The 113802-nt window shown below is 70.6% G+C and carries 112 protein-coding genes, 4 tRNA genes and 1 riboswitch (1 of these 117 cut by a window edge); of the genes, 23 read left to right on the forward strand and 93 right to left on the reverse strand.

Annotated features, from left to right (window positions below; genetic code table 11):
• Nucleotides 1–164 carry the beginning of a chaperonin GroEL gene (groL, locus tag C1C97_RS04580; RefSeq protein WP_121030211.1) on the reverse strand. 1423 nt of this gene lie to the left of the window's left edge, so only the first 164 of its 1587 coding nucleotides appear in the window; it begins with the start codon at nt 162–164; the stop codon falls past the left edge of the window.
• 117 nt (nt 165–281) lie between these two features.
• Nucleotides 282–578, reverse strand: a complete 297-nt coding sequence (groES, locus tag C1C97_RS04585) for a co-chaperone GroES (protein ID WP_012397747.1) — start codon at nt 576–578, stop codon at nt 282–284.
• A 386-nt stretch (nt 579–964) separates the two neighbouring features.
• Here groES and C1C97_RS04590 point away from each other — a divergent pair, with 386 nt between their 5' ends.
• Together C1C97_RS04590 and C1C97_RS04595 are read left to right on the forward strand one after the other, a co-directional pair.
• A complete protein-coding gene (locus tag C1C97_RS04590) occupies nt 965–2245 on the forward strand; it encodes a class I SAM-dependent methyltransferase (RefSeq protein WP_121030213.1) in 1281 nt (426 codons plus the stop codon).
• Nucleotides 2246–2345: 100 nt separating this feature from the next.
• The gene (locus C1C97_RS04595; protein ID WP_121030215.1) at nt 2346–3491 is read left to right on the forward strand and encodes a glutamate--cysteine ligase; all 1146 of its coding nucleotides are present in this window, start codon (nt 2346–2348) and stop codon (nt 3489–3491) included.
• A gap of 160 nt (nt 3492–3651) precedes the next feature.
• Here the strand turns inward: C1C97_RS04595 and tsaD are convergent, their stop codons facing one another.
• The 6 genes from tsaD to alr form a co-directional block, all read right to left on the reverse strand.
• Nucleotides 3652–4734, reverse strand: a complete 1083-nt coding sequence (gene tsaD, locus C1C97_RS04600; RefSeq protein WP_121030217.1) for a tRNA (adenosine(37)-N6)-threonylcarbamoyltransferase complex transferase subunit TsaD — start codon at nt 4732–4734, stop codon at nt 3652–3654.
• Nucleotides 4721–5290 carry a ribosomal protein S18-alanine N-acetyltransferase gene (gene rimI, locus C1C97_RS04605; protein WP_121030219.1) on the reverse strand — a complete coding sequence of 190 codons (570 nt, stop codon included), beginning with the start codon at nt 5288–5290 and terminating at the stop codon, nt 4721–4723. Before rimI ends, tsaD begins: the two co-directional genes overlap by 14 nt.
• Nucleotides 5287–5976, reverse strand: a complete 690-nt coding sequence (gene tsaB / locus C1C97_RS04610) for a tRNA (adenosine(37)-N6)-threonylcarbamoyltransferase complex dimerization subunit type 1 TsaB (protein WP_110920629.1) — start codon at nt 5974–5976, stop codon at nt 5287–5289. Before tsaB ends, rimI begins: the two co-directional genes overlap by 4 nt.
• 82 nt (nt 5977–6058) lie before the next feature.
• Nucleotides 6059–7579: an MFS transporter gene (locus C1C97_RS04615; protein ID WP_233542736.1), complete on the reverse strand. Its 1521-nt coding sequence runs from the start codon at nt 7577–7579 to the stop codon at nt 6059–6061.
• Complete coding sequence (gene deoD / locus C1C97_RS04620; protein WP_012397736.1) at nt 7576–8292, reverse strand: purine-nucleoside phosphorylase; 717 nt, start codon at nt 8290–8292, stop codon at nt 7576–7578. Before deoD ends, C1C97_RS04615 begins: the two co-directional genes overlap by 4 nt.
• A gap of 380 nt (nt 8293–8672) precedes the next feature.
• The gene (gene alr / locus C1C97_RS04625; RefSeq protein WP_121030223.1) at nt 8673–10586 is read right to left on the reverse strand and encodes an alanine racemase; all 1914 of its coding nucleotides are present in this window, start codon (nt 10584–10586) and stop codon (nt 8673–8675) included.
• A gap of 89 nt (nt 10587–10675) precedes the next feature.
• Here alr and C1C97_RS04630 point away from each other — a divergent pair, with 89 nt between their 5' ends.
• Both C1C97_RS04630 and C1C97_RS04635 read left to right on the forward strand, forming a co-directional pair.
• Nucleotides 10676–12028 (forward strand): glycosyltransferase, encoded by a 1353-nt coding sequence (locus tag C1C97_RS04630; RefSeq protein ID WP_233542737.1) that lies wholly within the window; start codon nt 10676–10678, stop codon nt 12026–12028.
• Nucleotides 12029–12038: 10 nt separating this feature from the next.
• Nucleotides 12039–12836, forward strand: a complete 798-nt coding sequence (locus tag C1C97_RS04635) for a phosphatase (protein ID WP_110919131.1) — start codon at nt 12039–12041, stop codon at nt 12834–12836.
• 102 nt (nt 12837–12938) lie between these two features.
• Here the strand turns inward: C1C97_RS04635 and C1C97_RS04640 are convergent, their stop codons facing one another.
• The 9 genes from C1C97_RS04640 to glmS all read right to left on the reverse strand — a co-directional run bounded on the left by C1C97_RS04640 (nt 12939) and on the right by glmS (nt 27244).
• Nucleotides 12939–14024, reverse strand: coding sequence for an inositol-3-phosphate synthase (locus C1C97_RS04640; RefSeq protein ID WP_110919130.1), 1086 nt, complete (start codon nt 14022–14024; stop codon nt 12939–12941).
• 189 nt (nt 14025–14213) lie between these two features.
• Nucleotides 14214–15029, reverse strand: coding sequence for a LysE family translocator (locus tag C1C97_RS04645; protein ID WP_110919129.1), 816 nt, complete (start codon nt 15027–15029; stop codon nt 14214–14216).
• Nucleotides 15026–16117, reverse strand: a complete 1092-nt coding sequence (mgrA, locus tag C1C97_RS04650; RefSeq protein WP_110919128.1) for an L-glyceraldehyde 3-phosphate reductase — start codon at nt 16115–16117, stop codon at nt 15026–15028. Before mgrA ends, C1C97_RS04645 begins: the two co-directional genes overlap by 4 nt.
• A 281-nt stretch (nt 16118–16398) precedes the next feature.
• Nucleotides 16399–18219 (reverse strand): malto-oligosyltrehalose trehalohydrolase, encoded by a 1821-nt coding sequence (treZ, locus tag C1C97_RS04655; RefSeq protein ID WP_121030225.1) that lies wholly within the window; start codon nt 18217–18219, stop codon nt 16399–16401.
• Between the two features lie 4 nt (nt 18220–18223).
• Nucleotides 18224–20593 (reverse strand): malto-oligosyltrehalose synthase, encoded by a 2370-nt coding sequence (gene treY / locus C1C97_RS04660; protein ID WP_121030227.1) that lies wholly within the window; start codon nt 20591–20593, stop codon nt 18224–18226.
• Between the two features lie 215 nt (nt 20594–20808).
• Entirely contained in the window at nt 20809–23007 is a 2199-nt protein-coding gene (glgX, locus tag C1C97_RS04665) for a glycogen debranching protein GlgX (RefSeq protein WP_121030229.1), read from the reverse strand.
• An 84-nt stretch (nt 23008–23091) separates the two neighbouring features.
• Nucleotides 23092–24771, reverse strand: a complete 1680-nt coding sequence (locus tag C1C97_RS04670; protein WP_121030231.1) for a bifunctional ADP-dependent NAD(P)H-hydrate dehydratase/NAD(P)H-hydrate epimerase — start codon at nt 24769–24771, stop codon at nt 23092–23094.
• Entirely contained in the window at nt 24764–25135 is a 372-nt protein-coding gene (locus C1C97_RS04675; protein ID WP_110919123.1) for a holo-ACP synthase, read from the reverse strand. The genes C1C97_RS04670 and C1C97_RS04675 overlap by 8 nt, the downstream gene beginning before the upstream one ends.
• 225 nt (nt 25136–25360) lie before the next feature.
• Nucleotides 25361–27244, reverse strand: coding sequence for a glutamine--fructose-6-phosphate transaminase (isomerizing) (glmS, locus tag C1C97_RS04680; protein WP_121030232.1), 1884 nt, complete (start codon nt 27242–27244; stop codon nt 25361–25363).
• A 73-nt stretch (nt 27245–27317) separates the two neighbouring features.
• On the opposite strand from glmS, the gene coaA reads away from it, so the two are divergent.
• Together coaA and mscL are read left to right on the forward strand one after the other, a co-directional pair.
• Entirely contained in the window at nt 27318–28274 is a 957-nt protein-coding gene (coaA, locus tag C1C97_RS04685) for a type I pantothenate kinase (protein ID WP_110919121.1), read from the forward strand.
• A 106-nt stretch (nt 28275–28380) separates the two neighbouring features.
• Entirely contained in the window at nt 28381–28815 is a 435-nt protein-coding gene (mscL, locus tag C1C97_RS04690; protein ID WP_121030234.1) for a large conductance mechanosensitive channel protein MscL, read from the forward strand.
• A 68-nt stretch (nt 28816–28883) separates the two neighbouring features.
• Here the strand turns inward: mscL and glmM are convergent, their stop codons facing one another.
• The 52 genes from glmM to C1C97_RS04950 all read right to left on the reverse strand — a co-directional run bounded on the left by glmM (nt 28884) and on the right by C1C97_RS04950 (nt 77159).
• Nucleotides 28884–30239 (reverse strand): phosphoglucosamine mutase, encoded by a 1356-nt coding sequence (gene glmM, locus C1C97_RS04695; protein ID WP_121030236.1) that lies wholly within the window; start codon nt 30237–30239, stop codon nt 28884–28886.
• 48 nt (nt 30240–30287) lie between these two features.
• Nucleotides 30288–31328, reverse strand: a complete 1041-nt coding sequence (ppk2, locus tag C1C97_RS04700; protein WP_110919118.1) for a polyphosphate kinase 2 — start codon at nt 31326–31328, stop codon at nt 30288–30290.
• Between the two features lie 181 nt (nt 31329–31509).
• Nucleotides 31510–32010, reverse strand: a complete 501-nt coding sequence (rpsI, locus tag C1C97_RS04705; protein ID WP_110919117.1) for a 30S ribosomal protein S9 — start codon at nt 32008–32010, stop codon at nt 31510–31512.
• Between the two features lie 31 nt (nt 32011–32041).
• Complete coding sequence (gene rplM / locus C1C97_RS04710; RefSeq protein WP_019309628.1) at nt 32042–32485, reverse strand: 50S ribosomal protein L13; 444 nt, start codon at nt 32483–32485, stop codon at nt 32042–32044.
• A 247-nt stretch (nt 32486–32732) separates the two neighbouring features.
• Nucleotides 32733–33629 carry a tRNA pseudouridine synthase A gene (locus tag C1C97_RS04715; RefSeq protein ID WP_110919115.1) on the reverse strand — a complete coding sequence of 299 codons (897 nt, stop codon included), beginning with the start codon at nt 33627–33629 and terminating at the stop codon, nt 32733–32735.
• A gap of 93 nt (nt 33630–33722) precedes the next feature.
• Nucleotides 33723–34487, reverse strand: coding sequence for a 50S ribosomal protein L17, sunset domain variant (gene rplQ / locus C1C97_RS04720; RefSeq protein WP_110919114.1), 765 nt, complete (start codon nt 34485–34487; stop codon nt 33723–33725).
• A 71-nt stretch (nt 34488–34558) separates the two neighbouring features.
• Entirely contained in the window at nt 34559–35578 is a 1020-nt protein-coding gene (locus C1C97_RS04725; RefSeq protein WP_110919113.1) for a DNA-directed RNA polymerase subunit alpha, read from the reverse strand.
• A 148-nt stretch (nt 35579–35726) separates the two neighbouring features.
• Complete coding sequence (rpsK, locus tag C1C97_RS04730) at nt 35727–36131, reverse strand: 30S ribosomal protein S11 (protein ID WP_012397714.1); 405 nt, start codon at nt 36129–36131, stop codon at nt 35727–35729.
• A 58-nt stretch (nt 36132–36189) separates the two neighbouring features.
• The gene (gene rpsM, locus C1C97_RS04735) at nt 36190–36558 is read right to left on the reverse strand and encodes a 30S ribosomal protein S13 (RefSeq protein ID WP_012397713.1); all 369 of its coding nucleotides are present in this window, start codon (nt 36556–36558) and stop codon (nt 36190–36192) included.
• 158 nt (nt 36559–36716) lie between these two features.
• On the reverse strand, nt 36717–36830 hold the full coding sequence (rpmJ, locus tag C1C97_RS04740; protein ID WP_012397712.1) for a 50S ribosomal protein L36: 114 nt from the start codon (nt 36828–36830) through the stop codon (nt 36717–36719).
• 89 nt (nt 36831–36919) lie between these two features.
• Complete coding sequence (gene infA / locus C1C97_RS04745) at nt 36920–37141, reverse strand: translation initiation factor IF-1 (RefSeq protein ID WP_012397711.1); 222 nt, start codon at nt 37139–37141, stop codon at nt 36920–36922.
• Nucleotides 37142–37393: 252 nt separating this feature from the next.
• Entirely contained in the window at nt 37394–38542 is a 1149-nt protein-coding gene (gene rlmN, locus C1C97_RS04750; protein WP_121030238.1) for a 23S rRNA (adenine(2503)-C(2))-methyltransferase RlmN, read from the reverse strand.
• Between the two features lie 43 nt (nt 38543–38585).
• Nucleotides 38586–39419: a type I methionyl aminopeptidase gene (gene map / locus C1C97_RS04755; protein ID WP_110919111.1), complete on the reverse strand. Its 834-nt coding sequence runs from the start codon at nt 39417–39419 to the stop codon at nt 38586–38588.
• A gap of 159 nt (nt 39420–39578) precedes the next feature.
• Nucleotides 39579–40145: an adenylate kinase gene (locus C1C97_RS04760; RefSeq protein WP_121030240.1), complete on the reverse strand. Its 567-nt coding sequence runs from the start codon at nt 40143–40145 to the stop codon at nt 39579–39581.
• A gap of 101 nt (nt 40146–40246) precedes the next feature.
• Entirely contained in the window at nt 40247–41560 is a 1314-nt protein-coding gene (gene secY, locus C1C97_RS04765; protein ID WP_110919109.1) for a preprotein translocase subunit SecY, read from the reverse strand.
• Between the two features lie 188 nt (nt 41561–41748).
• On the reverse strand, nt 41749–42216 hold the full coding sequence (gene rplO / locus C1C97_RS04770) for a 50S ribosomal protein L15 (protein ID WP_110919108.1): 468 nt from the start codon (nt 42214–42216) through the stop codon (nt 41749–41751).
• Nucleotides 42217–42218: 2 nt separating this feature from the next.
• Nucleotides 42219–42425 (reverse strand): 50S ribosomal protein L30, encoded by a 207-nt coding sequence (gene rpmD, locus C1C97_RS04775; protein WP_110919107.1) that lies wholly within the window; start codon nt 42423–42425, stop codon nt 42219–42221.
• Nucleotides 42425–43159 (reverse strand): 30S ribosomal protein S5, encoded by a 735-nt coding sequence (rpsE, locus tag C1C97_RS04780; protein ID WP_110919106.1) that lies wholly within the window; start codon nt 43157–43159, stop codon nt 42425–42427. The genes rpmD and rpsE overlap by 1 nt, the downstream gene beginning before the upstream one ends.
• Nucleotides 43156–43527 (reverse strand): 50S ribosomal protein L18, encoded by a 372-nt coding sequence (gene rplR, locus C1C97_RS04785; RefSeq protein ID WP_110919105.1) that lies wholly within the window; start codon nt 43525–43527, stop codon nt 43156–43158. Before rplR ends, rpsE begins: the two co-directional genes overlap by 4 nt.
• Before the next feature lie 2 nt (nt 43528–43529).
• Nucleotides 43530–44066, reverse strand: a complete 537-nt coding sequence (gene rplF / locus C1C97_RS04790; RefSeq protein ID WP_110919104.1) for a 50S ribosomal protein L6 — start codon at nt 44064–44066, stop codon at nt 43530–43532.
• A gap of 31 nt (nt 44067–44097) precedes the next feature.
• On the reverse strand, nt 44098–44496 hold the full coding sequence (gene rpsH, locus C1C97_RS04795; RefSeq protein ID WP_110919103.1) for a 30S ribosomal protein S8: 399 nt from the start codon (nt 44494–44496) through the stop codon (nt 44098–44100).
• Nucleotides 44497–44570: 74 nt separating this feature from the next.
• Entirely contained in the window at nt 44571–45140 is a 570-nt protein-coding gene (rplE, locus tag C1C97_RS04800; protein ID WP_110919102.1) for a 50S ribosomal protein L5, read from the reverse strand.
• A complete protein-coding gene (gene rplX, locus C1C97_RS04805; protein WP_019309641.1) occupies nt 45140–45478 on the reverse strand; it encodes a 50S ribosomal protein L24 in 339 nt (112 codons plus the stop codon). Before rplX ends, rplE begins: the two co-directional genes overlap by 1 nt.
• Before the next feature lies 1 nt (nt 45479).
• A complete protein-coding gene (gene rplN, locus C1C97_RS04810) occupies nt 45480–45848 on the reverse strand; it encodes a 50S ribosomal protein L14 (protein ID WP_012397698.1) in 369 nt (122 codons plus the stop codon).
• A 509-nt stretch (nt 45849–46357) separates the two neighbouring features.
• Nucleotides 46358–46645: a 30S ribosomal protein S17 gene (rpsQ, locus tag C1C97_RS04815; RefSeq protein ID WP_019309642.1), complete on the reverse strand. Its 288-nt coding sequence runs from the start codon at nt 46643–46645 to the stop codon at nt 46358–46360.
• Entirely contained in the window at nt 46642–46938 is a 297-nt protein-coding gene (gene rpmC / locus C1C97_RS04820; protein WP_110919101.1) for a 50S ribosomal protein L29, read from the reverse strand. The genes rpsQ and rpmC overlap by 4 nt, the downstream gene beginning before the upstream one ends.
• 3 nt (nt 46939–46941) lie before the next feature.
• Nucleotides 46942–47358, reverse strand: a complete 417-nt coding sequence (gene rplP, locus C1C97_RS04825; RefSeq protein ID WP_085106409.1) for a 50S ribosomal protein L16 — start codon at nt 47356–47358, stop codon at nt 46942–46944.
• Nucleotides 47358–48194 carry a 30S ribosomal protein S3 gene (gene rpsC / locus C1C97_RS04830; protein ID WP_110919100.1) on the reverse strand — a complete coding sequence of 279 codons (837 nt, stop codon included), beginning with the start codon at nt 48192–48194 and terminating at the stop codon, nt 47358–47360. The genes rplP and rpsC overlap by 1 nt, the downstream gene beginning before the upstream one ends.
• On the reverse strand, nt 48195–48560 hold the full coding sequence (gene rplV, locus C1C97_RS04835; protein WP_055085353.1) for a 50S ribosomal protein L22: 366 nt from the start codon (nt 48558–48560) through the stop codon (nt 48195–48197).
• A 52-nt stretch (nt 48561–48612) separates the two neighbouring features.
• Nucleotides 48613–48894 (reverse strand): 30S ribosomal protein S19, encoded by a 282-nt coding sequence (rpsS, locus tag C1C97_RS04840; protein WP_012397692.1) that lies wholly within the window; start codon nt 48892–48894, stop codon nt 48613–48615.
• Between the two features lie 12 nt (nt 48895–48906).
• Nucleotides 48907–49746, reverse strand: coding sequence for a 50S ribosomal protein L2 (gene rplB / locus C1C97_RS04845; RefSeq protein ID WP_110919099.1), 840 nt, complete (start codon nt 49744–49746; stop codon nt 48907–48909).
• Nucleotides 49747–49777: 31 nt separating this feature from the next.
• Nucleotides 49778–50083 (reverse strand): 50S ribosomal protein L23, encoded by a 306-nt coding sequence (gene rplW, locus C1C97_RS04850; protein WP_110919098.1) that lies wholly within the window; start codon nt 50081–50083, stop codon nt 49778–49780.
• Nucleotides 50080–50700: a 50S ribosomal protein L4 gene (gene rplD / locus C1C97_RS04855; protein ID WP_110919097.1), complete on the reverse strand. Its 621-nt coding sequence runs from the start codon at nt 50698–50700 to the stop codon at nt 50080–50082. Before rplD ends, rplW begins: the two co-directional genes overlap by 4 nt.
• Nucleotides 50701–50705: 5 nt before the next feature.
• Nucleotides 50706–51362, reverse strand: a complete 657-nt coding sequence (gene rplC / locus C1C97_RS04860) for a 50S ribosomal protein L3 (protein WP_019309650.1) — start codon at nt 51360–51362, stop codon at nt 50706–50708.
• Between the two features lie 16 nt (nt 51363–51378).
• Nucleotides 51379–51687, reverse strand: a complete 309-nt coding sequence (gene rpsJ, locus C1C97_RS04865) for a 30S ribosomal protein S10 (protein WP_003803825.1) — start codon at nt 51685–51687, stop codon at nt 51379–51381.
• Between the two features lie 531 nt (nt 51688–52218).
• Complete coding sequence (tuf, locus tag C1C97_RS04870) at nt 52219–53409, reverse strand: elongation factor Tu (protein ID WP_110919096.1); 1191 nt, start codon at nt 53407–53409, stop codon at nt 52219–52221.
• A 157-nt stretch (nt 53410–53566) separates the two neighbouring features.
• Nucleotides 53567–55681 (reverse strand): elongation factor G, encoded by a 2115-nt coding sequence (gene fusA, locus C1C97_RS04875; protein ID WP_121030242.1) that lies wholly within the window; start codon nt 55679–55681, stop codon nt 53567–53569.
• 80 nt (nt 55682–55761) lie between these two features.
• Nucleotides 55762–56232, reverse strand: coding sequence for a 30S ribosomal protein S7 (rpsG, locus tag C1C97_RS04880; RefSeq protein ID WP_012397685.1), 471 nt, complete (start codon nt 56230–56232; stop codon nt 55762–55764).
• The gene (gene rpsL, locus C1C97_RS04885; protein WP_110919094.1) at nt 56232–56606 is read right to left on the reverse strand and encodes a 30S ribosomal protein S12; all 375 of its coding nucleotides are present in this window, start codon (nt 56604–56606) and stop codon (nt 56232–56234) included. Before rpsL ends, rpsG begins: the two co-directional genes overlap by 1 nt.
• 321 nt (nt 56607–56927) lie before the next feature.
• Nucleotides 56928–57587 (reverse strand): CoA-transferase, encoded by a 660-nt coding sequence (locus C1C97_RS04890; protein ID WP_110919093.1) that lies wholly within the window; start codon nt 57585–57587, stop codon nt 56928–56930.
• Entirely contained in the window at nt 57584–58282 is a 699-nt protein-coding gene (locus C1C97_RS04895; protein ID WP_121030244.1) for a 3-oxoacid CoA-transferase subunit A, read from the reverse strand. Before C1C97_RS04895 ends, C1C97_RS04890 begins: the two co-directional genes overlap by 4 nt.
• Before the next feature lie 512 nt (nt 58283–58794).
• Nucleotides 58795–62685, reverse strand: coding sequence for a DNA-directed RNA polymerase subunit beta' (locus C1C97_RS04900; protein WP_121030246.1), 3891 nt, complete (start codon nt 62683–62685; stop codon nt 58795–58797).
• A 65-nt stretch (nt 62686–62750) separates the two neighbouring features.
• Nucleotides 62751–66260 (reverse strand): DNA-directed RNA polymerase subunit beta, encoded by a 3510-nt coding sequence (gene rpoB, locus C1C97_RS04905; RefSeq protein ID WP_110919090.1) that lies wholly within the window; start codon nt 66258–66260, stop codon nt 62751–62753.
• 227 nt (nt 66261–66487) lie between these two features.
• Nucleotides 66488–67231, reverse strand: a complete 744-nt coding sequence (locus C1C97_RS04910) for an MBL fold metallo-hydrolase (protein WP_110919089.1) — start codon at nt 67229–67231, stop codon at nt 66488–66490.
• A gap of 158 nt (nt 67232–67389) precedes the next feature.
• On the reverse strand, nt 67390–68535 hold the full coding sequence (gene gcvT, locus C1C97_RS04915) for a glycine cleavage system aminomethyltransferase GcvT (protein WP_121030248.1): 1146 nt from the start codon (nt 68533–68535) through the stop codon (nt 67390–67392).
• On the reverse strand, nt 68535–71429 hold the full coding sequence (gene gcvP, locus C1C97_RS04920) for an aminomethyl-transferring glycine dehydrogenase (RefSeq protein ID WP_110919087.1): 2895 nt from the start codon (nt 71427–71429) through the stop codon (nt 68535–68537). Before gcvP ends, gcvT begins: the two co-directional genes overlap by 1 nt.
• A 163-nt stretch (nt 71430–71592) precedes the next feature.
• Nucleotides 71593–71711: riboswitch (glycine riboswitch) on the reverse strand.
• Between the two features lie 190 nt (nt 71712–71901).
• Nucleotides 71902–72288: a 50S ribosomal protein L7/L12 gene (gene rplL / locus C1C97_RS04925; protein WP_110919086.1), complete on the reverse strand. Its 387-nt coding sequence runs from the start codon at nt 72286–72288 to the stop codon at nt 71902–71904.
• A 131-nt stretch (nt 72289–72419) separates the two neighbouring features.
• On the reverse strand, nt 72420–72953 hold the full coding sequence (rplJ, locus tag C1C97_RS04930; RefSeq protein WP_110919085.1) for a 50S ribosomal protein L10: 534 nt from the start codon (nt 72951–72953) through the stop codon (nt 72420–72422).
• Nucleotides 72954–73230: 277 nt separating this feature from the next.
• The gene (gene fdhD, locus C1C97_RS04935; RefSeq protein WP_110919084.1) at nt 73231–74067 is read right to left on the reverse strand and encodes a formate dehydrogenase accessory sulfurtransferase FdhD; all 837 of its coding nucleotides are present in this window, start codon (nt 74065–74067) and stop codon (nt 73231–73233) included.
• Nucleotide 74068: 1 nt separating this feature from the next.
• Nucleotides 74069–75337 carry a molybdenum cofactor biosynthesis protein MoaE gene (locus tag C1C97_RS04940; RefSeq protein WP_199712170.1) on the reverse strand — a complete coding sequence of 423 codons (1269 nt, stop codon included), beginning with the start codon at nt 75335–75337 and terminating at the stop codon, nt 74069–74071.
• On the reverse strand, nt 75334–75831 hold the full coding sequence (gene moaC, locus C1C97_RS04945; protein ID WP_121030250.1) for a cyclic pyranopterin monophosphate synthase MoaC: 498 nt from the start codon (nt 75829–75831) through the stop codon (nt 75334–75336). The genes C1C97_RS04940 and moaC overlap by 4 nt, the downstream gene beginning before the upstream one ends.
• Nucleotides 75828–77159: a molybdopterin molybdotransferase MoeA gene (locus C1C97_RS04950; protein WP_121030252.1), complete on the reverse strand. Its 1332-nt coding sequence runs from the start codon at nt 77157–77159 to the stop codon at nt 75828–75830. The genes moaC and C1C97_RS04950 overlap by 4 nt, the downstream gene beginning before the upstream one ends.
• A gap of 66 nt (nt 77160–77225) precedes the next feature.
• On the opposite strand from C1C97_RS04950, the gene moaA reads away from it, so the two are divergent.
• Genes moaA through C1C97_RS04965 form a run of 3 tightly spaced genes read left to right on the forward strand, consistent with a single transcriptional unit; the run spans nt 77226 to nt 79903 of the window.
• A complete protein-coding gene (moaA, locus tag C1C97_RS04955) occupies nt 77226–78302 on the forward strand; it encodes a GTP 3',8-cyclase MoaA (RefSeq protein WP_121030254.1) in 1077 nt (358 codons plus the stop codon).
• 10 nt (nt 78303–78312) lie between these two features.
• The gene (locus C1C97_RS04960) at nt 78313–78570 is read left to right on the forward strand and encodes a MoaD/ThiS family protein (RefSeq protein WP_407657245.1); all 258 of its coding nucleotides are present in this window, start codon (nt 78313–78315) and stop codon (nt 78568–78570) included.
• A 4-nt stretch (nt 78571–78574) separates the two neighbouring features.
• Nucleotides 78575–79903: a molybdopterin-binding protein gene (locus tag C1C97_RS04965; RefSeq protein WP_233542738.1), complete on the forward strand. Its 1329-nt coding sequence runs from the start codon at nt 78575–78577 to the stop codon at nt 79901–79903.
• A gap of 145 nt (nt 79904–80048) precedes the next feature.
• Here the strand turns inward: C1C97_RS04965 and C1C97_RS04970 are convergent, their stop codons facing one another.
• The 6 genes from C1C97_RS04970 to C1C97_RS04995 all read right to left on the reverse strand — a co-directional run bounded on the left by C1C97_RS04970 (nt 80049) and on the right by C1C97_RS04995 (nt 84100).
• Nucleotides 80049–81215: a GNAT family N-acetyltransferase gene (locus tag C1C97_RS04970; RefSeq protein WP_121030258.1), complete on the reverse strand. Its 1167-nt coding sequence runs from the start codon at nt 81213–81215 to the stop codon at nt 80049–80051.
• A gap of 201 nt (nt 81216–81416) precedes the next feature.
• Nucleotides 81417–82127 (reverse strand): 50S ribosomal protein L1, encoded by a 711-nt coding sequence (rplA, locus tag C1C97_RS04975; RefSeq protein WP_110920774.1) that lies wholly within the window; start codon nt 82125–82127, stop codon nt 81417–81419.
• Nucleotides 82128–82213: 86 nt separating this feature from the next.
• The gene (rplK, locus tag C1C97_RS04980; RefSeq protein ID WP_110920775.1) at nt 82214–82645 is read right to left on the reverse strand and encodes a 50S ribosomal protein L11; all 432 of its coding nucleotides are present in this window, start codon (nt 82643–82645) and stop codon (nt 82214–82216) included.
• A gap of 134 nt (nt 82646–82779) precedes the next feature.
• Nucleotides 82780–83652, reverse strand: coding sequence for a transcription termination/antitermination protein NusG (gene nusG / locus C1C97_RS04985; RefSeq protein ID WP_110920776.1), 873 nt, complete (start codon nt 83650–83652; stop codon nt 82780–82782).
• A gap of 45 nt (nt 83653–83697) precedes the next feature.
• Nucleotides 83698–83964 carry a preprotein translocase subunit SecE gene (secE, locus tag C1C97_RS04990; RefSeq protein WP_110920777.1) on the reverse strand — a complete coding sequence of 89 codons (267 nt, stop codon included), beginning with the start codon at nt 83962–83964 and terminating at the stop codon, nt 83698–83700.
• A 63-nt stretch (nt 83965–84027) separates the two neighbouring features.
• Nucleotides 84028–84100: transfer RNA gene (locus C1C97_RS04995), tRNA-Trp, on the reverse strand.
• Nucleotides 84101–84349: 249 nt separating this feature from the next.
• Between C1C97_RS04995 and C1C97_RS05000 the strand changes: the two genes are divergently transcribed.
• Together C1C97_RS05000 and C1C97_RS05005 are read left to right on the forward strand one after the other, a co-directional pair.
• Nucleotides 84350–85561, forward strand: a complete 1212-nt coding sequence (locus C1C97_RS05000; protein WP_121030589.1) for a pyridoxal phosphate-dependent aminotransferase — start codon at nt 84350–84352, stop codon at nt 85559–85561.
• Entirely contained in the window at nt 85558–85923 is a 366-nt protein-coding gene (locus C1C97_RS05005; protein WP_110920779.1) for a hypothetical protein, read from the forward strand. The genes C1C97_RS05000 and C1C97_RS05005 overlap by 4 nt, the downstream gene beginning before the upstream one ends.
• 189 nt (nt 85924–86112) lie before the next feature.
• Here the strand turns inward: C1C97_RS05005 and C1C97_RS05010 are convergent, their stop codons facing one another.
• From C1C97_RS05010 to ppk2 (C1C97_RS05020), 3 genes are all read right to left on the reverse strand, one after another.
• The gene (locus C1C97_RS05010; RefSeq protein ID WP_121030260.1) at nt 86113–87555 is read right to left on the reverse strand and encodes a PepSY-associated TM helix domain-containing protein; all 1443 of its coding nucleotides are present in this window, start codon (nt 87553–87555) and stop codon (nt 86113–86115) included.
• A gap of 79 nt (nt 87556–87634) precedes the next feature.
• Entirely contained in the window at nt 87635–88294 is a 660-nt protein-coding gene (locus C1C97_RS05015; RefSeq protein ID WP_233542739.1) for a hypothetical protein, read from the reverse strand.
• A 33-nt stretch (nt 88295–88327) separates the two neighbouring features.
• On the reverse strand, nt 88328–89239 hold the full coding sequence (gene ppk2 / locus C1C97_RS05020) for a polyphosphate kinase 2 (protein ID WP_121030262.1): 912 nt from the start codon (nt 89237–89239) through the stop codon (nt 88328–88330).
• Nucleotides 89240–89441: 202 nt separating this feature from the next.
• Here ppk2 (C1C97_RS05020) and C1C97_RS05025 point away from each other — a divergent pair, with 202 nt between their 5' ends.
• Complete coding sequence (locus C1C97_RS05025) at nt 89442–90473, forward strand: ATP-dependent 6-phosphofructokinase (protein ID WP_121030264.1); 1032 nt, start codon at nt 89442–89444, stop codon at nt 90471–90473.
• 61 nt (nt 90474–90534) lie between these two features.
• Here the strand turns inward: C1C97_RS05025 and ygfZ are convergent, their stop codons facing one another.
• The 3 genes from ygfZ to C1C97_RS05040 all read right to left on the reverse strand — a co-directional run bounded on the left by ygfZ (nt 90535) and on the right by C1C97_RS05040 (nt 93087).
• Nucleotides 90535–91758 (reverse strand): CAF17-like 4Fe-4S cluster assembly/insertion protein YgfZ, encoded by a 1224-nt coding sequence (gene ygfZ, locus C1C97_RS05030; protein WP_110920648.1) that lies wholly within the window; start codon nt 91756–91758, stop codon nt 90535–90537.
• Nucleotides 91755–92363, reverse strand: a complete 609-nt coding sequence (locus C1C97_RS05035) for a nitrobindin family protein (protein WP_110920649.1) — start codon at nt 92361–92363, stop codon at nt 91755–91757. Before C1C97_RS05035 ends, ygfZ begins: the two co-directional genes overlap by 4 nt.
• A 115-nt stretch (nt 92364–92478) precedes the next feature.
• Complete coding sequence (locus C1C97_RS05040) at nt 92479–93087, reverse strand: hypothetical protein (protein WP_121030266.1); 609 nt, start codon at nt 93085–93087, stop codon at nt 92479–92481.
• 181 nt (nt 93088–93268) lie between these two features.
• Between C1C97_RS05040 and C1C97_RS05045 the strand changes: the two genes are divergently transcribed.
• The 7 genes from C1C97_RS05045 (at nt 93269) to asd (ending at nt 99025) form a co-directional block, all read left to right on the forward strand.
• Complete coding sequence (locus C1C97_RS05045; protein WP_407657246.1) at nt 93269–93958, forward strand: response regulator transcription factor; 690 nt, start codon at nt 93269–93271, stop codon at nt 93956–93958.
• Nucleotides 93959–94008: 50 nt separating this feature from the next.
• Entirely contained in the window at nt 94009–94920 is a 912-nt protein-coding gene (gene mshD / locus C1C97_RS05050; protein ID WP_121030268.1) for a mycothiol synthase, read from the forward strand.
• A gap of 77 nt (nt 94921–94997) precedes the next feature.
• Nucleotides 94998–95948 (forward strand): NUDIX hydrolase, encoded by a 951-nt coding sequence (locus C1C97_RS05055; protein WP_121030270.1) that lies wholly within the window; start codon nt 94998–95000, stop codon nt 95946–95948.
• A gap of 40 nt (nt 95949–95988) precedes the next feature.
• Nucleotides 95989–96810, forward strand: coding sequence for a thymidylate synthase (locus C1C97_RS05060; protein ID WP_121030272.1), 822 nt, complete (start codon nt 95989–95991; stop codon nt 96808–96810).
• Nucleotides 96807–97457: a dihydrofolate reductase gene (locus C1C97_RS05065; RefSeq protein ID WP_121030274.1), complete on the forward strand. Its 651-nt coding sequence runs from the start codon at nt 96807–96809 to the stop codon at nt 97455–97457. The genes C1C97_RS05060 and C1C97_RS05065 overlap by 4 nt, the downstream gene beginning before the upstream one ends.
• Before the next feature lie 38 nt (nt 97458–97495).
• Entirely contained in the window at nt 97496–97834 is a 339-nt protein-coding gene (locus C1C97_RS05070) for a GNAT family N-acetyltransferase (protein ID WP_110920656.1), read from the forward strand.
• A 54-nt stretch (nt 97835–97888) separates the two neighbouring features.
• Entirely contained in the window at nt 97889–99025 is a 1137-nt protein-coding gene (asd, locus tag C1C97_RS05075) for an aspartate-semialdehyde dehydrogenase (protein WP_121030276.1), read from the forward strand.
• A gap of 139 nt (nt 99026–99164) precedes the next feature.
• On the opposite strand, the gene C1C97_RS05080 is transcribed toward asd, so the two are convergent.
• The 8 genes from C1C97_RS05080 to C1C97_RS05115 all read right to left on the reverse strand — a co-directional run bounded on the left by C1C97_RS05080 (nt 99165) and on the right by C1C97_RS05115 (nt 106214).
• A complete protein-coding gene (locus C1C97_RS05080; RefSeq protein WP_121030278.1) occupies nt 99165–99566 on the reverse strand; it encodes a PGPGW domain-containing protein in 402 nt (133 codons plus the stop codon).
• 14 nt (nt 99567–99580) lie between these two features.
• The gene (locus C1C97_RS05085) at nt 99581–100738 is read right to left on the reverse strand and encodes a UDP-N-acetylmuramate dehydrogenase (RefSeq protein WP_121030280.1); all 1158 of its coding nucleotides are present in this window, start codon (nt 100736–100738) and stop codon (nt 99581–99583) included.
• 11 nt (nt 100739–100749) lie between these two features.
• Nucleotides 100750–101232 carry a MaoC family dehydratase gene (locus C1C97_RS05090; protein WP_110920717.1) on the reverse strand — a complete coding sequence of 161 codons (483 nt, stop codon included), beginning with the start codon at nt 101230–101232 and terminating at the stop codon, nt 100750–100752.
• Nucleotides 101229–101678 carry an FAS1-like dehydratase domain-containing protein gene (locus C1C97_RS05095; protein WP_121030282.1) on the reverse strand — a complete coding sequence of 150 codons (450 nt, stop codon included), beginning with the start codon at nt 101676–101678 and terminating at the stop codon, nt 101229–101231. The genes C1C97_RS05090 and C1C97_RS05095 overlap by 4 nt, the downstream gene beginning before the upstream one ends.
• Nucleotides 101679–101841: 163 nt before the next feature.
• Nucleotides 101842–101915, reverse strand: a tRNA-Met gene (locus C1C97_RS05100).
• Between the two features lie 53 nt (nt 101916–101968).
• Nucleotides 101969–102040, reverse strand: a tRNA-Thr gene (locus C1C97_RS05105).
• Between the two features lie 182 nt (nt 102041–102222).
• A complete protein-coding gene (locus tag C1C97_RS05110) occupies nt 102223–104274 on the reverse strand; it encodes a DEAD/DEAH box helicase (RefSeq protein ID WP_407657247.1) in 2052 nt (683 codons plus the stop codon).
• A 155-nt stretch (nt 104275–104429) separates the two neighbouring features.
• Nucleotides 104430–106214 carry a DUF2079 domain-containing protein gene (locus C1C97_RS05115; protein WP_121030284.1) on the reverse strand — a complete coding sequence of 595 codons (1785 nt, stop codon included), beginning with the start codon at nt 106212–106214 and terminating at the stop codon, nt 104430–104432.
• A gap of 314 nt (nt 106215–106528) precedes the next feature.
• On the opposite strand from C1C97_RS05115, the gene C1C97_RS05120 reads away from it, so the two are divergent.
• Nucleotides 106529–107542, forward strand: a complete 1014-nt coding sequence (locus tag C1C97_RS05120; protein WP_121030286.1) for a DNA-3-methyladenine glycosylase family protein — start codon at nt 106529–106531, stop codon at nt 107540–107542.
• A 92-nt stretch (nt 107543–107634) separates the two neighbouring features.
• Complete coding sequence (locus C1C97_RS05125; protein WP_121030288.1) at nt 107635–108348, forward strand: VIT1/CCC1 transporter family protein; 714 nt, start codon at nt 107635–107637, stop codon at nt 108346–108348.
• 192 nt (nt 108349–108540) lie between these two features.
• Here C1C97_RS05125 and C1C97_RS05130 read toward each other — a convergent pair whose 3' ends face one another.
• Together C1C97_RS05130 and C1C97_RS05135 are read right to left on the reverse strand one after the other, a co-directional pair.
• Complete coding sequence (locus tag C1C97_RS05130; protein WP_110920848.1) at nt 108541–108942, reverse strand: thioredoxin family protein; 402 nt, start codon at nt 108940–108942, stop codon at nt 108541–108543.
• Nucleotides 108943–109108: 166 nt separating this feature from the next.
• Nucleotides 109109–109190 (reverse strand) — tRNA-Tyr (locus C1C97_RS05135).
• Between the two features lie 212 nt (nt 109191–109402).
• On the opposite strand from C1C97_RS05135, the gene C1C97_RS05140 reads away from it, so the two are divergent.
• Together C1C97_RS05140 and C1C97_RS05145 are read left to right on the forward strand one after the other, a co-directional pair.
• The gene (locus C1C97_RS05140) at nt 109403–110284 is read left to right on the forward strand and encodes a patatin-like phospholipase family protein (RefSeq protein ID WP_121030289.1); all 882 of its coding nucleotides are present in this window, start codon (nt 109403–109405) and stop codon (nt 110282–110284) included.
• Nucleotides 110285–110331: 47 nt separating this feature from the next.
• Entirely contained in the window at nt 110332–110823 is a 492-nt protein-coding gene (locus tag C1C97_RS05145; protein WP_121030291.1) for a YajQ family cyclic di-GMP-binding protein, read from the forward strand.
• Between the two features lie 152 nt (nt 110824–110975).
• Here the strand turns inward: C1C97_RS05145 and htpX are convergent, their stop codons facing one another.
• Entirely contained in the window at nt 110976–111875 is a 900-nt protein-coding gene (htpX, locus tag C1C97_RS05150; RefSeq protein WP_110920851.1) for a zinc metalloprotease HtpX, read from the reverse strand.
• 146 nt (nt 111876–112021) lie between these two features.
• On the reverse strand, nt 112022–113761 hold the full coding sequence (locus C1C97_RS05155; RefSeq protein ID WP_121030293.1) for a sigma-70 family RNA polymerase sigma factor: 1740 nt from the start codon (nt 113759–113761) through the stop codon (nt 112022–112024).
• Nucleotides 113762–113802 lie beyond the last annotated feature (41 nt).

Here is a 113802-nt window from a genome sequence, read left to right on the forward strand (position 1 = left end):
ATGGTCACGCCGTCGTTGGTGATGGTGGGGGCACCCCACTTCTTGTCCAGGACCACGTTGCGGCCGCGGGGGCCGAGGGTGACCTTGACGGTGTCGGCCAGGCGGTTCACGCCGGCCTCGAGTGCTTTGCGAGCGGTGTCGTCGAACACCAACTGCTTGGGCATGTGTGCTCCTTAGTGCGTGCGGAACGAGAAGAGACGGGAAAGAAGACGTGCGCGGCGCCCGCGTGCCCGCCCTGGGGCGGACGTGACGGGCACCGCGCACGGAAGTCGGTGGAGAAGTTACTTCTCGATGACGGCCAGCACGTCGCGCGCCGGGAGCACCAGGTACTCCTCGCCGTTGTACTTGACCTCGGTTCCGCCGTACTTGGAGAAGATGACCAGGTCACCCTCGTTGACGTCCACGGGGATGCGGTTGCCCTTGTCGTCCACGCGGCCCGGGCCCACGGCCAGGACGGTGCCCTCCTGGGGCTTCTCCTTGGCGGTGTCCGGGATGACCAGACCGGAGGCGGTGGTCTGTTCAGCGGCCAGCGGCTGAACCACGATGCGATCCTCGAGGGGCTTGATGGAGACCGACACGATCTCTCCCTTTCTTCTAGGCGTGTGAGACGGTGTGCGTTCGCACGAGTGTCATGGGGTCCCATGACGGCGAGCGCCACAGGCCAGTTGGCGTGCCAACCGTCGTCGCGGTGCCGATTGAGCGCCTGGCCTTTAGCACCCTCACTACGAGAGTGCTAATCATCACTGTAGGGAGGCGGGCCGCGCCCGGTCAAGGCGCGTTCCCGCCGCTCCCCTGTGGGCGGAACGGGGACCGACGACGCCGCCCGCGCACCCGGTCCCCGCCCCGGCACCGGAATCGCCCGACCCCCGCCCGGACCCCGCCCCCACGCCCGCCGTGGCCGGGCCGAGGACACGTCGGACGGGCGGGTCACGCGCTAGGCGCCGCGGCGTGGTGTGATGGACGGGTGACCGCCTCCACCGCCCCCGACGACGCCGAGACCCGGGGTCTGCTCCAGCTGCTCACCCCCGAGGGCCTGCGGCTCCTGGACTCCCTGGGTCCCTACGACCCGGACGCCGCGCTCTCCCTCGCGGAGTCGCTGCGCGCGCAGGGCCACCCTCCCGAGCTGGTCTCCGCGGCACTGACCCAGTCCAGGCTGCGCTCCAGGGCCCGGGCGAAGTTCGGGGAGTTCGCCCGGCACATGGTGTTCACCCGCCACGGGGTGGAGCAGGCCACGCGCTGGACCGTGGCGGCCCTGCACGCCCAGCGCTTCGCGCAGGCCGGGATCGAGCACGTGGTGGACCTCGGGTGCGGCATCGGCGCGGACTCCCTCGCGCTGGCCGCCCTGGAGCGCACCGTCACCGCGGTGGAGCGCGATCCCGTCACCGCCGCGGTGGCCACCCTCAACCTCACGGGCTGGCCGCGGGCGCGCGTGCTGTGCGCGGACGCGCAGACCCTGGACCTCGGGACCCTCGACGACGGCCCGGTCCAGGGCGTGTGGCTGGATCCGGCCCGGCGCGTCACGGGCGACGGCCGCACCCGGCGGGTCTTCGATCCCGAGGCGTTCTCCCCTCCCCTCTCGTTCGTGACCGGTCTCGCGGAGACCGGGCTGGCGGTGGGCGCGAAGCTCGGACCCGGCATCCCGCACGAGCACGTCCCGTCCGCGGCGGAGGCGCAGTGGATCTCGGACCGCGGGGACGTGGTCGAGGCCGTGCTGTGGTTCAACGCCGTGCGGCGCCCGGACGTGGTGCGCTCCGCGCTCGTGCTCGGTCAGGGCACGGCGGGCGGCCCCGCGGCGTCGGCGGCGGCGGAGCTGAGCTCCGGGTCCTGGCAGTCCCCGCCCGCCGACGGCGCCCTGCTGGGCCCCGTGGGCCGCTACCTGCACGAGCCGGACGGCGCCGTGATCCGGGCGGGTCTCGTCACCGACCTCGCGCAGCGCGTGGGCGCCCACCTGATGGACCCGTCGATCGCGTACCTCTCCTCCGACACCCCGGTGGACACGCCCCTCGCCCGCTCCTACGAGGTCCGCGAGGTGCTGCCGCACACCGTGAAGGTGCTGCGCCGGTGGGTGCGGGAGCACGACATCGGCACGCTGGACGTCAAGAAGCGCGGGACCGACGTCACGCCGGAGCAGCTGCGCAGGCAGCTCGCCCCGCGGGGATCGCAGCGCGCCACGCTGGTGCTGACCCGTGTGATGGAAGCGGGCGGACAACGACGTGTGGCGCTCGCCGTTAACCCCCTAGACTGAACATCCCTGTTCTCGGAGAGCGGGCAGCGCGTGGCCGGGAACCGCGTTCCGGTCCGGGACACAGCTGCCGTTTCCGGCGCACCCACGAGAGGACCACGCCGTGCACATTGATTTCGAGACCTCCGAGAACTCCACCCTGGGCGTCGAGTGGGAAGTGGCACTCGTGGACCGCGCCACGGGTGAGCTCGCACCGCGCGCCCAGGAGGTCCTGGAGGCCGTGGTCGCCGAGTACCCGGAGCTCGGGGAAGAGGGCGACCACCCGCAGGTCACTGGCGAGTTCCTGCAGAACACCGTGGAGATGGTCACCGGTGTGTGCCGCTCCGTCCCGGAGGCCGTGGCGCACATGGCCCAGACGCAGGACCGGATCCGCGAGGTCACCGACCCCCGGTCGCTGGAGATCTACGCCGCCGGCACCCACCCGTTCTCGGACTGGACGGACCAGCCCGTGGTGGACGCGGAGCGCTACTACAAGGTGCTGGACCGCGCGCAGTACTGGGGCCGCCAGATGGTGATCTTCGGGATGCATGTGCACGTGGGGATCGACCACCGGGACAAGGCCCTGCCGGTGCTGGACGGCCTCATGAACTACTACCCGCACCTGCTGGCGCTGTCCGCGAACTCGCCGTACTGGTGCGGGCACGACACCGGCTACGCCTCCCACCGCGCGCTGATCTTCCAGCAGCTCTCCACCGCGGGACTGCCGTTCCACTTCGACTCCTGGAGCGAGTACGAGTCCTACGTGGCGGATCTCATCGCCACCGGCGTGATCGAGGAGATCTCCGAGAACCGCTGGGACATCCGCCCCGTCCCGCGCTTCGGCACCGTGGAGATGCGCGTGTGCGACGGCCCCTCCAACCTGCACGAGGTGGGGGCGCTCGCGGCGCTCACGCAGTGCCTCGTGGAGTCCTTCTCCCGCACGCTCGACGACGGCGGCACGATCCCCGTGATGCCCCCGTGGCACCACCAGGAGAACAAGTGGCGCGCGGCGCGCTACGGGCTGGACGCCGAGGTGATCGTGGATGCGCGGAACCGGCAGCGGCACGTGCGCGAGGATCTGGGCGAGCTGCTGAACCGGCTCGAACCCCTCGCGGCCGAACTGGGCTGCTCCGCCGAGCTCGGCCACGTGGAGACCATGATGGAGCGGGAGGCCGGCTACGAGCGCCAGCGCCGGATCGCCCAGGACCACGGCGGGGATCTGCGTGCCGTGGTCATGGACGTGGTGGCCCAGAACCGCGAGATCCGCTGACCTCCGGGCCGCGCTGCGCGGTGCGGCGGCGCGGAACGCGGGCCGGGCCCGGCGTCGAACGGTGCGTGCCTCGACGCTCCTTGCCGGACGGTGCATGCCCCGGCGGTGCATGTCCGGGGCAGCGCCGCCCGCGGGGTTCGGGTGGTGCGTTCCTGCGGGCTCAGACCCCGGCGGGCACGGACACCGTGCTCACGGGCAGCCCGGGATTCGCGGTGAACGAGAGGCCCGTGGGCGCCACCCCGGAGGACACGAGCCGGGCGCCGAGAGCGGCCACCATGGCGCCGTTGTCCGTGCACAGGGACAGCGGCGGCACCACCACGCGGATGCCGTGCTCGGCGCAGCGTGCCGTGACGAGCTCTCGCAGCCGGGAGTTCGCCGCCACTCCCCCGCCCATGAGCAGCGTGGTGATGCCGTGCTCGGTGCACGCCAGCACGGTCTTGCGGGAGACCACGTCCACCACGGACTCCTGGAAGCTCGCGGCCACGTCCGCCACCGGCACGGGTGTGCCCGCGGCCTCGAACGCCTCCACCACGCGGGCCACGGCGGTCTTCAGACCCGAGAAGGACATGTCGTAGCGGTGCGTGCCGGGGTGCTCCGCGGAGCCCATGTACTTGCCGGCGGTGAGTCCGCGGGGGAAGCGGAACGCCCCGGGGTCCCCGTCCTTCGCGGCCCGGTCGATGGCCGGGCCGCCGGGGTAGGCGAGCCCGAGCAGCCGGGCCACCTTGTCGTAGGCCTCGCCGGCGGCGTCGTCGATCGTGGCCCCGAGCAGGCGGACGTCGCCCGTGATGTCTCCGACCGCGAGGACCTCCGTGTGCCCGCCGGAGACCAGCAGGGCGCCCAGGTGCTCGGGCAGCGTGCCGTCGGTGTCCAGCAGACCCACGCCCACGTGCGCCACCAGGTGGTTGACCGCGTACAGGGGCTTGTCCACGGCGAGCGCGAGGGCCTTGGCCGCGGCCACCCCCACCATGAGCGCGCCGGCCAGGCCCGGACCGGAGGTCACGGCGATGGCGTCCAGGTCCGCGAGCGTGACCCCGGCGGCGTCGAGCGCCTCCCGCACGGCGGGCACGAACGCCTCGAGGTGCGCGCGGGAGGCGATCTCGGGGATCACCCCGCCGAAGCGCGCGTGCTCGGCCATGGAGGAGGACACCGTGTTGGTGAGCAGCCGTGTGCCGCGCACGATCCCCACGCCGGTCTCGTCGCACGAGGACTCGATGCCCATGACGAGGGGCTCAGCGGTGTTCATGGATGGTCCTTCCGTCCGCGCTGCGCGCGCCCGGTCCGGCGGGGACCAGTTCGCGGCGCATGATCAGGGCGTCGTGGCCCGGACCGTAGTAGTGGGCCCGGGTGTGGATGTGCTCGTAGCCGAAGCGCCGGTACAGGGCCTGCGCGCGGGGGTTGTCCGCGCGCACCTCGAGCATCATCTCGGTGGCTCCGGCACCCACGGCGGCCTCGTGCAGCACGCGCAGCAGGGTGGCGCCCAGCCCCCTGCCCTCGTGCGCGGCGGCCACGGCAATGGTCTGCACGTCCGCGACGGGCGGGATGCACATCATCCCCGCGTACGCCACGACCTCCCGGTCCCGGCTGACCACCCAGTACTGCCGGGTGAGGTGGGCCAGCTCCTCGTCGAACAGCTGCCGCGGCCAGGCGTCCTCGGGGAACAGCACGGTCTCCAGCGCGTGCACGGCGTCCAGGTCCCCGGGCTGCATGGGCCGCAGCGCGTAGCCGCGCGGCAGGGACGACGCCGCCGCGCTCGCCGCACCGGCCGCCGCCCCGGGCGCGGACCCCTGCGGGCCCGTCACGCCGTGGTCCGCTTCGCGAACGCCGGCACCTTGGCGTCCGACTCCCGCAGGTACAGGGGCGAGGTGTCGGTGCTCAGGGGGGTGCCGCGGCTCGTGAGTGCCCACGCCGCGCGCGCAAGGTCCGCCGCGGTGGGGTGCAGGTCCCCGGTGCCCGGCACGGGGTGCGCGAGCCGCTGCGGGTACAGCGCGGTGCCGGGACCGCAGCTCGGCAGGGCCGGGACGTCCTCGGGCGCGCCCACGCGGGGCTCACTGAGGGCCACGGCGGTTGCGGCGGTGTCCTCGAGCACGCGGTAGGGGCGCCAGTAGAGCTCCTTGCGGCGCGCGTCGATGACCACCGCGAATTCCTCGTGACCGGCCTCGGCGAGCCGGGGCGCGATCCGGTGGGCGGCGGCGTCGAGCGAGCAGAGCCCGTGCACGGGCAGCCCCCACGCGAAGCCCAGGGCACGGGCGGTCGCGAGTCCGGCGCGCAGCCCCGTGAACGGGCCGGGCCCGGTGCCCACGAGCACGGCGTCGAGGTCCGCGCCGGTGAGCCCCTCCGCAGACAGCACGTCGCGCACCGCGGGGGCCAGGGCCTCGGCGTGGGAGCGGGTGTCGGCGGTGGCGCTCTCCCGCAGCACCTCGCCGTCGCGGGCCAGGGCCACGGAGGCGATCGAGGAGGAATCGAGACTCAGCACAAGCACCCGCACAGTCTAAGCCCGCACGGAAAAGCCCCTCCGCGCACGCCCGGGACGGGAGCTGCGGAGGGGCCTTCTCGTCAGACCTGCGGAACTACTGCTGCGCGGTGAGGCGCGCGGCGGCCTTCGCGTTGTTGCGCTCGATCAGGCCGAACAGCACGCGGTACGCCACCAGACCCACCAGCGTGATGCCCACCAGGAACCACAGGATGGTGGAGAAGTAGTCGCCCTCGGCGGAGCCACCCACGCTCAGTGCGCCGAACCACGTGGGCTTGGCGGACATCAGCATGGCCGTGTAGGCCACGCCGATCGGGGAGGCCACGTTGATCACCAGGTTGTAGAAGCCCACGGCCACGCCGGACTTCGCGGCGGGCATCAGCAGCAGCGCGCTGGACATGAGCGGTGCGTACAGCAGGCCGAAGCCCACCGAGAACATGGCCATCGCGATCACCATGGCCACCACGGACACGTTGATGAACACCCCGGCCACCGCGAGAGCGAGCGCCAGCAGGCACAGCGCCAGGGTCACGGCCTGCTTGGAGTCCAGCCGCTTGCTCACGGCACCGGACATCGCCGCAGTGGAGGCACCCAGCACGTAGCCCGGGATGGTGAGCAGCGAGACCTTGTCCATGGCCATCCCGTGCACGCCGTGGATGGCGAACGGGAACAGGAACACGAACGCCAGGTTCACCGAGTAGATGATGAACACGATCACCAGCGCGCTGATGTACGGGCGGTTGGTGAAGAAGGAGGCGTCCACGAGGGCGCGGGAGTTGGTGCGCACGTGGTGCACGAACAGCACGGTGGCCACCACCACGGGGATCCACCACCACCACGTGAAGTCCTGCATGAACATGATCAGCCCGGTGGCGATCACGCCCACCAGGAACAGCCCGTACACGTCCACGCCGGAGCTCGTGTGCTCGACGTCGTCCGGCACGCGGGTCTTGATGAACGGCAGGGACAGCACGATCAGCAGCGGGATCAGGAACATCCACGTCCAGGACACGTAGGTGGCCAGGAACCCGGAGACCAGCGTGCCGATGAGCGAGGCCAGCTGGAAGGACATGTTGGAGAAGCCCAGGTACTTCTTGAGCTCCACGCCCTGGAAGTGCTTGGTCACGTAGACCACGTAGAGGGTCTCCGCCGCGGCGAGGCCGGCCGTCTGGACCACACGGCCCACGAGCACCACCCCGAAGGACGCGGAGCCCACGAAGCCGATCACCGAGCCCACCACGATCAGCCCGATGCTCAGGTACAGCAGCTTGCGGATGGCCACGGAGTCCGCGAGCGCGGAGTACACCACGGCGCCGATGCCGATCAGCACGCCCGTGAGGGTGGCCTGCAGGCTCACGGTGGACTCGCTCAAGGACAGCGCCTCGGCCATGGGCTGGGACGTGAACTTGAAGCCCTGGTCGATCACCAGGCAGAAGATGAACAGGAACAGCAGCACGGGCACGGCCCGGCGCGGGTTCACGCCGCCCGCGGTGCGGGGGGCCTCGGCGGTGCCCGCATGGGTCGCGGGGACGGCCGCCGCGGGCGTCGAGGCGGCGCTGTCGGGGCCCGCGGTCTGGGCGAGGTCCGGGTTCTCGTCGGGGTGGTTAATGGGGTTCACAGCTCCGTCACCGTTGCGGCCAGCTCGATCATCTGCGCGAAGCCCGTCTGGCGCTGCTCCGGGGTCATCTGCGCGTGGGTGGCCAGGTTGTCCGAGACCGTGAACATGGCGAGCGCCTCCACGCCCGCGGCGGCCGCGTTGGCGTAGAGCCCCACGGTCTCCATCTCCACGGCGAGCACACCCATTTTCGCCCAGCGCTCGGTGGTGTCGTCCTGGGCGTGGTAGAAGGTGTCCGAGGAGACCACGTTGCCCGCGTGGGCGGTGATCCCCCGGCTCTCGGCGGCCCGGTACACGTGGTCCAGCAGCCGGAAGGAACCGGTGGGGGCCCACGTGCCGGGCAGGTCGAACTGCGCGAGGTAGTTGGAGTCGGTGGACGCCGCCTGCGCGAGCACGAGGTCGTTGAGCGCGAGGCCCTCCGTGAGTCCCCCGCAGGAGCCGATGCGCACCAGCTTGGTGCAGCCGAACACGTTGATCAGCTCCCAGCTGTACAGCGCGATGGACGGGATCCCCATCCCGGTGCCCATCACGGACAGCTCACGGCCCTGGTACGTGCCGGTGTAGCCGAACATGTTGCGCACGGAGTTGAACTGCACGGCGTCCTCGAGGAACGTCTCGGCGATGAACTTGGCCCGCAGGGGGTCGCCGGGCAGCAGGATGGTCTCGGCGATCGGTGCGCCCTGGGGGTTGATGTGCGGTGTCGATGTCGGTGACAAACGATCCTCCTCGGGTCGGTCCGCGACGGAGGCGGCCGAGCCCTGCGGAACGACGACGCCGTCGGGTCCCCCTGGGGTCGCACCGTCTGCGGTGGACTTTGGTGCTGCCCCCATTGTGGCACGTCGGGGCCCCACTGACGGCGTGTCCCGCGGGGGATCCTGGCGTTTTCCCGACGGGTCGCGCGACGGGGTTCACGGCGGGGTGCGCGGGTCCTGGTGCGGGACCGCCCGGGGACGCCGGGCAGCCGCGGAAGCCCCTCGTGCGGCGTCGTCCCGGGGCGGTGCGCGGTGGTGCCGTCCGGGCGCAGGGGATCCCGCCCGCGGTGCGCGGTGACCCGTCGCGCGGCACGACGTTCACCGGACCCGCGCGCGGCGTGGCCTCACACGCGCGGCGGCTCGGTCCAGCGCGGGCCCACGCCCCGCAGGGTGATCTGCCGGACCTCCCCCGCCGAGGCGTCCTCCTCCCACTGCGAGCCGAGCTGCGCGAGAACGCCCGCCAGGTCCGCCTGCTCGGGGGCCGCCTGCGCGCCGCGGGCACGCTCGATGTCGACCACCAGCCGGGACGCACTCAGGTGCTCGACCTTGGAGGTGCCCCACTCCACCACCGTGACGCACGTGTCCAGGGTGTCCTCGAGGTCGATGCTCTCGACGTCCTCGGCCGAGCCCAGCCGGTACGCGTCCACGTGCACGAGGTCCGGGCCGCCCGGGCGCGGCCCGTCCGCCAGGTTGGGGTGGCGGCGGGCCAGCACGAACGTGGGCGAGATGATGCCCTCGCGCACCCCCAGCCCCGCGCCGAGGCCCTGCGTGAACGTGGTCTTGCCCGCGCCGAGCTCCCCGTTGAGCAGCACGAGGTCCCCCGCGCGCAGGTGCGGGGCGAGCGCCGCCGCGAGCGCCCGGGTCTCCTCCGCGCTCGCGAGCTCCCGCGTGATGCTCCAGTTCTCACCCGCGGCACCCGACCCGGGACCGTCCTGCGCGCCGTCCCCGGGCACGACGCCGCCCGGCCCGGCACCCGCCCCGTGGTCGCGGTCCGCGCCGGGGTGCCCACCGTGCTCCACGCTCCGGCTCCGGTCGCTGTCGCGCTGCGGCTCCAGCCCCACGTGCTCGCGGGGAACGCGCGGGGAGAGGCGGGTGACCACCTCGTAGTTGATGGTGCCCGCCGCGTCCGCCCAGTCCGTCACGGACGGGTTCGAGCCCGCACCGAAGAGCACCGCCTCGTCCCCGATCCGCACGGTGTGCTCCCGAGCGGCACCGGGCTTACCCGCGGCGTCCGTCACGGGCCGGCTCCGGGAGAGGTCCACGACGCACTGGTCCATGGCGATCCGGCCCACCACGGGGTGCAGCCGGTCCCCGATCCGCACCGGGGCGCCCGTGGCCACGCGCGGCACACCGTCCGCGTAGCCGAGCGGAATCAGTGCGAGCCGGGTGGGGCCCTCCGTGCGGTACGTGAGCCCGTAGGAGACCCCCGCTCCGGCGGGGACGTCCTTCACGTTGGCCACGCGGGTCCGAAGCGTCATGGCCGGAACCAGCCCGAAGTCCTCGGGGGTGCGGTCCGCAAAGGGGCTCAGCCCGTACAGTCCCAGACCCACGCGCACGGCGTCCCGCAGCATCGCGTCGGGGTCCTCCCGGTCCGCGGCCGAGAGCAGCCCGGGGGTGTTGGCGGCGTGCACCATCGTGGGGCTCAGCCCGGCCTCCCGGGCCGAGCGCACCGCGGTGGTGAGGGTGGCGAGCTGCTCGGCCGTCTCGGGGCGGGCGGGTTCGTCCGCGACCGCGAGGTGCGTGAAGATCCCCTCCACCGAGAGCAGACCCTCCCCCTCGGCCTCCCGCACGCGCCGGACCAGGGCGGGCCACTGCTCGGGCGTGGCACCGTTGCGCCCCAGCCCGGAATCAACCTTGAGGTGCACCACCGCGGGTCGTCCCGTGCGCCGGGCGGCGTCCAGGACGGCGTCGAGCTCCCCGCCGCTGATCCCCAGCCGGACGTCCTGCTCCAGGGCGGCGGCGAAGTCCGTGGCCGGGGTGTGCAGCCACGCCAGCACGGGTGCGGTGATGCCGGCCGCGCGCAGGGCAAGGGCCTCGGTCACGTGCGCGGTGCCCAGCATGTCCGCACCCGCCGCGAGCGCCGCGCGGGCCACCTGGACGGCGCCGTGCCCGTAGCCGTCCGCCTTGACCACGGCGACCAGTGTGCGGCCCCGGGCCAGCTGCATCAACCGTTTCACGTTGTGCTCCACGGCGGCCAGGTCCACCACCGCGCTGCGCTCGCTGGGCTGCCCGCTCTGCCACGACGTCTTCTCACTCACGGTCCCATTGTGCCCCGCGGGACGGACCGGCTCCCACAGGGACGCCGACGACCCGGCGAACCCCCGGCGCACGCCGGTAGGCTGAGCGGGTGCCCAGCCCCGAGCCCGCCCGAGTCCTGCTGCTCAGCATGCACACCTCCCCCGTGGACCAGCCCGGGTCCGGGGACGCCGGCGGGATGAACGTCTACGTGTGGCACCTCGCCCGCGCGCTCGCACACGCCGGGTGGCTCGTGGACATGGCCACCCTGGACCGGGACCCGTCCCGTTCCACCGGGGTGCGCACCACGCGGGTCGCCCCCGGCGTCCGGCTCCTGGCGGTGTCCGTCCCGGGGGCGGCCGGCGCGCGCAAGGAGGAGCTTCCGCGCTTCGCCGCACCCTTCGGCCGGGCACTCGTGGAGCACTACGACGACGCCGCCGCTCCCCGCGTCGCCCACGCCCACTACTGGCTGTCGGGGATCGCGGGCGAGGTCGTGGCACACGCCCTGGGGATCCCCCTGCTGCTGACGCTGCACACGTCCGCCGCGGCCAAGAACCTGCGCGCGGGGCCGGACGAACCCCTCGAGCCGCGCGAGCGCGAGGACGCGGAACGGCAGCTCGTGGCCCGCGCGTGCCGCACGGTGGTCAACACCCCGGCGGAGCGGCGGCAGGCGGTGGAGCTGTCCCGCGCGGACCCGGCGCGCGTGCTCGTGATCCCGCCCGGCGTGGATCCCACGGTGTTCCACCCGCCCCGCACCGAGGCCCCGGAGGCCCCCGATGCGCCCGGCGCCCCGAGAACCAGCGGCACCCGCACCGGGGGCCCCCGCCCCGCACGCCGCGGCCCGGCGGTCGATGGATCGCCCCGGCCGGTGGCGGGCGCCCCGCAGCAGGGACCCGCCCCGTTCACCGTGCTGTGCGCCGGTCGGATGCAGCCGCTGAAGGGCCAGCACGTCCTGATCCGCGCCCTCGGGCAACTGCACCGGGAGCACCCGGACGCCCCCGTCCGGCTGCTCCTGGCCGGGGCGGGCTCCCCCGAGTTCCTGCAGCGCCTGCACGAGCTGGCGCGCGAGCAGGAGGTCGCGGGCGCCGTCGAGTTCCGCGGGTCCCTGCCCCGCCCGGAGCTGGCGCGGCTCATGGGGGAGGTGGACGCGGTGGCCGTGCCGTCGTCCTCGGAGACCTTCGGGCTCGTGGCGGTAGAGGCCCAGGCGTGCGGGACCCCGGTGCTGGCCACGGACGTGGACGGGCTGCGCCACGCCGTGCGGGACGGCGAGACCGGCAGGCTGGTACCGGGGCGGGACCCGGCAGTGTGGGCCGAGGTGCTGCACCGCGCGGCGCGTGAGCCCGCGGCGTGGCGGGGCATGTCGCACGCCGCGGTGCGGCGAGCGCGGGAACTGACCTGGGACGACGTCGCCGCGGCGCACGCGGCCGCCTACCGCGCGTGTGCGGGTGACGGGCCCACCGCCTAAACTCGCCACTGTGACCACCGCGTACCTGAGCCGTGACTCCCTCGCCCGCTACCTGGACCGCTCCCGCATCACCGGGGCCGTGGCCACGCCCCGCGAGGCCAACCTGCGCAACATCCAGGGGTTCCTGGACGGGGACCAGCACCAGCACATGGGGGTGGAGCGGACCCGGGACTGGACGTACGAGTCCGTCTTCGAGCTCATGCGGGACCGCGTGGGCATCAACGACGACCCCGAGTACCTGACCGGCCAGGACTCCATCTCCGCGCAGCTGTGCGTGACCGGTCTGGACCGGTACGCCGAGATCTTCAGCCGCGCGGTGCAGGGCCGCAAACGCCTGCTCTTCGCCACCGGGCACCCCTCGGGGCTGGCTCCCGTGTACGCACGACTTGCACGGGTGGCCCGCGCCTCCGGGGCCCGGGTGATCCGCTTCGACGAGGCCCTGCCCTTCGAGGACGGGGACGTCCGGCAGGTCGAGGACGTCGTGATGGTGGAGCAGTACGGCGGACTGCGCCACACCCACTTCCCCGAGCCCATGCAGCTCGTGCTGGAGCACCTGCGGCGGCAGGGCCGGGAGGCACCGGACCTCGTGGTCGCGGACCACGGGATGGCCGGCTACGCGGGCTCCCGCGCCGGGCTGCCCACCATCGCGATGGGCGACTGCAACGACCCCGGGATCTTCGTGGCCGAGGCCCAGGGCCAGGTGCAGGTTGTGGTGCCCCTGGACGACAACGTGGCCCCCCACCTCTACGACCCCCTGGTGGACTACGTCATCTCCCGTGCCGGGCTGGCCGGGCAGGAACGGGCCTGACCCGAACGAGCCGCTCCCGGGCCGACCCCGGACACGCAACGGCGCCCGGCACCGAGGGGATCGGTGCCGGGCGCCGTCGTCACACCCGTGGCGGGAGCGCGCTCAGCGCTCCACCTCGCCGCGGATGAACCGCTCCACGTTCTCGCGGGCGGTGTCGTCGTCGAACTGCTCGGGCGGGGACTTCATGAAGTAGGAGGACGCCGAGGTCAGCGGCCCGCCGATGCCCCGGTCCAGCCCGATCTTCGCCGCACGGATCGCGTCGATGATCACGCCCGCGGAGTTCGGGGAGTCCCACACCTCGAGCTTGTACTCCAGCGAGATGGGGGCGTTGCCGAAGCCGTGGCCCTCCAGGCGCACGAACGCGAACTTGCGGTCGTCCAGCCAGCCCACGTAGTCGGACGGGCCGATGTGGACGTCCTTGGCCCGCATCTCGTGCGGCACGTTGGAGGTCACGGCCTGGGTCTTGGAGATCTTCTTGGACTCCAGGCGCGAGCGCTCCAGCATGTTCTTGAAGTCCATGTTGCCGCCCACGTTCAGCTGGTAGGTCCGGTCCAGCACGTAGCCGCGGTCCTCGAGCAGCTTGGCGAGCACGCGGTGGGTGATGGTGGCCCCCACCTGGGACTTGATGTCGTCCCCCACGATCGGCAACCCGGCATCCGTGAACTTCTGCGCCCACTCGTCGGTGCCGGCGATGAACACGGGCAGGGCGTTGACGAACGCCACGCCGGCGTCGATCGCGGCCTGCGCGTAGAAGCGGTCCGCCTCCTCCGAGCCCACCGGGAGGTAGGACACGAGCACGTCCACCTCGCGTTCGCGCAGCACCTGCGCCACGTCCACGGGCTCGGCGTCGGACTCGGTGATGGTCTCGCGGTAGTACTGGCCCAGCCCGTCCAGGGTGGGGCCGCGGTCCACGGTCACGTCCATGGGCGGGACCTTGGCGATCTCCATGGTGTTGTTCTCGCCGGCGAGGATCGCCTGGGACAGGTCCAGTCCCACCTTGGCGGCGTCCACGTCGAACGCGGCGACGAACTGGACGTCCCGCACGTGGTAGTCGCCGAACTGCACGTGCATGAGCCCGGGGACGGAGTCGGAGGGGTCGGCGTCACTGTAGAAGTGCACGCCTTGGATGAGCGATGTGGCGCAGTTGCCCACGCCGGCAACGGCCACGCGGATGGGATGTTCGGACACGGTTCTCCTCGCTTCGGATGATGACGGCCGCGCGCACGTCGTGCGCACTGGCGCGCGGGCACCGGATCACCGCCTTGCCACGCCGCACTCGACCAGGTCCACAGTCTAGCCGGGAGATCGACAGCACCCTTCCCGTATCCCGCCCGCCACGACGGCGACGCCGCCAGCCCCGCCGCGGTCGCGTGGGTCTCAGGCGGTGACGAGGACCTCCACGAGCAGTCCCGCGGCCACCAGCAGGAAGACCACGCCGGAGACGGTCTCCACCTCCGCGGTGCGCGCCTGGAACCGGTCGGCCAGTGCGGGCACGGAGCCGACCCACGCCACGCTCAGGAACCACGCGAGGCCCACCGCCACGAGCATGCCGAGCACCGTGAGGGCCTCCCACCACGGGATGTCCGCGGGGACCAGCGAGCCGAACAGCGCCACGAAGAACACGATCGCCTTGGCATTGGCGAGGTTGGTGACGATCCCCTGCACCAGGGCCCGCCACGGGGTGAGGTCCGTGGGCCCCAGGAACCGGGGGCCGCCGCCACGCCCGGTGCTCTCCTGCTGCACGGCGGTCCCCCGCTGCGCCGCCGTTCCCTCCGCGACCGGCGGTTCCGGGACGGTGCTCCCGTGCGGGGAAACCGGGGCCGCGACGTCGGCGAGTACGGCGTCGGCTTGAGCGGCATCGGCAACCGTGCCGTCCGGTGCGGCGGCCGTCCGCTGCGCCCGCGTGAGCACCCCGGTGCGGATGGCGCCGTAGCCCATCCGCGCCAGGAAGAGCGCACCGGCCACCTGCACCACGAGCTTGAGCACGGGGTTGCCGCTGATGAGCACCGTGACGCCCATGAGCGAGAGCGTGATCCACGTGAAGTTCCCGACCATCACCCCGAGCACGGTGAACACCGCGTTGCGCCGCGTGGACAGGAACGCGTTGCGCAAAATCAGGAAGATGTCCGGGCCGGGGACCACGATCCCGGCGATCCAGAGCCCCAGCAGCGCCGTGTACTGCGCTCCCGTCATGCGTGCTTGGAGTCCGTGGCCGAGCTCCAGATGTTGATGTCCGCCTCGGTCACGAGCTCGTCGATGCGGCGCAGCTCGTCCGCGCTGAACTCCAGGTTCGCCACCGCGCGGGCGGAGTCCTCGATCTGCCGGGCCGAGGACGCCCCCACCAGCGCGGAGGTGACCTGCCCGGATTCCTGCGGCCGCAGGGTCCAGGCGATCGCCATCTGGGCAAGGGTCTGGCCGCGGTCCTGCGCCATGGTGTTCAGCTCGCGGACCTGCTCCAGCGTCTGCTCGCTGAGCCACTCGGGGTCCAAGGACTTGCCCTCCGCGGCGCGCGAGTGCTCGGGCACGCCGTTGAGGTACTTGTCCGTGAGCATGCCCTGCGCCAGCGGGGTGAAGCAGATGGAGCCCATCCCGGCCTCGGTGAGGGCGCCCAGCAGGTTCTTGCCGCCGGCGTGCTCCGAGGGCTGCTCGATCCAGCGGTTGAGCATGGAGTACGAGGGCTGGTGGATCACCAGCGGGGTGCCCAGCTCACGCATGATCCGCTGCGCCTCGAGCGTGAGGTCCGCACCGTAGGAGGAGACGCCCACGTACGTGGCGCGCCCGGAGCGCACGATGTGGTCGAGCGCCCGCATGGTCTCCTCCAGCGGGGTGTCCGGGTCCGGACGGTGGTGGTAGAACACGTCCACGTGGTCCAGGCCCATGCGCTGCAGGGACTGGTCCAGGGAGGTCACCAGGTACTGGCGGGAGCCGCCCACGTCACCGTACGGCCCGGGCCACATGTCCCACCCGGCCTTGGTGGAGATCACGAGCTCGTGGCGGTGCCCCGCGAAGTCCTCCCTGAGGATCCGGCCGAAGTTGAGCTCCGCCGACCCCGCGGGCGGACCGTAGTTGTTGGCCAGGTCGAAGTGGGTGATGCCCAGGTCGAACGCGCGGCGCAGGGTCGCGCGCATCCCCGCCACGGGCTTGTCGTCCCCGAAGTTGTGCCACAGCCCCAGGGAGACGGCCGGCAGCTTCAGCCCGGACTCCCCCACGCGCCGGTACGGCATGGTCTCGTAGCGGTTCTCGGCAGGGGTCCACACGGTGTCGTCGCCATAGATCAGCATGGCTCCCAGTGTGCCACTGCCCCGGGCCGCACCTCGAAACGGTCCCCGGGACGACGCCGCCCGCCCGCAGCGGCGGGTGCCGACGGCGCCCATCTTCGTCGGCGGGTGCCGACGGCGCCCGCACCCGTCGGTGAGCGCCGGCACCGTCGACGCCGACGGCCGCGCGGGAAGCCCTCCCCGCGCACAGCCCGGGGCACGACGCCACGGGGCACGTCCGCCGGCCCACGGGTGCGGCGTCGGGCGGATCCGAGGACCGGACGGTCCCCGGCCCCGGGGCGGTCTCAGACCCGCAGCACCGCGGCGGTCTCCGGGGCGAGGCGCACGGTCCCCTCGGCGCCCGGTTCGGGGGCCGCACCGCTGGTGAAGAGCAGCTCCGGCGCGCTGCCGCCCATGAGCGGCAGGTCCCGGGGTTCCTCGCCCAGGTTGATCGCGACCACCACACCGTGCTCGGACTCGGGCTCGCCCATGCGCTTGAGCACGAACCACTTCTCGGTGTCGTCCGCCTGGGTGGCCACGGTGTCCCAGCGCTGGTCCGTGAGCTCCGGGGTGTCCCGGCGCAGGGCGATCAGGTCCCGGTGGGCCTGGTAGATCCGTTCGTGCTCGCCCTGGTGCACCTCGGACCAGTTCAGCTTGGAGCGCTCGAAGGTCTGCGGGTCCTGGGGGTCCGGCACGGTGGCGTGGTCCCACGCCATCTGGGCGAACTCTGCCTTGCGGCCCTTGGCCACGGCCTCGCCCAGCTCGGGCTCCGGGTGGGCGGTGAAGAACTGCCACGGCGTGCTGGCCCCGAACTCCTCGCCCATGAACAGCATGGGCGTGAAGGGCTGGGTCATCAGCCACGTGGCGGCGGCCACGGCCCGGTCCGCGCTCATGGAGTGGTTCATCCGGTCCCCGGCGGCGCGGTTGCCCACCTGGTCGTGGTTCTGCAGGAACGTGACGAACTGCCACGGCCGCTGCTCCGCGGGGTCGATCTCCCGGCCGTGCGAGCGGCCGCGGAACGTGGAGTACGTGCCGTTGTGGAAGTACGCGGTGTGCATGGTCTTCTCCAGGGCGTGCAGGGACGCGAAGTCCCCGTAGTAGCCGTGGGTCTCCCCGGTGAACGCGGTGTGGGCGGCGTGGTGGACGTCGTCGAGCCACTGCGCGTCCATGCCCAGACCGTGGCGGTCCCTGCCCGCGACCATGCGGGGGTCGTTGAGGTCGGACTCCGCGATGGTCACCAGGTCCTTGCCCGTGCGGGCGGACTCCTGCGCCACGCGCTCGGCGATCTCCTCCAGGATGTGCTTCGCCCGGGAGTCCGCGAGCGCGTGCACGGCGTCCAGGCGGAAGCCGTCCACGTGGTAGTCCCGCAACCACATGGTGACGTTGTCCAGGATGTACTCGCGCACCCCGTCCGCGCCCCAGCCGTCCAGGTTGATGAGGTCACCCCAGCTGGAGGCGCCGGGCTTGAAGTAGTCCGCGAACAGGGGCAGGTAGTTGCCGCTCGGGCCCAGGTGGTTGTAGACCACGTCCTGGATCACGGAGATGCCGCGGCCGTGGCACGCGTCCACGAAACGCTGGTACGCCTCGGGCCCGCCGTAGGGCTCGGCCACGGTGTACCACGCGACGCCGTCGTAGCCCCAGTTGTGCTCGCCGTTGAAGCCGTTGGCGGGCAGCAGCTCCACCGCCGTGACACCGAGGTCCACCAGGTGGTCCAGCTTCCCGATGGCCGCGTCCAGCGTGCCTTCCGGGGTGAACGTGCCGGGGTGCAGCTCGTACAGCACGGAGTCCTGCAGCGGGCGGGGGCGGAACTCGGCGTCGTGCCACTCGAACGCGTCCGGGTCGAACGTGCAGGACAGCTCGTGCACGCCCTGGGGCTGACGCCGGGAACGGGGGTCCGGGAGCACGTCGGAGACCTGCTCGCGCTCCTCGGGTGTGCCCTCGTCGAAGGTCTTGGTGAGGATGTAGCCGTAGCGCACGGTGCCCTGCGGGGCGGCAGCGTCCTCCGGCAGGGTCCACCAGCCGGGGCGGTCCGCGAGGCCCTCCATGGGGTGGTCCGCACCCTCGATGCGGACGGTGACCTTGCGGGCGTGGGGCGCCCAGACGTCGAAGCGGTGGTCGGTGCTCATGGGTTCAGCCGTCCTTCCGGCGCAGGATCGCCACGGGGTAGGTGTCGAGGAGTTCGGCGAGCGCCACGGGCGCGTCCTGGGCGGCCGTGAACTCGCGGTGGGTCAGGATGTCCTGCCACGTGCCGGCCGGCAGCTCCACGGTCTCGTCCGTGAACCCGCCCTCGGCGGCGAGTGTGGCGGGGAAGCGGGTGACCACGGTGGCCGCACCGCCGCGGTCGAAGCCCAGGGCGTGCGCCGCGAGCGCGCCGGTGAACCGCAGCGGGGTGTAGTCGGTGAACAGCTCCGGGTGCTCGCGGCGCAGCCGCAGGGCGCGGGAGGTCAGCAGCATGCGCGCGGCGCCGGTCTCGTCCACGGGCGGGGTGCCGGCCCCGGAACCGGGGGCGGCGGCGTCGAGCCGCGAGAGCATCTCCTCGCGCGCCGCGAAGTCCACGGGGCGGCGGTTGTCCGGGTCCACGAGGGAGGGATCCCACAGCTCCTGACCCTGGTACACGTCCGGGACGCCGGGCAGGGTGAGCTGCAGCGCGGTGGCGGCGAGGGCGTTCGACCAGCCCGGCTCGCTCACGCGGGCCACGCAGCCCTCCACGATGCCGCGGGCGCGGGGATCCGTGAAGAGGAAGTCGATGAAGTGGGTGAGCTGCTCCTCGAACTCCTGGTCCCCGTCCACCCACGCGGTGGACACGGAGGCCTCGCGCACGGCCTTCATGGCGTAGTCCACGGCGCGGTCCCGGTCCAGGGGCCACGCGCCCACCACGGCCTGCAGCACGAGGTTCACCGCGGGACCGTCGGTCAGGGAGATCCCGGCGTCCTTCGCCCGGCCGAGCAGCGTGGACACCGTCTCGGACCACACGCGCGGGAGCTCCGAGAGCACCGTGAGCCGGGCCCGAACCGCCGCGGAACGCTTGGTGTCGTGCGTGGTCAGCGCGTTCATGGTCAGCGGGGTCTCGCGCTGGCGCCTGGCGGCCTCGGCGTGGAACGCGTCCGCGTCCAGGGAGAACACCGAGGGGTCCCCGCCCACCTCGGTGAGCGAGGTGAGCTTGGTCCAGCGGTAGAACGCGGTGTCCTCCACGCCCTTGGCCATGACCATGCCCGAGGTCTGCTGGAAGCGGCGGGCCACCTCCCCCAGGTCCTCCTCGTGAGCTGCCTCAGCACCCAGGACCTCCGCGAGGTCCGTGAGCACGGCAGCGAGATCGGGGCGCCGCCCGCGTGCCGCGGCCACGGCCTCCCGCAGGTGCTGGACTCCCTCGGGCAGGTACGTCCGGTACACCGGGAAGTTCGAGACGATCTCCGCGAGCCCGTCGTAGGCCGCGGGGGCGTCGTGCGGGAAGTCGGCGGGCAGCTCGCGCACCAGGCGGTGGATCTCCGCGGAGAGTCCCTCGTCCGCCATGCGGCGCTTGGTGCCGTGGATCAGCTCGTCCCAGCGCACCGGGTCCCCGCCGCGCAGCTTGGTGTCCAGGGACGCCAGTTCGTAGTGGCCCCGGGCGTCCGTGAGCACCCGGTCGATCCAGCCCAGGGAGTCGTAGCCCGTGGTGCCGGCGGTGCGCCAGTCGGAGGGGAGGTACTCCCCCGGCTCCAGGATCTTCTCCACCACGGTCCACGCGCCGCTCGTGAGCTCGGCCAGCGCGTCCAGGTAGCCGCGCGGGTCCCGCACCCCGTCCGGGTGGTCGATGCGCAGCCCGTCCACGAGACCCTCGCGGAACCAGCGGGAGACCTCCCGGTGGGACTCCTCGAAGACGCGCGGGTTCTCCACGCGCACCCCCGCGAGGGTGGCCACGGTGAAGAACCGGCGGTAGTTCAGCTCGGAGTCCCCGCGGCGCCAGTTGACCAGCTCGTAGTGCTGACGGGAGTGCACCTCGGCGGGGTCCTCACCCTCGGTCCACGTGCCCTCCGCCAGGGGGTACACGTTGTCGTAGTAGCGCAGGGTGCCGTCCTGCACGGTCAGCGCGGCGAGGTCCTCGTCCCCGTCCCCCAGCACCGGGATCAGCACCTTGCCGCCGCCGGCCTCCCAGTCCACGTCGAACGCGTCCGCGTAACGGCTCTCGCGGCCCTCCGCGAGCAGGGACCACCACCACGGGTTCTGCTGCGGTTCCGCCACGCCCTGGTGGTTGGGGACGATGTCCACCACCACGCCCAGACCCGCCGCGTGCGCCGCGTCGGACAGTGCCCGCAAGCCCTCGGAACCGCCACGCTCGGGGTCCACCTCGGTGGGGTCCACCACGTCGTAGCCGTGGTCGGAGCCGCTCGTGGCGCGCAGGATCGGTGAGAGGTACACCCAGTCCGCCCCGAGGCGCCGGAGGTACGGGACCAGTTCCGCCGCGCGGTGGAGGTCCTGCTGGGTGGTGATTTGCAACCGGTACGTGGAAGTGGGAGTCAGCACCCTCCCAGTCTCGCGGAGTGCGCGTGCTCGTGCCAGTTCATCCGCCGTGGGCGAGACTCCGGCGGCCCGCGCCCGACGCCGCCGCCGCGCGCTGCCGGCCACCTCTCCCCTTCCGGGGTCGGGGGTCCGGGGACGACGAACGCGCCACCACCACAGGTGACGCGTTCGACGTACTCAGGACCGGCCGGCGCCCGGGTGCCCGGGGCGGCAGGGACTCAGGGCAGTTCCGGGGTCTCGGCGTACACCGCCGCCGACGCCGCCACGGACGCCGCCACGGAGGCGTCCGGCTCCTGCTCCGGTTCCTCCCACGCGCGCAGCAGCACCGTGGACTTGCCGGCCATGGTGAGCACGGTGGAGTGCTCCCGCACCTCGCCGTCCGCGTGCTCGCCCGCGGTGTCCATGACCTCCTCCCACGTCTGCCCGTACCGGGCCGGGGGCAGGGTCACGTCCACGGGGTCCGGGTTGGAGTTGAAGTACACGATGAAGTTGTCGTCCGTGATCCGGCGACCGCGCATGTCCACGCCCGCGATGCCCTGGCCGTTGAGCCACATGCCCACGGCGCGGGCCAGCGGCTCGTCCCAGTCCGCGGGGACCATGGGCGTGCCGTCCGTGTTGAGCCACGCGATGTCCGGCATGGGATCGCCCTCGTCCAGTTCGCCCATGTCCACGGGGCGGCCGTCGAAGAACTGCGAACGGCGGAACGTGGGGTGCTCGTGGCGCAGCCGGGTGATCACGGAGGTGAACTCCACGAGCGGGGTGTCCACCTTCTCCCAGTTGATCCACGTGAGCTCGTTGTCCTGGCAGTACGTGTTGTTGTTGCCCCTCTGGGTGCGCCCCAGCTCGTCGCCGTGCAGCAGCATGGGCGTGCCCTGCGAGAGCATGAGCGTGGCCAGGAAGTTGCGCTGCTGCCGCGCCCGCAGACCCAGCACCTCGGGGTCGTCGGTGGGACCCTCCTCGCCGCAGTTCCACGAGCGGTTGTGGGACTCGCCGTCGTTGTTGTCCTCGCCGTTGGCGTCGTTGTGCTTCTCGTTGTAGGACACCAGGTCCCGCAGCGTGAAGCCGTCGTGCGCCGTGACGAAGTTCACCGAGGCGAACGGGCGGCGTCCGCTGTTCTCGTAGAGGTCCGCGGAACCGGTCACGCGGGACGCGAACTCGCCCAGCGTGGCGGGCTCACCGCGCCAGAAGTCGCGCACGGTGTCCCGGTACTTGCCGTTCCACTCGGTCCACTGCGGCGGGAAGTTGCCCACCTGGTAGCCGCCGGGGCCGATGTCCCACGGCTCCGCGATGAGCTTGACCTGGGAGACGATCGGGTCCTGCTGCACGAGCTCGAAGAAGGTGGAGAGCTTGTCCACGTCGTAGAACTCGCGGGCGAGCGTGGCCGCGAGGTCGAAGCGGAAGCCGTCCACGTGCATCTCGGTGACCCAGTAGCGCAACGAGTCCATGATCAGCTGCAGCGAGTGGGGGTGGCGCACGTTGAGGGAGTTCCCCGTGCCCGTGTAGTCCATGTAGAACTTGTGGTCGTCGTCCACGGTGCGGTAGTACGCATTGTTGTCGATGCCCTTCATGGACAGCGTGGGCCCCATGTGGTTGCCCTCGGCGGTGTGGTTGTACACCACGTCCAGGATGACCTCGATGTCCGCCTGGTGCAGGGCGCGGACCATGGCCTTGAACTCCTGCACCTGGCTGCCCAGGTGGGAGGCCGCGCTGTACTCGTTGTGGGGGGCGAAGAACGCGATGGTGTTGTAGCCCCAGTAGTTGCGCAGGTCCTTCTCCAGCAGCGTGGAGTCCTGCACGAACTGGTGCACGGGCATGAGCTCCACCGCGGTGACGCCCAGCTTCTTGAGGTGGGCGATCACGGACGGGTGGGACACCCCGGCGTACGTGCCGCGCTGCTCCTCGGGAACCTCCGGGTGCTGCTGGGTGAGGCCCTTCACGTGGGCCTCGTAGATCACCGACTTGTGGTACGGCGTGTGCGGGGTGCGGTCACCCTCCCAGTCGAAGAACGGGTTGATCACCACGGCCTTCATCATGTGCGCGGCGGAGTCCTGGTGGTTCTCGGAGTCCTCGTCGCCGAAGTTGTACGAGAACAGGGACTCGTCCCAGTCGATGCCCCCCTCCACGGCCTTCGCGTAGGGGTCCAGCAGCAGCTTGTCGGGGTTGCAGCGCAGCCCCTGGGACGGATCCCACGGGCCGTGCACGCGGTAGCCGTAGCGCTGCCCGGGCTGCACCGACGGCAGGTAGCAGTGCCACACGTAGCTGTCCACGGCCGTGACCTCCACGCGGGTCTCCGCGCCGTCCTCGTCGAACAGGCACAGCTCCACGCGGTCCGCGACCTCGGAGAAGAGCGCGAAATTGGTTCCCGTGCCGTCGAACGTGGCGCCCAGCGGATACGGGTGTCCGGGCCAAACTTCCATGTACTTCTCCTCAGGGTGTGGTGGGGCCGAGAGCGGGTGCGCCACCCTGGGCCAACCACCAAGGATAGTCGCTCGGGGCCCCGCTCACGGACGGGTGAGCACCGCCCGCACGTTCTCGGCGAGCACGGACGGGGGCACCGGGCTCTCCCCCCGGACGCGTGAGGCCAGGGCGTGCAGCCCGGCTCCGAGGGCCGCCGCCGCGGCCCACCGCCCGGCTCCGCGGGCCCAGTCCCCCAGACCCGCCAGGGCCTGCGGGTGCTCGGCCACGTGCGCCAGGACGGTTCCCAGGATCCCGGCGAGCGTGTCGCCGGAACCGGCCGTGGCGAGCCACGGACTCGCGTCCCCCACGCTCAGGCACAGGCACTCGCCCGCACCGGAGGACGACGCCGCGTCGCCCACGGGAGAGGCGATCACCGTGGTCGCCCCCTTGAGCAGGACCGTGGCCCCGGTCAGGCGCGCGGCCTCGCGGGCCCAGTGCAGCGGGGCGGCCTCGATGTCCGAGCGCTCCACCGCGGCGTCGCACAGGCCGAAGCCGTGCAGCCACTCGAAGATCTGGGACAGCTCCCCGGCGTGCGGGGTGAGGACCTTGTGGGGACCCAGGCGGGCGTCCGCGACCGAGCGGGCCGCGGCGTCGAGCGCTCCCGCGTCCAGGACGGCCGGCTCCTTCGCCTCGATCACGGCCTGCACGCGCGCGGCCTGGGACTCGTCCCCCACCACACCGGGACCGGCGAGCCACGCCTGCACGTGCACGTCCCACGGCTGGTCGTCGGAGCACACCACCTCGGGGCTGCGCGCGAGCACCATGGCCCGGGCGGTGGAGTCCCCCAGGAAGCGCACCATGCCGGCACCGGCGTTCACGGCGGCCTGGGTGCACATGATCGCGGCACCCGGGTAGCTGGGGGCGCCTGCCACCACGCCCAGCACACCGCGCGAGTACTTCGTGTCGGTCGCCCCGGGGCGGGGCCACGCGGCCAGGACGTCCTGCGCCTCGAGCCGGTGCACCGCGGCGTCTCCCAGCCGGTCCTCGATGCCGATCGGCACCACGGTCAGCTCCCCCGTGACCTGCTCACCCGGGGACACCACGTGCCCGGTCTTCGCCGCACCGAAGGTCACGGTGGCGTGGGCCCGCAGCAGGGGCTCGGGGGCCTCGCCGGTGTCGCCGGACACGCCGGACACGAGGTCGCAGGCCACCACCCGGGGCGTGCGCTGCCCCGTGCCGCGGCCCTGCTCCGGTGCACGGTCGTGGAACGCCGCGACGAGCTCGGCCACCGCACCCCGGAGACCGCCGCTCGCGCCGGTGCCGAGCACGGCATCCACCACGAGGTGCGCCGAGGCCATGAGGGAGACCGCCTGGTCGACGCCCACGGGTCCGGCCGCGGCCACGGAGTCCGGGAGGTCCGCGTTCCGCCGGTGCGCGGCGTCGTCGTGGTCCGAGAGCCGGAGCACGCTGCCGCCCGCTGCGCGCAGCGCCGCCAGACCGTCCTCGTGCACGCGGGACCCGGTCAGGACCGCCGTGACGGCCACACCGCGCGCCCGCAGGAAGGAACCGGCCCACAGCCCGTCCCCGCCGTTGTTCCCGGATCCCACGAGCAGCACCGCGGTGGTGCCGCGCAGCGCCCCGTCCGGGGTGGTCAGGCGCAGCTGGCGCTCGCACTCCCGGGCGAGCCCGCGCGCCGCCCGGCGCATCAGGAGGTCGCCGAGACCGGCGTCCAGGAGCGGTTGTTCTGCGGCGCGGACGGTGTCCACCGAGCAGGCCTCAATCATTGCGGTTCCCTTCCTGTCCCTCCGCCACGACGAACGCCACGGCCATGCCGCCGTCGTGGGAGATCGTCACGTGCCAGCGCCGCACACCGCGTCGCCGCTGCTCCCGCTCCACCGTCCCCGTGGTGTGCAGCCGGGGTGCCCCGTGGTCGTCGGTGGTGACCCAGCAGTCCTGCCAGCTCATCCCGGGCGGCGCCGCGAGCGCCTTCGCCGCGGCTTCCTTGACCGCGAAGCGCGCCGCGAGCGAGCGCGGCGGCAGCCGTCGCTCGTGCGGGACGAACAGCCGCTCCCGCAGTCGCGGGGCGCGTTCCAGCTGCCGCTCGAAACGCGCAATGTCCACGATGTCCACACCGGTGCCCACGATCATGCCGACAGCCTACCGGCGGGCACCGCCCTCCCCCTGTGGGCCCACGCCCGCGCCCCGCGGCGGCGCGGCAAGCCACGACTGCGCGACAGGACACGGCGGCGTCGACCGGGCGGTACCGCCCGCGCCCGTGCCCGGGCCGGGGCGTGTGGCCGCCACGGGAAGACGACGGCGGGTGACGCGTCCCACGGGAGCGTCACCCGCCGTCGTGGCAGGGTGCGGGGCGGTCTACTCGACCGTCACGGACTTGGCGAGGTTGCGGGGCTGGTCGACGTCGTAGCCCTTGGCGCCGGCGAGCTCGCACGCGAAGATCTGCAGCGGGACGGTGGCCAGCAGCGGCTGGAGCAGCGTGGGGGCCGCGGGGACGTGCAAGACGTGGTTCGCGAACTCGCGCACGGCCTCGTCCCCCTCCTCGGCGATCACGATGGTCTCGGCACCGCGGGCGCGGATCTCCTGGATGTTGGAGACCACCTTGGCGTGCAGCGAGTCCCGGCCGTTGGGCGAGGGCACGATCACGATCACGGGCTGCCCCTGGTCGATCAGGGCAATGGGCCCGTGCTTGAGCTCACCCGCGGCGAAGCCCTCGGCGTGGATGTAGGCGATCTCCTTGAGCTTGAGCGCTCCCTCCATGGCCACGGGGAAGCCCACGTGGCGGCCCAGGAACAGCACGGAACCGGCGTCCTTCATGCCGGAGGCGAGCTCCTTGACCTGGGGTTCCACCTCGTCCAGAACGCGCTGGATCTTCGCGGGCATGGCCTCGAGCTCGGTCAGCAGGGACGCGATCTCGTCCTTGTACTTGTTGCCGCGCAGCTGCGCGAGGTACAGCCCCAGCAGGTAGGCGGCGGTGATCTGCGCGAGGAAGGCCTTGGTGGAGGCCACCGCGATCTCCGGACCGGCGTGCGTGTAGAGCACGGCGTCCGCCTCGCGCGGGATCGTGGAGCCGTTGGTGTTGCAGATGGCCACGACCTTCGCGCCCTGCTCCTGGGCGTGGCGCACCGCCATGAGGGTGTCCATGGTCTCCCCGGACTGGGAGACCGCCACCACGAGGGTCTTCTCGTTCACGATGGGGTCGCGGTAGCGGAACTCGTGGGCCAGCTCCACCTCGGTGGGGATCCGGCACCAGTGCTCGATGGCGTAGCGGGCCACCTGACCGGCGTACGCGGCGGTGCCGCACGCGATCACCACGATCTTGTCGATCGAGCGCAGCACGGCCTCGTCGATCTTGATCTCGTCCAGGGTGAGGCTGCCGTTCTCGTCCAGGCGGCCCAGCAGGGTGTCCCCCACGGCTGCGGGCTGGTCGTGGATCTCCTTCTCCATGAAGGAGGGGTAGCCGTCCTTCTCGGCGGCCGCGGCATCCCACTCGATGTCGAAGGGCTTGCCCTCGGCGGGACTGCCGTGGAAGTCCACGATCGTGTAGTCGTCCGCGGTGATGGTCACGATCTGGTCCTGGCCCATCTCCACCGCGCGCCTGGTGTAGTCGATGAAGCCGGAGACGTCCGAGCCCAGGAAGTTCTCGCCCTCCCCCAGCCCGATCACGAGCGGGGAGTTGCGGCGCGCGGCCACCACGCGGTCCGGGACGTCCGCGTGCACGGCCAGCAGGGTGAAGGCGCCCTCGAGGCGGCGGCAGGTGTCCTGCATGGCCACCGTGAGGTCCTTCTGGTCCGTGGGCTGGGCGTCGTACGTGCGCGCGAGCAGCACGGCGGCCACCTCGGTGTCCGTCTCGGAGACGAAGCTCTCGCCCTGGGTGCTCAGCTCGCGCTTGATCTCGCTGAAGTTCTCGATGATGCCGTTGTGGATCATGGCGAGCTTGCCGCCGTCCACCACGTGGGGGTGTGCGTTCACGTCCGACGGTCCGCCGTGGGTGGCCCACCGGGTGTGCCCGATGCCGATGTTCGAAGTGGGCAGCGGGTGCTCCTCGAGCTCCCCGACCAGGTTGCTGAGCTTGCCCGCCTTCTTGCGGTACTCCACCTCGCCGTCCGCGATCACCGCGACGCCGGCGGAGTCGTAGCCGCGGTACTCCAGCCGACGCAGCCCTTCGAGAATCACGTTCAGAGCGGTGTGCTTCCGCCCGTCAGCACGCTCCGAGCCCACATATCCCACAATTCCACACATGAAAAGTACTGTACCGGAAACGGCTCGCGCCCTACGCTGCCACCCGGGGACGCGGGCCTACACTGGTCCGAGCATGAGCACACAGCCCGCAACCCAGCGCGTCTCCCCGTTCGTGGAGCTGGACCGACAGACGTGGTCCAGGCTCTCCCACGAGATCGACGTCCCCCTCACCGCGCACGAGATCGAGAACCTGCGCGGTCTTGGCGACCGCCTGGACGTGGACGAGGTGCGCGAGGTGTACCTGCCGCTGTCGCGGCTGCTCACCCTCTACGACATGTCCTCCACCCAGCTCAACGCCGCCACCAACTCCTTCCTGGGCGAGCACCACGCGCGGACCCCGTTCGTGATCGGGATCGCCGGGTCCGTGGCCGCGGGCAAGTCCACGACCGCCCGCCTGCTGCGCGAGATGCTGGCCCGCTGGCCGTCCACGCCGAACGTCCAGCTGGTGACCACGGACGGCTTCCTGTACCCCAACGCGGAGCTAAAACGGCGGGGACTCATGGACCGCAAGGGCTTCCCCGAGTCCTACGACCGCCGGGGCCTGCTCCGTTTCATGGCCGAGATCAAGTCCGGGGCCGCCGAGGTCCGCGCCCCCAAGTACTCCCACGTGACCTACGACATCCTCCCGGGGGAGGAAGTGGTGGTGACCCGCCCCGACGTCGTGATCGTGGAGGGTCTCAACGTCCTGGCGCCGGCCAAGCTCGAGAGCGGCAACCGCACGGCTCTCGCGCTGAGCGACTTCTTCGACTTCAGCATCTACGTGGACGCCCGCACCCAGGACATCGAGACCTGGTACGTGGACCGGTTCCGCGCGCTGCGCTCCTCCGCGTTCGCGGACCCGGAGTCCTACTTCCACCGCTACGCGAGCCTCACGGACGAGGAGGCGCGGGAGGTCGCCACGGACATCTGGCACCGGATCAACGAGCCGAACCTGGAGCAGAACGTGCGCCCCACGCGCGGGCGCGCGCGACTCATCCTCTCCAAGGACCACGACCACAAGATCCGTCGGGTGCTGCTGCGCAAGAACTGAGACCTCGGTCTCCTCTTCGTCAGGGTGCTTGCCGTTCGCGGCCGGTCAGGAGTACTCTTCGCGCTCGATTTCCCGATTCACGCCCCTGCTCTGTACTGTGAGCGCCATGCTCAGTGGTTTCAAGGAATTCATCATGAAGGGCAACGTGATGGATCTCGCGGTTGCCGTCATCATCGGCGCCGCCTTCTCCAAGATCGTGAACGCCCTCGTGGAGAGCGTGCTCATGCCCGCCATCTCCGCCGTCGTGGGATCCCCCAACTTGGACACCTTCGCCGTGGTGACCCTGCGCGGCAACGACCTGAAGTTCGGCGTGCTGCTCACGGCGATCGTCAACTTCCTGCTCATTGCCGCCGCGGTGTACTTCTGCATCGTGCTGCCCATGAACAAAATGATCGAGCGTCGCAACCGCCGGATGGGCATCGAGCCCACCACGGAGCCCGCCGATCCGAACACGGTGCTGCTCACCGAGATCCGTGACGCACTCAAGGGCCATCCGGGTGCCGTGAGCACCGAGGGACGCCACTCCGGTCCCGCCGTCTGACCCCACGCCCCTGCAACGTTCGAGGGCCCCGCATCCTCCCGGATGCGTGGCCCTCGTCCTTTTGGGGCTCAGTGCTGCAGACTCAGGTGCTCCTCCACCACGGAGACCAGCTGCTCCGCCTCGCGCCGGGCGTCCTCGTGGGTGGCGGCCTCCACCATGACGCGCACCACGGGCTCGGTGCCGGACGGCCGCAGGAGCACGCGCCCCTCACCACCGAGCCGCTCCTCCGTGGCCCTGACCGCCTCCAAGACGGGTTCGCTGGTCCTGGCCGCGGTCTTGTCCACGTTCTTCACGTTGATCATGACCTGCGGCATCCGGGTCATCGCGGTGGCCAGCTCCTGCAGCGGGATCCCGGTCTGGGCCACACGCGAGGCGAGCATCAGCCCGGTCAACAGGCCGTCGCCCGTGGTGGCGTAGTCCGCCATGATCACGTGCCCGGACTGCTCGCCACCCAGGTTGTACCCGTTGGCCACCATGGACTCCAGGACGTACCGGTCGCCCACGGCGGCCCGCACCAGTGTGATGCCGGCGTCCTCGAGGGCCAGCTGCAGTCCCAGGTTGCTCATGACCGTGGCCACGAGCGTGTCCTGGTTCAGCGTGCCGGCGTCCTTCATGGCCAGGGCGAGGATGCACATGATCTGGTCGCCGTCCACCTCGGTCCCGGTGTGGTCCACCGCGAGGCAGCGGTCGGCGTCGCCGTCGTGGGCGATGCCCAGGTCCGCACCGAACGCGCGCACGGCCTCCTTGAGCGGGCCGAGGTGGGTGGAGCCCACGCCGTCGTTGATGTTCAGGCCGTCCGGTTCCGCGCCGATCACGTGCACGGTGGCGCCCGCGTCCCGGAACGCGTCCGGGGACGCACCCGACGCCGCTCCGTGGGCACAGTCGAGCACGATCGACAGCCCGTCCAGGCGATGGGGAATGGCCCCGACCAGGTGCAGGATGTACCGGTCCTCGGCGTCCGAGAGCCGCGTGACACGGCCCACCTCGGCCCCCGTGGGGCGCATGAACTCCCGCGACTCGTAGACCTTCTGGATGGTGTCCTCCACCGCGTCCGGCAACTTCTTCCCGCCATGGGCCAGGAACTTGATCCCGTTGTCCGGCGCCGGGTTGTGGGAGGCGGAGATCATCACGCCGAAATCGGCGTCGATGTCCCCCACCAGGTAGGCCGCCGCCGGGGTGGGGAGCACGCCGGCGTCGTACACGTCCACACCGGAGCTCGCGAGACCGGCGGTGACCGCGGCGCCCAGGAACTCACCGCTCGCGCGGCCGTCCCGGGCCACCACGGCCGTGGGGCGCCTGCCGGGTTTCGCGTGGCGGTGCCCCAGGACGATCGCCGCGGCCTGCGACAGTTCCATGGCAAGTTCAGCTGTGAGGAGGCCGTTCGCGAGACCGCGGACGCCGTCCGTTCCGAAGATTCTAGACATCGCAGATCATCCTACGACCTGCCACCCGGCAAACGCCGCCCATCCGGGTCAGTCCTTGCCGGGACGGACCACCGGGAAGCCGTCGGGGTTGCTCCCGTTGTCGTCCGTGAAGTCCGTGGCACCCCCCACGATCTTGGAGTCCACGTCACCCACGAGGGCGTGGTCCTTGTTGGGGTACTCGAACTGGGTGAGCACGTGGCGCATGGCCTCCAGGCGGGCCCGCTTCTTGTCGTTGGACTTGATCACGGTCCACGGCGCGTCCCCCGTGTCCGTGTAGAAGAACATGGCTTCCTTGGCCTCGGTGTAGTCGTCCCACTTGTCCAGGGACGCCACGTCCGTGGGCGAGAGCTTCCACTGCCGCACGGGGTCCGTGCGCCGGGACTGGAACCGCGCCAGCTGCTCCGCGCGGGTCACCGAGAACCAGAACTTGATGAGGTGGGTGCCGGAGTTGACCAGCATCCGCTCGAACTCCGGTGCCTGGCGCATGAACTCGTAGTACTCCTGGGAGGTGCAGTAGCCCATGACCCGCTCCACGCCCGCCCGGTTGTACCACGAGCGGTCCATCAGCACGATCTCGCCACCGGACGGCAGGTGCTGCACGTAGCGCTGGAAGTACCACTGCGTCTGCTCGATCGCGGTGGGCTTCTCGAGTGCCACCACGCGCGCCCCGCGGGGGTTCATGTGCTCGGTGAAGCGCTTGATCGCACCGCCCTTGCCGGCCGCGTCCCTGCCCTCGAAGATGATGAGCAGCTTCTGGCCCGTCTCCTTGATCCACAGCTGGAGCTTGAGCAGCTCGATCTGCAGTGCCCGCTTGGTGCGCTCGTACTCCTTGCGGGAGAGCTTCTCGTCGTACGGGTACCCGATTTTCCAGGCGGCGGAGTCCTGCGCACCCTTCTCGTGGTGCAGCTTCTTGTCCAGCTCCGAGATCTCGTCCAGCTCCGCCGCGTAGTCCTCCACGACGGACACGCGGTGCTGCTCCTTCTTCAGCGCCTCGTCCACGGCGGCCCCCCGATCGGTGTGCTTCGCAGCCCCGGCCTTCGCCTTCTCGATGACGGCGTTCTCCTGCTGCTGGTCCGATTGCTTGCTCATGCGGGCCCCCTCGTGACGATGCGGTCGGAGCGGCGTTGCTCCACCTGGCATTTTACGCTCGCCCCACGCACCGGCCGGCGCCGAAACACCCGGGGAACGGGACAGGGCCCCGAACCCCGGTCGAAACCGGGGGACGGGACCCTGTGGTGGGACGCCCGGGCGGGACCCGGGGCGCTCCGGATCAGCGCTTGGAGTACTGGGGGGCCTTGCGAGCCTTCTTGAGACCGGCCTTCTTGCGCTCGATGACGCGTGCGTCACGGGTCAGGAAGCCAGCCTTCTTGAGGGCGGGTCGGTTGTGCTCGGCGTCGATCTCGTTGAGCGCGCGCGCCACGCCGAGGCGCAGAGCACCGGCCTGCCCGGAGGGGCCGCCGCCGCTGATGCGGGCGATGACGTCGTAGCCGCCCTGCAGCTCCAGCAGCGTGAAGGGATCGTTGACCTCCTGCTGGTGCAGCTTGTTGGGGAAGTACTCCTCCAGGGAGCGGCCGTTGACGGTCCACTTGCCGGAACCGGGGACGAGGCGCACGCGGGCGATGGCCTGCTTGCGACGACCCACGGCCTGCCCGGGGACGGTCAGCGCGGGGCGCTCCGAGAGGGCGGCACCGGTGGCGGACTGGGTGGACTCGGAGGTGTAGCTGGTCAGCTCCACGTCCTCGGTGATCTGCTCTTCAGTGTTCTGAGCCACGATTCTCCTTATGTGTTTTCGTTGGCCCGAATTACTGGGCGACCTGGGTGAATTCGTAGGGCTTGGGCTGCTGCGCCTGGTGGGGGTGCTCCGCACCGGCGTACACCTTCAGCTTGGACAGCTGCTGGGCGGCCAGCTTGTTCTTGGGCAGCATGCCCTTGACGGCCTTCTCCACGGCGCGCGTGGGGTTCTTCTCGAGCAGCTCGGCGTAGCTGGTGGACTTGAGTCCGCCCGGGTAGCCGGAGTGCCGGTAGGCGCGCTTCTTCTGGAGCTTGGAGCCCGTGAGGGCCACCTTCTCCGCGTTGATGATGATGACGAAATCGCCGGTGTCCACGTGGGGGGCGAAGGTCGGCTTGTGCTTCCCGCGCAGCAGCGTTGCGGTCTGGCTGGCAAGACGACCCAGGACGACGTCGGTGGCGTCGATGACGTGCCACTGACGCTGGACGTCACCGGGCTTCGGAGTGTACGTACGCACGTTGATCTGCCTTCGTTTGTCTGCTGAAGACACGAATACTCGTGTCGATCGGTTCCGCTGTGCTTCGGGGCCCGGGTGAGATCCGGGCGGCATCCGTGCGTCCGCAACCCGGTGCACCGCTCGGCCGTGCGCTCTGCAACATGAGCGACCGATGCGGGTACACGTGAACCGGGGCAGAACACGCACAACAGCGCCCCATGCTACCGGATCGCCGCCGTGCTCGCCAGTTGCGCCGGGGCCCACTGCCTCAGGGTGCGTCCCGCCGAGCCCTGGTGAGGTGGGCGCGTTCCCCGAGTCGGGAGGCCTCGGGATAGTCCACCGCGTCCAGGACCAGCCCGTGGGCGGGCGCCATGAGCACCGAGGCATCACGCTCGCGGGCGCGCAACCGCTCTCCCGGCCAGGTGGCGTCACGGCGCCCCTCCCCCACCCGCACGACGGCACCCACCACGGAGCGGACCATGTGGTGGCAGAAGGCGTCCGCGGTCAGGGACACCGTGATCATCCCCTGCCCGTCCCGCACCACCGATGCGCTCTGCAGCTCGCGCACCGTGGTGGCGCCCTCCCTGGGCTTGCAGAAGCTGAGGAAGTCGTGGAGCCCCACGAGCTCGTGCACCGCCCGGTCCATGGCCGGAACGTCCAGCGGACGGTCCAGCCACCAGGCGTGCGTCCGCGTCAGCGGGTCGTGCCCCGTCACCGCGTCCGCCACGCGGTAGCGGTAGCCGCGGGACAGCGCGGAGAAGCGGGCGTCGAAGCCGGCCGGCGCCACGTCGACGGCGTGCACGACCACCGCGCCCACGGCCGGCTCCCAGCCCTGGGCCGCGCGGTCCTTGCCGAGCACGCGGTTCAGGGCGCCGTTGAGCCGGCGGATGGGACCGGAGGCCCGCCCCGCCACCTGCGTCCGCCCGCCGACCACCGCTCGCCACCGCTGCAGCGGCACGTCGACGTGCACCGTCTGCCGCCGGGCATGGACTCCGGTGTCCGTGCGGCCGGCCACCACGGTGGGGCACGGTTCCCGGAAGACCAGCTCGAGCGCGGACTCCACCGCCCCCTGCACACTGGGCAGACCGGGCTGACGTGCCCACCCCCTGAACGGGGCGCCGTCGTAGCCGAGATCGATCCGCAGTCTGACTGGTTCGTCCTGCACGAGCGTGCTCCTCTCTCCCGACGGACGACGACGCCGCCGCAGGTGACCTGCGGCGGCGTCGTCGACGATGGTGCTGGGACCGGAGAACCCCGACTACTCGGAGATCTTCTGGGCAGCGGCACCGCCTGCGGGCTGGAAGCCGGCAGCCTCGGCGTTGGCCGGGGAGTCGAACCAGATCTCCGCGGTGGTGCCGGAGTACCAGCGCGAACCGGGCACGTGGTACTTCATGGAGTTGCGGTTGCCCTTGATCGCGAAGCCCTCGGGGGCCTCACCGGACTCGAGGGGGGCGTGCGAACCCGGGAACTCGGCGTCCTGGTTCTCGGCGGCGACCTCGGCGGCCTCCTCCGAGCCCACTGCGGGGGCCTGCTCGTCCGCCGGGATCTCCTTCGCCTTGACGTCCTCGGCCGTGGAGCCGGCCGGGGTGTCGACGGGAGCGGCCGGGGCCGGAGCGGCCTTGGCGGTGGCGCGCTCGGCCTCGGAGACGGTTGCCTTGGAGGCGACCGGCTCCATGACCAGCTCGATCACGGCCATGGGGGCGTTGTCGCCCTTGCGGTTGCCGATCTTGGTGATGCGGGTGTAGCCGCCCTCGCGACCCTCCATGGCGGAGGCGATGCTGGTGAACAGCTCGTGCACCACGGACTTGTCGGTCAGCTGGCGCATGACGCGACGGCGGGAGGCGAGGTCACCGCGCTTGGCGAAGGTGATCAGGCGCTCGGCCACGGGACGCAGGCGCTTGGCCTTGGTCACGGTGGTGGTGATGCGCTTGTGCTCGAACAGCTGCTGGGACATGTTCGAGAGGATCATGCGCTCGTGGGTCGGCCCGGCGCCGAGACGGGGTCCCTTGGTAGGGGTAGGCATATCAGGTCTCCTGGTGATCGGTCCCGCGCGGTCGGCTCAGCGGCCGCGGGGCACGGAAAGTGGTGTGGGCGTCAGTCGAGGTCGACGTCGAACGGGTTGTTGTTGTCGTCCTCGTCCTCGAGGGACGCCGCATGGGCGGCGAGGTCGTAGCCCGGAGGGGAATCCTTCAGGGCCAGACCCAGCTCGCCGAGCTTGTCCTTGACCTCGTCGATGGACTTGGCACCGAAGTTGCGGATGTCCATGAGGTCCGCCTCGGAACGGCCCACGAGCTCACCCACGCTGTGGATGCCCTCGCGCTTGAGGCAGTTGTACGAGCGGACGGACAGCTCGAGGTCCTCGATGGGCAGCGCCATGTCCGCGGCGGCAGCCGCGTCCGTGGGCGACGGCCCGATCTCGATGCCCTCGGCCGCGGAGTTCAGCTCGCGGGCGAGCCCGAACAGCTCCACCAGCGTGGTGCCCGCTGAGGCCACCGCGTCACGCGGTGAGATGGCCTCTTTGGTCTCCACGTCGAGGATAAGCTTGTCGAAGTCGGTGCGCTGCTCCACACGGGTGGCTTCCACGCGGAAGGTCACTTTCAGGACGGGCGAGTAGATCGAGTCCACGGGGATCCGACCGACCTCCGCGTCACCGGCCTTGTTCTGCGACGCCGAGACGTAGCCGCGCCCGCGCTCGATGGTCAGCTCGATCTCGAGCTGGCCCTTGGAGTTCAGGGTGGCGATGTGCAACTCGGGGTTGTGCACCTCCACACCGGCGGGAGCGGAGATGTCCGCCGCCGTGACCTCACCCGGGCCCTGCTTGCGCAGCCACGCCGTGACGGGCTCGTCCTCCTCCGAGGACAGGGAGAGCTGCTTGATGTTCAGGATGAGCTCGGTGACGTCCTCCTTGACACCCTCCACCGTGGAGAACTCGTGCAGCACGCCGTCGATGCGGATGCTGGTTACGGAGGCACCGGGAATGGAGGACAGGAGGGTGCGGCGCAGGGAGTTGCCGAGGGTGTACCCGAAACCGGGCTCCAGCGGTTCGATCACGAACCGGGAGCGGTTCTCGGCCACAGCCTCTTCCGTGAGGGTGGGGCGCTGTGCGATGAGCACTGATGTTTCCTTTCAGCGTGCCTCCGCCATATGACGCACGCAGGTGGTGGAAAACAAAATGGGTGGATGCCGCGGTGAGCAGGCGAGATCACCGCGTCGTTGCGCGGACACCCGGGTCGCACCGACCCGGGTGACCGCGTGACACGAGTCAGACGCGGCGGCGCTTGGGGGGCCGGCAGCCGTTGTGCGCGGACGGGGTCACGTCCTGGATGGAGCCCACCTCCAGCCCGGTGGCCTGCAGTGCGCGGATCGCGGTCTCGCGCCCCGAGCCCGGTCCCTTGACGAACACATCCACCTTGCGCATGCCGTGCTCCTGCGCCCCCTTGGCAGCGGCCTCTGCGGCCTGCTGCGCGGCGAACGGGGTGGACTTCCGCGAGCCCTTGAAGCCCATGCCGCCGGCCGAGGCCCACGACAGGACCGCACCCGAGGGGTCGGTGATGGACACGATGGTGTTGTTGAACGTGGACTTGATGTGAGCCTGACCTTGGGTCACATTCTTGTTCACCTTGCGACGCGGCTTGCGAGCGGCCGTCGCGCGAGTCTTCTGGGCCATGGATTCTCCTACAAAGATCTTCGACGTTGGTCAGCCGTCCCCTGGACGGCGACCACGATTACTTCTTCTTACCGGCGACCGTGCGCTTGGGACCCTTGCGGGTGCGGGCGTTGGTCTTGGTGCGCTGGCCGTGGACGGGCAGACCCCGGCGGTGGCGCAGGCCCTGGTAGCTGCCGATCTCGACCTTGCGGCGGATGTCGGCGGCCACTTCACGGCGCAGATCGCCTTCGACCTTGTAGTTGCCTTCGATGTAGTCACGCAGCTCCACGAGCTGCGGATCGGTGAGATCCTTGACGCGCACGTCCCCGGAGATGCCCGTGGCTTCCAGGGTTTCGAGTGCGCGGGTGCGGCCCACGCCGTAGATGTAGGTCAGCGCAACTTCCAGCCGCTTTTCACGGGGAAGATCAACGCCTGCGAGACGAGCCATAGTGGCGGTTCTCCTTGCTGTTCCGGAGGTCTTGAACACCGCGTCCCGATCGGTTCCCGATCGGTCTCCGGCCTCCGTGCCGGGGGTTGCCGTGCTGGGGAGCAGCGGCTGCGGTGTCCGTTCTTGTCAATCCACTTGCGTGGGCGGGAGCGTTCCCGTCAGCCCTGGCGCTGCTTGTGCCGGGGGTTCTCGCAGATCACCATGACCCGGCCGTTGCGGCGGATCACCTTGCACTTGTCGCAGATCTGCTTGACGCTCGGTTGGACCTTCATCGCATTCCTTCGCGTACTAGTGATGGCGTGGGCACTGTGGTCGGCGGTCCTCGCAGAACGGTGCTGCGCGGGGCTGCCGACCGCAGGTGCTACTTGTAGCGGTAGACGATCCGGCCTCGGGAGAGGTCGTAGGGGCTGAGCTCCACCACGACCCGGTCCTCGGGGAGGATCCGGATGTAGTGCTGGCGCATCTTGCCAGAGATGTGGGCGAGCACCTTGTGACCATTGGTCAGCTCAACACGGAACGACGCATTGGGCAGTGCCTCGACCACAGTGCCTTCGATCTCGATGACTCCGTCTTTCTTGGCCATATCCTCCGCTAACTTCTCGAGGGGTCCGGGTGTCTATCCGGACGGCGGTGCTCGGATCCACCGCGTCCCCAGACGAACAACCCCGCACTGCGCGCGGCAGCGGGGGTGGAAGGTGGTGGGGGCGCGGCTCGATCGGTGAGCACAAACAACCAACGCACGATGATACGCCAGATCACGGTGTCCCGCAAGCCTCGGCAGTGGCCGAGGGGGTCTGCAGGTGGGCCACCCCGCGGCCGCGGCGGCGCCGTGCCCTCACACGTCCGTGGCCAGCTGACCGCACGCGCCGTCGATGTCGGAGCCGCGGGTGTCGCGCACCGTGGTGGGGATCCCGTGCGCCCGCAGCCGCTCCACGAAGTTCTGCTCGACGCCCGGCCGCGAAGCGGTCCACTTGGACCCGGGCGTGGGGTTGAGCGGGATGGGGTTCACGTGCACCCAGCCGGCACCGCGCCTGTTCAGCTTCTCCCCCAGCAGGTCCGCCCGCCAGCCCTGGTCGTTGATGTCACGGATCAGCGCGTACTCGATGGACACCCGCCGGCCCGTGGCGTCGTAGTAGTCACGCGCCGCGTCCAGGGCCTCGTCGACCTTCCAGCGCGTGTTGATGGGGATGAGCTCGTCGCGCAGCTCGTCGTCCGGGGCGTGCAGGGACAGCGCGAGTGTGATGGGCAGCTTCTCGAGCGTGAACTTGCGGATGCCCGGGACCAGGCCCACCGTGGACATCGTGAGCCCGCGCGCGGAGATGCCGAGGCCCTCCGGCGACGGGTCGATGATGCGGTGCACCGCCCCCATGGTGGCCCTGTAGTTGGCGAGCGCCTCGCCCATGCCCATGAACACGATGTTGGAGACCCGCTGCGGGGCCTCCTCGGGATCCCCCACCGCGCCGTCGCGCAGCGCCTTGACCCCCTGCACCACCTGGTCCACGATCTCGGCCGCGGAGAGGTTTCGGGTCAGACCCGACTGGCCCGTGGCGCAGAAGGGGCAGTTCATCCCGCAGCCGGCCTGGGACGAGATGCACATGGTCACGCGCTTGTCGTAGCGCATCAGCACGGACTCGACCATGGCGTTGTCGTACAGCCGGTGCACCGACTTCACGGTCATCCCCTGGTCCGCGTGCAGCTGGCGCACGGTCTTCAGCAGCGGGGGCATGGCCTTGGCCACGAGCTCCTCGCGCTGACTCGCCGGCAGGTCCGTCATGGCGGCGGGATCCGCCTCGAAGCGCTCGAAGTAGTGCTTGGACAGCTGCGAGGCCCGGAACGCCGGGTAGCCGGCTTCCGTCAGGAACTGCTTGCGCCCGGCCATGTCGAAGTCCGCCAGGTGCAGCGGCGGCTTGCCGCGGCGCGCGGGCTTGAAGACGAGCTGTCCGGTCTCGGGTTTCGGTGTGATCTCTACGGGCTGTGCGGTCATGGCTGTCCTCTCCCGGGTGGGGCGTCTCGGTGCGTGGGTCGTGTCAGGAACCGGGGACCGGAACCGGCCGGACCCCGAGGGGCTCGAGCTCCGCGGCCCCGCCGTCCTGGGCGGTCAGCACCCACAGACCTTCGCTGTGCAGGCACACGCTGTGCTCCCACTGGCTGGCACGGGAACCGTCGACGGTCACCACCGTCCAGTCGTCCTCGAGCACGCGGGTCTCGATGCCCCCGCGCACCAGCATGGGCTCGATGGCCAGGGCCATCCCGGTCACGAGCCTGGGGCCGCGGTGCCTGCTCGCGAAGTTCGGCACGTCCGGGGCCATGTGCATCTCCGTGCCGATGCCGTGACCCACGTAGTCCTCGAGGATCCCCAGCCGCCCACCCACGGTGGCGCGGACGTGGTTCTCCACGGCCTGACCGATGTCGCCCACGTGGGTCCCCGTGGCCACGGCCGCGATGCCGCGCCACATGGCCGCGCGCGTGACGTCGGAGAGCTCCTGGTCCGCGGGGTCGTGCTGCTGGCCCACGAGCACGGTCCGGGCGGAGTCGCCGTGCCAGCCGGCCACGACGGCCCCGCCGTCGATCGAGACGATGTCCCCGGCCGCAAGCACCCGCTCCCCCGGTATCCCGTGGACCACTTCGTCGTTGACGGAGGTGCACACGGTGGCCGGGTAGCCGTAGTAGCCCAGGAAGTTCGACTCCGCACCGTGCTCGTCCAGAACGGCGCGGAAGGCCGTGTCGAGCTCCGCCGTGGTGGCGCCGGGAACCGCGGCCGACACGGTGGCGTCCAGCGCGAGGGACGTCACCACCCCCGCGCGGGACATGGCCGCCAGCTCGGCGTCCGTCTTCAGTTGGATCTTGCGGCGTCCGAACACGGTGCTCGGGTCCTCCCCTGGTTCGACTGCGTGTGGTGACTCTGTGGTGTTTCGACGGGCGGGCCCCCGGGCCGGTGCGGTGCACCGGCCCGGGGGCCGCGTCCTGGATGTTCTGCGCGGCGTGGGTGCCGCTGGGCCGCCCGCGACGGGCGGCGGTGTTCAGCGCGGCAGTGCCGCCATGATGCGTTCCGTCACCTGGTCGATGCTGCCCAGCCCGTCCACCCGCACCACGATGCCGCGGTCCTCGTAGACCCCGACGACCGGGGCGGTCTGCTCGTCGTAGACGTCCAGCCGGTGCCGGATGACGTCCTCGGTGTCGTCCGTGCGCCCCTGCTCCTGGGCCCGCCCCAGCAGGCGGGACACGAGTTCGTCGTTGTCCGCCGTGAGCAGCAGGACCACGTCCAGTGCCACACCGTTGGCCTCGAGGATGCGGTCGAGCTCCTCGACCTGTGCCACGGTGCGCGGGTAGCCGTCCAGCAAGAAGCCGTTCAGGACGTCGTCCTGGGACAGCCGGTCCCGGACCATGCTGTTGGTCACCGAGTCGGGAACGAGGTTTCCAGCGTCGGTGTAGCGCTGCGCCTCGCGGCCCAGCTCCGTCCGGTCCTTGATGTTGGCCCGGAAGATGTCCCCCGTGGAGATGGCCGGAACCTCCAGCCGCTCGCAGATCCGCGCGGCCTGTGTGCCCTTGCCCGCGCCCGGCGGTCCGATGATCAGCATGCGGGTCATGTTCTCTCCTTGGGTCGACGTGAACTCTGCTCCACTCTACCGGCCCCGGCGCCCAGGACCGGGGCGCGCGTCAGGCCCCGGGCGACGTCGCCGTGCCCGGCTCAGACGCGCAGCAGGCCTTCGTAGTGGCGCTGCTGCAGCTGGGCGTCGATCTGCTTCACGGTGTCCAGTCCCACGCCCACCATGATGAGCAGCGACGGACCGCCGAACGGGAAGTTCTGGTTGGCGTCGAAGAGCACGAGCGCCACGAGCGGGATCATGGACACGATGCCCAGGTACAGCGCACCGGGCAGCGTGATCCGGGAGAGCACGTAACGCAGGTAGTTCTCGGTGGGACGGCCCGCGCGGATCCCCGGGATGAAGCCGCCGTAGCGCTTCATGTTGTCGGAGACCTCTTCGGGGTTGAACGTGATGGACACGTAGAAGTACGTGAAGGCCACGATCAGCAGGAAGTAGACCGTCATGTAGATCGGGTGGTCACCGCGGGCCAGGTACGTGTTGACCCAGTTGACCCACCCCGGAACGGGGCTGCCGTCGTCGGGCATGGCGAACTGCGCGATCATCGTGGGCAGCATCAGCATGGAGGACGCGAAGATGATGGGGATCACGCCGGCCATGTTGACCTTCAGCGGGATGTAGGTGCTGGTGCCGCCGATCGTGCGCCGGCCCACCATGCGCTTGGCGTACTGCACGGGGATCCGGCGCTGCGACTGCTCCACGAACACCACGCAGGTGATGACCACGAGTCCGATGGCGCACACGCCCAGGAAGAGGCCCCAGCCGCGGGTGCGCAGGATCTCCCCGAGCGCCCGGGGGAACGTGGCCGCGATGGAGGTGAAGATGAGCAGGGACATGCCGTTGCCCACGCCGCGGTCCGTGATCCGCTCACCGAGCCACATGATCACCGTGGTCCCGGCCGTCATGGTGATGATCATGACCACCAGCACGAACAGCGAGTCGTCCGGGATGACCGGCAGGGGGCAGTTGCCCAGCAGGTTCCCCGAGCGGGCGAGCGAGATGACCGTGGTGGCGTTCAGTGCCGCGAGACCGATCGTGAGGTAGCGCGTGTACTGCGTCAGCTTCGTCTGCCCCTGGGCACCCTCCTCGTGCAGCTCCTGGAAGCGTGGAATCACCACGCGCAGCAGCTGCACGATGATGCTGGCCGTGATGTAGGGCATCACACCGAGCGCGAAGACGGACAGCTGCAGGAGGGCACCGCCGCTGAACAGGTTGACCAGGTCGTACGCGCCACCCGTGGTGTTGCCCATGGCCAGGCACTGCTGGACGTTGCCGTAGTCCACACCCGGGGCTGGGATGAACGTCCCCAACCGGTAGATCACGATGATCCCGAGTGTGAACAGCAGCTTGTTGCGCAGCTCCGGCGTGGTGAACGCCCGCGCGAAAGCACTGAGCACTGGTCCTCCTCCAAAAACGTGGTGGCCCGGGAGGTCCCGGCCCCGGGCAAGTCTAGCCAAGGATGAGCGGCAGCCCTGTGGCCCACCGCAGAAGCATCCCGGCAAAGCAGTGGGCCCCGCGCCGTCGAGACGGCACGGGGCCCACTCCAGTTCAGGGACTCACCCTACAACCGGATGCTGGAAACGGATCACGCGTTCTGCGTGGAACCGCCGGCCGCAGAGATCTTCTCGGCCGCGGTGGCCGAGAACTTGTCCGCGGTGATGTTCAGGGCCACGGAGATCTCCCCGCTGCCGAGAACCTTGACGGGCTGGTTCTTGCGAACCGCGCCCTTGGCCACAAGGTCCGCGACGGTGACGGTGCCACCCTCGGGGAACAGCTCGCCCAGGCGGTCCAGGTTGACCACCTGGTACTCCACGCGGAACGGGTTCTTGAACCCGCGCAGCTTGGGCAGCCGCATGTGCAGCGGCAACTGACCGCCGGCGAACCCGGCCTTGACCTGGTAGCGCGCCTTGGTGCCCTTGGTACCGCGACCCGACGTCTTGCCCTTCGACGCCTCACCGCGGCCAAGACGGGTCTTGGCCTGGTGGGAACCGGGAGCGGGACGCAGGTGGTGGACCTTCAGAGCGTGGCTCTTCTTCTGGGTGTTCTCAGCCATGCTCAAGCCTCCTCGACCTGGACGAGATGCGACACCGTGTTGATCATGCCGACGGTGGCCGCATCGGCCTTGCGCTCCACGATCTGACCCGGACGCTTGAGACCGAGCGAACGCAGCGTGTCGCGCATGTTCTGCTTCTGCCCCACCATGGAGCGGACCTGCTTCACGCGCAGGTTCGCACCGGTGGCCTGAATGCGCTTTCCGTTCATCACGCACCTGCCTTCTGGATGTCACGCAGCAACGGCGCGGGAACAACCTCGTCCATGGGCAGACCGCGACGGGCCGCCACGGACGCGGGCTCCTCGAGCTCACGCAGCGCCTGGATGGTCGCGTGCACGATGTTGATCTGGTTGGACGAGCCGAGGGACTTGGACAGCACGTCGTGGATGCCGGCGCACTCCAGCACCGCACGCACCGGACCACCGGCGATCACGCCGGTACCCGGGGTCGCCGGGCGCAGCATGACGACGCCCGCGGCGGCCTCACCCTGCACGCGGTGCGGGATGGTGCGGTCCTCCACGCGGGGGACCCGGAAGAAGTTCTTCTTGGCCTCCTCCACGCCCTTCGAGATCGCGGCGGGAACTTCCTTGGCCTTGCCGTAGCCGACCCCGACCATTCCGTTGCCGTCACCCACGACCACCAGGGCGGTGAAGCTGAAGCGACGACCGCCCTTGACGACCTTGGACACGCGGTTGATGGTCACGACGCGCTCGAGGAACTTGTCCTTGTCGTCGTCGCGGCCACCGCGACCACCGCGGCCGCCGCGGTCGTTGCCGCGACCGCCACGGTCACTGCCGCGACCGCCGCGCTCGTTGCGACCGCCACGACCACCGCGGTTCTCGTCCGTCCCCTGACGGTCCGAGGTGGTGGCCCCGGCCGTCTCGTTGGAACCGTTGGTGGCTTCGCTCACCTGAGTTTCCTTCTCGTTCTTCTGCTCGCTCACAGCGCCAGACCTCCTTCACGGGCACCCTCGGCCACCGCGGCCACACGGCCGTGGTACTTGTTGCCGCCGCGGTCGAACACGACGGTCTCGATCCCCGCAGCCTTGGCACGCTCGGCGACCAGCTCGCCGATGCGCTTGGCCTTGGCGGTCTTGTCGTCCGAGGACGCACGCAGGTCGTTCTCCATGGTGGACGCGGAGACCAGGGTGAAGCCCTTGTCGTCGTCGATCACCTGGGCGACCATGTGGCGGGTGGAACGCGTGACCACCAGGCGGGGGCGCAGCGCGGTTCCGGCGATGTGCTTGCGGACGCGGCGGTGCCGCCGTGCGCGCTGAGCAGCCTTCGACTTGCCCTTGATTACGAGAGCCATGATTACTTACCAGCCTTTCCGGCCTTGCGGCGGATCTGCTCGCCCGCGTAGCGGACGCCCTTGCCCTTGTAGGGATCGGGCAGACGCAGGGAGCGGATCTTCGCGGCGACCTGGCCAACCTGCTGCTTGTCGATACCGGAAACGGTGACCTTGTTGTTCCCCTCGACGGACAGCGTGATGCCGTCCGGGGCACTGAAGGGAACCGGGTGGCTGTACCCCAGAGCGAACTCCAGGTCTGCCCCCTTGGCCTGCACGCGGTAACCCGTGCCCACGATCTCCAGCTGCTTGGTGTATCCGTCGGACACACCCTGGACCATGTTGGCGATCAGGGAACGCGTGAGTCCGTGCAAGGAGCGGGACTCGCGCTCGTCGTTGGGACGGGACACCTGCACGGTGCCGTCCTCGACGACCACCGTGATGGGTGCGGCCACGGAGTGGGTCAGGGTGCCCTTCGGGCCCTTGACCGACACCGCGGAACCGTCCACGGAAACCTCCACACCGGCGGGCACAGAGATCGGGAGACGTCCAATACGTGACATGTCTTCTTCCTTTCTTCTTCTGTGCTACCGATTACCAGACGTACGCGAGGACTTCCCCGCCCACGCCCTTCTTGCCTGCCTGCTTGTCAGTCAGCAGCCCGGAAGAGGTGGACAGGATCGCGATACCGAGGCCACCGAACACCCGAGGGAGGTTGGTGGACTTCGCGTACACGCGCAGGCCCGGCTTGGAAATGCGGCGAACACCGGCGATGGAGCGTTCACGGTTGGATCCGAACTTGAGCTGCAGGGTCAGCGTCTTGCCGACCCGCGCGGGCTCCTCGGACCAGTCCGCGATGTAGCCCTCGGCCTTGAGGATGTCCGCGATCCGAGCCTTCAGCTTGGAGTACGGCATGCTCACGGTGTCGTGGTAGGCGGAGTTCGCGTTGCGCAGACGCGTCAGCATGTCTGCGACGGGATCTGTCATTGTCATGTGGGCTTCAGCCCTTCCTCGCCACGGTTTCCCTGCCGGTTACAGCCCGCAGGGACCTTCTGGCGTCGATGGAATCAGTTGGTCTTGAACGGGAAGCCGAGCGCCTTGAGCAGGGCACGGCCTTCGTCGTCGGTCGTGGCGGAGGTGACCACGGTGATGTCCATGCCCCGCACGCGGTCGATCTTGTCCTGATCGATCTCGTGGAACATGGACTGTTCCGTCAGACCGAAGGTGTAGTTGCCGTGGCCGTCGAAGTGACGGTCGGACAGACCCCGGAAGTCACGGATGCGCGGCAGCGCCAGCGTGACCAGGCGGTCCAGGAACTCCCACATGCGGTCGCCGCGCATGGTGACGTGGGCGCCGATGGGCATTCCCTCACGCAGCTTGAACTGCGCGATGGACTTCTTGGCCCGGTTGATCACGGGCTTCTGACCGGTAATGGCGGTGAGGTCCTTGATGGCGTTGTCCACCAGCTTGGAGTCCTTGGCCGCCTCGCCCAGACCCATGTTGACCACGACCTTGACCACGCGCGGCATCTGCATGACGTTCGTGTAGCCGAACTGCTCCTGCAGGGCGGGAGCAACGGTCTCCTGGTACTTGGCCTTGAACCGGGGGGTGTACTTCGTTTCGGTGGTTTCGCTCATCACAGATCCTTGCCGGTGCTCTTGGACACGCGAACGCGAACGGTCTTCTGCTTGCCGTCACGCTCCACGGTCTCGGTGCGGTAGCCCACACGGGTCGGCTTGCCGGTCTCCGGGTCCACGAGCATCACGTTGGAGATGTGAATGGGAGCCTCGGACTTGACGAGGCCGCCGGCTTCGCCCTGGGCGTTGGCGCGCTTGTGCTTGGTCACGACGTTCACGCCCTCGACCACCACGCGGGAGGTCTCGGTGATCACGCGCAGGACCTTGCCCTGCTCGCCCTTGTTCTTGCCGGTGATGACCTGCACGAGGTCGCCGGTCTTGATCTTGAATTTAGCCATGTCAGAGCACCTCCGGAGCCAGCGAGACGATCTTCATGAACTTCTTGTCGCGCAGCTCGCGGCCCACGGGGCCGAAGATGCGCGTGCCGCGGGGGTCCCCGTCGTTCTTCAAGATCACTGCGGCGTTCTCGTCGAAACGGATGTAGGAACCGTCGGGACGGCGCCTCTGCTTCTTGGTACGGACCACAACCGCCTTGACCACGTCGCCCTTCTTGACGTTGCCGCCGGGGATGGCGTCCTTGACGGTGGCGACGATGACGTCACCAATGCCTGCGTAACGGCGTCCGGATCCACCGAGCACACGGATGGTGAGAATTTCCTTCGCACCCGTGTTGTCGGCAACCCGCAGCCGCGATTCCTGCTGAATCACTGAATACTCCTGTCGTCGCGCCGGTTCTCATCCAAACCTGCTGAATGCCGAGCCTTGCGGAACGTTGGTCGTGTGAACTCTCCACGCCACGGTGATCCCCGAGGCCGTAGGAGGGGCCCGGGGCGCTGCGTGAAGTTTGTGCGCGAGGATCGGTCACACGGTGTGGTGGGAATTCCACCGGCTGCCCCGCTCGGATTCGTGGCTGAGCGCAGAATCAACGAGCAAGTTGTCGCAGCACGCGCCGTTCAACGGCACGGAACTGCCCGTGGCGGACCACGGGTCTTGCCGCCATCAGCGGTTCCCGCACGAGGCGTGGGAGCCGGATGGCCGTGGATTCTGACTCAGCAGGGTCGAAGTCAGAGGGGCACACGTGTGACGACACGCGTACCGGCCCAATCTACCGCACCCGCCCCCGGAACTCCAATCGGCGGGCCGCGCACCGCACATGCACCAGGCCCCCGCCCGGTGAACCGGACGGGGGCCTGGGATCGGGACCGATCGGGAGAGACCTACTTGGCCTTCTCGATGATCTCCACGATCCGCCAGTTCTTGTTGGCGGACAGCGGACGCGTCTCGACGATGCGCACGAGGTCCCCGACGCCGCAGGAGTTCTGCTCGTCGTGGGCCTTCACACGCTTGGACTTGCGCAGCACCTTGCCGTAGAGCGCGTGCTTGACGCGGTCCTCGACCTGGACCACCACGGTCTTGTCCATCTTGTCCGAGACCACGTAGCCCTGGCGGGACTTGCGGTCACCGCGCTCGGCCGTGGCCGTCTCGTTGTTGACCTGCTCGCTCACTTGGCATCATCCTCAGACTTGGCAGCCTTCTTCGAGGCCTTCTTCTCGGTCTTCGCAGCAGCCGGCGCCACGTCCTCGCGGATCCCGAGCTCGCGCTCGCGCAGCACGGTGTAGATCCGGGCGATGTCGCGCTTGACGGACTTGAGACGACCGTTGCTCTCGAGCTGACCCGTCGCAGCCTGGAAGCGCAGGTTGAACAGCTCTTCCTTGGACTTGCGCAGCTGGTCGGTGAGGGCACCGGTGTCGAGAGCCGCGAGGTTCTCCACGTTCAGATCCTTGGATCCAATAGCCATTGATCATTCACCGCCTTCGCGACGCACGATGCGTGCCTTCATCGGGAGCTTGTGGATTGCCAGGCGCAGCGCCTCGCGCGCCACTTCCTCGCTCACGCCGGAGATCTCGAACATGACGCGTCCGGGCTTGACGTTGGCGATCCACCACTCGGGGGAGCCCTTGCCGGAACCCATGCGGGTCTCGGCGGGCTTCTTGGTCAGGGGTCGGTCCGGGTAGATGTTGATCCAGACCTTGCCGCCACGCTTGATGTGACGGGTCATGGCGATACGCGCGGCCTCGATCTGACGGTTCGTGACGTACGCCGGGCTCATCGCCTGGATGCCCCACTCGCCGAACGTGACCTGGGTTCCGCCCTTGGCCTGACCCCGACGACGCGGGTGGTGCTGCTTACGGAACTTCACACGACGTGGGATGAGCATTACTTACCACCCTCTGCGTTGGTCGCCTCCGCAGCGGAGTTCTGCTGCGGGGCTGCGGTGGTGTCGCGTTCGCGACGCCCACCGCGGTCGTTACGGTCATTCGGACGACGACGACGCTCGCCGCCACCGCCACCGCCGCGGCGGTCGTTGCGTCCGCGCGAGGACGGGGCAGCGGCCTGCTGGGCGGCCAGTTCCTTGTCGGTGAGGTCGCCCTTGTAGATCCAGACCTTCACGCCGATCCGGCCGAAGGTGGTCTTCGCCTCGAAGAAGCCGTAGTCGATGTTCGCGCGCAGGGTGTGCAGGGGCACACGGCCTTCGCGGTAGAACTCCGAGCGGGACATCTCCGCGCCGCCCAGACGACCGGCGCACTGGATCCGGATGCCCTTGGCGCCCGCGCGCTGCGCGGACTGGATGGCCTTCTTCATGGCGCGCCGGAACGCGACACGCGAGGCCAGCTGCTCGGCAACACCCTGGGCGACGAGCTGCGCGTCGATCTCCGGGTTCTTCACCTCGAGGATGTTCAGCTGGATCTGCTTGCCGGTGAGCTTCTCGAGCTCGCCGCGGATGCGGTCCGCCTCGGCGCCGCGGCGGCCGATCACGATGCCCGGACGCGCCGTGTGGATGTCCACGCGGACACGGTCACGGGTGCGCTCGATCTCGACCTTGGAGATCCCGGCGCGGTCCATGCCCTTGGACATGAGCTCGCGGATCTTGACGTCCTCGCGGATGTAGTCCTTGTAGCGCTGACCCGGCTGGTTGGAGTCCGCGTACCAGTGCGAGACGTGATCGGTGGTGATGCCCAGACGGAATCCGTTGGGGTTGATTTTCTGTCCCACTTAGCGGACCTCCTCCTTCTCCGGGGTCGCCACGACCACGGTCACGTGGCTCGTGCGCTTGTTGATGCGGTACGCACGGCCCTGGGCACGCGGCTGGAACCGCTTCATGGTGGGTCCCTCGTCCACGAAGGCCGCAGAGACCACGAGGTCTTCCGGCTTGAACGCGAGACCCTCGCGGTCGGCCTTCTGCCGGGCGTTCGCCACGGCGGATTCGAGAACCTTGAACACCGGCTCGGAAGCTGCCTGGGGGGCAAACTTCAGAATCGCCAATGCCTCATTCGCCTGCTGGCCACGAATCAGGTTGACGACGCGCCGGGCCTTCATAGGCGTCACGCGGATGTAGCGCGCAGATGCCTTGGCTTCCATTGCTTTCCTTCTCTCGTCTTGTCGAAGAAGTGCAAGGTGCTCACCCGGTGGGTCAGCGACGCTTGCCCTTCTTGTCGTCCTTCACATGGCCGCGGAACGTGCGGGTGGGGGCGAACTCGCCGAGCTTGTGCCCGACCATCGACTCCGTGATGAACACCGGAACGTGCTTGCGTCCGTCGTGCACGGCGATCGTGTGACCGAGCATGTCGGGGATGATCATCGAGCGGCGGGACCACGTCTTGATGACGTTCTTGGTGCCCTTCTCGTTCTCCTTGGCGACCTTCACGAAGAGGTGCTGATCGACGAAAGGGCCCTTCTTGAGGCTGCGTGGCATTAGTCAGGCTCCTTAGCGCTTGTTCTTGCCGGTACGACGACGACGCACGATGAGCTTGTCGCTTTCCTTGTTGGGGCGACGGGTGCGTCCCTCGGGCTTGCCGTTGGGGTTGACCGGGTGACGACCACCGGAGGTCTTGCCCTCGCCACCACCGTGCGGGTGGTCCACGGGGTTCATGACCACACCACGGACGGTCGGGCGGACGCCCTTCCAGCGGTTGCGACCGGCCTTGCCCCAGTTGATGTTGGACTGCTCGGCGTTGCCGACCTCACCGATGGTCGCGCGGCAGCGGACGTCCACGTTGCGGATCTCCCCGGAGGGCAGCCGCAGCTGGCCGTACTTGCCCTCACGGGCCACCAGCTGCACGGAGGCACCGGCGGAGCGGGCGAGCTTGGCTCCCCCACCCGGGCGCAGCTCCACCGCGTGCAGCACGGTGCCCACGGGGATGTTGCGCAGCGGCAGGTTGTTGCCGGGCTTGATGTCCGCGTTGGGGCCGGACTCCACGACGTCGCCCTGGTTCAGCCGGTTCGGCGCGATGATATAGCGCTTCGTGCCGTCCACGTAGTGCAACAGGGCGATGCGCGCGGTGCGGTTCGGGTCGTACTCGATGTGAGCGACCTTGGCGTCCACGCCGTCCTTGTCGTGACGACGGAAGTCGATCACGCGGTACTGGCGCTTGTGGCCACCGCCCTTGTGGCGGGTGGTGATCCGGCCGGTGTTGTTGCGACCGCCCTTCTTGGGCAGCGGACGCACCAGGGACTTCTCGGGCGTGGTGCGCGTGATTTCTACGAAGTCCGCAACCGACGAGCCACGACGGCCCGGGGTTGTCGGCTTGTGCTTACGGATAGCCATGTTTTGAGTTCCTCGTTAAAGTGGTCTCCGCTCAGGAGAGCGGACCGCCGAAGATGTCGATGGAGCCTTCCCGAAGGGACACGACGGCACGCTTGGTAGCCTTGCGCTGTCCCCAGCCGAAGCGAGTGCGCTTGCGCTTGCCGGGACGGTTGAGAGTGTTGATGGACGCGACCTTCACACCGAAGATCTGCTCGATCGCATACTTGATCTCGGTCTTGTTCGAGGCCGGGTCCACCTGGAAGGTGTACTTGCCCTCGTCGATCAGGCCGTAGGACTTCTCGGAGACCACGGGACGGATGATGACGTCGCGCGGGTCCTTGTTGTAGATGGCGCTCACTTGGCGTCCTCCTGCTTGCTACCGGACGCGGCTGCGACGAACGACTCGTAAGCGGCCTTGGTGAAGACCACGTCGTCCGAGACGAGCACGTCGTACGTGTTGAGCTGGTCGGCGTACACGGCGTGCACGTTGACCAGGTTGCGCACGGACAGTGCGGCATTGTCCTCGCCGCGGCCCAGCACGACCAGCAGGTTCTTGCGCTCGGAGATCGAACGCAGCGCCTCCTTGGCGGCCTTCGTGGACGGTTGCGCGCCGCCCAGTTCCGCCACCACGTGGATGCGGCCGTTGCGGGCCCGGTCCGAGAGGGCACCGCGCAGGGCGGCGGCCTTCATCTTCTTGGGCGTGCGCTGGGAGTAGTCACGCGGCGTGGGGCCGTGCACCACGCCACCACCGGTCATGTGAGGGGCGCGGATGGAGCCCTGACGAGCCCGGCCGGTGCCCTTCTGCTTGAACGGCTTGCGACCTGCGCCGGAGACCTCGGCGCGGGTCTTGGTCTTGTGCGTGCCCTGACGGGCAGCGGCCAGCTGTGCCACGACGACCTGGTGCAGCAGAGCCACATTGGTCTGGGCGTCGAAGATCTCAGCGGGCAGCTCGACGCTGACGGTTTCAGTTGCCATGGGTATCAAGCTCCCTTCACGGTGGAACGGACGAGGACGACCGATCCCTTGGGGCCCGGCAGGGCGCCCTTGATGAGCAGCAGGGAGTTCTCGGCGTCCACCGCGTGCACGGTCAGGTTCATGGTGGTGTGGCGGGCGTTGCCCATCCGACCGGCCATGCGCATGCCCTTGAACACGCGTGCGGGGTACGACGCGCCGCCGATGGAGCCCGGCTTGCGGTGGTTCTTGTGCGCACCGTGGGAGGCACCCACGCCGGAGAAGCCGTGACGCTTCATCACACCGGCCGTGCCCTTGCCCTTGGTGGTGCCGACGACGTCGACCTTGGCGCCGGCCTCGAAGAGCTCCACGGACAGTTCCTGCCCCAGCTCGTACTCGGCGGCGTCGGACGTACGGAGTTCGACGACGTGGCGGCGGGGCGTCACGCCTGCGGCGGCGAAGTGACCGGCCAGGGGCTTGGTCACCTTGCGGGGATCGATCGCACCGAAGCCGATCTGGACGGCGTTGTAGCCGTCCTTGTCCTCGTTACGCAGCTGCGTCACGACGTTGGAGTCGGCCTTGACCACGGTCACCGGCACGAACTTCCCGTTCTCGTCCCAGACCTGGGTCATGCCGAGCTTGGTGCCCAGCAGGCCCTTCACCTGGCGTTCGAAAGTGGTAGTCATTGGGGTGCGATCCTTTTTACAGCTTGATTTCGATGTTCACGTCAGCGGGCAGGTCGAGACGCATGAGCGAGTCGACAGCCTTGGGCGTGGGGTCGATGATGTCGATCAGCCGCTTGTGCGTGCGCATCTCGAAGTGCTCACGGCTGTCCTTGTACTTGTGCGGCGAGCGGATCACGCAGTACACATTCTTCTCGGTGGGCAGCGGAACGGGTCCCACCACCGTGGCACCTGCGCGCGTCACCGTCTCAACGATCTTCCGGGCCGAGACGTCGATGACCTCGTGGTCATAGGACTTCAGCCGGATGCGGATTTTTTGTCCCGCCATGGCGTCGTGACTCTCTTTCTTCAAGTACTTCCCTGTATGGAGTCCAGGACTCCTTGTGTTCGGCGGGCTTCTGCCCACCACCCCGCACAGACTGAATCCGGAACGAGAGATCCGGGTTCCTCACCCTGCCGGGGCTCCGGCACCCGAACTCGGGCGTGTCGCGCTGGGCGACAGCCACGGGTCCACACAATGACGTGGTGCCGGTGAAGACTGGTTGTTCGCGGCACACTCGCGCGGGCACCGGTGCATCACGGTTGCTTCGGCTGCACACGTGCTCCGCACCCGGTTCTCGCGATGGACGTCGTGCTCGTGCGAGGCGCGTGGAGAACTTGCGCCGCTGAGCGAACAACAGCGGCCATTCTGCCAGAGATGCGGACGCGGGCGCAAACCCTGACCGCCGGCGCGGTGCACCGCGCTCCGAGCGCAGGTCCCGGGGCCGGGACCGTGGACATGCGAATGCCCCGCAATCCTTGCGGATCGCGGGGCATTCGCGGGATCGACTCAGCGTCTCACCCGATCATCGGGCATGAATCACTTGATGATCTTGGTGACACGGCCGGAGCCCACGGTGCGGCCACCCTCACGGATGGCGAAGCCGAGGCCGTCCTCCATGGCGATGGGCTGGATGAGCTCCACCGTCATCTCGGTGTTGTCGCCGGGCATGACCATCTCGGTGCCCTCGGGCAGCGTGATGACGCCGGTGACGTCCGTGGTACGGAAGTAGAACTGCGGGCGGTAGTTCGAGTAGAACGGGTTGTGTCGCCCGCCCTCTTCCTTGGACAGGATGTAGACGTTGGCCTCGAAGTCGGTGTGCGGGGTGATGGAACCCGGCTTGCACACGACCTGTCCGCGCTCGACGTCGTCACGCTTGAGACCGCGGAGCAGCAGACCGCAGTTCTCGCCGGCCATGGCCTCGTCCATCTGCTTGTGGAACATCTCGATGCCGGTCACCGTGGTTTTCTGGACGGGACGGATGCCCACGATCTCGACCTCGGAGTTGATCGGCAGGGTGCCGCGCTCGGCGCGACCCGTCACCACGGTACCGCGACCGGTGATGGTGAAGACGTCCTCGATGGGCATCAGGAAGGGCTTGTCGGTGTCGCGCACGGGGTCCGGGACGTTCTCGTCCACGGCCTCCATGAGGTCCTCGACGGACTTGACCCACTCGGCGTCGCCCTCGAGGGCCTTCAGGGCGGAGACGCGCACCACGGGGGCGTTGTCGCCGTCGAAGCCCTGGTCCGACAGCAGCTCGCGGACCTCCATCTCGACGAGGTCGAGCAGCTCTTCGTCGTCGACCATGTCGGACTTGTTCAGCGCCACCAGCAGGTAGGGCACGCCCACCTGGCGGGCGAGCAGCACGTGCTCGCGGGTCTGGGCCATGGGGCCGTCGGTGGCGGCGACCACGAGGATCGCGCCGTCCATCTGAGCGGCACCGGTGATCATGTTCTTCACGTAGTCGGCGTGACCGGGGGCGTCCACGTGGGCGTAGTGACGCTTGTCGGTCTGGTACTCGATGTGCGCGATGTTGATCGTGATGCCGCGCTGCTTCTCCTCCGGGGCGGAGTCGATGGCACCGAAGTCGCGCTGCTCGTTGACGTCCGGGTACTTGTCGGCCAGGACCTTGGAGATCGCAGCGGTGAGCGTGGTCTTGCCGTGGTCAACGTGGCCGATGGTGCCAATGTTGAGGTGCGGCTTGGTGCGCTCGAACTTGGCCTTCGCCATGATGTGTTCCTCCTAGAACATTGAGGTGAGACTTGCTCGACTGCTCCGGGCCCCGGAGCATGTGACCACAGCGCATCGGCGCTGAGCGTGTCGAAACCTGTGCAAGTCTACTTCTGGATTGTGAATTTACTGAAATTTCGGGGCGAACCCCGGTGGCTTACTCGCCGCGGTTCTTCTGGATGATTTCCTCGGCCACGGCCTTGGGAACCTCTGAGTAGCTGTCGAACTTCATCGAGTACACGGCGCGGCCCTGCGTCTTGGAGCGGAGGTCTCCGATGTAGCCGAACATCTCGGACAGCGGCACGAGAGCCGAGACGAGCTTGACGCCCGTGACGTCCTCCATGGACTGGATCTGGCCACGGCGGGAGTTCAGGTCACCGATGACGTCACCCATGTACTCCTCCGGGGTACGCACCTCCACGGCCATCAGGGGTTCGAGCAGGACCGGGTTGGCACGCCGGGCACCTTCCTTGAACACCATGGAGCCGGCGATCTTGAACGCCATTTCCGAGGAGTCCACGTCGTGGTAGGCGCCGTCGATCAGGGTGGCCTTGACGCCCACCACGGGGTAGCCGGCGAGGATGCCGAGCTGCATGGCGTCCTGGATGCCGTGGTCCACGGAGGGGATGTACTCGCGCGGCACGCGGCCACCGGTCACGGCGTTGTCGAACTCGTACAGCTCCTCGGCGTCCAGCGGCAGCGGCTCGAAGGAGACCTGCACCTTGGCGAACTGGCCGGAACCGCCGGTCTGCTTCTTGTGCGTGTAGTCGACCTTCTCGACGGCCTTCTTGATGGTCTCGCGGTAGGCCACCTGGGGCTTGCCCACGTTCGCCTCGACCTTGAACTCGCGCTTCATGCGGTCCACCAGGATGTCCAGGTGGAGCTCCCCCATGCCGCCGATCTCGGTCTGGCCGGTCTCGTCGTTGAGGGACACCGTGAAGGTGGGGTCCTCCGCGGAGAGCTTCTGGATGGCGGTGGAGAGCTTCTCCTGGTCACCCTTGGTCTTGGGCTCGATGGCCACGAAGATCACGGGGGCCGGGAAGCTCATGGACTCCAGCACGATCTGGTTGCTGGGATCGGAGAGGGTGTCACCGGTGGTGGTGTCCTTCAGCCCGATCGCGGCGTAGATGTGACCGGCGGAGATCTCCTCCACCGGGTTCTCCTTGTTGGAGTGCATCTGGAAGAGCTTGCCGATGCGCTCGCGCTTGCCCTTGGTGGAGTTCATGACCTGCTCGCCGGCCTTGGCCTTGCCGGAATACACGCGGATGTACGTGAGCTGGCCGTAGAACGGGTGCGAGGCGACCTTGAACGCCAGCGCCGCGAAGGGGCCGTCGGCGTCCGCGGTGCGGGTCATGACCTCTTCCTCGTCGTTGATGGCGTGGCCCTGCACGTCCTCCACGTCCAGCGGGGAGGGCAGGTAGTCCACCACGGCGTCGAGCATGGGCTGCACACCGCGGTTCTTGAACGCGGAGCCGCACAGCACGGGGTACGCGGTGGAGGAGGTGGTGAGCTTGCGGATGCCGGCCTTCAGCTCGTCCTGCGTGAGCTCCTCACCGTTGAGGTACTTCTCCATCAGCTCGTCGTCGGCCTCGGCGACGGCCTCCACGAGCTGGTTGCGGTAGTCCTCGGCGCGGTCCTTGAGGTCCTCGGGGATCTCGCGGGTCTCGTACTTGGCACCCAGGGAGACGTCGCCCTTGGAGTCGCCCTCCCAGACCAGCGCCTGCATCGTGATCAGGTCCACGACGCCCACGAAGTCGTTCTCGGCGCCGATCGGCAGCTGCAGCACCAGCGGGGTGGCACCCAGCCGGGACTTGATGGTGTCCACGGTGAAGTAGAAGTCCGCGCCCAGCTTGTCCATCTTGTTGACGAAGCAGATGCGGGGCACCTCGTACTTGTCCGCCTGGCGCCACACCGTCTCGGACTGGGGCTCCACACCCTCCTTGCCGTCGAAGACCGCCACGGCGCCGTCGAGCACGCGCAGGGAGCGCTCGACCTCGACGGTGAAGTCCACGTGACCCGGGGTGTCGATGATGTTGATCTGGTAGTCGTGCCAGTAGCACGAGGTCGCGGCGGAGGTGATGGTGATGCCGCGTTCCTGCTCCTGCGCCATCCAGTCCATCGTGGAGGCACCGTCGTGCGTCTCGCCGAGCTTGTGGTTGATGCCCGTGTAGAACAGGATTCGTTCGGTGGTCGTGGTCTTACCGGCGTCGATGTGAGCCATGATGCCGATATTGCGGACCTTCTTGAGGTCGGTAAGCACGTCGAGTGCCACGATGGTTCCCTTCGTAAAAGGTGGTGCCGGGCCCTGGTGTCGGCCCCGCCTGTGGGCGGGGCCGACAGGACTACCGAATTTTACCAGCGGTAGTGGGCGAAGGCCTTGTTGGATTCGGCCATCTTGTGAGTGTCCTCGCGGCGCTTGACGGCGGCACCGAGACCGTTGGAGGCATCCAGGATCTCGTTCTGCAGCCGCTCGGTCATGGTGTTCTCACGACGGGCCTTGGAGTAGCCCACGAGCCAGCGCAGGGACAGCGCCTGGGCGCGGCCGGCCTTGACCTCGACGGGCACCTGGTAGGTGGCGCCGCCGACACGACGGGAGCGGACCTCGAGGGCCGGCTTCACGTTCTCGAGGGCCTTCTTCAGGGTGGCCACGGGATCGGAGTTGGTCTTGTTGCGCACACCCTCGAGGGCACCGTAGACGATGCGCTCGGCGGTGGACTTCTTGCCGTCCTGCAGGACCTTGTTGATCAGCTGCGTGACCACGGGCGAGCCGTAGACGGGATCGACGACGAGGGGGCGCTTGGGAGCGGGACCTTTACGGGGCATTACTTCTTCTCCTTCTTCGCGCCGTAGCGGGAGCGAGCCTGCTGACGGCCCTTGACACCCTGGGTGTCGAGCGCGCCGCGCACGATCTTGTAGCGGACACCCGGCAGGTCCTTCACACGACCGCCGCGCACGAGCACGATGGAGTGCTCCTGCAGGTTGTGGCCCTCGCCGGGGATGTAGGCGGTGACCTCGATGCCGCCGTTGAGCTTCACACGCGCCACCTTGCGCAGCGCGGAGTTCGGCTTCTTCGGGGTGGTGGTGAACACGCGGGTGCAGACGCCGCGCTTCATGGGGTTGCCCTTGAGCGCGGGAGCCTTGGTCTTCACGACCTTGGAGTGCCGGCCCTTGCGGACCAGTTGCTGAATGGTTGGCACAGTGCCTCCTGGTTGAGCGGTGCCCGGTGTGTGCCGGGCCCGCCGATGACGGAACATTGATCCCGGGGACCCGGTGCGCGCGTCTCGGCCGGGGTCGGGGCGCACATGCACGCGAGCATGACGAAAGATGGCATCTAGGTACAGGGGGCGTACCGCAGGACGGAGTCCGATTTGCCATCTCATTGCAGACTGCCCGGAATCGAGCAATTCTGGGCTATCGTACCAGCTTCCCGCCACCGCGTGAAAACCGGCTCCGCCCACGTGGCCGCCCCTCGGCCGGGCCACGGCGCCGGTCCGGGCGGAGCACTCAGGGGCTGCGGGTCACGCGGCCGGGGCGAGTGCCACGTCAACCCGCCCGACCAGCTCGTCGAAGCCGATGCCGAAGGTCTCCCGGACCGTGAAACGGCCGTCGGCGATCTCGAACACGGCGAGGTCCGTGTACACGCGGGACACGCACGCCACCCCGGTGAGCGGCATGGTGCAGCGTTCGACCAGCTTGGGCCGCCCGTCCCTGGCCATGAGGCCCATCATCACGAACGTCTGCCTGGCCCCGGTGGCCAGGTCCATGGCACCGCCCACGGCAGGGATCGCGTCCGGCTCGCCCGTGTGCCAGTTGGCCAGGTTCCCCTCCCGATCCACCTGGAACGCGCCCAGGACGCAGCAGTCCAGGTGACCGCCGCGCATCATGGCGAAGGAGTCCGCGTGGTGGAAGTACGAGCATCCCCGCGTCTCCAGCACGGGAGCCTTGCCGGCGTTGGTGAGGTCCGGGTCCACGTCCTCCCCGTGTGCCAGGCCACCCATTCCGAGCATGCCGTTCTCGGTGTGGAGGGTGACGTGGTCCGCGGGGCCCAGGTGGTCGGACACCAGCGTGGGCTGCCCGATCCCGAGGTTCACGTAGGAGCCCGCGGGGATGTCGCGGGCCACGACCGCCGCGAGCTCGTGGGGTGTCAGGGGATGGTCCCTGGTGCGCGGAACGCTCATGCCGCACCACCCGCTGGCGGGTCCTGCTGCCCGGGGGAAGCGATCCGCACCACGGTGTCCACGTAGATCCCGGGAGTGACGACGACCTCCGGGTCGATCCCGCCCCGCTCCACGAGCTCGGCGACCTGCACGATGGAGTGCCCGGCCGCCGCGGCCATGACGGGGCCGAAGTTCCGGGCCGTCTTCCGGTAGACCAGGTTCCCGGCGCGGTCCGCCCGGTGCGCCCTGGTCAGGGAGAAGTCGGCGTGCAGTGCGTGCTCCAGCACCTGGTGCCTGCCGTCCAGTTCCCGCACCTCCTTGCCCTCCGCCAGAGGTGTGCCGTAACCGGTGGGCGTGAAGAACGCCCCGATCCCTGCCCCCGCCGCGCGGATCCGTTCCGCCAGGTTGCCCTGGGGCACCACCTCGAGCTCGATCTGCCCGGCCCGGTACTTCCGGTCGAAGTGCCACGAGTCCGCCTGCCGGGGATACGAGCAGATCATCTTCCGCACCCGTCCGAGCCTGATGAGCTCGGCGAGGCCCACGTCCCCGTTGCCGGCGTTGTTGCTGACCACGGTGAGCCCGGAGGCGCCCTGGGCGATCAGAGCGTCGATGAGCTCCACGGGCTGCCCGGCCACGCCGAAGCCCCCGATCATCACGCACGCACCGTCGTGCACGGGCGCCACCGCGGCTGCCGCGCTGTCTGCGATCTCGAGCATGCTGTGTCTTCCTCGGTGGTCCTGTGCCGTGGCTGCGGCCGGGCTGCCGCCCTCCCCCGGCTCGTGCGGTGCGCAGGTTCCGTCCGCACCGTCCGCGCAGGGGCGCGGTGGTTGCCGCATGGAGACATGTTCGCATGGCCAGCACGGCGATGCAGGTTCTTCTTCCCGCCGGCGGTACGCGGGACCCGCGGCTCGGCCAGGGGTGACGTTCACCGGTTTGATGTGGCCGTTCCGGCAGTAAGTCAACCCAAACGGGTTGTCACGACGACGGGGCTCCCGAAAACCCGGACCCGACAACCTGCATCGTTTGCCGGGGTGTCGACGCGCACGGCGGCATGGTTCACCGCCCCGGTCCCCCCGCCGCCTCCGCGCACCGTCCGCCGTCCGGGTACGACGAAGCCCGGGTGGTCCTCCCTGGGGAGGAGGCCCACCCGGGCTCCCTGCCGGTCTCAGCGGCCCGTCACCCGGGACTCACCGCACTCGTGGGTGCGGCGTCCCGGGTTGCGATCCGCTCAGTTGCCGCCGAAGTCGTAGTCGTCGAGCGGGATCGCCTGGAACTCGGAACCGAGTCCCCCGGCGTTCTCCTCGGCGTAGCTGAAGTCGGCGAACGCGGACGGATCCGTGAACATCTGGGCCTTGGCCTCCTCGGTGGGCTCCACGTCCACGCTGTTGTACCGGTCCAGACCGGTGCCGGCGGGGATGAGCTTGCCGATGATGACGTTCTCCTTGAGGCCCAGCAGCGGGTCCGACTTGCCCTCCATGGCGGCCTGCGTGAGCACACGCGTGGTCTCCTGGAAGGACGCGGCGGACAGCCACGAGTCCGTGGCCAGCGAGGCCTTGGTGATGCCCATCAGCTCCGGACGACCCGCGGCGGGACGCTTGCCCTCGGCCACCGCACCGCGGTTGGCCTCCAGGAAGCGCACGTTGTCCACCAGCTCGCCCGGCAGCAGCGCGGTGTCGCCGGACTCGATGATGGTCACGCGACGCAGCATCTGACGGACGATGACCTCCACGTGCTTGTCGTGGATGCCCACGCCCTGGGAGCGGTACACGCCCTGGACCTCGTCCACCAGGTGCTTCTGCGCCTCGCGGGGACCGCGGATGCGCAGCACCTCCTTGGGGTCGACGGCACCGGTGACGAGCTGCTGGCCCACCTCCACGTGGTCGCCGTCGGCGACGAGCAGCTTGGCGCGACGCAGGACGGGGTACGCGAACTCCTCGTCGCCGTTGTCCGGGACCACCACGATCTTGAGGGACTTGTCGGTGTCCTCGATGCGGATCCGACCGGCCACCTCCGAGATGGGTGCCACGCCCTTGGGCGTCCGGGCCTCGAAGAGCTCCTGGATACGGGGCAGACCCTGCGTGATGTCACCGTCCGAGGAGGCCACACCACCGGTGTGGAAGGTGCGCATGGTCAGCTGGGTACCCGGCTCACCGATGGACTGGGCGGCCACGATGCCCACGGCCTCGCCGATGTCCACCAGCTGGTTGGTGGCCAGCGACCGGCCGTAGCACGAGGCGCACACGCCCACGGCGGACTCGCAGGTCAGGACGGAGCGCACGCGCACCTGGTCCACACCGGCGTTGTAGAGCTTCTCGATCATGGCGTCGGACATGTCCGCACCGGCCTCGGCCAGCACCTCGCCGTTCTCGTCCGCCACGGCACCGGCCAGCACGCGGCCGTGCACCGTGTTCTCCACGTCCTCGCTCAGGGTGCGCACACCGGTGTCGGTGATGTCCGCGAGCGGCAAGGTCAGGCCGCGCACGGTCTGGCAGTCCGACTCGCGCACGATCACGTCCTGGGAGACGTCCACCAGGCGACGGGTCAGGTAGCCCGAGTTGGCGGTACGCAGTGCGGTGTCCGCGAGGCCCTTGCGAGCACCGTGGGTCGCGATGAAGTACTCCAGCACCGACAGGCCCTCGCGGTAGGAGGACTTGATCGGGCGGGGCATGATCTCGCCCTTGGGGTTCGCCACCAGGCCGCGGATGCCCGCGATCTGACGGACCTGCATCCAGTTGCCTCGGGCGCCCGAGGACACCATGCGGTTGATGGTGTTGGTGGGCTCGAGGTTGTCGCGCATGGCCTGCGCGACCTCGTCCGTGGCCTTGGACCAGATGTCGATGAGCTCCGAGCGGCGCTCGTCGTCGTCGATCAGACCCTTGTCGTACTGGCCCTGGATGCGCGCGGCCTGGGCCTCGTAGCCCTCCATGATCGCGGGCTTCTGCGGCGGGGTCGCGATGTCCGAGATGGCCACGGTGACACCCGAGCGCGAGGCCCAGTGGAAGCCGGCGTCCTTGAGGTTGTCCAGCGTCCTGGCCACACGGGTCATCGGGTAGCGCTCCGCGAGGTCGTTCACGAGCGCGGAGAGGTGCTTCTTGTCCGCGACGTTCTCGTCCCAGGGGTAGTCCTCGGGCAGCGTCTCGTTGAAGAGCACGCGTCCCAGGGTGGTCTCCACGACGGCGGGCTGACCCGGCTCCCAGCCCTCGGGAGCCTCCCAGCCCGCGTACGGCACGAAGTCCTCGAGGCGAATCCTGCACTTCGCGTTCAGGTGCAGCTCACCGGAGTCGTTGGCCATGATCGCCTCGGCCACCGAGGAGTAGCTGGTGCCCTCCCCCGCCCAGCCCTCACGCACGGTGGTGAGGTGGTACAGACCGATGATCATGTCCTGCGAGGGCAGGGCGATCGGCTTGCCGTCCGAGGGCTTGAGGATGTTGTTCGACGACAGCATCAGCACGCGGGCCTCGGCCTGCGCCTCCGGGGACAGCGGCAGGTGCACCGCCATCTGGTCACCGTCGAAGTCCGCGTTGAACGCACCGCACACGAGCGGGTGCAGCTGGATGGCCTTGCCCTCCACGAGCTGCGGCTCGAACGCCTGGATGCCCAGACGGTGCAGGGTGGGCGCACGGTTCAGCAGCACGGGGTGCTCGGTGATGACCTCTTCGAGGACGTCCCACACCTGAGGGCGGTAACGCTCCACCATCCGCTTGGCGGACTTGATGTTCTGCGCGTGGTTCAGGTCCACCAGACGCTTCATCACGAACGGCTTGAACAGCTCGAGCGCCATCTGCTTGGGCAGACCGCACTGGTGCAGCTTCAGCTGCGGGCCCACCACGATCACGGAACGACCGGAGTAGTCCACGCGCTTGCCCAGCAGGTTCTGGCGGAAGCGCCCCTGCTTGCCCTTGAGCATGTCCGACAGGGACTTCAGCGCACGGTTGCCGGGGCCCGTCACGGGGCGGCCACGGCGGCCGTTGTCGAACAGCGAGTCCACGGCCTCCTGCAGCATGCGCTTTTCGTTGTTCACGATGATCTCGGGCGCGCCGAGGTCCAGCAGCCGCTTGAGCCGGTTGTTGCGGTTGATCACGCGACGGTAGAGGTCGTTGAGATCGGAGGTCGCGAAGCGGCCGCCGTCCAGCTGCACCATGGGACGCAGCTCCGGCGGGATCACCGGGACGGCGTCCAGCACCATGCCCAGCGGCGAGTTGTCCGTGGTGAGGAACGCGTTGACCACCTTCAGGCGCTTCAGGGCGCGGGTCTTGCGCTGGCCCTTGCCCGTGGCGATGGTCTCGCGCAGGGCCTCGGCCTCGGCCGCGAGGTCGAAGGACTCGAGCCGCTTCTTGATGGACTCGGCGCCCATGGAGCCCTCGAAGTACATGCCGTAGCGGTCCACCATCTGGCGGTACAGGGCCTCGTCGCCCTCGAGGTCGTTGACCTTGAGGTTCTTGAAGCGGTCCCAGACCTTCTCCAGGTAGTCGATCTCGCGGTCCGCGCGCTTGCGCACGTTCGCCATCTGGCGGTCGGCGGAGTCGCGCAGCTTGCGCTTCTCGGCGGCCTTGCCGCCCTCCTCCTCCACGCGGGCGAGCTCGTTCTCGAGATCGCGGGCGATCGCGTTGATGTCCGCGTCCCGGGTGTCCTCGAGCTGCTTCTTCTCACGGTCGATCGCGGCTTGCAGGTTGGGCAGGTCGTCGTGACGCGCCTGCTCGTCCACGGACGTGATCATGTACGCGGCGAAGTAGATGACCTTCTCGAGGTCCTTCGGCGCGAGGTCCAGCAGGTAGCCCAGGCGGGAGGGAACACCCTTGAAGTACCAGATGTGGGTCACGGGAGCCGCGAGCTCGATGTGGCCCATGCGCTCACGACGCACCTTGGCGCGCGTGACCTCCACACCGCAGCGCTCGCAGATGATGCCCTTGTAGCGCACGCGCTTGTACTTGCCGCAGTAGCACTCCCAGTCCCGGGTGGGACCGAAGATCTTCTCGCAGAACAAGCCGTCCTTCTCGGGCTTGAGCGTGCGGTAGTTGATGGTTTCCGGCTTCTTGACCTCGCCGTAGGACCAGCCGCGGATCTGATCCGCGGTGGCCAGGCCGATCTGCATGAGGCCCAGTGAAGAATCGTTGGACATAAGGTCCTGTCCCTCTTTCGTAAAATCCTGAAGTGTGTCGGGCTGAGCTGTGGGCGAGCGGGGTCTCAGACCTCTTCGACCGAGCTGGGCTCGGAGTGGGAGAGGTCGATGCCGAGCTCGTCGGCAGCCCGGAAGCTGTCGTCCTCGGAATCACGCATCTCCATCGTGTTGCCGTCCGCGGAGAGGACCTCCACGTTCAGGCACAGGGACTGCATCTCCTTGATGAGCACCTTGAAGGACTCGGGCACACCGGGTTCGGGGATGTTCTCGCCCTTGACGATGGCCTCGTACACCTTCACGCGGCCGTGCACGTCGTCGGACTTGACGGTGAGCAGCTCCTGGAGTGTGTAGGCGGCGCCGTACGCCTCGAGCGCCCACACCTCCATCTCGCCGAAGCGCTGACCGCCGAACTGCGCCTTACCGCCCAGCGGCTGCTGGGTGATCATGGAGTACGGGCCCGTGGAGCGGGCGTGGATCTTGTCGTCCACGAGGTGGTGGAGCTTCAAGATGTACTGGTAGCCCACGGACACGGGGTCCGGGAACGGCTGACCGGAGCGGCCGTCGAACAGCTTGGCCTTGCCGGAGCGCCCGATCAGGCGGTCGCCGTCGCGGGTGGGGTTGGTGTGGTCCAGCAGGTCGAAGATCTCGTCCTCGCGGGCACCGTCGAACACCGGGGTGGCCACGTTCGTGGGGCCGCTGCTCTTGGGGAAGTTGCTCAGACCGTGCAGCCACTCGGGGTCGCCCTCGATGTTCCAGCCCTGCTTGGCGAGCCACCCGGTGTGCACCTCGAGCACCTGGCCGAGGTTCATGCGGCCGGGGACGCCCAGCGGGTTCAGGATCACGTCCACCGGGGTGCCGTCCGCCATGAACGGCATGTCCTCGATGGGCAGGATCTTGGAGATGACGCCCTTGTTGCCGTGGCGCCCGGCGAGCTTGTCGCCGTCCGTGATCTTGCGCTTCTGAGCCACGTACACGCGCACCACCTGGTTGACGCCGGCGGGCAGGTCGTCGTCCTCGTCCTCGCGGTCGAAGACGCGCACGCCGATCACCGTGCCGGACTCGCCGTGGGGCACCTTCAGGGAGGTGTCGCGCACCTCGCGGGACTTCTCGCCGAAGATCGCGCGCAGCAGCCGCTCCTCCGGGGTCAGTTCGGTCTCACCCTTCGGGGTCACCTTGCCCACCAGGATGTCGCCGGCCTGGACCTCGGCACCGATGTGGATGATGCCGCGCTCGTCCAGTGCGGAGAGCACCTCTTCCGACACGTTGGGGATGTCACGGGTGATCTCCTCGGCACCGAGCTTGGTGTCGCGGGCGTCGATCTCGTGCTCCTCGATGTGGATGGACGTCAGGACATCCTCGGAGACCATGCGCTGGGACAGGATGATGGCGTCCTCGTAGTTGAGGCCTTCCCAGGACATGTACGCGATCAGCAGGTTCTTGCCCAGTGCGAGTTCACCGTGGTCCGTGGAGGGCCCGTCCGCAATCACGGTGCGGGGCTCCACGCGGTCGCCCTCGGAGACGATCACGCGCTGGTTGTACGTGTTGCCCGGGTTCGAGCGCACGAACTTGTTGATCGGGTAGAGCTTGGAGGTGCCGTCGTCATTGAGCACCGTGACGAGGTCTGCGGAGACTTCCTCGACCACGCCGGGCTTGGTGGCCAGCACCGAGTCGCCGGCGTCCAGGGCGGCGTAGCGCTCCATGCCGGTGCCCACCAGGGGCGCCTCGGAGGTCAGCAGCGGCACGGCCTGACGCTGCATGTTGGCGCCCATGAGGGCGCGGTTGGCGTCGTCGTGCTCGAGGTACGGGATCAGGGCGGTGGCCACCGACACCATCTGGCGCGGGGAGACGTCCATGAACTCGATGTCCTCGGGGGCCACCAGCACGGCCTCGCCGGAGCCGTCGGAGGCACGCGCGAGGACGGCGTCCTCGGCGAAGTGCCCGTCGTCGGTGAGCGGGGCGTTGGCCTGCGCGATGGTGAGCCCGCGCTCGTCGTCCGCGGTGAGGTAGACGACGTCGTTGGTTACGGTGCCGTCCACGACGCGGCGGTAGGGCGTCTCGATGAAGCCGAACGGGTTGATGCGCGCGTAGGTCGCGAGCGAGCCGATCAGACCGATGTTCGAGCCCTCGGGGGTCTCGATCGGGCACATGCGGCCGTAGTGCGACGGGTGGACGTCACGGACCTCCATGCCCGCGCGGTCACGGGAGAGACCGCCGGGGCCCAGCGCGGACAGGCGGCGCTTGTGGGTCAGGCCCGCCAGCGGGTTGTTCTGGTCCATGAACTGCGAGAGCTGGGAGGTTCCGAAGAACTCCTTGATCGCGGCGACCACGGGACGGATGTTGATCAGGGTCTGCGGCGTGATGGCCTCGACGTCCTGGGTGGTCATCCGCTCGCGCACCACGCGCTCCATGCGGGACAGGCCCGTGCGGATCTGGTTCTCGATCAGCTCGCCCACGGCGCGGATACGACGGTTGCCGAAGTGGTCGATGTCGTCCACGTCCACGTGGATCTCGCGGGCCTCGCCGTCACGCGTGCCGGGCATGCTGGAGCCGCCGTCGTGCAGGGTGACGAGGTAGCGGATCATGGCCACGATGTCGTCCAGGGACAGCACGGAGGCGTCCGGGTCCGTGAACGGCTTGTCCAGGCCCAGCTTGCGGTTGAGCTTGTAGCGACCCACCTTCGCGAGGTCGTAGCGTTTGGGGTTGAAGTACATGTTGTCCAGCAGGGACTGGGCGGCGTCCACCGTGGGCGGCTCTCCCGGGCGCAGCTTGCGGTAGATGTCCAGCAGCGCTTCCTCGCGGGTCTCCGTGGCGTCCTTCTCGAGGGTCGCGCGGATGGAGTCGAACTCGCCGAACTCCTCGAGGATCTTCGCCTCGGTCCAGCCCAGCGCCTTGAGCAGCACGGTCACCGACTGCTTGCGCTTGCGGTCCAGGCGGACACCCACCTGGTCGCGCTTGTCGATCTCGAGCTCGAACCACGCACCGCGCGAGGGGATGATCTTGGCGGAGTAGATGTCCTTGTCGGACGTGCGGTCCTGGCCCTTCTCGAAGTAGGCGCCGGGGGAACGCACCAGCTGGGAGACGACGACGCGCTCGGACCCGTTGATCACGAACGTGCCCTTCTCCGTCATCAGCGGGAAGTCACCCATGAACACGGTCTGCTGCTTGATCTCGCCCGTGTTGTTGTTCATGAACTCGGCCTTGACGTACAGCGGCGCCGAGAAGGTGGCGTCGCGGTCCTTGCACTCGTCCATGGTGTACTTGGGGTCGTAGAACTCCGGCTCGGAGAACGAGAGGGACATGGTCCCCTGGAAGTCCTCGATGGGCGAGATCTCCTCGAAGATGTCGGAGAGCCCGGACGTGGTGGGCACACTGGTGTCACCGGTCTCCTGGGCCTCGGCCACGCGGGCCTGCCAGCGCTCGTTGCCCACCAGCCGGTCGAAGCTATCGGTCTGCAGGGCGAGCAGGTTGGGGACGTCCAGCGGTTCGTGGATCTTCGCGAAGGAAACGCGGCGAGGGATGTTATCGCTCGTGGGGTGGTTGGCGGAGACGTTCGTATCGGTGCTCGAGGCGACCAAGATGTGATCCTTCCACAGACATGCAGTGAATACGCGAGGTTCCCGGGGAGAGAAAAAGGGGCCGGTTTTCGATGCTCGTCGACAACCGCCCCTGCGGCGCCCACCGCTATATGAAGGCACGCATGCATAAGGGACAACGCAAAGTACTAGCTTAGGCGACCTGCGCCCGTTTGTCCACACCGGTGCTGGACGAAATCCCGTCCGGGCCGTAAGATGCCCGCCCCGGCTCAGGCGACCCCGTTGCTGCGCGCTTCCGAGGCCGCCAGTGCGGCGCCCCGCCGCCACGGATCGCCGTGTCCGGGCAGCACCACACCGGCCCCCGTGGCCGCCAGTGCGTCGAGGGACGCCACCGCCATCTCGGCGTCGGCGGTGGCCGCCCCCGCCACGATCCGCGGGCCGGTGAGACCCGTGTAGGGATCGAGGGTGACGAGTGCGTCCCCGGAGAGCACGGCGTCGGCCTCCGGGACGTGCAGCGCGCAGTGGCCGTACGTGTGTCCCGCGGTGAAGACCACGCGGGGGCGGCCCGGGACCGGGACGGTGTCCCCCACCGTGAGGTCCCGTGAGACGCTCACGCCCCGCACTGCCGCGGCCCCACCCGCGAGCATGGACGCGAGCACGGGCACGGCCCGCGGGTGCCGCAGCGGGTACAGGGCAGTGGGGCTCTCGTGCGCGTAGCTGTAGGGGTGGGCGGCCAGGTGCCGTTCGTCCCGGTGGGCGTACACCGGGACCCCCAGCCGGGAGACGAGTTTCGCGGCGATCCCCACGTGGTCGAAGTGCGCGTGCGTCAGCACGAGCGCCTTCAGGTCCTCCGGGGTGCGCCCGAGCTCACGGATGGCCCACCCGAGCTCGTTCCAGACCCGCGGCAGCCCGGCGTCCACGAGGGTCAGCCCCTCCGCGTCCTCCAGGAGGTAGCAGTTGACGTTGTGGTTCTGGATCATGTGGATCCCGGGGGCCACGTTGCGCAGGAACACGGTGTTCTCCTTCTCCGTCCCGCCCCGGTCTCCCGAGGGGGGCCTTCTCGAGGGCCCGCACTGGGGTCGGGTGGAACACGACGAAGCGGGCCTGCCAGGAGGTTACTCCCGGCAGACCCGCTCACGGCACCACCCCTGGGGGTCGTGCGGACGGGGCGTCAGCCCCGCTTGTAGAAGGGCATCCCGGTCTGGACGACCTCGACGCCGCGTCCCCGCGCGTCCTGGATGCTCACGTTCCCGGCGGCGATCTCCTCGAGCGCGTCGGTGGCGACGAGCGCCATGGCCACGGGTTTGCCGAGGGTCGGCGAGGGCAGTCCGCTGGTGACCTCCCCCACCGGGCGATCACCCGCGAGCACGGTGTACCCCGCGCGAACGGGCTTGCGCCCCACGCCCTCCAGACCGATCAGGGTGCGCGCGGGCGCCTCCTGCAGCATGGCCGCGAGCGCGTCGTGGCCCACGGTGCGGGTGCCCGCCTCGTCCTTCTTGCGCAGGGCGATCTCCACGAGCTTGCCCAGCCCGGCCTCCACCGGGGTGATCCCGGTGGACAGCTCGTGGCCGTACAGCGGCATCCCCGCCTCGAGCCGGAGGGAGTCGCGGGCCGCCAGACCCGCTGCGGTCACCGGTGCCTCCGGGGTGCCGAGCTCTCCCGCCGTGGCGAGCAGTGCGTCCCACAGGGTCCGCGCCGCCTCGTTGGCGCAGTACAGCTCGAAACCGTCCTCGCCCGTATACCCGGTGCGGGCGACGAGCACGTCCACCCCGCCGCAGCGGGCGGTGGTGCACGCGTAGTACTTCAGCGCGGACACGTCCGCGGCGGGCGCCAGACCCGTGGCCTCGAGCACCTCGAGCGCGCGGGGTCCCTGCACCGCGACCAGTGATGTCTCGGGGCCGCGGTCCGTGACCCGGACGTCGAAGCCCTGGGCACGGTCCTGCAGCGCCGCGACCACCGTCTCCTGGTTGCCGGCGTTCGGCACCACGAGGTAGCGGTCCTCCGCCAGGCGGTAGGTGATGAGGTCGTCCAGCACCCGGGCATGCTCGTCCACGATCACCGAGTACTTGGCCCGGCCCACGCCGATGGTGGACAGCACGCCCACGAGGGCGTGGTCCAGGAACGCGCCCGCCTGGGGCCCGGTCACCTCGACCTCGCCCATGTGGGAGAGGTCGAAGATCCCCGCGCCGCGCCGCACCGCGTGGTGCTCGGCGGTGTCGCTCTCGTAGCGCACCGGCATGGACCACCCGCCGAAGTCCGTGAACCGGGCTCCCAGCTCCTGGTGGGCTCCGTGCAGTGCCGTCTGACGCTCGCTCATCACTTCTCCTGTCCCGCTGCTGCGGTGTACGCGGCGTCGAACGCCTCGATGGGTGGGCACTCGCACACCAAGTTGCGGTCACCCGCTGCGTTGTCCACGCGGCCGACCGGGGGCCAGTACTTGCTCCGGCGCAGCGTGGGAACGGGGTACCCGGCCTGGGCGCGGGAGTAGGAACGGTCCCACTCGTCCGCGGTGAGCACCTGGGCGGTGTGCGGCGCGTGGCGGATCACGGAGTCCTCCAGCGCCACCGTGCCGTCCGCGATCTCCTGCATCTCGGCGTGGATCGTGCGCATGGCCTCGATGAAGCGGTCCAGCTCCGCCAGGCCCTCGGACTCGGTGGGCTCCACCATGAGGGTGCCCGCCACGGGGAAGGCCAGCGTGGGGGCGTGGAAACCGAAGTCCACGAGCCGCTTGCAGACGTCCTCCGCGGTGACCCCCGAGGCCTTGGTCATGGGACGCAGGTCCAGGATGCACTCGTGCGCCACCAGACCCCCGGCACCCGTGTAGAGCGTGGGGAACACGTCCGCGAGCCGGTGGGAGATGTAGTTGGCGCCCAGCACGGCGGTGCGCGAGGACTCCGTGAGCCCCTCGGCGCCGGTCATGGCGATGTACATCCACGTGATGGGCAACACGCCCGCGGAGCCGTGCGGCGCCTCGGCCACGGGGAAGCCCGCGCCGCTCTCGGAGAGGTCTGCGGTGGCGGGGTTGCCCGGCAGGTACGGCGCGAGGTGCTCGGCCACGGCCACGGGACCCACACCGGGTCCGCCGCCGCCGTGGGGGATGCAGAACGTCTTGTGCAGGTTCAGGTGGGAGACGTCCCCTCCGAAGCGACCCGGGCGGGCCAGACCCATCAGGGCGTTCAGGTTGGCGCCGTCCACGTAGACCTGGCCGCCGGCGTCGTGCACCGCGGCGCAGACCTGCGTGATGTCGGTGTCGTACACGCCGTGCGTGGAGGGGTAGGTGACCATGATGCCCGCGAGCTCGTCGCCCACGGACTCGATCTTGGCCGCGAGGTCGTCCTGGTCGATGGTGCCGTCGTCGGCGGTGGCCACCACCACGACCTTGAGGTCCGCGAGCACCGCGGAGGCCGCGTTGGTGCCGTGGGCGGAGGACGGGATCAGGATGGTCTTGCGCTGGTCCTCGCCGCGGTCCACCTGGTAGCGCCGGATGGCCAGCAGACCCGCCAGCTCGCCCTGGGAGCCCGCGTTGGGCTGCACCGACACGGCCGCGTACCCGGTGATCTCCGCGAGCCAGTCCTGCAGCTGCTCGATCAGCTCGGTCCACCCGCGGGTCTGGTCCTCGGGGGCCAGGGGGTGGATGCTCGCGAACTCGGGCCACGAGATGGGCTCCATCTCCGCGGCGGCGTTGAGCTTCATGGTGCACGAGCCCAGCGGGATCATGGTGCGGTCCAGCGCGAGGTCCTTGTCCGAGAGCTCGCGCAGCCAGCGCATCAGCGACGTCTCGGAGCGGTGCGTGTGGAACACGGGGTGGGTCATGTACTCGTCCGTGCGCAGCCAGTCCGACGGCAGGTCGAACGCGGCGGCGTCGGAGCCGAAGTCGCCGCCGTCCGTGCCGCAGGCGTCGGCCACCGCGGTCAGCACGTCCGCGACGTCCCGGTCCGTGTGGGGCTCACCGAGGCTCACGCCCACGGTGTCCTGGTCCACGCGGCGCAGGTTGAGCCCGCGGTCCGCGGCCGCGGCGACCACCGCGTCCGCCTTGCCGGGGACCGTGAAGGTCACGGTGTCGAAGAACCGCTCGTGCGCCACCTCGATGCCCCGGGCGCGCAGCCCGGCGGCGAGGTCCGCGGCCATGCCGTGGAGGCGCTCGGCCAGTGCGCGCAGGGCCGTGGGGCCGTGGTGCACGGCGTACGCGGCGGCCACGATGGCCAGCAGCGCCTGCGCGGTGCAGATGTTGGACGTGGCCTTCTCGCGGCGGATGTGCTGCTCCCGGGTCTGCAGGGCCAGCCGGTACGCCGGCCCCCCGGAGGACTCCGTGGAGACGCCCACGATGCGCCCGGGCAGCGAGCGCTCCATGCCCCTGCGGGAGGACATGAACGCCGCGTGGGGACCACCGAAGAACAGGGGGACGCCGAAGCGCTGGGCCGAGCCCACGGCGATGTCCGCGCCCATCTCCCCCGGGCTGCGGAGCATGGTCAGCGCCAGCAGGTCCGTGCTCACGGTGACCAGCGCGCCGGCCTCGTGGGCGGCGTCGATGACGGCGGTGGGATCCGTGACGTCCCCGTCCGCACCGATCTGCGCCACGACGACGCCGTAGCAGTCGCTGTCGGCGACGGCCCGCGCGGCGGTCTCGGGGTCACCGAGGTCTGCGAGCACCAGCTCGATGCCGGCCGCCCGGGTGCGCCCCGTGAGCACGGCGAGGGTCTGCGGCAGGCTGCGGCTGTCCACGAGCACGCGCGCGCTCTTGGAGCGGCGGTTGGCGCGGCGCATCATCAGCACGGCCTCGGCCACGGCGGAGGACTCGTCCAGCAGCGAGGCGTTGGCCACGTCCAGGCCGGTGAGGTCGATCACCGCGTTCTGGAACGTGAGCAGCAGCTCCAGGCGGCCCTGCGAGATCTCCGGCTGGTAGGGCGTGTAGGAGGTGTAGAACCCGGGATTCTCCAGGATGTTGCGGCGGATGGCCGCGGGGGTGACGGTGTCGTGGTACCCCTGGCCGATCATCTGGCGCATCACGGTGTTGCGGGATGCGATGCGACGCAGCGCGGCCAGCGCCTCCGGCTCGTCGAGGGGTTCCGGCAGGTCGAGGGTGTCGCGCAGCCGGATGCTCTCCGGGACCGCGCGGTCGATCAGCTCGTCCAGGGTCTCCGCGCCCACGGCGCGGAGCATGGTGGCGAGGTCATCGGCATCAGGGCCGATGTGGCGTGACAGGAAGGACATGCGAGGGTCTCCTGGGCTGCTTGTGGGCGCGAGACGGCCCGGTGTGTCCTCCCCGCTCTGTTCCATGACCTGAGAGATTTCGCCGGGGATTGCAGCAGCTCGCACCCCCGACCTGCCCCGCCGGTGTCCGCCGCCCCGCGGGACGACGACCTCTTCAGAGTGGCCTGGTGCGGCGGTACGGGTGCCTGAGAGATTCCCGGGGAGGGTTTGCTCCTTCGGCGATGGTGCGGCCCCGGCGCCTTTGCCGGCCCGTGACCCACCACGCTCTCCCGCCGCACGGTGACGGCCAGATGGTCACCCACAGTTTCGCACATCACACCGACGGCGTGAACGCTCCGCCCCGCGCGGAGCGTCCACCCGGGCGCGGACGGCGCAGGACCCCCGCACCGTGCGGTGCGGGGGTCCTGCGGTGACGGTGTGCCGTGACGTCAGATGACGTCCGTGGCACGGGCGGCGCGCTGGGCGCCGGGAGTCACTTGACGGTGACGGTGGCGCCGGCGCCCTCGAGCGCCTCCTTGGCCTTGTCAGCGGCTTCCTTGGTGGCGCCTTCCAGGACGGCCTTGGGGGCGCTGTCCACGAGGTCCTTGGCTTCCTTCAGACCCAGGGAGGTCAGGCCGCGAACTTCCTTGATGACCTGGATCTTCTTGTCGCCGGCAGCCTCGAGGACGACGTCGAACTCGGTCTTCTCCTCCTCGGCGGCACCGGCGTCGCCGGCGGCGGGAGCGGCACCGGCCACGGCCACGGGGGCGGCGGCGGTGACGTCGAAGGTCTCCTCGAACGCCTTCACGAACTCGGACAGCTCGATGAGGGACAGTTCCTTGAAGGCCTCGATGAGTTCTTCGGTGGTCAGCTTAGCCATGGTGTTGGCTCCTTACTTGTACGTGGTGCCGGCGCTGGTGGCCCCGGCGAGGTGTGCGTGGTGTGAAGAACACGGGTGCTTCCCGGACGCGATGGCCTCGGGACCCGGAACCTGACGGCCCCCGGAGGGGATCAGGCGGCGTTCTCGCCCTGCTCGTCCAGCTTTGCGCGCAGCGCGTCCGCGGTGCGCACGGTCTTGGACAGTGGGGCCTGGAACAGCGCCGCAGCCTTGGACAGCGACGCCTTGGCGGCACCGGCGACCTTGGCCAGCAGAACCTCGCGGGACTCGAGGTCCGCGAGCTTCGTGATCTCGGTCTCGTCCATTGCGACACCGTCCAGGTAACCGCCCTTGACGATCAGCTGGGGGTTGTCCTTGGCGAAGTCACGCAGGGTCTTGGCGGTCGCGACGGCGTCACCGGAGACAAACGCGATGGCCGAGGGGCCCTGGAGCTGGCCCTCGAACGCGTCGATCCCGGATTCGCGCGCTGCGATGGCAGTGAGCGTGTTCTTCACCACGGCGTATTCGGCGTTCTCACCGAGCGTGCGGCGCAGCGTCTTCAGCTGAGCCACGGTGAGCCCGCGGTACTCCGTCAGGACGGCAGCGTGCGAGTTGGAGAACAAGTCCTTCAACTCTGCGACCGCGGCAGCCTTTTCAGGATTCGCCATGGTGCTCCTTCCTTGCATGTCGATGCCGGCTCCGCATCCCCTGGAGGAGACACGACAAAAGCCCCGCGCAGATGCCCGGGGCTCGACCGTGGTCCGAATGCTCCGCACACGACGGTGCGGGTTCGACGTAAGGATTCGTGCTGGTTCACCTGCGCTGGACGGTTCCCGTTGCCGAGAACCTCTTAGACCACGCACACCGAGGCGTGCATGATGACCGGCGGTCTTTGGTGACTCCATCCTACCCCAGGAGAAAATCGTCCGCCAAATCGAGGGCCGCTCACTCGCCCGTGATCCGGTCCGGGTGGGTGTACACGTTGCACCTGCCCCTGCGGTTGAAGCCCACCACGGTGACCCCCCGCTCCGCACCGTGGGCCACCGCCAGGGCCGAGGGCGCGCTGACCGCGGAGAGCACCGGGATCCCGGCCATGGCCGCCTTGCTCACGAGCTCGAACGAGGCCCGTGCCGAGACCTGCAGCACCGTCTCGTGCAGCGGCAGCAGCTCCCGCTGCACCGCCCACCCGATCACCTTGTCCACCGCGTTGTGCCGGCCCACGTCCTCGCGCACCACGAGCGGCTCGTCCTGGCCCACCGGGAACAGCGCGGCGGCATGCACCCCGCCGGTCGCGTCGAAGACCCGCTGGTGCCGCCGCAGCTCGTCGGGCAGGGCCACCAGTCGCGCCGCCGTGACCAGGGGCCTCGGGGGCGCCACCGGGTACGCGGAGGGCTTGGTGACGCTGTCCAGCGACGGCGTCCCGCACACCCCGCAGGACGAGGACGTGAAGACCTGCCGCTGGGCACCCCGCTGCGGACCGGGGGCGCCGGGGGCCAGCCCCACGTCCACCACGTTGTACGTGCGGTGCCCGTCCTGGTCCACGCCCGCGCGGTAGTCCATCGAGACCACGTGGGAGACCCGCGTGATCACGGCCTCGCTCAGCAGCAGCCCGGTCACCAGTTCGAAGTCGCTGCCCGGGGTGCGCATGGTCACGGTGAACTGCTCGCCGTCCAGCCGGATCTCCAGGGGCTCCTCCCCCGCGAGCCGGTCCGGGCCGGCGCCGGTCTCACCGTGCGCGTCGAACGTGCGCACGCGGCCGGGGACGATGATCCGCGCGGCCATCTCAGGCGTCCATCCCCACCCAGGTGTGCTCCCCGTCCCGGAAGTCCTGGCGCTTCCAGATGGGCACGCGCTCCTTGATCCGGTCCACCAGCTGCCCGCACGCCTCGAAGGCCTCGCGCCGGTGGGCGGCGGCCACCGCGACCTCCAGGGCGCTCTCGCCCACGGCGAGCGCTCCGATGCGGTGGGCGGCCCACACCCGGATCCCGGGGTGCTCCCGCGCGATCCCGCGCACCACCTCCGTCATGACGTCGCCGGCACTGGGGTGCGCGGTGTACTCGAGTCCGCTCACGCCCTCCCGGCCGCCGTCGTGGTCGCGGATCACGCCGCTGAAACCCACCACGGCGCCGCAGCCCGGGTGCGAGACCCGCGCGTGGGCGAGCTCGCGGTCCAGGGGCTCGGTGCCGATCCCGGCATGCAGCACGGTGCCGGTCCCGTCCGCCCCGGGTGCCGCGGTTCCCGGGCGCGCCGCTGCGGCGTCCGTGCCGGGTGGGCACCCGTCCGGGGTGCGCCCGGGTGAGCGGGCGACGTCGTGCCGCCCGGACCCGTGGACGTCACCGTTCCCGGCGAGGGTGCGTGCGGCGTCGTCCGCAGCGGCCGTGACGGCCGGGGAGACGGGCGCGGCCGTGCCGGAGGACGCCGCAGCGGGCGCGGAGCCGGCGGCCACGGGGACCACCTCGTCCTGCGAGCGCGTGACGGAACGGTCCTCCCCGTGGCCGTGGACGTCCTCGAGCTGGGCGCTGATGTGGTCCAGCAGGGGGTCCAGCACGGCCATGCCGTCCTTGACGCCCCCGCGCGAACCCGGGAGGTTCACCAGGAAGGTCCGGTCGAGCTGACCCGCGACCCCGCGGCTCATCACCGCGGTGGTGGTCTTCTCGAGGCCCTTGGCCCACAGCGCGTGCATGATCCCCGGGGACTCCCGCTGCACCACGCGGGCCGTGGCCTCCGGGGTGACGTCGTCCGAGTTCAGCCCCGTGCCGCCGGACGTGATCACGAAGCGCGGACCGGCGGCGGAGTCCGAGCGCGCCGTGAGCTCCCGCAGCAGCGCGAGGACCTCGGGCCCGTCCGGGACCACGTGGACGCCCACCCGCAGGCCGCGGCGTTCGAGCCACGTGCGCAGCAGCGGACCGCAGCGGTCCTCTGCGGTCCCCTCCGCCGCGGAGCTGGAGACGATGACCACCTCCGCGCGCCGCCCCACGAGGTGGTAGTCGCCGATCTCGTCCCGGTGCGGGGCACGCTCGGCCCCCACACGACGCTCTCGCTGCTCCGTCACGACCTGCTCCAATCGCCGCTCTTGCCACCGGACTTCGCGAGCACGCGCGTGTCCGTGATGGTGGCCGCCTTGTCCACGGCCTTGATCATGTCGTAGAGGGTCAGCGCCGCCACGCTCGCGGCGGTGAGGGCCTCCATCTCCACGCCCGTGACCCCGCGGGTGCGCACGGTGGCCTCGACGACCACGCGGTCCGCGCCCGGCGCCAGGTCCACGCTCACCCTGCTCAGCGGCAGGGGGTGGCACAGCGGCACCAGGTCAGGGGTGCGCTTGGCGGCCATGATCCCGGCGATTCGCGCCACCGCGAGCGCATCCCCCTTGGGCAGACCCCCGCTGCTCAGCAGCTCGATGACGTCCGGGCGGGTCACCAGCACGGCCTGGGCGGTGGCCTCCCGGGAGGTCACCGCCTTCTCGCTCACGTCCACCATGTGCGCGGTGCCGTCCTCCCGCACGTGGGTGAGGTGCTGGGGTGCGGCACCGTCCTGCTGCTCGTTCACCGGGGTTCTCCTGATTCGTCGTCGTTCGTGGGGGCCGGACCGCCCGCGGTGACCGGGGCACCGGCCCGCGGGCCACCGGCCACGGGCAGCACCGCGAGCGGGGTGCCCGCCGGCAGCTGCTGCGCGCCGGGGGCGATCCGCACGAGCGCGTCCGCGCGGGCCGCCGCGGTCAGCAGGTGGGACGAGGCCCCGCCCGCGAGGGAGACCCGCGGCGGGCAGTCCGAGTGGTCAAGGACGCCCCGGCGCAGCTGCGTTCGGTCCGGGAGGGGCTGCACCGGCTCCTGCAGCCGCGCCGTGAACCAGCGCGGGGGCTCGCAGCAGCCCCACACCGCGGCGAGCGCGGGACGCACGAACAGCTCGCACGAGACCCACGTGCTCACCGGGTTCCCCGGCAGGCACACCACCGGGACGCCGAGGAGCGTACCGCACCCCTGAGGACCGCCGGGCTGCACGGCCACGTGGCCGAACCACATCTCCCGGCCCGCGCGCCCGAGGGCCAGCCGCACCACCTCGAAGGCGCCCGCGCTGATCCCCCCGCTCGTGATCACCAGGTGCGGCCGCACGCGCGCCACGACGTCCCCGAGCCGCGCCAGAAAGGCGTCGGGGTCGTCGTCGACGCCGAGCCGCGTCACCGAGTCCACCCCGGCCGCCCGCAGCCAGGCGGCGAGCAGGGGCCCGTTCGCGTCGTGCACCGCGCCGGGCGGCAGCGTCTCACCCGCGGGTCGGATCTCGTCCCCGCCGCTGACCACCACCACCCGCGGCGGCTGCCGCACCGGCAGCGGGCTCGTGTCCGTGAGTCCCAGCGCGGCGCAGGCCCCCAGTGCGGCGGCGCCTAGCAGTGTCCCGGCGGGCAGCGCCACCGCACCGCGGGCGACGTCGCTGCCGGCCGCCCGCACGAACGCACCCTCGGCCACGTCACGCGCCACGCTCCCGGGCACCGTGACGAGGGGGGTGTCGAAGCGCGGGGGTGACACCCGTTCCACGGGAACGACCGCGTCCGCCCCCTCCGGGATCACGGCGCCGGTCATGACGGCGGTGGCCGCCCCGGCGGTGTGCACGGCCGGGGCGGCTCCCGCGGCGCGGATCGCGGTCACCGGCAGGTCGATCCCCCCGTCCGGCGGCACCGCCGCGAGGTCCGAGACCCGCACCGCGAAACCGTCCATCTGCGCGTTGGTGTGCGGCGGCAGGTCCAGGGGTGCCACGAGGTCCCGGGCGAGCACGCGACCCGCCGCGCGCGCCAGGGGGACGGTCTCAGTGGCGTCGTCCGGGGCGGCCCGAGCGAGCAGCGCGCGGAGCTCGCCCTGGTGTGCTTCGATGCTGCGGGACATGCTGCCAGCGTAGTCACCCCACGGGGTGCCGCGGGGGCGTCGGAGGGGAGACCTAGACTGGAGCGCATGTCCGTATTCCTCGGCAATCCCCAGGTCCTTCCCTCGCGCGGGGTGCCCACGCGGGGGCCGCTGACGGATCGTTTCGGACGAACCGCCACGGACCTGCGCATCTCCATCACCGACAAGTGCAACCTGCGGTGCACGTACTGCATGCCCGCGGAGGGCATGCAGTGGCTGCCGCGCGAGTCCCTGCTGACGGTCGCGGAGATCGTGCGGCTCGCGCGCATCGCCGTCTCCGAGTTCGGGGTGCGCGAGATCCGGCTCACGGGCGGCGAGCCGCTCATCCGTCCGGACCTGGAGGACCTCGTCCGGGCGCTGCGCCGCACCATGCCGGGGATCCCCGTGTCCATGACGAGCAACGGGATCGGTCTTGCCGCCCGGGCCCAGGGGCTCGCGGACGCGGGGATGAACCGCGTGAACATCTCCCTCGACACCCTGTGCGCGGACACCTACGCCACGCTGGCCCGGCGCGGGAAGCTCGCGGAGGCGCTCGCGGGCGTGGCCGCCGCGCAGCGCGCCGGAATGAACCCGGTCAAGCTCAACGCCGTGCTCATGCGGGGCGTCAACGACCACGAGGCCCCGCAGCTGCTGCACTGGGCCCTGGAGAACCACTGCGACCTGCGGTTCATCGAGCAGATGCCCCTGGACGCCGACCACGGCTGGACCCGCGAGAACATGGTCACCGCCGCGGACATCCGCGAGAGCCTGGCCGCGGACTTCGACCTCGCCCCGGACCGCGTGCCCCGCGCCGGGGCGCCCGCCGAGAAGCACCTCGTGCGTCGGCGCGGCGAGGAGCGGGTCCTGGGGACCGTGGGGATCATCGCCTCCGTCACGGAACCGTTCTGCGAGGACTGCACCCGCACCCGCATCACGGCCGAGGGCCACGTGCGCTCGTGCCTGTTCTCGCACCACGAGACGGACCTGATGCACCTGCTGCGCTCGGGTGCCTCGGACGCGGACGTGACCCGGCGCTGGCGCGAGGCCATGTGGGTCAAGCCCAGGGCACACGGCATGGACCACACGGGACTGGACTCCGGGGACTACGTCCAGCCGGACCGCAGCATGAGCGCGATCGGGGGCTGATCCGGTGCTCGTGAGGTACTTCGCCGCCGCGGCCGCGGCCGCGGGCACGGACGAGCAGCACGTGGCGTCCCCCACCGTGATGACCCGCTCCGAGCTCGAACAGCTGCTGAGCACCATGCATCCCGTGGCCCCTCCGGGAGAGCCGACCCTGGCCCAGGTGCTCCCCCGGTGCTCGTGGCTGGTGGACGGGATCGCGGCCCGGGATCCGCACTGCCCGGTGGCACCGGGTGCCACCGTGGACGTCCTGCCGCCCTTCGCCGGGGGCTGACGCCGTGTCCCGCCCCGCCGCCCCGTCCTGGGCGCACACCTTCCCGACCCTGCGGCATCCCGCCCGCGACGCCGCTCGCCGCCGGGCCCACGAGACCGGTGCGGCGCTCGCGGGCGCCCGCCGTGGCGGCACCCGCGAGGACGTGTCCCTGGAACGCGCACCCGGGCGGGTCGCGGCCGCGGACGTCCGCGCCGCCGTCCCCGTCCCGCACTACGCCTCCAGCGCCATGGACGGCTACGCGGTCAGCGGCCGCGGCCCGTGGACGATCGTGTCCTCGAGTGCCGGTTCCGGACACACGGGGCCGGGTACCGCGCCGTCCCGCACGGCGGGCCCCGGCCCGGCCCACGAGCCCGCCGGAGCCACGCCCCCGCCCGTCCTCCCCAGCGCGGCGTCCGCGATCGTGCTGGCGCCCGGCACCGCGGTTCCCGTGGTCACCGGGGGCGTCATCCCCGGGGGTGCCACCACCGTGGTCCGCGAGGAGTTCGCGCTGCGCCGCGGGGATCGGCTGGACCTCGATCCCGCGGCCCCGCGCACCGAGCTCGCGGGTCGCCACATCCGCCCCGCGGGCACGGAGTGCGCGGCGCACGAGCTCCTGTTCCGGGCCGGCTCAGTTCTCTCCCCGGCGGACGCCGCCTTCGCGGCCGTGGCCGGGCTGGACGTCCTGCCCGTCCGCGCGGTGCCGCGGGTCGCGCTGCTGCTCACCGGCTCCGAGGTGATCACGAGCGGGCTGCCCGCGCCCGGCTTCGTGCGGGACGCGTTCAGCATGTCCCTGCCCGCCATGCTCGCCGCGTACGGGGCCCGGGTGGACGGCGTGCAGCGGGTCCCGGACGAGCCCGGGGCCCTTGCCGCGGCGTTCGAGGCGGCCTGCGCGGACCACGACCTGGTGGTCACCACGGGGGGAACCTCGCGGTCCCGCGCGGACCTCGTCCGCCCGCTCGTGGAGCGGGAGTGCCACCTGCTGGTGGAGCAGCTCGACCTGCAGCCCGGGCATCCCACGCTGCTGGGCGCGGCACCTCACGCCGCGGTGCTGGCGCTGCCCGGGAACCCGCTGGGCGCCGTCGTGGGTCTGCTGCTGCTGGGTGGTGCGCTCCTGGCGGGCTTCTCGGGACGGGCACCCGTGCCGTTCGAGCCCGTGACCTCCGGGGCGGCCGTCGCCGGGGGCCGCGCCGAGCGCCTCGTTCCGGCCCGACGCCGCGACGGCACCTGGGTGCCGTGCCGGTCCGTGGGCTCCAACATGCTCCGCGGTCTGGCCGCCGCGGACGCCGTGCTGGCCGTGCCCAGGGGCGGCCTGGAGCCCGGGGACCCCACGGTGGTCCTGCCGCTGCCCTGGTGAGGGCCGCGCGGCGCCGTACCGGTGCCGCCCTCGGCGGGGCCCGGCGCACGACCGGGCCGGGACGGGGCGTCCGGGAGCGGCGTTCCGCGTGGGGCAGGGGACCGGAACGGTTCGGTGGGGCTCGTGCCCGCTCGGGAACGCCGGGTCAGCGGATGCTGAAGTCCTGCTCCCAGATGGCGGACTGACCGGCGTCCCGGAAGCCCAGCCGGGCGTTGACCCAGTTCATCCGGTCGTTGCCGCTGTGGGTCCACGAGTACACCGTGTCCACCTCGGGGGCCACGGCGGCGAGCTGCTCCAGGTTCGCGAGCTTGAGCCGCATCCCGAGCCGGTGGCCGCGGTGCGCGCGCACCACGAGCGTCTCGTCCTGCAGGGCCAGGGTGGGGCGGTGCTGTGCGAGGATGAGCTCCGTCATCCCCACGAGTTCGCCGCTGCGCAGGTCCTGGACCACGGCCATGAGGGAGCGGTCTCCGTCCTCCTGCCGCAGCTGCTCCGTGCGCCGCACCCGGGCGGCGTCCCACGGGTCCGGGTCCGCCACGACCGGGCGCACGAACGAGTCCGTGGGGATCTTGGAGTGCAGCTGCGCGAGCGGGGACAGCAGCTCCTCCGGGGCCTCCCCCACCCACGTGTGCATGCGGTAGTGCTCCGCGAACGGGGTGGCGGCCAGCGACTCCTGGATCCGACGGGAGCGTCCTGCGTCCAGGGGCACGGACAGCAGCGCGAAGCTGCTGACCGTGCGCAGCTCGTACCCCGCGTGCTGGGCGAACCTGGTCTGCCGGTGGCTCGCGGGCAACCGACCGGAACCGTCCGCGGCCTCGAGCCACTCCACGGGCTCCGAGGTGGCCGTGCCGCCCTCGGCGCTGCCGTCCGCGCTGCCGTCCCCCGGCCCGGAGGGATCCCGGATCTCGGAGGCCGGGTGCTCGGTCACGAGGCCCACGAGCCGACGGGACTCACCGTGGGCCAGCTGCTCGGCGGCCCCCAGCAGCTCACGGCCGATGCCCTCGGAGGTCTCGTCCGGAGCCACGTGCACCACGATCTGCGCGGCCTCCGTGTTGGCGATCAGTGGCATGCGGACCTCGGCGCGCCCCACCAGCCGGCCGGCCACGAAGGCGCACAGGATCTTGATGCGTTCATAGGGGTCGTTGAGGTCACGGAAGATGTCGTGCGCCTCGTTGCTGAGCTGCCCGGTGCCCCACACGTGACGGCGGGAGGACTTCACGAGCTCCGCGACGTCCCCCAGCAGCCGCTGGGCGTCCTCGTCGAAGGAATCGGGGATGCGCAGCAGCTCGATGCGCACCGGTGACGACTGCGTCACTGTGTTCTCCTTCCGTGCCGTTCTCACCCCGAACGGCACCACGGCGACGGGCCCGGTGAAGGCCCGCCGTCCAGTACATCATGGATGCGTAACGGCGTTTCCGTTCAGGGCATGAAAAAGGGTCCGGCCTGGGGTGGCACGGACCCTGTTCCCACACCCGCGGTCGCGGGGGCCGGTGTGGGCCCCCGCGACCAGCCGGGATCACGCCTGGGCGTTCACCTCGGTGGCGTTCGGATCCACGGGGATGCCCGGGCCGAACGTGGTGGCCACGGTGGCCTTGGTGATGTAGCGGCCCTTGGAGGCCGAGGGCTTCAGACGCAGCACCTCTTCCAGCGCCGCACCGTAGTTCTCGGCGAGCTTCTGGGCGTCGAAGGACGCCTTGCCGATGATGAAGTGCAGGTTGGAGTGCTTGTCCACGCGGAAGTCGATCTTGCCGCCCTTGATGTCGTTCACGGCCTTCGTGACGTCCATGGTCACGGTGCCCGTCTTGGGGTTCGGCATCAGGTTGCGGGGACCCAGGATCTTGCCCAGGCGACCAACCTTGCCCATCATGTCCGGGGTGGCCACGGCGGCGTCGAAGTCGGTCCAGCCGCCCTGGATCCTGGCGATCAGGTCGTCGTTGCCCACGAAGTCCGCACCGGCGGCCTCGGCCGCCGCGGCCTTGTCACCCGTGGCGAAGACGACCACGCGGGCGGTCTTGCCGGTGCCGTTGGGCAGGTTCACGGTGCCGCGGACCATCTGGTCCGCCTTGCGGGGGTCCACGCCGAGTCGCATGGAGACCTCGACGGTGGGGTCGGACTTGCCGCCTTCGGCCAGTTCCTTGGCCAGGGCGACCGCCTCGGCGGGAGCGTAGAACTTGCCCGCCTCGATCTTCTCGGCAGCTGCCCGGTATGCCTTGCTGCGCTGTGCCATCTGCTTCTTCTCCTTGTGCAGTTGTGGTCTGCGGACCGCGCTCGGCCCTGCCACGATGAAGTGTCTTGCTGGTGAGCCCGGAGGACTCAGTTGACCTCGATGCCCATGGAGCGGGCGGTGCCGGCGATGATCTTCGCGGCGGCGTCGATGTCGTTGGCGTTGAGGTCTTCCTTCTTGGTCTCGGCGATCTCACGGACCTGGTCCATGGTGATCTTGCCCACCTTGGTGGTGTGGGGCACGCCCGAGCCCTTGGGCACGCCGGCAGCCTTCTTGATCAGCTGGGCGGCCGGAGGGGTCTTGGTGACGAACGTGAAGGAGCGGTCCTCGTAGACGGTGATCTCCACCGGGACGATGTTGCCGCGCTGGGATTCCGTGGCCGCGTTATAGGCCTTGCAGAACTCCATGATGTTGACGCCGTGCTGACCCAGCGCCGGACCCACGGGAGGAGCCGGGTTGGCGGCGCCTGCCTGGATCTGCAGCTTGATCAGGCCGGAGACCTTCTTCTTCTTGGGAGCCATGTGATGGTCCTTCTTCTAGCTGTGCGTACCGCCGCACAGGAGCGTACGACGGCGGGTGGTCGCCGTGGCGCGGCGACCGGACGGAAAGTCCCCGGACCAAAGCGCATCCGGGGAGCTCCGAAGTCTGGGTGGGACTAGATCTTGGTGACCTGGTCGAAGCCGAGCGTCACGGGGGTCTCGCGCTCGAAGATGGAGACCAGCACCACGAGCTGCTGGGATTCCACCTTGATCTCGGAGATCGTGGCCGGGAGGGTCTCGAAGGGGCCCTCCTTCACGATCACGGACTCGCCGACCTCGAAGTCCACGGTCACCTGCTGGGCGGCACCGCCCTGTGCACCCGCACCGGTTCCGGCGGTCTCACCCAGGCCCTTGGCCTTCTCGGGGGTCTCGAACGTGGGAGCGAGCATGTCGAACACCTCGTCCAGACGCAGCGGGGCCGGATTGTAGGCGTCCTGGCCCACGAATCCGGTGACACCCGGGGTGTGGCGCACCGCGCCCCAGGAGGCGTCGGTGAGGTTCATGCGGACCAGCACGTAACCGGGGATGCGCACGCGGCGCACGGTCTTGCGCTGGGAGTTCTTGATCTCCACGACCTCTTCCATGGGCACCTCGATCTGGAAGATGTCCTCTTCCATGTTGAGGGACTGGATGCGGGTCTCGAGGTTCGTCTTCACGCGGTTCTCGTAGCCCGCGTAGGTGTGGATCACGAACCAGTCGCCCTCCTGCCTGCGCAGCTTGGCCTTGAACTCCGCGACGGGATCGACCTCGTCCTCGGCCGCCTCCTCGGAGACCTCCACCTCCACGAGCGGGACCGGAACGGCCTCGCCGCTGCCCTCGGCGGCGCCGAGGTCCGCGTCCTGGACGGCCTGCTCGGCCGTGGTGTCCTGCGCCGCGTCGGTGGTCTCGACGGTCACGGTCTCCGCCGACTCGTCGCGCGCAGCATCCCCGAGCCGGGTGTCGCCCTGCGCGGGCTGAGTGTCGTCGTTCTCGAGCTCGTGGTCGGTCACTGGGAGTTCCTGCTTTCTGTGGACGGCTGCGCGTGGTGGAGGTGTCTACTGGGGCTGGTCGCCGTTACCGAAGAGCCAGACGGCCACCTGGCCGAATCCCAGGTCCAGCAGGGAGATCAGCACCATCATGAATGCCACGAACACCAGGACGACCAGGACGTAGTTGACGAGTTCCCGGCGGGACGGGGCCACGACCTTCTTGAGCTCTCCCACGACCTGGCGGACGAACAGCCAGATCCGCCCGAAGATCCCGCGCTTGTGCTCCGAGCCAGTCGGTCGACCCGGGGTGTGTCCTGTGACGGTGTGCGACATCGGCTCTCCCCTGCGTGAAGCAGCTTCCCGGCGGTGGTGTTCGTGCCGTGGTGGATCGTGAAGCAGGGCAGACAGGACTTGAACCTGCAACCTGCGGTTTTGGAGACCGCTGCGCTACCAATTGCGCCACTGCCCTTCGGTTCCGCGCCGCACTCGTGCATGCGACGTGAACACGGTGCCTGAGCCTATCACCGGCCCCGACTCCCCGCCGCGCACGGGACGCAACCGGGGGCAGGGCGCACTCGGACGGCGACACCGACCAATCATGGTACGCGGCCGCACCGATCCGTGCAAAGCCCGCTCCCCGCCACCTAAGCTGAGCAGCAAGCGCCCGAGTGTCCCCGACCGCGGGCGGACGTCAGCCAGTCCAGGAGAGATGATCCCCATGTCAGCAGCGCAGCAGCGCATCGCGCACCGGATCGCGGCGATCGCGGAGTCGGCGACCCTCGCGGTGGACGCCAAGGCCAAGGCCCTCAAGGCCGAGGGCCGCCCCGTGATCGGCTTCGGCGCGGGCGAGCCGGACTTCTCCACGCCCGAACACATCGTGGCGGCCGCCGCCCAGGCACTCGAGGACCCCGCGAACTTCCGCTACTCCCCCGCGGCGGGGCAGCCCGCGCTGCGCGAGGCCGTTGCCCGCGCCACGGAACGGGACAGCGGGTGGGCCGTGGAGAGCTCGCAGGTGCTCGTGACCAACGGCGGCAAGCAGGCCGTCTACCAGGCGTTCCAGACGGTCGTGGACGACGGCGACGACGTCCTGCTCCCCGCCCCCTACTGGACCACCTACCCCGAGGCCGTCCGACTGGCCGGCGGCAACCCCGTGGAGGTCTTCGCGGGCGCGGAGAACGACTACAAGGTCACCCCCGAGCAGCTAGAGGCCGCATGCACCCCGGCCACGAAGGCGCTGCTCTTCTGCTCACCGTCCAACCCCACGGGTTCCGTCTACACGGCGGAGGAGACCCGCGCGATCGGCGAGTGGGCCGCGGCCAAGGGCATCTTCGTGATCAGCGACGAGATCTACCAGCACCTCACGTACGACGGCGTGGAGTTCGTCTCCATGGCCCAGGCCGTTCCCGCGCTGCACGAGAACCTGATCCTGCTCAACGGGGTGGCCAAGACCTACGCCATGACCGGCTGGCGCGTGGGGTGGCTGGTGGGCCCGAAGGACGTGGTCAAGGCGGCGACCAACCTCCAGTCCCACCTGTCCTCCAACGTCAACAACATCGCCCAGGCGGCCGCGCTGGCCGCCCTGGAGGGGCCCATGGACGAGGTGCGGCAGATGCGGGAGGCGTTCGACCGGCGTCGCCGGACGATCGTGGCCGGCCTGAACGCGATCGACGGCGTGAACTGCCCCGTGCCCACCGGCGCGTTCTACGCCTACCCGGACGTCACCGGGCTGCTGGGGCGCGAGTTCGACGGCGTGACGCCGCAGACCTCCGCCGAGCTCGCGGAGCTGATCCTCGAGAAGGCCGAGGTGGCCGTGGTCCCGGGCGAGGCCTTCGGGCCGTCCGGCTACCTGCGGCTGTCCTACGCGCTGGGCGACGACGACCTCGCCGAGGGCCTCACCCGCCTGCAGGAGTTCCTGGGAGGGGTCAAGTGAGCACCACCGCCACCGCGAAGCGCCCCAAGACCCGTCTGCCGTCCCCCGTGTCGGTTCCCAGCGCGGCGCTCGTGGCCACCGGGCTGATCGGCGGCTACGGGATCGCCCGCGCCACGGGCGTGCGCCCCCTGGGCGGGGTGGCCCTGCTCGCGTGCGGCGTGGCGGCAGGACGCACGTGGCTCGCGTCCGCGGGACCGGTCACCACGGCCGGGCTCGGCACGCTGTACGTGGCCGGCTTCGGGCTGTCCCACCCGCTGGCCAAGAAGCTCGGCGCCTGGCCGTCCGTGCTCACCGTCACCGCGGTCAACGCCGCGGCGTCCTGGGCGCTCGTGGACCGCCACAACTTCGCCGACACCGTCTGAGCCCCTGCACGGGCGCAGCGCCGCCCGTGCGCTCCCACGGCACCGCAGGCCCCCTCCGTGGAGAGGGCCTGCGGCGTCCCCGGGGCGGGCACCGGCGGGTGCCGACGGCGCGGGGCCGGGCGGCGGGCGCCCGTCACCCCGGCCACCGGGCCCGGCACCCGCGCGCGGACACGCGGGTGCCGGGTGCCGTCACCGCTGCCGCGAGGGCCCCGGGCGGCGTCGTGAGGCGGCCGAGACCAGGAGGTCCACCGCCAGGAACCCCGCGAGTGAGAGGCCCAGCAGCGGGGCGAACAGCCCCACGACCACGGTCACGAGCACCACGAGCGGCCACGCCCACGGGGGCGTGCTCCGCAGCGCGCCGCGCGGCGGCACGGTCCCGAACGCCACGCCGGTGGCGCGGGTGGGGCGGCGGCGCCACCACATCGCGTAGCCGCTGAGCACCAGGACCACGAGACCCACGGCGAGCAGAACCTGGTTGGGCAGCCCGAACAGCAGACCCATGTGCGCGGCGATCGCCCACTGGGTGAGTTTGGCGGGCAGCCCGAACTCCGAGAACTGCTTCTGGTCCGTGACGTGCAGGTGGGACGGGTCCACCGCCACGCTGTCCACCTGGGTGGGCCAGGAGCGGTCGTTCTCCGCGACCGTCCACGCCGTGCCCTCGGCCGCGGCGGGCCGGATCTCCACGAACTGCGAGTCCAGCCCGGCGTCCCGGGCGGTCGCCAGCACCGCGTCGTAGGAACCGGGTGCGGCGGCCGCCGTGTGGCCCTGGTGGCCGTGGTGCTCGGCGTGCTCGTCGTCGCCCCCGGTGGATCCGGAACCGGGCGCGAGGTCCGTGGCGACCGTGGGCGTGGTCCAGTCCAGCGCGGTGCGCAGCCGGGACACGTTCTCGCCCGCGTAGGTGGACCAGGTCAGGCCCGAGACGGAGAGGAACACGAAACCCAGTGCGAGCCAGACGCCCGCGGTGGTGTGCCACGAACGGGTGCGGCGGAACGCGTTGCCGTCACGGGGCCGGGGCACCAGGGACACCCGGGCGCGGCGGCCGCGGGCGACGCGGCGGCGGTGCAGCACCACGAGCACGAGACCGCTCACCGCCATGACCCCCAGCCACGACGCGGCCAGCTCGCTGTAGATCCGCCCGGGCTCCCCCAGCAGCAGGTCGCGATGGATCCGGTCCACGGTGGTGCGCAGCGGCAGGGCGCCGCTGCTGCCGTAGACGGTCATGTCACCGACCACGCGGCCGGTGCCCGGGTCCACGAAGATCCCCCGGGACTCGGACCGGCCCAGGGCGGGATCCGCGAACATCACGCGGGTGGTCCCGCCCTCGGGCGCGGGCCGGACGGCCACGGGGGCCGCGTCCGTGCCGACGGTCTGCCGGGCCGCCTCGACCTGCCGGTCCACGCTCAGCGGGTGGGCGGACGCGGTGCCCGTGAGCGACTCGGAGTAGACGGCCTGCTCAAGCTGCGGGGTGAACACGTACAGCAGCCCGGACAGGGCCGCGACCAGCAGGAACGGCCCCACGAAGATTCCCGCGTAGAAGTGCAGCCGCCGGAGCAGGGGCAGGAACCAGGCGGTGGAAGGGTGCGAGCCCGTGCGGGCGTGCTCGGACGACGGTGCGTCCAGTGTGGTGGACATGATGAAGTACCTCTCGACGAAGATGGACCGATGCCACCCCGGGGACGGTGCGTACGGGGTGCGATCGGAAGTGAACCGCTCAGCTCGAGAGCGCGGGCGGTCCTCGTCGGGAGATGACGCGCACGGGTGACCACGTGCGCGGGGGCAGCAGATAGGCGCGGGGAACGGGGCGGAGCCTGCGGGAGGGCACGAGCACCGGGCGCAGCAGCTCCACCGCGGTGAAGAACACCTGCACGGCGGCGGCCAGGAGCCGCCACCAGCCGTCCTCGGCGTGGCGGATCAGCACGAACGTCACCGCGGCCGCGGCCACGTGGGCCCAGAGCATGGGGGCGGTGACCGCGGCCCCGCAGTGCAGCCCGGCCGTGAACCCGGGGTCGTGGGCCACGGCCCCGGCCCCCTGCTCGGCCATGCTCTGCACCGCGTGGGCGTGGTGGCCGTGCCCGCGCGCGAGCGTGCCGGGGGCTGCTGCGGCGGAGTGGCCGCCGACGGCGAAGAGCAGGTGGAAGGGGAGCTGGCTCAGCAGCACGGCGAGCCCGGTGCGCACCGCCCCGCGACGGCGCCCGGCCAGCAGGACGCACACCAGCCCGGCGAGGGCGAGCACCAGCCCCAGCAGGAGGGGGTCGGGCGGGGCCGGGTCCATCGCGTAGTGGGAGGTGGCCGCGCAGAGGGTGCAGACGGCGGCGGCCGCCCAGCCGCGGATCAACCGGGCGGGACGGCTCACGGGGGTGCTGCGCTCCACGGGTGGCTGCCTGGGGTCGGGGGCGGGGCGGGGTCAGTCGTCCACGGCGTCACGGCCGCGGCGCACGATCAGCGGGTCCGGCGGGTACACCACGGAGGTGTCCTTGTCCTCGTAGTCGAACTGGTCCAGGAAGAAGCGCATGGCGTTCAGGCGCGCCCGCTTCTTGTCGTTGGACTTGATGGTGATCCACGGGGCGTGGTCCGTGTCCGTGCGGCGGAAGGTCTCCTCCTTGGCCACCGTGTAGTCCTCCCAGCGGTCCAGGGAGGCCAGGTCCATGGGTGAGAGCTTCCACCGGCGCACGGGGTCGATCTGGCGGATCGCGAAGCGCGTGCGCTGCTCGTGCTGGGTCACCGAGAACCAGAACTTGGTCAGGTGGATCCCGGAGTCCACGAGCATCTTCTCGAAGACCGGGGCCTGGAGCATGAAGCTCTCGTACTGCTCGTCCGTGCAGAAGCCCATGACACGCTCCACGTTGCCGCGGTTGTACCAGGAGCGGTCGAACAGCACGATCTCCCCGTTGGTGGGCAGGTGCTGGATGTAGCGCTGGAAGTACCACTGGCCCTGCTCGCGGTCCGAGGGCTTGTTCAGCGCGACCACCCGGGCCGCACGCGGGTTGAGGTGCTCGGTGAAGCGCTTGATGGTGCCGCCCTTGCCGGCGGCGTCACGGCCCTCGAAGACGATCACGTGCTTGAGGTCGTTGTCCTGGCCCCAGTACTGGAACTTCAGCAGCTCGATCTGCAACTGGTACTTCTCGAGCTCGTAGTCCTCGCGGGACATCCGCTCGTCGTACGGGTAGCCCTCGCGCCAGGTCTCCACGGCGCTTCCGCCCGGGTCGATCAGATCGGGATCCGGTGACTGCCCGTCCCGCACCGTGTACCCCTGGTCCACGAGCTTGTCGATGAACTCGCGCAGGTTCTCCCGGGCCGGTTCTTGCTGGGCGGTCATGACGTCCTCCTGATGGCCTGGTGTGGCGAACCACGTGTTCGCTGATCCTGGCCTCGATCTTAGTTCCCCGCACCAACCGCGGGTGAACACCGGCCCCCGGCGTGCCCCCGTGGATTCACCGCCGCCCCACCCGTCCACCGGTGTGCCGTCACTAGGATGGAGTGGCCAGGTACCACGCGAATCACAAGGAGCACTGAAGCACATGCGAATCGGGCTTATGACCAGCGGCGGGGACTGCCCCGGACTCAACGCGGTGATCCGCGGCGCGGTGCTGCACGGCATCAAATCCTTCGGCCACGAGTTCGTGGGCTTCCGGGACGGGTGGCGTGGCGTGGTCGAGGGCGACGTCATGGAACTGCCCCGCCAGAGCGTGCGCGGCCTGGCCCGGCAGGGCGGCACCATCCTGGGCACCTCCCGCACCAACCCGTTCGACGGTCCCCTGGGCGGCCCGGAGAACATCGCGAAGGTCCTGGAGCGCCACGAGATCGACGCCGTGGTGGCCATCGGCGGGGAGGGCACCCTCGCCGGAGCCAAGCGCCTCGCGGACGCCGGACTGCCCGTGGTGGGGGTTCCCAAGACCATCGACAACGATCTGCAGGCCACGGACTACACCTTCGGCTTCGACACCGCCGTCTCGATCGCCACGGACGCCATGGACCGGCTGCGCACCACCGGTGAGTCCCACCACCGCTGCATGGTCGCGGAGGTCATGGGCCGCCACGTGGGCTGGATCGCCCTGCACTCCGGCATGGCGGCGGGCGCCCACGCCATCCTGATCCCCGAGTTCCGGGAGTCCATGGAGCAGGTGTCCCAGTGGGTCCGCGAGGTCCACGACCGCGGCCGCTCCCCCCTGGTGGTCGTGGCCGAGGGGTTCATCCCCGACAACCGTGAACAGGCCATCGCGGGCAAGGGAGTGGAGGCGTCCGGCCGCCCGCGGCTGGGGGGCATCGGCGAGTTCGTCACCCAGGAGATCGAGCAGATCACGGGCATCGAGACCCGCAACACGATCCTGGGGCACATCCAGCGCGGCGGGGCCCCCACCGGATTCGACCGCGTCCTGGCCACGCGCCTGGGCATCGCCGCCGTGAGCATGGCCAACGACCGGCAGTGGGGCAAGATGTGCGCGCTGCGCGGCACGGACGTGGTGCGGGTGGACTTCTCCGCGGCGCTGGACGGGCTCAAGGCCGTTCCGCGCGAGCGCTACGACGAGGCCAAGGAGCTCTTCGGCCGCTGAGCCGCCCGGATGCGACGGAGGGGGCCCCAGGATTCTCCTCGGGCCCCCTCCGCACGGCTGCTCAGAGCCGCGTGCCGCCGCCGCGCGGTCCGCGCATGAGGCCTTCGGCGCGACCCACCACGGAACCGGCGTCCGGGGGGACCACCACGGTCTGGGACGCGGCCCACTGCTCGGACTGCCCGGCATCCGGCGCCGCAGCTCCCGCCGCGGGGTCCTGCTGGGCCCGAGAATCCGGTGCCACGACGTCGCGCACCGTGAGGACCGCGGCGGGATCCACCGAGCGCTTGAGCACGGCCAGGGCGATCGGCCCCGCCTCGTGGTGCAACTGGGCGGCCGTGATGCGACCCACCGTCCTGCCGCCGAGCTCCACGACCGCCCCGGACTCCGGGAGGGTGTGCTGGGAGCCGTCGAGGTCCAGGAAGGTGATCCGACGCGGTGGATGGCCCAGGTTGTGCACGCGGGCCACGGTCTCCTGGCCCTTGTAGCAGCCCTTCGAGAGGTGCACGGCGGTGCGCATCCAGTCGAGTTCGTGCGGGATGGTCTTCTCGTCCGTGTCCACGCCCCACCGGGGGCGCCACGCCTCGATCCGCAGGGCCTCCGCGGCCCACGAGCCGGCAAGGCTGAAGCCGTCGCGCTCCAGGCCGGAGACCACGGTGTCCAGGTGGGCACGGGGCACGAGGTGCTCGCACCAGGCGCGCTGCCCACCCGGGTGCCCGTCCACCGCGGCGTAGGCGTGGCCGCCCGCGGCGACCCCGGGCCACGGGTCGTGCCACACGGGGACGGACGGGGGTGCATCGTGCCCGGGGAGCAGCCCGGCGAGTTCGCCCGAGAGGTCGCGCGTGGCCGCGAGGACGGCCCACTGCTCGCTGACGTCCTGGATCTCCACGCGCAGCGCGAAGCGCATGGCGGTGAGCCAGGCCGCGAGACCGGGGGCCTCGGCGTGCTCGGTGACGAGCCAGGTGGTGGTGCCGTCGTCCAGCACGTGCGGGGCGAACTCAATGCGCCCCTGGACGCTCAGGAAGAGGGTCTCGGTGCTCTCACCGGGGCGCAGTCCGGTCAGCACCTGGGAGGACAGTGTGGTGAGCCAGCTCAACCGGTCCGGTCCGCTCACGGTGAGCACACCGCGCTGGGACTGGTCCACCACGGCCCGGCCGCGGACCAGGGCACGCTGCTCCCGCACGGGATCCCCGTAGTGCGCGGCGACGCCGGCGTCCGGCCCGCTCGCGGCCACGGCACCGTGACGGCGCAGGAGGACGGAGGGGTGCTCGAGCGTGGGGTCCGTCACTTGTGGTCGTCGACCCTGGTCAGCTCGGCGGAGGCGTGGGTGGCCAGCTCGCGCCCCTGGGCGGCCATGTCCCAGGCCCACATGAGGTGGTTGTTCACCAGGCCGTAAAGACGAGTGCCGGACTGGTACTCCTTGGCACCCCGGGCGCGGATCACGGCGTCGGTGCTGAGGTCCACCCGCGGGCCCTTGATCTGCCCGAGGTACAGCTCTGCCACGCCGCCCGGCTGGGCGATGGTCACCGAGATGTCGAAGCCCCCGCTCGCGTTGCGCAGCTGCTCCACGTCCTCGGCGGACTTCAGCACCGGCACGGGGTCCGGGGGCAGCATGCCGGGGCCGATGTCCCCGTCCTCGCGGGGACGGGCGAGTTCCCAGAAACCCTGCTCGTACGTGGCCTCGCGCTGCGGCTCGCCCTCTTCATTGAGGAGCGTGGTCCGCGCGCGGTAGATCACGAAAGGGAGCCCGGTCTGCTCGAACGTGACGCGCTGCCGGAAGGCACGCTGCTCGGCGTCGCCGTAGCCCATAAAGCCGTTGCCCTCCCATGTGCCCAGCAGCCACGCGAAGGGAACGAGTTCGGGAGTCAGATCAGTGGGGATCTCGATGGGCACGAGCTACATCTGCCCCTTGAACAGGCTCAGGACGATCTTCACGGAGATTCCGAGGATGGAGAGGGTGGCAAGACCCAGCAGCGCGAGGTAGAAGATTTCGAGTGCAAGCATGGTTTCACGCTACCACGCGGGCCAGCACCTGGCTCGCGAAAACAGCCACCATTCCGAGCAGCGCCACGGGGGTCACACCGAGGGTGATCATGCCCCGCCGGCGCAGGTGCTCCGGCGCCGCGGAGATCACCCGGGCGCCAGCCACCACGAGGATCACGGTCAGCGGCGCACCCACTCCCGCCACGGTGAGCCACCCGCTCAGACCCTGGTCGTGCGCGACCCGCGAGAAGGCGATCCAGCCGGAGGATGCCACCGCGGCCAGCACCCCCGTGACGGACGCGAGCGAGGACTCCAGGCGGTTCGTGGCACCCTCCCCCCGCACGAGTTCGGCCACGCACACCGCCATGAAGGACACGCCGATGATGGCCGGCAGCCACACCAGCCGCTGCGAGGGGACCAGCTGCACGAGCAGGCACGCCAGGGTCCCCGCCACGGCGATGAGCACGTTGTGCCGCCGACGGGCGTGGATCCCGGCCGCGGCGGGCCACCCCACGCCGATCATCACGGCCATCCCCACGGACACGATCAGCGGCGTCCAGGACCCGATGGCACCCGCGGTGAGCGCAAGGACCAGCGCCACCAGAGCGGCGATGACGATGCGCGCGTACTTCATGTCGGGTTCCTTCGGGCCGGTGCGGGCGAGGACCTGGCAGGTCTCCTGGTTTCAGCGTAACCGCCCGGCGTCGAGGCTCGGGCCAGGGGCCGTCCGCGTCCCCTCCCGCGCACCTATACTGGCCCGGACATGGGCCGGACCCGAGCGGCGTCGGCCCCCACGCGTCCGAGCGGATCCCACCGTGTCCCACATCGCCATGCTCGTCCCCGGCGCCCAGGCCGCGGAGACCGCGCTGCCCGCCCTGGGCCTGCTCTCCCACACGGTGGAGCTGCACCCGCTGGACGACCTCGCCGCCCTCACCGGCCCCCGGCGACCGGACCTCGTGGTCCTGGACGGCACGCGCAACCTCGTGGCCGCACGGAACACGGCCCTGGCGCTCTCCGCCCTCGACCGCCCGGTCCCGGTGCTGCTGAGCGTGACCGAGGGCGGACTCGCGGCCGTGGCGGCGTCGTGGGGCGTGAGCGACGTCGTCCTGGACACCGCGGGACCCGCGGAGGTGGAGGCGCGCGTGCGGCTGGCGGTCGCCGGCCCCCGGCCCACCGCGGGCCAGGCCGACGAGAACGTGATCCGCGCGGGCGCCGTGAGCATCGACGAGAACTCGTACACCGTGAAACTTTCCGGGCGGGCCCTGAACCTCACCTTCAAGGAGTTCGAGCTGCTCAGGTTCCTGGCGCAGCACGTGGGCAGGGTGTTCACCCGGAGCCAGCTGCTGTCCGAGGTGTGGGGCTACGACTACTACGGGGGGACCCGCACGGTGGACGTCCACATCCGCAGGCTGCGCGCCAAACTGGGCTCGGACCACGAGCACCTGATCACCACGGTGCGTAACGTGGGGTACAGCTTCGCGGCGGGCAGGGAACCTCCTGCCTGACGTCCCACCGCACCGTGGGCCAGACCGCTCCACCACCGAGGAGGCATTCCATGTCCGTGACCGTGACCCCGTACGACAGCATCCCATTCCCCGAGGACCTCGAGGCCCTCGCCGCGCGCTCGCAGCGGGCGGACGGCGAGCCGCCGTTCTCGGACCAGACCCTCGTGGACCTGCGCTCCGGCCGCGCGGGCGTCACGTGCGTGCTCGCCACGGACGGCGACGACCTCGTGGGCGCGGCCGTGGTGATGCCCCAGCAGGACGCCGCGTCCACGTTCACCGTGGAGCTCACGGTGGACCCCGGACACCGCGGCAAGGGCGTGGCCACGGCCGTGGCGGGGCAGCTGCGCGCCGCGGTGGACGGCACCGTGGAGGCCTGGGCGCACGGCAACCAGCCGGGTGCCCGGCGGCTCGCCGAGCTGTACGGCCTCACGCCCGTTCGCGACCTGTACCAGTTCAAGCGCGCGGTGGCCGGCGCGCCGGACATGCCCATGCCCGTGCGGCTGCCGGACGGCGTGGCGATCCGCGCGTTCGAGGTGGGCCGGGACGAGCAGGCCTGGCTGCAGGTCAACGCCCGGGCGTTCGCGGAGCATCCCGAGCAGGGGCGGCTCACCCTCACCGATCTGCAGGACCGGGAGAACGCCCCCTGGTTCGACCCCCGCGGTTTCCTCCTGGCCGTCTCCTCCGCGGACCCGGACCGCGTGCTCGGGTTCCACTGGACCAAGGTGCACCCCGCGTCCGGGGACGCCCCCGAGCTGGGAGAGGTGTACGCGGTGGGCGTGGACCCCGAGCAGCAGGGCAGCGGACTCGGGCGCGCACTGACCGCCGCGGGCATCAACCACCTCGCGGACGCGGGGCCGGCCGAGGTCATGCTCTACGTGGACGCGGACAACACCGCCGCCGTGGCGCTGTACGAGTCCCTCGGCTTCGAGCGCTGGCACGTGGACGTCATGTACCGCGGCTGAGCCCCGTTACCATCGTTACCGGATTCCCCGCCCTCCACTCGGGCGGGGCACGAGCTTCTGAGCACGGAGAGCAGAGCATGGCGAAGAACACCACCCTGAGCAAGTACGACATCCTCGCCGCGGGGTGCCTCTGCTGGCGGGTGCTCGACGGCGAGCTCCAGGTGCTGGTCATCCACCGTCCCCGCTACGACGACTGGTCCTGGCCCAAGGGCAAGCAGGACGACGGCGAGACCCTGCCCGAGACCGCCGTGCGCGAGCTGCGGGAGGAGACGGGCCTGCGCATCACCCTGGGGGTGCCCCTCGGGGACTCGGAGTACCAGGTCCGCGGTCACGACAAGCTGGTGCGGTACTGGGCCGCGGAGGTCTCACCGTTCGCCCCGGCGGCGCCGGAGGACGACGAGGTGGACCGGATGCTGTGGCTCCCCGTTCCCGAGGCCCGGGAGCTGCTGACCAACACGGACGACCGCGCCCCCCTGGACGAGCTCTCCCGGCTGCACTCCCGGGGGTCCCTGGCCACCCGCCCGGTGATCGTGATCCGCCACGCCAAGGCCAAACCGCGTTCGTCCTGGCAGCGCGCCGAGGGGGACCGCCCCCTGGCCGCCACGGGCAAGCGGCAGGCCCTGGCGGTCACGCGGCTGCTCGCCGCGTGGCAGCCCCAGCGGGTCGTCACCTCCCCGTGGCTGCGCTGCATGTCCACCGTGGTGCCGTACGCCAAGAAGTACAACGCGAAGGTCAAGGAGCGCCCGCAGCTCACGGAGGCCACCCACAAGCGCCACCCCAAGCGGGCCGCGCAGGTCACCGAGCAGCTCTTCGACACGGAGCGGTCCGTGGTGCTGTGCACCCACCGGCCCGTGCTGCCCACGGTGCTGAAGGTGCTGGCCCGGCACATGCCCGCGGCCATGGCCGCGGAGCTGCCGGACTCCGATCCCTACCTCAGCCCCGGCCAGATGATCGTGCTGCACATGCCGCGCGGCTCCCGCCGCTCCCCCGCGGTGGGATTCGAGATCATCTCCCCGTTCGACGACTGACGCGACACAGGCGCGCGAGCGGCGTCGTGAGAGGAAACCCATGACCAGCATCCCCACCCCGTACGAGGACCTCCTGCGGGACGTCCTCGAGCACGGGACCGCCCGGACGGACCGCACCGGCACCGGGACCCTGTCCGTGTTCGGGCGCCAGATCCGCTACGACCTCGGCGGGTCCTTCCCGCTGCTGACCACCAAGCGCGTGCACTTCCGCTCGGTGGCGCTGGAGCTGCTGTGGTTCCTGTCCGGCTCCTCCAACGTGCGCTGGCTGCAGGAGCGCGGCGTGAGCATCTGGGACGAGTGGGCGGACGAGAACGGGGACCTGGGCCCCGTGTACGGCGTGCAGTGGCGCAGCTGGCCCGCCGGGCACGGGGAGACGATCGACCAGATCGCGCGCGTGGTGGAGTCCATCCGCACCACCCCGGACTCCCGCCGGCACATCGTCACCGCGTGGAACCCGGCGGAGGTGGACCGGATGGCGCTGCCGCCGTGCCACGCGCTGTTCCAGTTCTACGTGCAGCCGCGCGCGGACGGACCCGACGCCCTGAGCTGCCAGCTCTACCAGCGTTCGGCGGACCTGTTCCTGGGGGTGCCGTTCAACATCGCCTCCTACGCGCTGCTCACCGTGATGGTGGCCCAGCAGTGCGACCTGGTCCCGGGCGAGTTCGTCTGGACGGGCGGGGACTGCCACATCTACGCCAACCACCTGGAGCAGGTGCGCACGCAGCTCGCGCGCGAGCCCCACCCCTACCCCACGTTGCGGCTCACGCGGCGCCCGGAGACGATCTTCGACTACGAGTACGAGGACTTCGCCGTGGACGACTACCGGCACCACCCCGGCATCAAGGCCCCGGTGGCGGTGTGAGCGCGCACCGTTCAGCGGCCGACGCCGCCGCTTCGCCCGGTCCCCGCGCCACGCCCGCGCCCGCGCCCGGGAGGGCTGCGAGCGACGTCGTCGTGGGGGCCATCTGGGCGCAGACGCCCGCCGGGGTGATCGGCGTGGACGGCGCCCTTCCGTGGCACCTGAGCGAGGACCTGAAGTTCTTCGCGCGCACCACGATCGGCCACCCCGCGATCATGGGGCGGCGCACGTGGGAGTCGTTCCCCGAGAAGGTGCGCCCGCTGCCCGGGCGCCCGAACATCGTGATCACGTCCCGCCCGGAGTCCGTGCCCGCGGACGGCGAGCGCGTGTGGGCCGTGGGCTCCTACGCCGAGGCGCTGGACGTTGCACTGGGGCTGATCGCCCGCGCCGAAGGGGCGCCCGCCGACTCGCACCCCGCGCGGGAGGTCTGGGTGCTCGGCGGTCCGGGGGTGTGGCGGGAGGCGGCCGCCCACCCGCGCGTGCCGCTCTCCCGCGTGCTCGTGACCACCGTGGAGCTGGACGTCCCCGGGGACACCCACGCGCCCCGCCTGGGGGCCGCGTGGTCCCGCCGCACGGTCCAGGACTGGGCGGTGGCCGGCAACGGCACCCGGTTCCGGATCGACGAGCACACGCGCCCCGCCCTGCAATGATGGGGGCTCCCACACGGATCGAGCTGGAGGACCCCGCCATGACGCACGACACCACCCCGCGCACCGACCCCGAGCTGCGGGTGGTCCCCAATCCCGAAGGATCGCGCTTCGAGCTGTGGCGCGGGGAGCAGCACATCGGCTTCCTGGGCGTGGCGGTGCTCCCGGACGGCACGGTGGACCTGCAGCACACCGTGGTCCACGAGGCCTTCGGCGGCAAGGGGTACGCCCGCGTGCTCGTGACCCGCGTGCTGGAGCACTACCGCGAGCGCGGCACCCGGGTGCACGCGACGTGCAGCTACGTCCGGGACTTCATGGACCGGTTCCCCGCCTACCGGGACGTGCTGGCCTCCCCGTCCTCCCCGCAGCAGGGGGACTGAGCGCGGCGCCTCGCCCCGGGGGCCGGGGCGGCGGCCGTCGGTAGACTGACGGGCATGACTTCACACCCCGCCGCCGTAGGTTTCATCGGTTGGCGCGGCATGGTGGGTTCCGTGCTCATGGACCGCCTGCGCGCCGAGAACGACTTCACCGGGTTGGAGCCGGTCTTCTTCTCCACGTCCGACGCCGGGGGCGCGGCCCCCGCGGTCGAGGGTCTTGGCGACACCGGGACGCTGCAGGACGCCTACGACCTCGAGGCGCTCGCCAAGCTGCCCGTCCTGGTGACCACGCAGGGCGGGGACTACACCACGGCCGTCCACGGGAAGCTGCGCGCCGGCGGCTGGGACGGCATCTGGATCGACGCCGCCTCCACCCTGCGCATGTCCGACGACGCCGTGATCGTGCTGGACCCCGTCAACCGCGACGTCATCGACGCCGCCCTGGACCGCGGCGTGAAGGACTTCGTGGGCGGCAACTGCACCGTCTCCTGCATGCTCATGGGCCTGGGCGGGCTGTTCCGCAACGACCTCGTGGAGTGGGCCACGTCCATGACGTACCAGGCGGCCTCCGGCGGCGGCGCCCGCCACATGCGCGAGGTGCTCCGCCAGTTCGGGGACCTCAACGCCTCCGTGGCACGGGAGCTGGCGGATCCGGCGTCCGCGATCCTGGAGATCGACCGCGCGGTGCTCGCGAGGCAGCGCGGCGGGGAGCTCGACACCGCGCAGTTCGGCGTGCCGCTGGCCGGTTCCCTGATCCCCTGGATCGACGCCGACCTGGGCGACGGCCGGTCCCGGGAGGAGTGGAAGGCCCAGGCGGAGACCAACAAGATCCTGGGCCGTTCCGGTGCGGACACCGTCCCCGTGGACGGGCTGTGCGTGCGGATCGCGGCCATGCGCTCCCACTCGCAGGCCCTGACCCTCAAGCTGCGGGAGGAGATCCCCGTGGCGGAGATCGAGCGGCTGCTGGACGCGGACAACGAGTGGGCCACCGTGGTGCCCAACACCAAGGAGGACTCCGTGCGGGACCTCACGCCGGTCGCGGCCTCCGGCTCCCTGCAGATCCCGGTGGGACGCATCCGTCCCCTGTCCATGGGCCCGCAGTACGTCTCCGCGTTCACCGTGGGTGACCAGCTGCTGTGGGGTGCCGCGGAACCCGTGCGCCGCATGCTCAAGATCGCCCTGGGAGCGCTCTGAGCGGTGCCCTGCGCACCGGGCGCCCCGTTCCCGGGATCTGCGCACCCCGCTCGGGACGGTGGTCCGGCGGCACACCACCGTGCGCCGCCGTCGTGGGACCCTGGCGCGGCGTGAGTCCGCTTTGGGGGCCGTGACGCGGCTAGTCCGCGGCAGGTGCCGCACGCATGTGCCGCGGCCCCTGGCGCCATGCGTGGGGCTTCTCGCGGGCCCGCCGGTAGCGCCGCTGCGCCATCAGGTTGGACCACCACCGCCAGACCCGTAGCGCCGCCCGCTTGATGCGCAGGTTCAGCCGGTGCGCCCACTCGAACTCGGTGCTCCACACGCCGAGCCCCAGGAAGATGAACACCCATCCCGGCCCCGGGGTGACGAGCATGATCAGACCCGCCAGCGCGAGGACACCGCCGAGAACGACCACCACGGCCTTGTGGAGGAACCGCAGCACGGGGTGCCGCTCGGACCACGCGCGCAGTCGCAGCACGGCGGCATGCACGCGGCCGCCGCTCTCACCGCGCTCGATCTCCTCGTGGAACTCGGAACCCATGGCTGCCGGGAGGGTCAGAGGCTCAGCCCGAGCAGGACCGGCTCCGGTTCCAGCCGGACCCCGAATACCTGCTCGACACCGCGCTGGACCGTGCGGGCCACGGCCGCGACGTCCTCGCCCGTGGCGTCGCCCCGGTTGGTCATGGCAAGGGTGTGCTTGGCGGACAGGGATGCCCGGCCGTCCGCCACGGCGACCCCCTCCAGGTCCAGCAGCTCGTTGCGAGTGCCCGGCAGCCCGAAGCCCTTGCCGAACCCGGCGTGGTCGATGAGCCACGCCGCGGAGAACTTCACCGCGCCGTCCACGGTGTGCCCGCGCGCATCCAGGACGGGGTAGCGGGGGGCGTCCCCGGGGATGCGGTCGGTGAGCTCGAGCTCGGGCACCACGGGATTGGTGAAGAAGGACCCCGTGCTGAACGTGTCGCGGTCCGCCGGGTCCAGCACCATGCCCTTGCTCCCCCGCAGCCGCAGCACCGTGTCCCGCACGACGGCCAGCGGTGCGCGCTGCCCCACCTCGACCCCCAGTGCCGCGGCGAGCTGGGCGTAGCGGATGGGAATGGAGTCCTCGCGGGGCTCCAGGTGGAAGGTCACGGCGAGCACCACGTAGCGGGGCGAACCGTCGGTCATGCTGCGCTTGAGCAGCGAGTCCCGGTAGGAGAACTCCAGTTCCTCGAACGTGAAGGTGCGCTCTTGCCCCTCCGTGCGGTCCCACACCCGCACCCGCGTGATGGTCTGGGAGACCTCCGCGCCGTACGCACCCACGTTCTGCACCGGAGTCGCCCCCGTGGTCCCGGGGATCCCGGAGAGCGTCTCCAGGCCGGCGAGGCCGCGCTCCACGGTCTCGCGCACGAGCTCGTCCCACGGGTGCCCGGCGGCCACGTCCACGACCACGTGCCCGCCGCGGCCACCGCGTGCACCGTCCGGGGCCTCGGCCGGGTCCTCCGACCCGCCGGAGACCGTGATTCCCCGGGTGGCCACGTGCACCACGGTCCCCTCGAACGGGCGCTCCGAGGCCAGGATGTTGGAGCCGCCGCCCACGACCAGGACGCGTTCGCCCGCGCGGTCCGCCGCGGCCACGGCCGCCACGAGTTCCGCGTCGGTGGTGGCCGCCACGTAGCGCCTGGCGGGACCGCCCACGGCCGTGGTCGTGAGCTCGGAGAGGCGGGGTGCGTTCATGGTGACCAATCCTAGTGGGGGAACCCCACCACGGCCTGCGCCTTGACCAGCACCTTGAGGGCCTTGGCGGTGGCGGGATCCGCGTCCGGTTCCGTGAGGTCCGGGGCGGTGACCGTGAGATCCACCCGGACCGTGCGGGCGTCCGGGTCCACGGCACCGATGACGCCGCTCACTGTGAGCGTCGTGCTCGGTTCCACACGGGCGTCGTACGCGTTCGGGACCACCACGGGCTTCGTGAAGCGGGTCTGGTAGTCCACCACGGCCCCGGGATCACCGGCCCACTCGGTCACCAGGGACACCGCGGCGCCCATGGTGAACATGCCGTGGGCGATCACGTCGGGAAGCCCCACGGACCGTGCGAACTCCCGGTTCCAGTGGATGGGGTTCATGTCGCCGGAGGCCCCCGCGTAGGCCACGAGGTCCGCCCGGGACACCGCCACCCGGCGCTCCCCGATCCGCTGGCCCTTCTCGAGGCTCTCGAAGTCCACGTTCACTGCTCCTCCCCCCGCACCAGCAGCGACGACACGGTGGTCGCCACCTTCTCCCCCGCCACCGTGGTGATCTCCACGCGCGAGGTGACCATGGCCCCCGACCCGAGGGGACGCACCGCGTCCACCGTCACGGCCGCGGTGAGCTCGTCCCCCGCCACGATCGGGCGGTGGTGCGTGAAGCGCTGGTCCGCGTGGACCACGCGCGAGAAGTCGATGCCCGCCGCGGGATCGTTCACGAGTGCCGCGTCCGCGCGCTGGGACACGACGACCGCGAAGGTGGGCGGCGCCACGAGGTCCGTGTAGCCCGCGGCACGGGCCGAGGCGACGTCGTGGTGGGCGGGGTCCGCGGCCTTGACGGCGGCGGCGAACTCGCGGATCTTCTCTCGCCCCACCAGGTACGGGGGGATGGACGGGTAGGTGGTGCCCACCACGTCTTGGGATACGGCCATGGTCTCCTCGTTTCGACGGACGGCTGTGCGCCCAGCCTATCGGCCCCTCGCCAGCCCCGGGCCGACGACGCCGCGTGGCCGCCGCAGCGCGCACGCGCGCGTTCCGCACCGAGGCCGAGCACGGAAAAGGCGCCGCTCCCCGAGGGGAACGGCGCCTGAACGGTAGCGGTGGACGGGCTCGATCCGTCGACCTCACGATTATGAGTCGTGCGCTCTAACCAGCTGAGCTACACCGCCACGTCATGGGTGGATCGGACGGATCACGAGGATCCGTGAGTTCTCACCATGAGAGCCCCGACCGGGAATCGATCCCGGGACCTCCATCTTACCAAGATGGCGCTCTACCACTGAGCTATCGGGGCAACGCGGAACACTCTAACAGCATCGTCGCGCGTTGCACAAAACGGCCCGGACCCCTCGAACACCCGGTCGAAGCACCCCGGAAACGGGTCCCGCTCCCCCCTGCGCAACGAACCCGGAACGGCGACGGCCCCTCGCTCCGCGGGGAGCGAGGGGCCGTGGCCGTGAACCGGGTCAGCCGGGATCAGCGGCCGGAGTAACCGTCCGAGTAGCCGTTGTTCCTGGGGTAGCCCTTCTTGCGCGGGCGGTCCTGGTAGGAGGACCCACCGCCGCGCGGCCGCCCACCACCGCGGTCGTCGCGGTACCCGCGGCGGTCGTCGCGGTACCCACCGCGGTCACCGCGGTCGTCGTAGCCCCCGCGGTCTGCCCGGTAGCCGCCACGGTCGTTGCGGGGTCCGCGGTCCCGGTCGCCGCCGCGGAAGCGGTTGCCCCCGCCGCTGCGCGCACCGCCGGGCCCGCGGTCCTCCTGGATCCGGATGGGCGCGCCGTTGATCTGGGTGCTGGACAGCTTGTCCAGGGTGCCCGCGGGCAGGTTCTCGGGCAGACCCACCAGGGTGAACGTGGGGCGGATGTCGATCGCCCCGATCTGCGAGCCGTTGAGCCCGCCCTCGTGCGTGAGCGCACCCACCACGGCACCGGGAACCACGCGGTCGCGGTGGCCCACGGCCAGCTTGTAGGTCCGCATGCCGGCCTCGTCGCCCGGGGAGCGGCGGCTGCGGGGGCCGTCCCCGTCCTTGCGCTCGCGGTCGCGCTTGCGCTGGGGCACGTCCGGGAGGTCCTCCACGAGGAAGGGGCGGCCGTTCTGCGCGATCACGGCCAGGGCGGCGGCGATCTCCACGGCGTCCACGTCGTGCTCGGCCTCGTAGCGCTCCACCAGCTCGCGGAACAGCCCGAGGTCCTCGGACTCGATGGTCTCCTCGATCTGCTGCGCGAAGTTGTCCTTGCGGGTCTGGTTGACCTCGTCCGTGGAGGGCACGCGCATCTGCTCCACGGGCTGGCGGGTGGCCTTCTCGATGGCGCGCAGCAGGTACTTCTCGCGCGGCGTCATGAAGAGGATGGCCTCACCCTTGCGACCGGCGCGGCCCGTGCGGCCGATGCGGTGCACGTAGGACTCGGTGTCGTGGGGGATGTCGTAGTTGACCACCAGGGAGATCCGCTCCACGTCCAGACCGCGGGCGGCCACGTCCGTGGCCACGAGGATGTCGATCTTGCCCTCGCGCAGGGAGTCCACGGTGCGCTCGCGCAGGTTCTGGGGGATGTCGCCGTTGATCGCGGCGGCGGTGTAGCCGCGGGCCTTGAGCTTGTCCGCGATCTCCTCGGTGGCGGCCTTGGTGCGCACGAAGACGATCACGCCGTCGTAGTCCTCCACCTCGAGCACGCGGGTCATGGCGTCCAGCTTGTGGGGGCCCATGACCTGCATGTAGCGCTGGCGGGTGTTGGTGCCCGTGGTGGTCTTGGCCTTGACCGTGATCTCCTGCGGGTCCCGCAGGTACTGCTGGGCGATCCGGCGGATGGCCTTGGGCATGGTGGCGGAGAACAGGGCCACCTGCTTCTCGGTGGGGGTCTGGGACAGGATCTTCTCCACGTCCTCGGAGAAGCCCATGCGCAGCATCTCGTCCGCCTCGTCCAGCACCACGTAGGCGATGTCGTCCAGCTTGAGGGATCCCTTGGACAGGTGGTCGATCACGCGCCCGGGGGTGCCCACGACCACCTGCGCACCGCGCTTGAGTCCGGCCAGCTGCGGGCCGTAGGAGGAGCCGCCGTACACGGGCAGCACGGTGAAGTCCTCCAGGTGGGTGGCGTAGGAGCCGAAGGCCTCCGCCACTTGCAGGGCCAGCTCACGGGTGGGGGCCAGCACGAGCACGCGAGTGGTGCGCTGGGGACCGTGCAGGTCCGAGAGCTCCGCGAGCTTGGACAGCGCCGGGACCGCGAAGGCCGCGGTCTTGCCGGTGCCGGTCTGGGCCAGGCCCACGACGTCGCGGCCGCTGAGCAGCGCGGGGATCGTGGCGGCCTGGATGGGCGAGGGGTACTCGTAGCCCACCTCGTCGAGCGCGGCCAGCACGCGGCCGTCCACGCCGAGCTCGGCGAACGTGGGAGGAGTGGGTTCGGACGTCTCGTCCGCGGCGGGAGCGGCGGGGCGCTCGGACTCGTTCGCGGTCTCGACCTCGTGGGTCACGGGAGCCGCGGTGGGATCGCCCTCGGGGGCGGAGTGCTCAGGGGTGGATTCAGTGGGCACGGAAGAACCTCGCTTCGGTGGAATGAGTGACTGGCACCGGTGCGCGCGGTACTACCGCTGAAGTCCAGGACCGACATGCCGCTGACGGCGAAACGGTGGCGAAGGACGAGAAACCGGGATGATGAGCACCCAGTCTAGCGCACCGTAGCCCACGATCAGGACCGCAACCGCGCCACCACGATGTTCTGCTCGTCACTCACCACGGTGTACTCGCGGCCGTAGACGTCCCGCGCGTAGTCCGCCACGTCCTGCGGGGGCGCGTCCCCCCACGTGCCGCTGGAGCGGTCCACGACGACGTACTCGGGCGCAGGATCACCCGTGCTGCCGATCCAGTGCACCCGGGCGCGGCTCACCAGGGCGTTCATGAGGGACAGGTCCGAGGCCACGCTGGCCCCGCGGGGCACCTCCGCCACGGCGGCGGCCTTCGCGGCGTGCCGCGGATCCTGCTGCCACGCGGACGCGCCGGCCAGCTGGGCCAGGGGCAGCTGGGCGCTCAGCAGCAGTCCCACGAGCAGCGCCGCCCAGGGAGCGGCCGCGGCCATGGCCCGCAGCACCGTGGCCTCCGTGCCGGGAGACCTCCCCGGGGACCACGCCGTCGCGGGGTCTTCCTCGCGAGCCGCGGCGTCCCGGTCGAGCCCGCCGGCCGGATCCCGACCGCCGCGGCCCGCGTCCCAGCGCCACCCGGCACGCGCGGCGTCACCGCGCAGCCGCGCGACCGCGTCCACCAGGGCCACGAAGAGCACGGGCATCAGAACGGCGCTGTAGTGCCAGCCGGGACCCCAGTACCCGTCGTTGGGCGAGAGCATGCGCCACACCAGGGTGGGCAGCGCCGCGAGCGCGATCGGCGAGCGCACGGCCACCACCGCCCCGCTCAGCAGCAGCAGCGACCACGTCACGAGCTTCCGTGCCGGGACCACCTGCAGGATCACCGCGCTCGCCGGGTCCCGGAGCAGACCGGCCACGTCCAGCTTGTCCGCGTACGCGAACTCCCCCGAGGGGTTCAGCGCCGGCAGGATCACGCCCACCGCGAGCGCGGACACCAGCACACCCCACACCACGAGCACCGCCCCGCACAGCAGCGCCGGGTCCCGCAGCACCTTCCCGGGGTGCCGCCGCCGGGGCCCCCGTCCCGCGTCCCGAGCGGTCCCCCGGGGCGACGACGCCGCCGCCGCGCTCCCCGGGGCACGCTCACCGGGTGAGCGGGGCGGGGGCGAGAGGAAGCCGGCCCAGCGACGTCGCACGGCGGGGAGGCCGCGGTGCAGACCGGGACGCGCCGCGTGGCCGAGCGCCAGGGCGCCGATCGCGGCCACCGTGATCCCGAGGTCCTCCTTGACGAGTGCGACCGGTGCGCTCCACAGGGCGGCGGCGACCCAGCGCCGTTCCCGGAGCGCGCAGAGGCCCGCGGCGAGCAGCGGGACCGCCAGTGCGATCTCGTGGAACTGCACCGCCACCGCGTTCTGCAGTCCGAAGCTCAGGGCGTAGGCCGCTCCGAGGGCCAGCGCGGGGGCCGGATGCAGCACCCGTGCCGCGCACCGCGTGACCACGGCCGCGGAGATCCCGAACAGCACGTCCTGGGCGAGCATCGGGGTGAGGGCGGAGGGGAACACCCGGTACAGCGGGGCCAGCACGATCAGCAGGGGGTGGAAGTGGTCCCCCAGCAGGTCGAACCCGTGCCCCTTGAGGTCCACCACGGGTCCGCGGCCGGATGCGTAGGAGGAGAGCAGCTGGGTGAAGATCGCGTTGTCCCACGAGGGCACGTCCCAGCGGATCCACTGGCTCCACGAGAGCGCGCAGTACAGCGCGGTGGCGAGCGAACCCACGAGCACCGGGAGCAACCGCGCCCCGCGTGCGTGCGCCCAGGCCCGGGAGCGGGAACGGACCGGAGCGGCGGGGGATCCACCCGCGGCGGGGGTGTCGGGGCCCGAGGGGTGGTGCGTCACCGGTCCTCCGTCCGCGGTCGAGGGGTGTGCGTCGTGGTGCGCGGTCGTGCTGGGCGGGGCCCTGCCGGTCCGGGGCGCGGGGCCGGACGGTCGTCACGGCACCGCACGGTGGCCGGGCCGCGGACGGCTGCGGGGGACCCGCCGCCGATCGGGAGCGACGAACCGAACGGCACGCTGGCACCCGGGGCACCCGGGGTATCCGGGGTATCCGGGGTATCCGGGGTATCCGGGCGGAGGTGAGCCGCCTCACGGCGCCCGGTGGCAGGATACCCCGGCCCGCCCCGCGTGTCGGAGCCCCGTGACAGCATCACCGCATGACCACGGAGGTGCGGACGGCGCGGCAGGGGGGCGGAGCACGTCCGTGCGCGGCCGCGGAGCCCGCCCGGTTGCGCTGGACACCGTCCGGCCCCCTCCATCTCGGGCAGACGCTGCGCGTGCTCGGTCGCGGGGGCGAGGACCCCACGCTGCGGGTCCTCGGCGAGGACTGCGTCTGGCTCACCACCCGGTGCCGCGGGCTGCCCGTGAGCGCGCGGTTCTCCCGCGCACCGCTGGAGCCGGGGGCGAACCCGCTCGAGCGGGACGTGCTCGTGGCGGCCTGGGGCCCCGGAGCGCGGCAGTGGCTGCCCTCCGCCCCCCGGTGGGTGGGCGAGGCGGACACGTGGCACGAGTTCGAGTCCTCCCCCGCGTTCGAGCAGCTGCCGCACGCACTGCGGCGGGCACGGCACACGCACCCGGGCATGCGGTTGACCGCCACGGGTGCGGTGCTGGACCGCGCCGTCGTGGCGATCCTGGAGCAGCGGGTGACCGCGCTCGAGGCCGTGCGGGCCCACCGCGCCCTGCTGCGGTGGATCGCCGAGCCCGCGCCCGGCCCCGCCCCGCACGGGATGCGAGTGCCACCCACCGCGGAGCAGTGGCGGCGGGTGCCGTCCTGGCGGTGGCACCGCGCGGGCGTGGACCCGGCGCGGTCGGCGACCGTGATGCGCACGGTGCACCGGGCCCCCGCCCTCGAACGCCTCGCACTCGACCCGGATCCGGCGCGGGTCCGCGCCGCACTGCAGTCCATCGGCGGGATCGGGCCGTGGACCGCCGCGGAGATCACGCAGTGCACCCACGGGGACCCGGACGGGGTGAGCGTCTTCGACTACCACCTGGCGGACCACGTGTGCTGGTTCTTCGACGGCGCCCCGGGCTCCGATGAGCGCATGCTCGAGCTGCTCGAGCCGTGGCGTGGTCACCGCCAGCGCGTGGTGCGGCTCCTCATGGCCAGCGGCCACCGCAAACCCTCGTTCGGACCGCGGCTCAGCCCGCAGGACCACCGCCACCACTGACCGGCCGGCAACCGCCTCCGCGCGCCACCCCGCGGGCTGAGGTTTGGCTGCCCTGCCTGGAAGACCGGAGGATTCCGGCGCACACTACTCCCATGTCACAGCACACCATGGCAGAACCCCATGCCCAGAAGTCGGGGGACAAACTCAACAAGCTGCGCGCCGGGGTTCTCGGCGCGAACGACGGCATCGTGTCCGTGGCCGCCACCGTGGTGGGCGTGGCCGGCGCCACCGTCTCGACCGGGCCCATCCTCGTGGCCGGATCCGCGGCCGTGATCGGCGGCGCGCTCTCCATGGCCCTGGGCGAGTACGTCTCCGTGTCCAGCCAGAAGGACTCGGAGGAGGCGCTCATCGAGAAGGAGAAGCGGGAACTCGAGGAGATGCCGGAGGCCGAGCTCGAGGAGCTCGCCGGCCTCTACCGCGAGCGCGGACTGAGCGAGGAGACCGCCCGCCAGGTGGCGATCGAGCTGTCCGAGAAGGACGTGCTGCGAGCCCACCTGGACGCGGAACTGGGCATCGACCCGGACGACATCGCCAGCCCGTGGGCGGCCGCCATCTCCTCCGCCCTGGCGTTCTTCGTGGGTTCGCTGCTGCCCATGCTGGCCATCCTCCTCCCGCCGCCGGAGTGGCGGATCCCCATCACGTTCGCGGCCGTGCTCGTGGCGCTCGCGCTCACCGGCACGCTGGGCGCACGGCTCGGGAAGACCCCGTACGTGGCCCGGGCGGCCATCCGCGTGGTGGTGGGCGGCGCGATCGCCCTGGCCGCCACGTTCCTCATCGGGTCCCTGCTGGGGGTCTCCGCGGCCTAGCGGACGAACCCCGCCCGCGCGGGACGGTTCATGCGGAGCGCCCGCTCCCCGTGCCGGACCGGGTGCCGGGCGGCCCGGGAGTCCGGGGACGCCACGAGGGCGGCTCCCCGTCGGGGGAACCGCCCTCGTGGCGTTCTGCGTCGTGCTGCCCCGGCGCGGGGCCCGGAGCACGGCTCAGGAGCCGTGCGCGCCTCAGTTCTCGGGGGCCTCCGGCGCGGCGGCGGACTCGGCCTGCTGGGCCTGCTTCTCCACCTCGGCGCGGACCTCGTCCATGTCCAGGTTCTTGACGGCGTCGATGACCTGCTCCAGCGATGCCGCGGGCAGGGCGCCCGGCTGCGAGAACACCATGATGCCCTCGCGGAACGCCATGAGCGTGGGGATGGAGGAGATCTGGGCGGCGGCGGCCAGGCCCTGCTCGGCCTCGGTGTCCACCTTGCCGAACACGATCTCCGGGTTGTTCTCCGAAGCGGCCTCGTAGGTGGGTGCGAACTGCTTGCACGGTCCGCACCATTCCGCCCACCAGTCCAGCAACACGATCTCGTTGTCGGAAATGGTCTGACCCAGGGTGTCCTGGGTGATGTCAACAGTAGCCATGACACCCACCCTAGGGGTCCGGTTCCCGTGCTCTCCAGATCGTTCACTGCGGGCTCAAGGAACGCCCTGCGGGTGGACAGGGCCCGCCGGCGGGCACGAAAAAAGGGATTCCCCGGACCGTGTGGTCCGAGGAATCCCTGGATCGATGTGCGGCACATCATCTCGGTGGCAGGTGAGGGATTCGAACCCCCGTAGGCATTGCCAGCTGATTTACAGTCAGCCCCCTTTGGCCGCTCGGGTAACCTGCCGAGACGCCCTGCCCACGCAGGAGTCCTGCGCGGCGAAGCACCTCAACAGTACACGGTGGGCCACGGGGCCCCAAAATCGCCGAGGACGCGGCCCGAACGGTTGACCGCAACTGATCAGTCGCCTGATCATGGAGCCGCAGAGCATTCACATCCGGGGACCCGGTCTCCCGCCACGGGATGGCCGAGCACCCCGCAGCCAGGAGGCGAACACCATGCAGAACACCACACCGACAACCCGCGCCATCGTCCTCGGGGGCGGGGGAACGGCAGGCATCGCGTGGGAGAGCGGTCTCCTCGCGGGGCTCCTCGAGTCCGGGGCGGATCTCGGCGCCGCGGATCTCGTGGTGGGCACGTCCGCCGGGTCCTCGGTTGCGGTGCGGCTGCGCGCCGGCGCCATCAGCACGGAGTCCCTGCAGGCGGAGCTCGCCCAGGACGACGACGCCGAGCGGCCCGCCTCAGCATCGGCCGCCCCGCCGTTCGACCCGGAGCAGTTCATGCAGATGATGGGGGCGGCCGCGCAGGGCGCCACGGACCCGCAGAACGGGCGCGCACGGATCGGGGCGCAGGCGGCGGCGTCGACCCCTGCCATGAGCGAGGAGGCGTGGCTCGCGCGCATCGGCCACCCGCTGCCGCAGGAGTGGCCGGAGGGAAAGCTGGCACTGACCGCCGTGGACACTGCGGACGGCGAGTTCACGGTCTTCGACGCCGAGAGCGGCGTGCCCCTGGTGAAGGCCGTGGCAGCGAGCTGCACGGTTCCCATGGTGTTCCCCCTGGTGCACATCGACGGCCACGCCTACATGGACGGCGGCATGCGCTCCGCGACCAACGCGGACCTCGCCGCCGGGTACGACAAGGTGCTCGTGGTCTCGTGCAACCCGGAGCCGCCCACGAGTCCCTTCGGGCCCACCCTGGACCAGTCGCTGCGCATGATCGAGGAGACCGGCAGCGCACTGCACGTCACCGCGGACGAGGCCAGCCACGCGGCGTTCGGCACGAACCCCCTGGATCCGGCGAGTCGGATACCCTCGTTCGAGGCCGGTCTCGCGCAGGGACGCCAGCTCGCGGACCGGGTCAGGCAGTTCTGGAACGCGTGAGCGCACCGCGTTCCCCGGTTCGCACCCGAGCAGTCGAGGAGTAGACAGTGGCATCGGAATCATCGTTCGACGTGGTCAGCAAGGTGGACAAGCAGGAAGTGGCGAACGCCCTGAACCAGGCGCAGAAGGAAGTGGCCCAGCGCTACGACTTCCGCGGCGTGGGCGCGGACATCGACTTCTCCGGGGAGAAGATCCTGATCAAGGCCAACTCCGAGGAGCGCGCCCTGGCCGTGCTGGACGTGTTCCAGTCCAAGCTGGTCAAGCGCGGCATCTCGCTGAAGTCGCTGGACGCCGGTGACCCGTACGCCTCCGGCAAGGAGTACCGCATCGAGTCCGCCGTCAAGGAGGGCATCGCCCAGGACCAGGCCAAGAAGATCACCAAGCTGATCCGGGACGAGGGTCCCAAGGGTGTCAAGGCCACCATCCAGGGGGACGAGCTGCGCGTCTCCTCCAAGTCCCGGGACGACCTGCAGGACGTGATCGCCCTGCTCAAGGGCGCGGACCTGGAGGTCGACCTGCAGTTCATGAACTACCGCTGAGCGGACGCGGAAGGGCCGGGACGGAAGCCACCGTCCCGGCCCTTCTGCCGTTCCTGCCCGCAGGACGACCCGTCAGCGGTGTTCACGGGCTCCTCCTTCTGCCCTTCTGCCGTCCGTGCCCGCCGGATGACGCCGCCCGCTGCCCCGGGTGGTCAGCGGCCGTCCGCGCGGCCGCCGCGCGCCATGGCCTCCAACCGGGCGATCCGCTCCCCGGTGGCGGGGTGGGTGCGGAAGAGCCCGGTGACCGCTCCCCCGCGGAACGGGTTGGCGATCATCAGGTGCGAGGTGTTAACCAGTCGCTGGTCCTCGGGGTCCATGGGGCGCTGGGCCGCACCGCCCTCGATCTTGCGCAGCGCGGAGGCCAGCGCCAACGGGTCCCCGGTGAGCCGGGAGCCGTCCTCGTCCGCGTCGAACTCGCGGGTCCGGGAGATCGCCAGCTGGATGACCGTGGCCGCCAGGGGTGCCAGCAGCGCCATGAGCAGACCCACCAGGGCGTTGCCGCCGCGGTTGTCGTCACCGCGGCCCCCGCCGAAGATCGCCGCGAACTGCAGCATCTGGGCGGCGGAGGTGATGATTCCCGCCACCGCGGCCGCCACCGACGAGGTCAGGATGTCCCGGTTGTAGACGTGCATGAGCTCGTGGCCCAGCACACCGCGCAGCTCGCGCTCGTCCAGCAGCTGCAGGATGCCCTCCGTGCAGCACACCGCGGCGTGCTCCGGGTTGCGCCCGGTGGCGAAGGCATTGGGACTCATGGTGGGGGCGATGAACAACCGGGGCATGGGCTGCCCGGCCGCCCGGGACAGGTCGCCCACGATCCGGTGCATGGCCGGGGCCTGCTGCGGCGTCACCGGGACCGCGCGCATGGAGCGGATGGCGAGCTTGTCCGAGTTCCAGTAGCTGTACGCCGTGCCGAACAGCCCGAGCGCCGCGAACAGCACGATGAAGAACGAGCTGCGCGTGGTGCCCGCGATGACCCAGCCGATGCCCAGCAGGACCGCCCACATCCCGCCCAGGAGCAGGACCGTCTTCAAGCCGTTGTGGTGCCGGTGCATTCAGTGTTCTCCTCCGTGTGGCTGTACAAGCTGTCTTCGTGCCCAGTCGTCGTGCGGGAGGGCCGCGACGACCCTCCCGGGTGGCCCTTCGTGGCCGGCCCCATGCCCGTGGACGCGCACCCGGCAGGTGTCCCGTGCGGGGCGGGTCACCCGGGGAAACACACATCGATTAAGCCCGGGATGAATTCCTCACATGAAACCTTCGGGGGAACGGGTTCGCTCGGAACTGGAACGGGCGGGACGTTCTCGGACGGTGGGGGCACCGGAGTCTTGGACTCCCCGGGCGCCGGATTGGGCAGCAGAGTGCTCGTGCTGGGCGTGGGCGTCGGATGGACGGGTGCGGACGTCGGCACCGTTGGTGTGGCTATCGGCGAGGTGGGCGGGATGGTCGGCTGGACGGGTGCGGATCCCGGCGCGGTGTACCACGGCACGGGGGCCGGTAGTCCCGGGTCCTCGGGGCGCGGCACCGCCGCACCCGCTGCGGGGCCTCTCGACGCACCGGAGCTCGGCACGGCAGCGGCGTCCCCGCCCCCACGGTCCGCGGACGGCACGGGGTCGTTCGGAGCGGTTCCGTGATCCGCGGCACCACCCCCCTCCACCGCAGCGCCGTCCCCCTCCACCGCGGCACTCGGCTGCTCGCCCGGGCCCGCCGGGGCGGCGGGTTCCGGGACGCGCGCGCCGTCGCTCTTCGCGGCCCCGCGCGTCGGTGCGGCACCGCGACTCGGCGTGGCGCCGGCGGCGTCGTCGTCGGGGGACGGCTGGGTGGTGTGCTGCCCGGCCGAGAGGGTGTCCGCCTGGGAGTTGAGCACGCTCGTGAGGCCCACGGTGGAGACCGCGAGCACGAGCACGGCCCCGGCGGCCACGGACAGTCCCGTGGCGGAGCCGGTGAGGACACCCGCCGCCGACGAGAGGGATCCTCCCCCTCCCGCGGACGTCCCACCACCGGCGGACGCCGTTCCGCCCGACGCATCCGCGCCGTGGGCGGCCGGGGCGGTGGCGCCGAGCTGCGCGCCCGCCGCCGCGGTGCCCGCCCCCACCAGGGGCAGACCCGCGAGGGCCTCGGCCAGGCGACCGCCCGCGCCGCCCCACAGGGGCAGTGCCGCGAGGACGGGCAGGATCCAGCCGCGCAGCCCGAGACCGAGCTCCTGCAGCTGCAGGTACTCGGCGGTGCAGCGGCAGCACCGGTCCAGGTGCTCCTGGACCACCTTGGTGCGTGACGGCGTCAGGGAGCCGCGGGCGAACGCCCCGAGCTGGGACGAGTACTCGTGGCAGTCCTCCAGGGCCTGCGCGGAGACGTGCTCCTGCATGTAGGCCGCGCGCAGCCCCTCCCGCGCGCGCTTGCCCAGGGCCGAGACGGCGTTGGGGCGGACCCCCACCACGGACGCCACCTGGCGGGGTCTGCGCCCCTCGACCTCGAGGTACCACAGGACCTCCTGCCAGCGCTCGGGCAGGGACGCGAAGGCGCGGGCGACCACGGCGGAGTCCACCTGGCGCACCACGACGTCGTCGAAGAACTCCACGCGGTCCAGCGGGCCGTCCGGCTGCGGGGCCTCCGGGCGGGTGCGGGTGAGGTCGTTGGCGCGGTCCGCGGCCAGTCGGGACACGGCCGTGACCAGGTAGGCCCGCAGGAACTCGCGCGGTCCCCGGCCCTCCCGGAGCAGCCCGAGCACCCGGGTGAACGCCTCGGAGACCAGGTCCTGCGCATCGGCCTCGTTGCGGGAGTGCATGCGTGCCACGGCGAGCGCTGCCCCGCGGTGCCGCTCGAACAGTTCCCCGAACGCCGCGGAGTCCCCCGCGCGCACGGCGGTGAGCAGCTGCGCGTCGCTCGCGGGCTGCTCGTCGTGATCCGGGGTGCCTCCGGGGCGTGGTCCTGCTCTGTGTGACATGGCGCTCTCTGACACGTGGATGGGTGAACCGTTGCTCCATT

The sequence above is a fragment of the Kocuria tytonis genome (genome assembly GCF_003226895.2).
In the GTDB taxonomy this organism is placed as follows: Bacteria; Actinomycetota; Actinomycetes; order Actinomycetales; family Micrococcaceae; genus Kocuria; species Kocuria tytonis.

Excerpts from the sequence above, each read along its gene's own strand:
- tsaD (WP_121030217.1), bottom strand. The coding sequence starts at position 4,734 with ATGAACACCGCTGAGCCCCTCGTCATGGGCATCGAGTCCTCGTGCGAC.
- C1C97_RS04645 (WP_110919129.1), bottom strand. The coding sequence starts at position 15,029 with ATGACGGGAGCGCAGTACACGGCGCTGCTGGGGCTCTGGATCGCCGGG.
- mgrA (WP_110919128.1), bottom strand. The coding sequence starts at position 16,117 with ATGCTGATCTATGGCGACGACACCGTGTGGACCCCTGCCGAGAACCGC.
- treZ (WP_121030225.1), bottom strand. The coding sequence starts at position 18,219 with ATGAGCACCGACCACCGCTTCGACGTCTGGGCGCCCCACGCCCGCAAG.
- glgX (WP_121030229.1), bottom strand. The coding sequence starts at position 23,007 with ATGGAAGTTTGGCCCGGACACCCGTATCCGCTGGGCGCCACGTTCGAC.
- C1C97_RS04670 (WP_121030231.1), bottom strand. The coding sequence starts at position 24,771 with ATGATTGAGGCCTGCTCGGTGGACACCGTCCGCGCCGCAGAACAACCG.
- C1C97_RS04675 (WP_110919123.1), bottom strand. The coding sequence starts at position 25,135 with ATGATCGTGGGCACCGGTGTGGACATCGTGGACATTGCGCGTTTCGAG.
- glmS (WP_121030232.1), bottom strand. The coding sequence starts at position 27,244 with ATGTGTGGAATTGTGGGATATGTGGGCTCGGAGCGTGCTGACGGGCGG.
- coaA (WP_110919121.1), top strand. The coding sequence starts at position 27,318 with ATGAGCACACAGCCCGCAACCCAGCGCGTCTCCCCGTTCGTGGAGCTG.
- mscL (WP_121030234.1), top strand. The coding sequence starts at position 28,381 with ATGCTCAGTGGTTTCAAGGAATTCATCATGAAGGGCAACGTGATGGAT.
- glmM (WP_121030236.1), bottom strand. The coding sequence starts at position 30,239 with ATGTCTAGAATCTTCGGAACGGACGGCGTCCGCGGTCTCGCGAACGGC.
- ppk2 (WP_110919118.1), bottom strand. The coding sequence starts at position 31,328 with ATGAGCAAGCAATCGGACCAGCAGCAGGAGAACGCCGTCATCGAGAAG.
- rplQ (WP_110919114.1), bottom strand. The coding sequence starts at position 34,487 with ATGCCTACCCCTACCAAGGGACCCCGTCTCGGCGCCGGGCCGACCCAC.
- rpsK (WP_012397714.1), bottom strand. The coding sequence starts at position 36,131 with ATGGCCCAGAAGACTCGCGCGACGGCCGCTCGCAAGCCGCGTCGCAAG.
- rpsM (WP_012397713.1), bottom strand. The coding sequence starts at position 36,558 with ATGGCTCGTCTCGCAGGCGTTGATCTTCCCCGTGAAAAGCGGCTGGAA.
- rpmJ (WP_012397712.1), bottom strand. The coding sequence starts at position 36,830 with ATGAAGGTCCAACCGAGCGTCAAGCAGATCTGCGACAAGTGCAAGGTG.
- infA (WP_012397711.1), bottom strand. The coding sequence starts at position 37,141 with ATGGCCAAGAAAGACGGAGTCATCGAGATCGAAGGCACTGTGGTCGAG.
- rlmN (WP_121030238.1), bottom strand. The coding sequence starts at position 38,542 with ATGACCGCACAGCCCGTAGAGATCACACCGAAACCCGAGACCGGACAG.
- C1C97_RS04760 (WP_121030240.1), bottom strand. The coding sequence starts at position 40,145 with ATGACCCGCATGCTGATCATCGGACCGCCGGGCGCGGGCAAGGGCACA.
- rplO (WP_110919108.1), bottom strand. The coding sequence starts at position 42,216 with ATGGCTGAGAACACCCAGAAGAAGAGCCACGCTCTGAAGGTCCACCAC.
- rpmD (WP_110919107.1), bottom strand. The coding sequence starts at position 42,425 with ATGAACGGAAAGCGCATTCAGGCCACCGGTGCGAACCTGCGCGTGAAG.
- rplR (WP_110919105.1), bottom strand. The coding sequence starts at position 43,527 with ATGGCTCTCGTAATCAAGGGCAAGTCGAAGGCTGCTCAGCGCGCACGG.
- rplF (WP_110919104.1), bottom strand. The coding sequence starts at position 44,066 with ATGTCACGTATTGGACGTCTCCCGATCTCTGTGCCCGCCGGTGTGGAG.
- rpsH (WP_110919103.1), bottom strand. The coding sequence starts at position 44,496 with ATGACAATGACAGATCCCGTCGCAGACATGCTGACGCGTCTGCGCAAC.
- rplE (WP_110919102.1), bottom strand. The coding sequence starts at position 45,140 with ATGAGCGAAACCACCGAAACGAAGTACACCCCCCGGTTCAAGGCCAAG.
- rplX (WP_019309641.1), bottom strand. The coding sequence starts at position 45,478 with ATGGCTAAATTCAAGATCAAGACCGGCGACCTCGTGCAGGTCATCACC.
- rpmC (WP_110919101.1), bottom strand. The coding sequence starts at position 46,938 with ATGGCTATTGGATCCAAGGATCTGAACGTGGAGAACCTCGCGGCTCTC.
- rplP (WP_085106409.1), bottom strand. The coding sequence starts at position 47,358 with ATGCTCATCCCACGTCGTGTGAAGTTCCGTAAGCAGCACCACCCGCGT.
- rplV (WP_055085353.1), bottom strand. The coding sequence starts at position 48,560 with ATGGAAGCCAAGGCATCTGCGCGCTACATCCGCGTGACGCCTATGAAG.
- rpsS (WP_012397692.1), bottom strand. The coding sequence starts at position 48,894 with ATGCCACGCAGCCTCAAGAAGGGCCCTTTCGTCGATCAGCACCTCTTC.
- rplB (WP_110919099.1), bottom strand. The coding sequence starts at position 49,746 with ATGGCTATCCGTAAGCACAAGCCGACAACCCCGGGCCGTCGTGGCTCG.
- rplD (WP_110919097.1), bottom strand. The coding sequence starts at position 50,700 with ATGGCAACTGAAACCGTCAGCGTCGAGCTGCCCGCTGAGATCTTCGAC.
- rplC (WP_019309650.1), bottom strand. The coding sequence starts at position 51,362 with ATGACTACCACTTTCGAACGCCAGGTGAAGGGCCTGCTGGGCACCAAG.
- rpsJ (WP_003803825.1), bottom strand. The coding sequence starts at position 51,687 with ATGGCGGGACAAAAAATCCGCATCCGGCTGAAGTCCTATGACCACGAG.
- tuf (WP_110919096.1), bottom strand. The coding sequence starts at position 53,409 with ATGGCGAAGGCCAAGTTCGAGCGCACCAAGCCGCACCTCAACATTGGC.
- rpsG (WP_012397685.1), bottom strand. The coding sequence starts at position 56,232 with ATGCCCCGTAAAGGTCCCGCTCCCAAGCGCCCCCTCGTCGTCGATCCC.
- C1C97_RS04890 (WP_110919093.1), bottom strand. The coding sequence starts at position 57,587 with ATGAGCGTTCCGCGCACCAGGGACCATCCCCTGACACCCCACGAGCTC.
- C1C97_RS04895 (WP_121030244.1), bottom strand. The coding sequence starts at position 58,282 with ATGCTCGAGATCGCAGACAGCGCGGCAGCCGCGGTGGCGCCCGTGCAC.
- C1C97_RS04900 (WP_121030246.1), bottom strand. The coding sequence starts at position 62,685 with ATGTCCAACGATTCTTCACTGGGCCTCATGCAGATCGGCCTGGCCACC.
- gcvT (WP_121030248.1), bottom strand. The coding sequence starts at position 68,535 with ATGAGCGAGCGTCAGACGGCACTGCACGGAGCCCACCAGGAGCTGGGA.
- gcvP (WP_110919087.1), bottom strand. The coding sequence starts at position 71,429 with ATGTCCTTCCTGTCACGCCACATCGGCCCTGATGCCGATGACCTCGCC.
- rplL (WP_110919086.1), bottom strand. The coding sequence starts at position 72,288 with ATGGCTAAGCTGACCACCGAAGAACTCATCGAGGCCTTCAAGGAACTG.
- rplJ (WP_110919085.1), bottom strand. The coding sequence starts at position 72,953 with ATGGCGAATCCTGAAAAGGCTGCCGCGGTCGCAGAGTTGAAGGACTTG.
- fdhD (WP_110919084.1), bottom strand. The coding sequence starts at position 74,067 with ATGGCCGCGCGGATCATCGTCCCCGGCCGCGTGCGCACGTTCGACGCG.
- C1C97_RS04950 (WP_121030252.1), bottom strand. The coding sequence starts at position 77,159 with ATGTCCCGCAGCATCGAAGCACACCAGGGCGAGCTCCGCGCGCTGCTC.
- moaA (WP_121030254.1), top strand. The coding sequence starts at position 77,226 with ATGTCCGTATTCCTCGGCAATCCCCAGGTCCTTCCCTCGCGCGGGGTG.
- rplA (WP_110920774.1), bottom strand. The coding sequence starts at position 82,127 with ATGGCACAGCGCAGCAAGGCATACCGGGCAGCTGCCGAGAAGATCGAG.
- rplK (WP_110920775.1), bottom strand. The coding sequence starts at position 82,645 with ATGGCTCCCAAGAAGAAGAAGGTCTCCGGCCTGATCAAGCTGCAGATC.
- secE (WP_110920777.1), bottom strand. The coding sequence starts at position 83,964 with ATGTCGCACACCGTCACAGGACACACCCCGGGTCGACCGACTGGCTCG.
- C1C97_RS05000 (WP_121030589.1), top strand. The coding sequence starts at position 84,350 with ATGTCAGCAGCGCAGCAGCGCATCGCGCACCGGATCGCGGCGATCGCG.
- C1C97_RS05010 (WP_121030260.1), bottom strand. The coding sequence starts at position 87,555 with ATGTCCACCACACTGGACGCACCGTCGTCCGAGCACGCCCGCACGGGC.
- ppk2 (WP_121030262.1), bottom strand. The coding sequence starts at position 89,239 with ATGACCGCCCAGCAAGAACCGGCCCGGGAGAACCTGCGCGAGTTCATC.
- C1C97_RS05025 (WP_121030264.1), top strand. The coding sequence starts at position 89,442 with ATGCGAATCGGGCTTATGACCAGCGGCGGGGACTGCCCCGGACTCAAC.
- C1C97_RS05040 (WP_121030266.1), bottom strand. The coding sequence starts at position 93,087 with ATGAAGTACGCGCGCATCGTCATCGCCGCTCTGGTGGCGCTGGTCCTT.
- mshD (WP_121030268.1), top strand. The coding sequence starts at position 94,009 with ATGTCCGTGACCGTGACCCCGTACGACAGCATCCCATTCCCCGAGGAC.
- C1C97_RS05055 (WP_121030270.1), top strand. The coding sequence starts at position 94,998 with ATGGCGAAGAACACCACCCTGAGCAAGTACGACATCCTCGCCGCGGGG.
- C1C97_RS05060 (WP_121030272.1), top strand. The coding sequence starts at position 95,989 with ATGACCAGCATCCCCACCCCGTACGAGGACCTCCTGCGGGACGTCCTC.
- C1C97_RS05070 (WP_110920656.1), top strand. The coding sequence starts at position 97,496 with ATGACGCACGACACCACCCCGCGCACCGACCCCGAGCTGCGGGTGGTC.
- asd (WP_121030276.1), top strand. The coding sequence starts at position 97,889 with ATGACTTCACACCCCGCCGCCGTAGGTTTCATCGGTTGGCGCGGCATG.
- C1C97_RS05080 (WP_121030278.1), bottom strand. The coding sequence starts at position 99,566 with ATGGGTTCCGAGTTCCACGAGGAGATCGAGCGCGGTGAGAGCGGCGGC.
- C1C97_RS05085 (WP_121030280.1), bottom strand. The coding sequence starts at position 100,738 with ATGAACGCACCCCGCCTCTCCGAGCTCACGACCACGGCCGTGGGCGGT.
- C1C97_RS05095 (WP_121030282.1), bottom strand. The coding sequence starts at position 101,678 with ATGGCCGTATCCCAAGACGTGGTGGGCACCACCTACCCGTCCATCCCC.
- C1C97_RS05120 (WP_121030286.1), top strand. The coding sequence starts at position 106,529 with ATGACCACGGAGGTGCGGACGGCGCGGCAGGGGGGCGGAGCACGTCCG.
- C1C97_RS05125 (WP_121030288.1), top strand. The coding sequence starts at position 107,635 with ATGTCACAGCACACCATGGCAGAACCCCATGCCCAGAAGTCGGGGGAC.
- C1C97_RS05130 (WP_110920848.1), bottom strand. The coding sequence starts at position 108,942 with ATGGCTACTGTTGACATCACCCAGGACACCCTGGGTCAGACCATTTCC.
- C1C97_RS05140 (WP_121030289.1), top strand. The coding sequence starts at position 109,403 with ATGCAGAACACCACACCGACAACCCGCGCCATCGTCCTCGGGGGCGGG.
- htpX (WP_110920851.1), bottom strand. The coding sequence starts at position 111,875 with ATGCACCGGCACCACAACGGCTTGAAGACGGTCCTGCTCCTGGGCGGG.
- C1C97_RS05155 (WP_121030293.1), bottom strand. The coding sequence starts at position 113,761 with ATGTCACACAGAGCAGGACCACGCCCCGGAGGCACCCCGGATCACGAC.